This window comes from Paenibacillus ginsengarvi, assembly GCF_003626695.1.
GTDB lineage: Bacteria > Bacillota > Bacilli > Paenibacillales > NBRC-103111 > Paenibacillus_AB > Paenibacillus_AB ginsengarvi.
This window is the reverse complement of the sequence record NZ_RBAH01000032.1, coordinates 1-92,310: the sequence shown is the minus strand read 5'-3', so window position 1 is coordinate 92,310 and position 92,310 is coordinate 1. Positions and strand designations below refer to the sequence as shown.

The 92,310-nt window shown below is 56.1% G+C and carries 67 protein-coding genes and 1 riboswitch; of the genes, 11 read left to right on the top strand and 56 right to left on the bottom strand.

Going from position 1 to position 92,310, the window contains the following annotated elements:
• Positions 1-361: 361 nt before the first annotated feature.
• The 34 genes from D7M11_RS30900 to D7M11_RS30735 all read right to left on the bottom strand — a co-directional run bounded on the left by D7M11_RS30900 (position 362) and on the right by D7M11_RS30735 (position 46,464).
• Entirely contained in the window at positions 362-6,463 is a 6,102-nt protein-coding gene (locus D7M11_RS30900; protein WP_158606933.1) for a vWA domain-containing protein, read from the bottom strand.
• A gap of 176 nt (positions 6,464-6,639) precedes the next feature.
• A complete protein-coding gene (locus tag D7M11_RS30895) occupies positions 6,640-7,815 on the bottom strand; it encodes a copper amine oxidase N-terminal domain-containing protein (RefSeq protein ID WP_158606932.1) in 1,176 nt (391 codons plus the stop codon).
• A 219-nt stretch (positions 7,816-8,034) separates the two neighbouring features.
• Positions 8,035-8,238: a hypothetical protein gene (locus D7M11_RS30890; protein ID WP_120751137.1), complete on the bottom strand. Its 204-nt coding sequence runs from the start codon at positions 8,236-8,238 to the stop codon at positions 8,035-8,037.
• 162 nt (positions 8,239-8,400) lie between these two features.
• Entirely contained in the window at positions 8,401-8,664 is a 264-nt protein-coding gene (locus D7M11_RS30885) for a CD3324 family protein (RefSeq protein WP_120751136.1), read from the bottom strand.
• A gap of 397 nt (positions 8,665-9,061) precedes the next feature.
• Positions 9,062-9,688, bottom strand: a complete 627-nt coding sequence (locus D7M11_RS30880; RefSeq protein ID WP_158606931.1) for a histidine phosphatase family protein — start codon at positions 9,686-9,688, stop codon at positions 9,062-9,064.
• A 55-nt stretch (positions 9,689-9,743) separates the two neighbouring features.
• Positions 9,744-11,120: a polysaccharide deacetylase family protein gene (locus D7M11_RS30875; protein ID WP_147433525.1), complete on the bottom strand. Its 1,377-nt coding sequence runs from the start codon at positions 11,118-11,120 to the stop codon at positions 9,744-9,746.
• 42 nt (positions 11,121-11,162) lie between these two features.
• Positions 11,163-12,032, bottom strand: a complete 870-nt coding sequence (locus D7M11_RS30870; protein WP_120751133.1) for a sugar phosphate isomerase/epimerase family protein — start codon at positions 12,030-12,032, stop codon at positions 11,163-11,165.
• 44 nt (positions 12,033-12,076) lie between these two features.
• Positions 12,077-12,868 carry an endonuclease/exonuclease/phosphatase family protein gene (locus tag D7M11_RS30865; RefSeq protein WP_120751132.1) on the bottom strand — a complete coding sequence of 264 codons (792 nt, stop codon included), beginning with the start codon at positions 12,866-12,868 and terminating at the stop codon, positions 12,077-12,079.
• A gap of 10 nt (positions 12,869-12,878) precedes the next feature.
• Entirely contained in the window at positions 12,879-13,925 is a 1,047-nt protein-coding gene (locus D7M11_RS30860; protein WP_120751131.1) for a metallophosphoesterase family protein, read from the bottom strand.
• Between the two features lie 101 nt (positions 13,926-14,026).
• A complete protein-coding gene (locus D7M11_RS30855; RefSeq protein WP_240041384.1) occupies positions 14,027-15,004 on the bottom strand; it encodes a metallophosphoesterase family protein in 978 nt (325 codons plus the stop codon).
• A gap of 38 nt (positions 15,005-15,042) precedes the next feature.
• Positions 15,043-15,657 carry an SGNH/GDSL hydrolase family protein gene (locus D7M11_RS30850; protein WP_120751130.1) on the bottom strand — a complete coding sequence of 205 codons (615 nt, stop codon included), beginning with the start codon at positions 15,655-15,657 and terminating at the stop codon, positions 15,043-15,045.
• Positions 15,658-15,709: 52 nt separating this feature from the next.
• Complete coding sequence (locus D7M11_RS30845) at positions 15,710-16,573, bottom strand: phytanoyl-CoA dioxygenase family protein (protein ID WP_120751129.1); 864 nt, start codon at positions 16,571-16,573, stop codon at positions 15,710-15,712.
• A gap of 40 nt (positions 16,574-16,613) precedes the next feature.
• The gene (locus D7M11_RS30840) at positions 16,614-18,698 is read right to left on the bottom strand and encodes a methyl-accepting chemotaxis protein (RefSeq protein ID WP_120751128.1); all 2,085 of its coding nucleotides are present in this window, start codon (positions 18,696-18,698) and stop codon (positions 16,614-16,616) included.
• A gap of 67 nt (positions 18,699-18,765) precedes the next feature.
• Complete coding sequence (locus D7M11_RS30835) at positions 18,766-20,955, bottom strand: ligand-binding sensor domain-containing protein (protein WP_120751127.1); 2,190 nt, start codon at positions 20,953-20,955, stop codon at positions 18,766-18,768.
• Complete coding sequence (locus D7M11_RS30830; RefSeq protein ID WP_120751126.1) at positions 20,943-21,551, bottom strand: histidine phosphatase family protein; 609 nt, start codon at positions 21,549-21,551, stop codon at positions 20,943-20,945. Before D7M11_RS30830 ends, D7M11_RS30835 begins: the two co-directional genes overlap by 13 nt.
• 26 nt (positions 21,552-21,577) lie before the next feature.
• Entirely contained in the window at positions 21,578-22,183 is a 606-nt protein-coding gene (locus D7M11_RS30825; protein ID WP_120751125.1) for a histidine phosphatase family protein, read from the bottom strand.
• Complete coding sequence (locus D7M11_RS30820) at positions 22,183-23,220, bottom strand: Gfo/Idh/MocA family protein (RefSeq protein ID WP_120751124.1); 1,038 nt, start codon at positions 23,218-23,220, stop codon at positions 22,183-22,185. Before D7M11_RS30820 ends, D7M11_RS30825 begins: the two co-directional genes overlap by 1 nt.
• A 22-nt stretch (positions 23,221-23,242) precedes the next feature.
• The gene (locus tag D7M11_RS30815) at positions 23,243-24,580 is read right to left on the bottom strand and encodes an ABC transporter substrate-binding protein (protein WP_120751123.1); all 1,338 of its coding nucleotides are present in this window, start codon (positions 24,578-24,580) and stop codon (positions 23,243-23,245) included.
• Between the two features lie 83 nt (positions 24,581-24,663).
• A complete protein-coding gene (locus D7M11_RS30810) occupies positions 24,664-26,001 on the bottom strand; it encodes an ABC transporter substrate-binding protein (RefSeq protein WP_158606929.1) in 1,338 nt (445 codons plus the stop codon).
• Between the two features lie 148 nt (positions 26,002-26,149).
• Positions 26,150-27,136: a carbohydrate ABC transporter permease gene (locus tag D7M11_RS30805; protein WP_120751121.1), complete on the bottom strand. Its 987-nt coding sequence runs from the start codon at positions 27,134-27,136 to the stop codon at positions 26,150-26,152.
• A 6-nt stretch (positions 27,137-27,142) separates the two neighbouring features.
• Positions 27,143-28,021 (bottom strand): carbohydrate ABC transporter permease, encoded by an 879-nt coding sequence (locus D7M11_RS30800; protein WP_120751120.1) that lies wholly within the window; start codon positions 28,019-28,021, stop codon positions 27,143-27,145.
• Positions 28,018-30,303, bottom strand: coding sequence for a DUF5696 domain-containing protein (locus tag D7M11_RS30795; RefSeq protein ID WP_120751119.1), 2,286 nt, complete (start codon positions 30,301-30,303; stop codon positions 28,018-28,020). The genes D7M11_RS30800 and D7M11_RS30795 overlap by 4 nt, the downstream gene beginning before the upstream one ends.
• A gap of 13 nt (positions 30,304-30,316) precedes the next feature.
• Positions 30,317-30,931 carry a YIP1 family protein gene (locus tag D7M11_RS30790; protein ID WP_158606928.1) on the bottom strand — a complete coding sequence of 205 codons (615 nt, stop codon included), beginning with the start codon at positions 30,929-30,931 and terminating at the stop codon, positions 30,317-30,319.
• A complete protein-coding gene (locus D7M11_RS30785; protein ID WP_158606927.1) occupies positions 30,928-32,412 on the bottom strand; it encodes an NHL repeat-containing protein in 1,485 nt (494 codons plus the stop codon). Before D7M11_RS30785 ends, D7M11_RS30790 begins: the two co-directional genes overlap by 4 nt.
• Before the next feature lie 11 nt (positions 32,413-32,423).
• Positions 32,424-33,299 (bottom strand): carbohydrate ABC transporter permease, encoded by an 876-nt coding sequence (locus tag D7M11_RS30780; protein WP_147433524.1) that lies wholly within the window; start codon positions 33,297-33,299, stop codon positions 32,424-32,426.
• Positions 33,300-33,303: 4 nt separating this feature from the next.
• Entirely contained in the window at positions 33,304-34,254 is a 951-nt protein-coding gene (locus D7M11_RS30775) for a carbohydrate ABC transporter permease (protein WP_120751115.1), read from the bottom strand.
• Positions 34,251-37,229, bottom strand: coding sequence for an extracellular solute-binding protein (locus tag D7M11_RS30770; RefSeq protein ID WP_120751114.1), 2,979 nt, complete (start codon positions 37,227-37,229; stop codon positions 34,251-34,253). Before D7M11_RS30770 ends, D7M11_RS30775 begins: the two co-directional genes overlap by 4 nt.
• A gap of 151 nt (positions 37,230-37,380) precedes the next feature.
• Positions 37,381-38,280: a dihydrodipicolinate synthase family protein gene (locus D7M11_RS30765; RefSeq protein ID WP_120751113.1), complete on the bottom strand. Its 900-nt coding sequence runs from the start codon at positions 38,278-38,280 to the stop codon at positions 37,381-37,383.
• Positions 38,281-38,331: 51 nt separating this feature from the next.
• A complete protein-coding gene (locus tag D7M11_RS30760) occupies positions 38,332-39,411 on the bottom strand; it encodes a bifunctional heptose 7-phosphate kinase/heptose 1-phosphate adenyltransferase (protein ID WP_120751112.1) in 1,080 nt (359 codons plus the stop codon).
• 48 nt (positions 39,412-39,459) lie between these two features.
• The gene (locus D7M11_RS30755) at positions 39,460-42,675 is read right to left on the bottom strand and encodes an alpha-mannosidase (RefSeq protein ID WP_120751111.1); all 3,216 of its coding nucleotides are present in this window, start codon (positions 42,673-42,675) and stop codon (positions 39,460-39,462) included.
• Between the two features lie 246 nt (positions 42,676-42,921).
• A complete protein-coding gene (locus tag D7M11_RS30750) occupies positions 42,922-43,122 on the bottom strand; it encodes a twin-arginine translocase TatA/TatE family subunit (protein WP_120751110.1) in 201 nt (66 codons plus the stop codon).
• Positions 43,123-43,185: 63 nt separating this feature from the next.
• Positions 43,186-43,908: a twin-arginine translocase subunit TatC gene (tatC, locus tag D7M11_RS30745; protein ID WP_120751109.1), complete on the bottom strand. Its 723-nt coding sequence runs from the start codon at positions 43,906-43,908 to the stop codon at positions 43,186-43,188.
• A 34-nt stretch (positions 43,909-43,942) separates the two neighbouring features.
• Positions 43,943-45,667: a GMC family oxidoreductase gene (locus D7M11_RS30740; protein ID WP_120751108.1), complete on the bottom strand. Its 1,725-nt coding sequence runs from the start codon at positions 45,665-45,667 to the stop codon at positions 43,943-43,945.
• A gap of 44 nt (positions 45,668-45,711) precedes the next feature.
• Entirely contained in the window at positions 45,712-46,464 is a 753-nt protein-coding gene (locus D7M11_RS30735; protein WP_120751107.1) for a gluconate 2-dehydrogenase subunit 3 family protein, read from the bottom strand.
• A 184-nt stretch (positions 46,465-46,648) separates the two neighbouring features.
• On the opposite strand from D7M11_RS30735, the gene D7M11_RS30730 reads away from it, so the two are divergent.
• The gene (locus D7M11_RS30730) at positions 46,649-46,993 is read left to right on the top strand and encodes a c-type cytochrome (RefSeq protein ID WP_120751106.1); all 345 of its coding nucleotides are present in this window, start codon (positions 46,649-46,651) and stop codon (positions 46,991-46,993) included.
• Between the two features lie 132 nt (positions 46,994-47,125).
• Here D7M11_RS30730 and D7M11_RS30725 read toward each other — a convergent pair whose 3' ends face one another.
• From D7M11_RS30725 to D7M11_RS30715, 3 genes are all read right to left on the bottom strand, one after another.
• The gene (locus D7M11_RS30725) at positions 47,126-48,472 is read right to left on the bottom strand and encodes an ABC transporter substrate-binding protein (RefSeq protein ID WP_120751105.1); all 1,347 of its coding nucleotides are present in this window, start codon (positions 48,470-48,472) and stop codon (positions 47,126-47,128) included.
• Between the two features lie 266 nt (positions 48,473-48,738).
• Entirely contained in the window at positions 48,739-49,578 is an 840-nt protein-coding gene (locus tag D7M11_RS30720) for a 1,4-dihydroxy-6-naphtoate synthase (RefSeq protein WP_120751104.1), read from the bottom strand.
• On the bottom strand, positions 49,575-50,234 hold the full coding sequence (locus tag D7M11_RS30715) for a futalosine hydrolase (protein WP_120751103.1): 660 nt from the start codon (positions 50,232-50,234) through the stop codon (positions 49,575-49,577). The genes D7M11_RS30720 and D7M11_RS30715 overlap by 4 nt, the downstream gene beginning before the upstream one ends.
• A gap of 204 nt (positions 50,235-50,438) precedes the next feature.
• Between D7M11_RS30715 and D7M11_RS30710 the strand changes: the two genes are divergently transcribed.
• From D7M11_RS30710 to D7M11_RS30680, 7 genes are all read left to right on the top strand, one after another.
• Positions 50,439-51,002, top strand: a complete 564-nt coding sequence (locus D7M11_RS30710) for a glycerol-3-phosphate responsive antiterminator (RefSeq protein ID WP_240041383.1) — start codon at positions 50,439-50,441, stop codon at positions 51,000-51,002.
• A 241-nt stretch (positions 51,003-51,243) separates the two neighbouring features.
• Positions 51,244-55,446 carry a glycerophosphodiester phosphodiesterase family protein gene (locus D7M11_RS30705; protein WP_240041382.1) on the top strand — a complete coding sequence of 1,401 codons (4,203 nt, stop codon included), beginning with the start codon at positions 51,244-51,246 and terminating at the stop codon, positions 55,444-55,446.
• Positions 55,447-55,685: 239 nt separating this feature from the next.
• Positions 55,686-56,483 (top strand): HAD-IIA family hydrolase, encoded by a 798-nt coding sequence (locus tag D7M11_RS30700; protein ID WP_240041381.1) that lies wholly within the window; start codon positions 55,686-55,688, stop codon positions 56,481-56,483.
• A gap of 151 nt (positions 56,484-56,634) precedes the next feature.
• Positions 56,635-57,918: an ABC transporter substrate-binding protein gene (locus D7M11_RS30695; protein ID WP_240041380.1), complete on the top strand. Its 1,284-nt coding sequence runs from the start codon at positions 56,635-56,637 to the stop codon at positions 57,916-57,918.
• A gap of 115 nt (positions 57,919-58,033) precedes the next feature.
• On the top strand, positions 58,034-58,918 hold the full coding sequence (locus D7M11_RS30690) for a carbohydrate ABC transporter permease (protein ID WP_420818453.1): 885 nt from the start codon (positions 58,034-58,036) through the stop codon (positions 58,916-58,918).
• A gap of 36 nt (positions 58,919-58,954) precedes the next feature.
• Positions 58,955-59,767, top strand: coding sequence for a carbohydrate ABC transporter permease (locus D7M11_RS30685; RefSeq protein WP_120751099.1), 813 nt, complete (start codon positions 58,955-58,957; stop codon positions 59,765-59,767).
• A gap of 113 nt (positions 59,768-59,880) precedes the next feature.
• Positions 59,881-60,028, top strand: a riboswitch (cyclic di-AMP (ydaO/yuaA leader).
• A gap of 274 nt (positions 60,029-60,302) precedes the next feature.
• A complete protein-coding gene (locus D7M11_RS30680) occupies positions 60,303-61,481 on the top strand; it encodes a KamA family radical SAM protein (protein ID WP_120751098.1) in 1,179 nt (392 codons plus the stop codon).
• A gap of 31 nt (positions 61,482-61,512) precedes the next feature.
• Here D7M11_RS30680 and D7M11_RS30675 read toward each other — a convergent pair whose 3' ends face one another.
• The 4 genes from D7M11_RS30675 to D7M11_RS30660 all read right to left on the bottom strand — a co-directional run bounded on the left by D7M11_RS30675 (position 61,513) and on the right by D7M11_RS30660 (position 65,691).
• Positions 61,513-62,826, bottom strand: a complete 1,314-nt coding sequence (locus tag D7M11_RS30675) for a uracil/xanthine transporter (RefSeq protein ID WP_120751097.1) — start codon at positions 62,824-62,826, stop codon at positions 61,513-61,515.
• Between the two features lie 234 nt (positions 62,827-63,060).
• On the bottom strand, positions 63,061-63,876 hold the full coding sequence (locus D7M11_RS30670; RefSeq protein WP_120751096.1) for a PIG-L deacetylase family protein: 816 nt from the start codon (positions 63,874-63,876) through the stop codon (positions 63,061-63,063).
• Positions 63,877-63,906: 30 nt separating this feature from the next.
• Entirely contained in the window at positions 63,907-65,031 is a 1,125-nt protein-coding gene (locus D7M11_RS30665; protein WP_120751095.1) for an ROK family transcriptional regulator, read from the bottom strand.
• A gap of 225 nt (positions 65,032-65,256) precedes the next feature.
• Complete coding sequence (locus tag D7M11_RS30660; protein WP_120751094.1) at positions 65,257-65,691, bottom strand: DUF6526 family protein; 435 nt, start codon at positions 65,689-65,691, stop codon at positions 65,257-65,259.
• 406 nt (positions 65,692-66,097) lie between these two features.
• Between D7M11_RS30660 and D7M11_RS30655 the strand changes: the two genes are divergently transcribed.
• Positions 66,098-67,453 (top strand): ABC transporter substrate-binding protein, encoded by a 1,356-nt coding sequence (locus D7M11_RS30655; RefSeq protein ID WP_120751093.1) that lies wholly within the window; start codon positions 66,098-66,100, stop codon positions 67,451-67,453.
• A 106-nt stretch (positions 67,454-67,559) separates the two neighbouring features.
• On the opposite strand, the gene D7M11_RS30650 is transcribed toward D7M11_RS30655, so the two are convergent.
• From D7M11_RS30650 to D7M11_RS30595, 12 genes are all read right to left on the bottom strand, one after another.
• Positions 67,560-68,330, bottom strand: coding sequence for an anti-sigma factor (locus tag D7M11_RS30650; protein WP_120751140.1), 771 nt, complete (start codon positions 68,328-68,330; stop codon positions 67,560-67,562).
• Complete coding sequence (locus tag D7M11_RS30645; protein WP_120751092.1) at positions 68,327-68,902, bottom strand: sigma-70 family RNA polymerase sigma factor; 576 nt, start codon at positions 68,900-68,902, stop codon at positions 68,327-68,329. The genes D7M11_RS30650 and D7M11_RS30645 overlap by 4 nt, the downstream gene beginning before the upstream one ends.
• Positions 68,903-69,096: 194 nt before the next feature.
• On the bottom strand, positions 69,097-70,728 hold the full coding sequence (locus D7M11_RS30640) for a plastocyanin/azurin family copper-binding protein (RefSeq protein ID WP_158606926.1): 1,632 nt from the start codon (positions 70,726-70,728) through the stop codon (positions 69,097-69,099).
• A 196-nt stretch (positions 70,729-70,924) separates the two neighbouring features.
• Entirely contained in the window at positions 70,925-71,380 is a 456-nt protein-coding gene (locus D7M11_RS36995; protein WP_193556325.1) for a peptidase inhibitor family I36 protein, read from the bottom strand.
• A 214-nt stretch (positions 71,381-71,594) separates the two neighbouring features.
• Positions 71,595-72,806 (bottom strand): MDR family MFS transporter, encoded by a 1,212-nt coding sequence (locus D7M11_RS30630; protein WP_240041379.1) that lies wholly within the window; start codon positions 72,804-72,806, stop codon positions 71,595-71,597.
• A gap of 246 nt (positions 72,807-73,052) precedes the next feature.
• Positions 73,053-73,970 (bottom strand): SDR family oxidoreductase, encoded by a 918-nt coding sequence (locus tag D7M11_RS30625; RefSeq protein ID WP_205127136.1) that lies wholly within the window; start codon positions 73,968-73,970, stop codon positions 73,053-73,055.
• 144 nt (positions 73,971-74,114) lie between these two features.
• The gene (locus tag D7M11_RS30620; protein ID WP_120751088.1) at positions 74,115-75,239 is read right to left on the bottom strand and encodes a Gfo/Idh/MocA family protein; all 1,125 of its coding nucleotides are present in this window, start codon (positions 75,237-75,239) and stop codon (positions 74,115-74,117) included.
• A gap of 317 nt (positions 75,240-75,556) precedes the next feature.
• Positions 75,557-76,438, bottom strand: a complete 882-nt coding sequence (locus D7M11_RS30615) for a helix-turn-helix domain-containing protein (protein WP_120751087.1) — start codon at positions 76,436-76,438, stop codon at positions 75,557-75,559.
• Between the two features lie 132 nt (positions 76,439-76,570).
• Positions 76,571-78,499, bottom strand: coding sequence for a hypothetical protein (locus D7M11_RS30610; RefSeq protein WP_120751086.1), 1,929 nt, complete (start codon positions 78,497-78,499; stop codon positions 76,571-76,573).
• 69 nt (positions 78,500-78,568) lie between these two features.
• Positions 78,569-79,897 carry an ABC transporter substrate-binding protein gene (locus D7M11_RS30605; protein ID WP_120751085.1) on the bottom strand — a complete coding sequence of 443 codons (1,329 nt, stop codon included), beginning with the start codon at positions 79,895-79,897 and terminating at the stop codon, positions 78,569-78,571.
• 32 nt (positions 79,898-79,929) lie between these two features.
• The gene (locus D7M11_RS30600; protein WP_120751084.1) at positions 79,930-81,495 is read right to left on the bottom strand and encodes an FAD-dependent oxidoreductase; all 1,566 of its coding nucleotides are present in this window, start codon (positions 81,493-81,495) and stop codon (positions 79,930-79,932) included.
• A gap of 368 nt (positions 81,496-81,863) precedes the next feature.
• Positions 81,864-84,791, bottom strand: a complete 2,928-nt coding sequence (locus tag D7M11_RS30595; RefSeq protein WP_158606925.1) for a TIM-barrel domain-containing protein — start codon at positions 84,789-84,791, stop codon at positions 81,864-81,866.
• A 251-nt stretch (positions 84,792-85,042) separates the two neighbouring features.
• On the opposite strand from D7M11_RS30595, the gene D7M11_RS30590 reads away from it, so the two are divergent.
• The gene (locus D7M11_RS30590; protein ID WP_120751082.1) at positions 85,043-86,989 is read left to right on the top strand and encodes an alpha/beta hydrolase family protein; all 1,947 of its coding nucleotides are present in this window, start codon (positions 85,043-85,045) and stop codon (positions 86,987-86,989) included.
• A gap of 52 nt (positions 86,990-87,041) precedes the next feature.
• Positions 87,042-87,371: a hypothetical protein gene (locus tag D7M11_RS30585; protein ID WP_120751081.1), complete on the top strand. Its 330-nt coding sequence runs from the start codon at positions 87,042-87,044 to the stop codon at positions 87,369-87,371.
• A gap of 321 nt (positions 87,372-87,692) precedes the next feature.
• Here the strand turns inward: D7M11_RS30585 and D7M11_RS30580 are convergent, their stop codons facing one another.
• The 3 genes from D7M11_RS30580 to D7M11_RS37565 all read right to left on the bottom strand — a co-directional run bounded on the left by D7M11_RS30580 (position 87,693) and on the right by D7M11_RS37565 (position 91,955).
• Positions 87,693-90,263 carry a hypothetical protein gene (locus tag D7M11_RS30580; protein ID WP_120751080.1) on the bottom strand — a complete coding sequence of 857 codons (2,571 nt, stop codon included), beginning with the start codon at positions 90,261-90,263 and terminating at the stop codon, positions 87,693-87,695.
• Between the two features lie 461 nt (positions 90,264-90,724).
• On the bottom strand, positions 90,725-91,195 hold the full coding sequence (locus tag D7M11_RS37570) for a transposase (RefSeq protein ID WP_240041378.1): 471 nt from the start codon (positions 91,193-91,195) through the stop codon (positions 90,725-90,727).
• A 316-nt stretch (positions 91,196-91,511) separates the two neighbouring features.
• Positions 91,512-91,955: an IS110 family transposase gene (locus D7M11_RS37565; RefSeq protein ID WP_240041377.1), complete on the bottom strand. Its 444-nt coding sequence runs from the start codon at positions 91,953-91,955 to the stop codon at positions 91,512-91,514.
• Positions 91,956-92,310 lie beyond the last annotated feature (355 nt).

Genomic DNA, 92,310 nt, shown 5'->3' with positions numbered 1-92,310 from the left:
TATGTTGGAGTTGTCCTTTTTGGCGGATTCCCGGAAAAAGTTAATGTAAAATAAAGTAATGAAATGAATTTTTCCTCAATTCAGCACGACCTGACATAGTGTGATAGAGTCTTTGCAACGCTAGTGGTTCAAAAGCATTTTATTTTTCCAAAAATACTAGTTTCCGGGGAGATAGGAGGCTCAAAAGACTTCTATTTGTAAACCGCCTGCATGTAGCGGTAGGCGGGACATGCCATCACAGCAAAAAACAGGGTCAGTGAAGACGGAAGCAGGTACACAAAAAGGCTGGATAGAAAACGTTACGTTTTCACGCCCAGCCTTTTTATTTTGGGAACTTATTGGACAGCCTCGAACAGGTTATTCACTTTTTAACTTCCAATTGCTTGAAGTAATAGGCGGCGCCTGAATTAAAACCAAGCCCGAAGCCTACGAGGTCTCCGCCAAGCTTCACCTCTTTGCCTAATTGAACCTCTTCGAAATATTTGGCTAAATGATCGAAATTGGCATCGTTCAGCTTCACCTTGAGGGATGATATGCTGTATTCCAATTTAGCCAAATCCTTATTGCTCATCATATCGCTCAAGAAGGTGCCGATTGCAGCCGTATACGCTTTGGCCGCCTGCACAATCTGATTGTAATCATCCATGATGAGGGAAAAGGCGCTGACGCTCCAGACGGAGGAGTCTATGCCGATAAATGCGCCTGCGAGGAACCCTAGATAATCGTCTCCTGTCGGCGCTACAGGCTCCAAAGCCATCAAATATTCGGCCATACCGCCATGCTCGCCGGTATCCATCACCGCAATGGTCTCGAAGGTCACCGGATCGACTTCCAGCCAGATCCAGCGGTCTTCTCCATAGATTCTTGTCGGTTTATTGGGGATCAACATCGCCTTCTTGGAATCCGTAACCCTCCGAATCAGAAAATCCGGGTAGCCCTGCTGCTTCATATAGGCAAGATCGCCTTTGCGATTACCGGTAACGCTTAAAAATAACTTGGTGTCCTCCGGACTTCTCGACCAAACCTCCACGAAATCCGCCTTATCCCCGGGCAAGACGGCCCCTTCGAGCCGTGAGGCATACAGCCCGCTCGCAATGTTGAAGGCACGGACAGCCTCCGGCACGCCGCGATGCAACTGGTTGGCGGATTGCATCAGGTCGATGCTGGTGCGCAGTGGCGAGGCGGAATCTTTGCGCCGCACGGTGACAACCAGGACGCGACTTTGCTCGGTGCGCCCCGCCGTAACATCAAGCGTTTCCGCAAGCTGCTTCTCGTAAGTTGTTTGACCCACAACAAAACGGTAAAGGATGTTCCTGGTATACCAGGCAAGCGTCGATTGCACATCCGGTCTTACCGCTGATTGATAGACACGATCCGCTGCCTTCTGCAAGGAAGCCGTCGCTTCCGCCGACAGATCCGGAAGGTTCACGGCAAGCGTATGGAATACCCCGGTATTATCCTCCCCTTCCTGCAAAACGGTTTCGTGCGTCAACTTTTTGTCCGGCAATTGCACCTCTATGCGGATACTCGCGATGGTAACTTTGGAAAGGTTCACGCTGCCGTTGCCGACGATTTGGAGCGTCTGATTTTCCAGAACCGCCGTGTACAAACCGTTTTTCCCGCCAATGCGGATATCCAAGGCCTCATTGCCCAATTGATCCAGCGGGAGCTTGCTGTCGAGCATGAGGATTTCCTGGGTGTCGGGGCCGCTCGTGCCCGCATCGCCCGCCAAAGCGTCGGAAACCACTCCCGCGGCGGAACCAACATTCTTATTGCCTTTCGCTTTAACCTTGAAATAAACTTTGATCACGCCAGTTTCCGCGGTCAGGCTTCGGGCTTCCTGACCGCCGGGCAGGTAGACCAAACCGCTTAATTCCGAGAGATCCTTCATAAAAGGCACAACGAACAATTTGGATGCCCCCTGCTCGTCTGTGTACGCCCAGGCCGGCAGCGAAGCCGTTTTCGCTTCCGCTACATTCCCCAGCTTTTTCAAAGCTTCTCTGCCCTTGTTGGTCACCGTCACCATTCTTAGTGAGGGACTATAACCCAGATTCGCCAGCATCCCTCCGGTCAGATGAGCCAGATCCCCCTCCGTTCCCCAGCCCTGGGTCAGTACGGATTCCGGCGAATAGCGATAGGTGCTCCAATTATTTTTTGACGAAGGCAGCCATTGGAGTTTCTCGATCACCGTCTGAAAGTCCGCCCAGGCTTTGACGGTTTTCAGCTGCGCTAAACCGTATAAGGCCGGCAGCGGCGCGGGAATGTTATTTTTCGTCTGCTTGCCGGCATCGAGATCGTCTTTCGGCATGGCGTTCGGCGCCGTATTCATCGCGGATACGGCTTTGTATTGGTTGATAACGCGTATAAGCGCCTCCGCCAGTTGGTTATCGAACTTCTTGTCGACGTCGGGCGAGATCTGTTTGACTAGAAGCCCCTCTTCCGCATAGTTCCCTTGACCGACAGCCAGATGCAAGTCGCCAAACAGGGAAGACTGCAAAACCCAATTCGCTCCGGCTTGTTTGGACGGTATGTTGAAGACGAGAAGTCCACGCCGCGAAGTACCGTCAAACACAGGCCAGTCATTAGCAATGCCCAACAGCAAATCGTCGGTGATCGGGTCCGGCCGCAATTCGGAACGCTCCTGCCCTGAATCGGCATTGTCCGAGATCAGCGTGAAGGACTGGCGAAAACCCGAGACGCCTGACCCGTCCTTCGTATCCAAGAAAGTAACGTCTGCAATGACGTAATCGCCGCTTTTTTTCTCAATCGATTTCACTCTTGCAAGCGTATTAACCGTCATGGACACTCCATCCCCCTGGTACGAGGAGCCGCTTCCTGAACTATCCGCCACTTCGCCGCGAACGGGCAAAAGCATCGCCCCGCCTCTCAGATCGCCATACAGCTCCATCGGCGAGTCCTTCAACACATTCGGCGTTTGGAAAGCCAATCTTACTGTATTGGAAGTGCCGGGCCCAATGGCGACAGGCCTTAGAAAGCCATAAGGCAGCAGCGCCGTGGTGTTATTGACGGGAATCAGGAACGGACCGTTCGTTGTCCCGACTTTTAGGAAAAACCGTTCTTGCGGGTTCACATTCAGCAAAGCCTGAACGTTGGAATTCAACTGGGCTTCGATCACTTTAAACACGCTTTTTTCCGCAGAACTGACCCGATTGATGGTATTCGTATCACTGTTAGCCGTCAATGTCATGCTGAACGTATCGGAAAGCTTGCCCGTCACCGTCTTCGGCAAGGAAGCCAGCGGGAGGTCGCCCACCTTCCCGGCCTCTCCGATCAGCGATAACGCGATATGACCGTTCTCGGTATCATAAAAATGCAGCGTTGCTCTCTCCGTATCTTCGTCAGGCACGAGGAAAACCAGCACGCCTCGAACCGTTTCATCGCGCTTAATCGCCAGTTCGCTTTTCCCCGGCGGAACGAGCGGCGATTCCGCCAGCCATGTCGCCGTCGAAGCGGGATAAGCTCCCGATTGATTCATGTCGATGAAAAAGTGGGAGGCGAAATCCGGAATCAGATACGTCGCCCCTTCGGGATGAATGTTTTTCATCTCCATATCGACGGCCAAAAAGCTTTTTCTGTCCGGCGCTGCAACTCCTCCGAGGCTTTTCAGGAAAAATAGTTCTTGCGCCTTCCATTCCACGGCCTTGTTTTTCCCCTTGACGTTCAGCGGCAGCCGTTTATAGATTTTCACATCGGCGCCGGGCAGATCACGGCCGTACAGCAGCGAAGCCGTCGCCGCCTCATATTGGGCAATAGGCGTTCCCGTGCGGTAACTGATCGTATTCAGCGCTACCTTCTCGGTCGAGCTCCGCAAGGCATGAAAATTCGTCAACTGATTGACCGTATACTCGCGAGCCTTGCCTTCGACCTCATCGTTGTTGATGGAAAGGGTCACCGCCACCTTGTCGGGCTCTTTGGCCTGCACGCTGTCCAATGCCTCCTGGAGCGCTTTGGCCAGCACTCCTGGGTCTTCGGAGATGATATACTTGCCTCCCGATTTTTCCGCAGCCCATTTGAAAGCGGCTTCGGCCTTTTCCGTTCCCAGGCCGACCCAGAGGGAGATTATGCCTTCCTCTTTAATACCGGTCAGTATTTTCTCAAAATCCGCTTTGCGAGAAGCATCCACATCCAGAGCGGCGTCTGTTACATACACGATAACTCGCTTGCTGGAGGGGATCGCCCTAAGCGATCGCAAGGTTCTCTCGGCGGAATCGATAATATTGGTTCCCCCGTCCGCGGCAAGCTGGCCCAGCGCCTGAATAATCTCGGTCTTGCGTTTGGTGAACACCTGCTCGACGGTAACATTCGCCGAGAAGCTCATAAGCTGCATCAGACTATCGTCCGGAATTTTCTTTATAAACTCGTGGTACAGATTTTTCACCTTATCCAAACGATAGTCGCCGTTGCCGGAGGAAGGATTGATGTCCATCGATCCGCTAACGTCCATGGTCAGGGCAATAACCGGCACATCCGAAGGCGCCGCTTCCCGGGGCCGTTCGTAAACGACCTCATAGTGATTGCCGAGCCGCTCGTTAATCGAAGCGAATACGCGCTGTACAGCTTCCGCATCCATCGCCGAATAATAGGTTCCTTCCGACATGCCGGCCAGTTCAAGCATGGTTGCCGCATCATGACCCTCGCCGAAGCCGATCGTGAACACGGGGATGCCGGCATCCACGACAGCCTTCCCCACCTCTTGCTTCGTCGCCTTGCTTCCCGAGCCGTTGCCTTCTGTACTGCTGTCGACTCCGTCGGTAAAAACAAGCAGCGTCGGGCGTTCCAGCCCTTTCAGCAGATCAAGCCCCTGAACGATGGAATCGTATAAGGTGGTTGCCCCTTCCGCCTTGACCTGACTGAGACTTTGGAGAACTTCGTCTTTGCTGGTCCCCTCCAGCAGCCGGATTTTCGAGTCAAAGTCAATGACCTGAATATGCGTTCTGTCCGGAAGCCCTTGAATAAAGCCGCGTGCCGCCTCCAGCACCTGGTTCATCGAATCGGCCATAGAGCCGGAAGAATCGAGGGCAAGCACAATGCTCGGCGGTGTCTGAAGCCGATCGAGCTTGACGATTTTTCCTTCCTGCCCGCCTTCCCGTATTTGCGTATTGGCGAGGGTAGGCGTGAACCGGGGAGACTCGGAATCCAGCAGCATAAACGAAATCTTCACTTGATCCCCGTCATCGCTCAAGTCCGTAATCGATAGTTCGCTTTCCGAACCGTTCGTTTTCCCCATTTCCTTGTTCAAGTAGGAGCGATTGACAACAGGATCGATGTCCAGCGTCGTCATTTCCCCTGTACGGACGGGGATCAATCTCGCATTCAGATCGGATGTGTACGCCTTGTCGCTGCCGGGCTGAATGACGACATCCCAATACCCGGACGGAAGCCAGAACAAAATATCCCCTTCGGGAGTCAGATTGCCTTTCAAGCTCAGTTCAGGGTGCCGAACCGTAATCCCGGGTGGCGCCTTTACGGCGACATGTCCCACAGGAACCCCATGCACCTTCAAAGCTCCCAATCGTTCCCCGTCGGCAAGCGGGGTGATCTCTTCCAGCTCGTCAAGCGTTAAGGAAAATTCTTTCGGATCGGAGCCGCTTCTCCAATTCACTTCCCACAAAATGGGCGTCGAAGTATCCTGCGGTATGTCATCCAACGCGTAATGTTCCGTTTTATAGACGTACAAATGTTTCGCGTAACTAAGCTGTCTGGCATACTGGCCTTGCACATAAGTTCCTTTGCCGACAATCTGCGCTTCGCCTTTATTCATCGCAACCTGGATGCTCTGATAGCGATGTCCGTCATTTTCGGTCATAAAATAGACGACTTGATTTTTGTAATCTTTCGTATGGAATACGACGGTTTCTCCAGCGCGAAGGCGCAGTTCCCGGTAAACGGTCAGCAAGTAGCCGCCGCTTTTTTTGGCGGCAGTCCCCCACCAGTCGTTCCCGTCGCTGTCCGTCGCATGAAGGATCCAGCTATCTTCTCCGGGGCCGCGGAAATATTCGCCGCCAAGCTCGGAAACGTACTGCAACAGATCGGTGAAAGGATCAATCGCCGGATCTTTCCAGCTCACAGTCAGCTTCCATTCGTTCCCGGCCGTATCTCTGGAGGTTTCCCTGTTGTCCTTCGTAATGTAGGAAAGCTTCGCATACTTGTTGGCGGCAAACTCGACGGATTGATAGTTGCCCTGAGAACCGAAAGGGTTCAAGTAGGGAATGTCCGTACTCCATTTGCCCACGGGATACGTTTTTCGTTTGGGCGCCGCTTGAACCGTTTCGAGAACATCCAGCGACGATGGAGATTCAATTTGCGCGCCTGGAGCGGTCTCGACGGGAGAGTTCCGGTTATGCTGGCTAAAAGCCAGAACAACAGCGCCGCCTGCCACCACTATACCAAGCGTCACCATCAAGAGAATCTTGATACTGATTTTGGCTAACCAGCCTTTCATTCCATTCAACATCCTTTCGCCTTCAAAATACGAAATCGGGCCTATCAACCGCAAAGGGCCGCTCAAACAGCAAAACCCTTCCTAAGAAGAGTCCGCTTGAGGGTATACGGTTGAGACGGAAAAGCTTGCGCGGACGAAACCTGAGACTCCGTGCCGCACAGGCCCCAACGACTTGCTTACGGCAGCTTCAGCTCGATCTCGATACGGTAGAAGGCTCCAATAGTATTCTCAAAATCGGTTACAAGCGACTTTGCAAATTCGCCCTCGTCCAGGATTCGGACCAGCAAATTTTGCGCAGGTTTCCCTTTGGGCAACAGCCGGGCCGTGATCTTGTACCGGCCGATCGGCACATCTTTTATTCCGAACCCGTTGTTCGTTACCCCTCCGTGCCCGACGTACGTCTTGCCCGCGCCTCCGGCCGATTCGCCAACCGGCTCCAGCGTCAGTTCGACATCTTCCCGGTTTGGAGGCGGGAGCGTAATATCTGCAGGGTCCCATAGGTCGGCCATGTGGAATATGACCGAACCGGTGGCCGTCTGCATCACAAAGTTGCGGATGGCGCCTGTATTGCCCGCGAACGGATCATCGTTGTCCGGTGTCAGTTCGACCGTAGACGATACTCCGTTTAATTCGATCGCCGCTTCCCCGCTGGCGTTCCAGGTTGTCGCCATCCGGCTCAGCTCGATCCGATAGCGGCCATTCGCGTCGGTAACGGCAATCTCGTTGCTGTTGTAAAGCAGCTGATTGTCGGCATAAATCGTAGCTTTGCGGATTGGGCGGCCGGCTGAATCGACAGCGACTCCTTTCAGCACATAAGGCTCGACGATGTCGTTCCCGCGGTTAGCGGCTGTTCCGTCTTTTGTCACGGCATCCGCCTTGTCGGAAATGCGAATCACGATTTTATCGCCCGTATCGGCATAAGCTACCTCATATCCGCTCTCCTCCGATACGAAGCGCAGCGGAACCATTGTCCGTCCCTCCACAATCTGCGCAGGCACATCAAGCTCCACTTTGCGGCCGTTGACAAGCGCGGTTTTATTGTCGATCGTCAGTTCGATTACGAGTCCTTCCTTCGTGCCGGTCGCTTTCGATACCCCACCCACGCTCCTCCAATCTACTTCGAAGCCCAGCGTCTCCAGCAAGGAACGGAACGGCACGAGCGTCCTGCCGTCCATAAGGATCGGCGGAGCTTCCTGAAACGTCACCAATTGGTCCTTGTAATAGATGCTTATCTCCTTCGGGGCCGCCGCTGCGCCCGTTTGACACACCATTGCGATCACGAGCGATAGGACGGTCATCAGACTAGCCGCCTTTGCCGATAAACGATAGCCGACATTCCATGTTCTGAACAAAGTTGAACATTCCTCTCCATGTGGGATTTCCGGCCGCCAAGTCATGGCCGTTTCCTCTTAGCCAGTGTAGCATCGCGGATTTCGTTCCGATATTATACGATCGTATACAGTTGCATAACGATCAGTGCGCTATTGGCTCGGAGAACGCAAACAACCCTCCCGGCTTCCTGCTTGGGAAGCGAGAGGGTTGAATAGGCAATTGACAGCGCGAAGACTGGACTAACCGAACGACGGTTTCTTCATAGCGGCATCGATTCGCTCGCTGCTTGCTTTGGAGCAACGCTTACAAACTTTGATTTGGCTGCCGTCTGGTTGAGTCCGGGTATACAGCAGCTTGATCCTTGTAGCGGAGCAAACCGGGCATGTCCCTCTGCCTCTGGACGGCAGCTTCCAAAGGACGCTTCCTCTATGCGTTTTGGGCATCGACTTCACCTCCTGTTGCGGTTACTGGGCTTGTCCCCATCATAACCGCCCCAAGAGCTTGAAGATATATAAGAAACATTTACAAAGTGAATGTGGTATATCCCGGCCGGGCAAAAAAATAGCCACAAAGGAATCCGTTCCGTTGTGACGTCCAGTTGTATGCTATTTTTTGGAGTAAACAATTTTTTTAATGCTATCGCAAGAAAGACAAAATTGATCCGATAGTTGGTGAATGGATGCACCGGCCGAAAAGCAGGTGCGGATTTCGTCGTTTCTTTGCTTCAATAACGTTCTGCCCCCTGAAGTTTCGCCCCATTTCTTGCGCGATTGTTCAGGAATGGGGATGTAGACCATCCCGCCTTGGACATACTTCTGTACTTCCCTCAGTAAATCTTCCGGCAAAATATCGGCGTTTATATATTTCATGAGCTCTGCCCCTTAAATTTTTTTAAAAGTTTAAGGAAGCAAAGTCTACACTACAATTCAGTTGTCTCTAGGCAACGAGGTTAGGCGGTACGTGTTCCTTCTGCTCCATACAACAACCGCCGTTGTTTGTAGTGTAAACTTTGCATAGAGCAGATCTTCTTAAATCCGGACATCTTTTCCCCCTCCTCCCCAAAGGAAAATCCATTTCATAGCTGCCGTTTTCCAGCCTTTCACGTCAAAACAATCCATTTCATTGTAGCAGAGCCATGTGCTTCAAACCTATGTACAGAATGATTCAGAAACGTTTATTACACAAACATACTGGCCAAATCCAAAAACGCGCACCGAAAAGGGCACGCGTGCGGAAAAGCTGCATGACTAGTAGGTATCCCGATAACTAAGGCTTTATATAATCGAACAGTCCCGGAATCGCCGGCCCGACGTAACGGATCAAGACGCGGCTTCCGCCCAAACCGAGCCACCAGATGCTGCAGTTGTCCCCGTAAGGCCGGAGACTGCTCGAATAATCGAGACCGAGCGCGGCGAGCATGAACCGGCGGTTCAAGGCACCGTGCGCGACAAGCGCAACGCGCTCGCCTTGCGTAAACTGTTGGCGCAGCCGGTCCAGCAAACGCTCGGCACGACGGAACCCGGTCTCGGACGTTTCCCCGCCGGGGCAATGCCAGCCGAGCGGATCGCACTCCGTTCCTTCCGGATAAACGACCTCCGGGTACATCTCGGCCAGCTTCTCCGTCGTCGGCCCGCGGTAGCCTTCTCCCGTCCATACCTCGTGCGCGTCCAGCCATACTTCGATCGGCAATTGCGTTTGCCGCGCGAGCGGCTGGGCGGTTTCCACGGCGCGCATAAGCGGGCTGGAAAACAGGCGGGTAATGCCGGAGGCGGCCATACATGCCGCCATCGCATCCGCTTGTCCGCGTCCGCGCTCCGTCAGTCCGCCGTCGGCCAGCGGCGTTTTCGACGTGTTCGTGACCGATTCGCCGTGGCGTATCAGAAACAGTTCCAAACGAGTCATCTCCTGCTGCGCTCTTGCCGGGCAAGAGCGGTAATTGTGTGCTTTGTTACTTCTTGCCGAATAAAGCCGGCTTCAGCGTCCACGATTGGAGCTTCGACATGGCGATGACGTTCGGCACCCGCAGCTCCTCGGGGAAAATACGCCATCTCGGTCCCCAATGGTCGTTATCGCCCGCGTGTTTCTCCGTCGCAAGCGTTCCCCGGACAAGCTCCACACGGTCGTCGTCGGCAAGGCCGCCGCGAAGGATACGGGCCATCGTGCAGGTCATATCGAGCGGGCTTACCCGCCGTCCGCCGATATCGTAATAGTCCGGCAGCTGACGGAAGCCAAGCACCTCGGGCCTATCTGCCGCCGCAAACGCTTGCTTGATATCCGCCACGCGAAGCAGACCGCCACCGTCGCTGCGTTGCTCCCGCTCCGGTCCATAGGCGAAATCCGGCTTCAGCTCCCGCCCGAGCAGCAAGGCGCCGAACAGCGCATGCAGCTCAGCCGGCGAATAGCTTTTGCCGCCCAACACCCTGTAGCCGAGCTCCTCGTCCACCGTGGCAGCAAGCGCTCGCACGTCTTCCTCCGGCACGACCGCCTCCGGACGCGAGCTTTCCAGCGCCAGCGCCTCGGAGGCTGTTATATAGTCGATCTGTTTCGTTAGCGTATAATCGATAAATTCGCCGAACTTCTCCAGCCAGCGCTCCATCTCCCCCGGAGCCTTGAGCGGCGCTGGCTGCCACAGCTCGGGCGGCGTCATTTTCCCTCTGGCGAAATTAACCGCATCCCAGAAGCCTTCGCAGGAGAAATCGCATTCGTGGCAGTACATGCTGATGAAGGCGACCTCTTCGCCGGAAAACCGCTCGCACGCCCGGTCGAATTCACGCTTGGCCTGCTCCAGCCGGTCTTCTTTGAACGACAGCTTAATCGTGGCTTCCATGTTCGTCATGTTCAGCAGCCCCCCATACCAGAAAGGCAAACCGTCCATCGAGATTTGGTCGTGGTCGTCCAGGTAGACCGAAACGCCCCACTTGTTCAAGGCGGCGAACGTCTGAGGCGCCCAAGAATAACCGGCCTGCCCGTAGCAGACAACCGGCGAACCGGTCATATTCCGCACATCGTCCAGTCCGCTTCGCTCCTTCGCCTCGAAGACGGCGGCGCCCTCCCGGAAGCCGTAATGCTCCAAATACTCGGTGCTGACCGGATGCTGGCTGTGCAGATCGCTATGGTAGCCGATCTCGTGTCCGGACAGCCCCGCCCAGATGTCGGTCCGGTTTTGCCGGTACGTGAGGCGCGCCTTTTCCCCAACGATCTTGAAGATGCCTCTCACGACGTTCCTCCGGTTGAGCTGCTCCAGCAGGCCGGCCCACGCTTCCTGCGCCTCAGGGGTGATATAATCCTCCACATCGAACCACAGCAGCACTTTCACATTAGCCATCGGCTTCTCCTCCATCTATCGGCGCGGCTCCCCTCCGTCGGATCATACCTCGTCCCAGATGCGCCGCACGTTGTCGAAAGCGATCCTCGCGCCAAGCCGCGAAGGCTCCATCCCCTCGAACTCGATCGAGATGTAGCCCGCGTAGCCGGACGATTTGATCGTGGACAAGATGCGGTGCATGTCGAGCGAGCCGCAACCGGCGATCGCGCCGCGCAAGTAATTGCCTCCCAGCGTCTCGAACCACCCTTCTCCGGGATGGCGGCAGCGTGTGCGCAAATAAAAGTCTTTCACATGCACCATCGAAGCGTACGGTATTAATTTCGCCACCGCGATATGCGGGTCCTCGTCGGCCACCATGAAATTACCGACGTCGATCGTCGTTTTATAATTGGAACGGTTCACTTCCTGCATAACGCGCAAGACGCGATCGCTGGCCTGCACGAAGTAGCCGTGATTTTCCAAACTGGTCGTAATCCCGAAACCGGCGGCATAGTCAGCAATTTCCTGGCATGCCTGGACGATGGCGGGCAACTCCGCCTCGAACCGGCCGATCTGACATAACCCGGGCGGCCTTTTGGCCACATCGTGGCGCATCAGCTTCACCCCGAGCTCGCGGGCGATGTCGACCTGCTCCTTGATCCGGTCGATTTCTTTCTTCAGCGCGGCGTCGTCCTTGTCCGCGAAATTGCCGCCTACGGCGTAGTTGGACAGCTCGAGGCCGGCGTCCATCGCCGTTCGCCGAATATTTGCAACAAAGCGTTCATCCTTCATCCGCTCCCGTATGCCGGAAAGCGGAACGATCTCTACATGCTCGGCCCCTTGGCCGGCGATCCAGCGGATCGCTTCGAACAAATCCATCTCGCCCGACTCGATTGCCGCGTTCAGACTGTAGCTGCTGATTCCCAGCTTCATGAAGCCGTACCATCCTTTTCTCGTTCGGATTCAAATGCAAAGCTTTACAAAACCGCACGGGCCACAACCGGATAATGGTCGGACGGGTACAGCCCGTTCACCCGGTCGCGAATGATGCGCACATCCGTCACGCGAATGTCAGGACTTGCAAACACATAGTCGATCGGATCGCCTTCGTCGCCGCCCTGAAAGCTGTGAAACGAAAGTCCCGGCTCTCCGCCAACGGCCGTATACGCATCCGTCAGCGTGCTGCGCACTCCATCCACTTCGAGCCTGCCGCGCAAAAATTCGATCGCCGGATTGCCCGGCTCGGCATTCATATCGCCGGTCAGCAGCGCCGGCAGCTCCAGGCGGCGCCGATGCGCCTCCAGCCGCTCCAGCAGAAACCGGCTTCCCTTCACCCTCGCCTGCTGGCTGCTGTGGTCGAGGTGGGTGTTATAGTGAAGAAACTGCCGGTCCGATCCCCGCATTTGGAATAACGCCCAGGTGCAGATCCGGTAATGCGAGGCTCCCCAGCCTTTCTCGAGGGGGCCTGTCGGCTGCTCGGACAGCCAAAATTGTCCCCATTCGACAAGCTCGACCTCGTCCTTGCGGTAAAAGATCGCGTTATATTCGCTTTCCGCTCCACCTTTCCGCCCTTCGCCGATCCAGGCGTACTCCGGCAGCCTCATCTGAAGATCGTCCAGCATCCCGGCAAGCCCTTCCTGCGTTCCGGCAACCGTCGGCCGGTACCAGCTGATGATTGCCGCCGCGCCGTCCTTGCGAAACGGCCAGCTATTCCCCCCGTCTCCGGGGTTGTTGAAGCGAAGATTAAACGTCATGACCGTAATGTCCATCGTCCGCTTGTCAGCTCCTTTCCGAAGTTACCGCATCCGCCGGCCGCTCCGCCGCCTTGCGTCTAATATCGAACGGCGGCTCCGGCACGACGACTTTGGGCGGCGGCGGAACGCTGCCTACCGGTGCGTGCTCCGGCTGCTCGGTTACGAGCGAGCCGTCCTCCATCCGCAGCCACGTCTCAAAGCCCCGCTCCCCTTCGGTCAGCCGGATCACCCTCGCGCCGCGCTCGTACGGAACGTCGTTCACCGTATTCGGTCCCCCGGTCCGCCCGTAGCATAACCAGATGCCGTACAAGTCGCCGCAGTAGTCGTTCGTATGGTCGTGTCCGGCGAACGTGCCCATGACGTCTCCCATCATCTTCATCGCCGCAAACATGCCGGTATTGAGCCGGGCGCAGCCTACCGTTTCGTTTTTGACCCCGTAGCACGTGTGCCGATCCCATACCTCGTTATATTCCGGCAGCGGATAATGGAAAAACGTAAGCGCAGGCAGCGGCGTACCGCCGTTCGCTTCCCGGAACGACTCCGATTGAAACGTATACCAGTCGATCTGGCTGCGCTCCAGCCAGGCATAACTTTTGATGATCGACTTCGGGGCGCCGCAGCCGGTATCGAAAAAGTACAAAACCGCCTTCGGGTCGTCGCCCCCGTCCTTGCCCGCTATCGTCAGCGTATAATTGCCGACGCCCGCCACCTCGGCCGGCCCCGCTTCGGCGAGACAAAACGCGCGCCCCTCGATCGCTTCCATCATGTCCTCGCGGCTTACGCAGTCGTGCTCGGAATCGTGGTTGCCGAAGACGAACGCATACGGCAGGCCGAGCTTCTCCGGGACGCTGAGCACGTCGATAAGCTGCTCGAGCTGATTGGCGCAGCTGTTGCCCTTGACCGCATCTCCGGTAAAAACGACCAAGTCCGGCTTCTCCTCGGCAAGCACCGATTCCATGACGGCGAGCGTCACCTCGTCGTCCGGCGTTCCGCCCGCATAATGCAAATCGGCGATCTGCACGATCGTAAACGTGCCGTCGCTGCGGAATTTCAGTTTCGTTTGATGTGCCACCGGTAATGTACCCTCCTAATCTTGTTGCTGGCAAAAAGACGCGTGTGCCGCGGTCGTTTGCGCCGCCTCGCCTGAAACGGCAGCGGGACCGGCCCCCCGGCCTAGTGCTCCGGAGCATGCTCCGGCGGATTCGTTACGACAGACCCGTCCGCTTGACGCACCCACGTATCGAAGCCGCGCTTTCCTTCATGAAGCCGAATAAGGCGCGCCCCCCTCTGCATGTCGCCGGCCAAATCCCCATTAAACCCGGTGACGCGGCCGTAGCATAAACGAATGCCGCCCAGCTCACCCCAGTAATCGCTCGAATGGTCGTGTCCGGCGAATGTTCCCATCACATCGCCCATCTCCGTCATGGCGGCGAACAGGCCGACGTTCAGCTCGGGGCAGCGAGACTTCGCATGGCGGCTGCCGTAGCAGACTCCCGTTCTCCACACCTCTTCGTATTCCGGCAGCGGGATATGGATAAAGGCGAGCGCCGGAAGCGGCCCACCGTACGCCCCGGCATAGGCCGCCGACTCGCGGACGTACCACTCCACCTTGTCCCGGTCGATCCACTCGCCCTTGCCGCCGCTGCCTGACCGGGCCCACGGCGGGGCGTTGCACTCGCTGTCGAACAAGTACAGGACGGCCGCAGCCGTTTCTCCCCCGCGCGAGGCATATACCGGAAGCGAATAGTTGCCTACGCCGCTGATCCGCTCCGGCCCCGCCTGCGCCAGGCAATACGGCTTCGCTTCCTCGATTGCCATCAGTTCCTCGCGGGTAACGTCCCGGCGCGAATCGTGATTGCCGAAGATGAAGGCGTACGGGATGCCCGCCTCCGCCGCAAGCGAGGTGACCCGGGCGAACTGGGCCCGGGCGTCCGGGCCTTTGCGGATCAGATCGCCGGTAAAGACGGCGAGATCGGGCCGCTCCTCGCGCAGCACCGATTCGATCAGCGCGAGGGACAGCTCGTCTTCGGGACGGCTGTCGGCATAATGGACGTCGGTCAATTGCGCGATCGTAAAGGTACCTTCTTCGCGGAACTTCAGCCGTTTTACGGCTTTCGCCGTTTCCGCCTCCGCCAGCTTGCCATATGACACCGGCGATTTCCCCTTTCACGTTTACCGTTAAAAGCTCCTCACTGCCAAACAAACCCGATCGCGTTCAGAAACGCCCGGGCGATCGCCATATGCCCCGCCTTCTTCGGATGAATCCGGTCCGAGGCGATCGCGCCGGGATAATAGTAGCGCAGCAGCTCGTCGATCGCGGCTTGCGTGTCGACGAAGACGGCGCCGCTTTCCGCCGCGATCCGCTTGACGACGGCGGAGTAACGGTCCATCATGGCCCGCATCGGGTCCTGCCGATTCGCCTCGATAAAGTAAGGCGTCATCAGGACAAGACCCTTTACCCGTCCCTGCGTGCTGCCTGCAAGCTCGCGCAGCGTGCTCTCGTATTCGTCGATGTATACCGGATCGGTATCCTTGCCAGGCATATCGAACTGCCGCCATACGTCGTTAATGCCGATCATAACCGACAGCCAATCCGGCTGCAGATCGAGCGTATCCTGCTGCCAGCGCCGTTTCAAATCCCGCACCGTGTTGCCGCCGATGCCCTTGTTCACAACCCCGATGCCAAGCTGCGGGTAAACGACCTGCAGCAGAGCGGCTGCGCGTTCCACATAACCTCCGCCTTTCGGCGCTTCCGTAATCGAGTCGCCGATCATAACCAGTTTATCGCCTTGCTCCAGCCGCATATCGGACTTCAAGCTCCTTCCTCTCTCGCCTATCGCGAACGCCGCTCGCCGGTTACGCCCACGGATCCAGGCCGAGCAGCTTGCGGCCAAGCTCGGTAAGCTGCGCCGGCCCCGTTCCCGGTCGGCGCTCCCAGCCGCGCTCGTCTGCCGGGAACGAGGCCGGCCCCGTCCGGTTGCGCCAGCTTTCCACCGCATCGTCCCGGCGAACGCCCGGAGCGGCGGGAAACATCGTTATATATTGGGCGAAGCGCGGCTTAGCCGTGTAATTTTGACCGTTGCCGTGCGCGAGCAGAACGTCCCAGATGAGCAGATCGCCGGCCTCGCCCGCAATCGGCACAATCTCGTGTCCGGTAATGTCGGGTTTCGTCGGATTTCGGTCCGCCGGCTGCGTCTTGATCCAGTTCTCGAAATCGCGGTACAGACTCGGCACGCACTGAAACCCTCCCTGATTGTCCGCCGTATCGGCCAAGTACAGCACTCCCTGCACGCGGGGCGGACGGGGAAGCGGGAAGGTCAGCTTGGAAGTGTCCGTATCCCAGTGAATGAAGCCCGTGTTGAAGCTGGAAATATCGTCACGGCGGGGCGGCTTCATGTTAACCCGGTCGATGCTGACCCACAGCTTCTCTTCCTCCAGCAGCTCGGCAAACGCCCGGTACACGTCCGGATGCTGCCGATTGTCCCACATCGTCTGGTGATGGAACAGCGGAAGCATCCCTTCCTTCTGACTCTTCCAGAGGGCGTCCGTCCCCGCAGCCGGACGGTACCACGTTTCCGGGTCTTCCGGCGAGTAGCCCGTAAATTCCCATATCGTGTCGATCAGTTTGTCGCAATCAGACTTGGGCACGACGCCCTTAACAAGCACATAACCGTTCGTATGGAAAAATTCGCGTTTGTCCGGGGAAATAATCGCTTCCATTGACACACCGTCCTTTACCGGATTCGGAAGTAACAACCGTTTACCTGGTCTTCATCCCGGTGGGATTCCCCGCCCTTAGGCCGAGAACCGGGATAACGAACGCTTCAGCGCGTTCGACATGTTCTCCAGATCGCCCGCCAGCCTGACCAGCTCTTCGCTGATGCCAAGCTGCTCGCTCCCGAGAGACGCCACTTCCTCCGCCGCGGCCGACGATTGGTCCGCGGGCGGCGCTCACACTGTTCATCGCCTCCGAGAGCGACCGCTGCGACTGCTCCAGCGTGTGCGTGGAGCGCAGCACTTCATCCAGACGAACGTCCAGTCCGTCCATTTCTTCCTTCACTCCGCGGAAAATCTGGTCCGCCTCGTTAACCGCCGCGATCTGCTCGCGATAAATCGGATACGCCTCGTTCAGCGCTTTGACGGTTTCCTCCACCTCGGCTTCTATGCTCTCCGTCATCGCGCCGACCGTTTGCAGCGATTGCCTCGACTGGTCGGCAAGCTTGCAGATTTCCTCCGCAACTACCGCAAAGCTGCGGCCGGCCGCTCCGGCCCGCGCCGCCTCGATCGCGGCGTTAAGCGAGAGAATGTTCGTCCGGCTCGTGATTTGGTGCAGCACGTCCACAATGCCGCGGATCGAGCCGGCGCTTTCCTTGAGCCGGTCGACACGACCCAGCATCGAACGGCTTTGCGCTTCCGCCGTTTGCGTCTTCTCGATGAGCGACGTCATATAAGTCGCCCCCCGCCCGCTGACAAGCCGCACCTCCTTGGCCGAAAGCCCCATTTCTTCGCCCGCCTTGCCGACGAGCCGCATCTGGGCCTCGATCTCGCCGGTTACGTCGCTGCCGCGCTCCGCTTCTTGGGCGAGGCTCGCGGCTCCGCCGGCAATCTGCTCGGTGGCCGAGGCGATTTCCAACGCCGATGCCGCCGTTTTGCGCGAAGCGGACGACAGCTCGAGCGACGTGTCCAGCACTTGCTTCGCCGAGTCGGCGGTTGCCCGCACCAGCTGCTGAAGCTGCTCCATCATCCGATTGAAGCTCGCTCCGACTTCGCCGATTTCGTCCTTTCTCCCGCTCTCCCGGACGCGCACCGTCAAGTCGCCCGACTCGCCCTGCCGCATCGTATCGCGCAGCGCCGCAAGCGGCCGCCCGATCTTCCGGATGACCCAGAGGCCGATCAGCAGCGCTACCACAATCGATAACGCAGCGGCCAGAGCGGTGTAAGCGAAAATACGGTCCGTCTCCTTCAGCAGCTCGGAGCGCGGCACGGCTCCGACGAGCGTCCAGCCGGTAACGGGCGAGCGGTAATAAACCACGAGCTGCTCCGCCCCGCTATCATCCTTCATGCGGAGATGCCCTCCGGCCGCGGAAGACTCCGACTGCGGCGGAATCGCGACTGCGAACGTGCCGCCGATCGCATCCTCGTCGGCTGAGGCGTTGACAGTATTGGCCGGGTCAAGCAGCACGATCTTGCCCGTATCTCCCATCGACAGGCCGGCCAAGGCATCTCTCAGCACCTTGCCGTTGATCTCCGCCAGCAGCACGGCCAGCTTCGCTCCGGTCATGCTGTCCTTGAGCACTTGAGCGAAGCCGAATACGGCATCGCTCTTCTTCTCGATGTAACCCGCCTTCGTCGTATTCAGCCAGACGATGCTGCCCGAGGCGTCGAGCGTTTGCCGAAACCAAGGCTCATCGGTGTATACCCGCACCGAGCTGAGCTTGCCGTCGAGCGGAAAAGTCGTCAACCCGACCATGCCGTCGGCCGAACGCATAATGCCTGCGAACGATTCGGCCACCTTCGTCTTCGCCTGCTGCTTTTCGGCCGCGTCCGCGCTCTCGTCGTGCAACTTCACAATCTGATTCACCAATTCCTTGTCGCCGAATACTTGCACCGAGGCGCCGCGAAACTGCTTCAGCAGCACGTCGATTTTTTCGCCCGCCTGCACGATCGTCTGCTCCGCGTTGTCCGCGACCTTCGTTTCAATGGCGTCCTTCGCTATATCGTACGAAACGATTCCGACTCCCAGTACAATAACGGCAATGCTGACGACGAGTACCAAAAACAATTTCACGCCGACCGAACGGGCCGCCCCCCGAAGCTTGGACAAAACCACGTATTTGTTGTTCATAGCGCCCCCCGATATGCTCCCCCGTTGCCTCGCCTCCCGGCTCCCGCCGTCAGTGCGGGCGAACGGTCTAAGCCTTGCCGCCGCGTTCGTCGATCAGCCGCCAATACCGGGCCAGCCAATACGGATGCAAATAAACGGTCCCGTCCTCCAGCAGATGACCGTCTCCGCTGTCGCAGATGTAAGGCGTTTTGTCCCAGCGGTGCATCGGCCTCTCCTCATAGGGGAGCGGCTCGGCTAACAGCCGGTACCCGTGCTTCTCCAGTTCGGGATGAAACCGAATATCGGCGCGATGGCTGTTCTCGACCTTCCAGTGGATGAAGTCGAGCGGCATTTCGGCCAAAGTCTGAACGGCGGCCTCCACATCGCAAGTCCTTCCCGTCAGCGCCCCGTACACGGCGTTCCACAGCGGCGAACGTTCTCTTCGTTCGAACTGCCAGTGATGCTCCAGACTCATCATGTACAGCGCCCGCAAATCCGGGTCCGTTTCATACAGCAGCAGCGGGACGTAGACATGGAAGCCGAGATTGTCGTCGATGCTGCTCGCTTCTCCGAGGTACGTCCGTTTTTGCTCGAGCGTATTCATCCCGTAATGGTAGCCGGTCACGACATGACGGTACTCCTGCTCGTACTTCTCGTCTCCGGTTATATGGAACGCCGTCTTCAAAAACGAAAGCAGCTGGAGCGAATTGATGCCCCGCTGATCGAGCCATTTTGCTTCCCCGTTCAGCTTCGCGGGCGTCCATACCGCCCAGGTGGTCGGTAAGCCGTCTATGTCCGTCAGGCAGTAATCGTGCTGCAGGATATGGTCCATAATCACGCGGACGCATTCCCGCATGAGCGGCTTGTCGTCTTCGTCGGCTGCAAGATCGTAATAGATCGAATACGCGTAAAAATGACCGGTCAGCTCGTCGCTCGACGTATCGCCCTTCCATTCCCACTCGCCGTCCGGGGACAGCCGCCACTCGGGATTCGTTTCGTGCTTGCCGAACCCCGGCTCGCTCCGGTGACGAATCGAACGCGCGAAAAATCCGGGCCGTCCGGTTACGTCCAACAGTCTCATGACGGCATGCATCGAACGTTTCGCCTTCGTCCTCGCCCGCTCGTCGCCGGTCACGGCGTAACGGTAGCTCTGCGCGGCGACGTAGTCGGACGTCCATAGTCCGTCATTATCGGAAATGCGCACGCTGCCGCTCTCGATATTGCCTTCCTCCGTCAGCCCGCGCCGGGTTACATAATCGAACCGGGTTTCGTAGTTCTCCACCATCCGGTCGATCCGGTCGGCTTTGTCCTCCAGCGTCATTGGAATCGTCCGGATACCGCTGATTCCGCCGTCCGTGCCGATCCAGACCGTGCCGTCGTCCGCTGCCGCGATCGCCCGGACGCTGTCGTGCGGAAGCCAACGCTTCGAGGCGAAATAGCGCATCTGGCCGTCCTTCAGGCGGCTCACTCCGCGCGCAGTGCCGAACCAGCGGGTGCCGTCCGCGCCGAACGCGATCGTCCGCACATCCTCGCAAGCCATCCCCCTCGTACCGTTCAGCAAAAACGAGCTGTTCGTGTCGTCATGGAGCAGCGCTCCCCGGTCCGAGGCGATCCATAGATGCCCCCACCGGTCGGCCGTGATGCCGCGCAAATCTTCGCTCGGAAGCCCGTGACCGTTCGCGCGAATCACAAACCAGTGCGGCCGTTTGCCCGACAAGGCGAACAGGCCGCGATCGGTAGTTGCATATACCCGACCGGCGCCGAACGCCGCGAGGCCGCGCACCTCGGCGCGACCGAACACCGCCACCGGCATCCACTCCCGGCCGCTGCGGTGGTACAACGCTTCGGCTGTAGCCGCCCAAATGGTGCCGTCGCCATCCTCGGCCAGCGCGACCGCCGGCAGCTCCAGCGAATTCCGGCTCCACCCGCCTTCGCTGCATACATACAATCCGTCGCCTGCCGACGCCCACAGCCGGCCGCCCCGGTCCGCATATAGCATGGTCACGGGAGCGCCGGGCATATCTTCGGACTCCCCGGCGCCAACCGGTTCCCAGCGTTCTCCGTCCCACACGGCGAGTCCGGCCGCCGTCCCCGCCCAGACCGAGCCGCCGGCCACCGCCAGAGCGGTTACCTCATCCGATGGCAAGCCTTGCGATTTCGTATAAAAGGTTCTTTCCAATTGCGGAAAAGTCCCGAGCTGCAGGGTCGATCCTGCCGCTTTCATTTGCATCGTCCAATACGCCCCTTCTCTTGCAGTCCGTTCCTTTACTCCCCCCATATTGGGCGGAAATCGCCGATATACCGGACATCGACTCCTTCGCCCTCGAAACGGAGCCAGAACATCGTGCCGTTGCTTTGCAAAAAACGGACGCCGCTGCGATGATCCAGCCCGAGCGCCGCCAGCAGCAAGCGGCGGTTAAAGCCGCTGTGGGAAAACAGCGCCACCCGCTCGTCGCCCGGAAACTCCCGGCGCAGCCGTTCGATAATACGCAGCGCCCGGCCATGCGCCTTCTCCTCGTCCTCGTCCCCCGAGCAGTACCAGCCGTCCGCTTCCACTTCGTCCTCGAAGCGGATTTCCGGATACATCTTCGCCATCTCCGCTACGGATGGACCGCGATAGGCGCCTTTATTCCGCACCTCAAACGTCTCTACCCACACGCGGATCGGCAATATCGTTTCGCGGGCGAGCGGCTGCGCCGTTTCGATCGCCCGCATGAGCGGGCTGGAGACGATATGCGTCACCCCCGCTCCTTTCATTCCGGCAAGCACATGCGCCGCCTGGCTGCGGCCGAGCTCGGTCAGTTCCCCGTCGGCCATATCGTAGGTCACCGTGTTGCCGATCGATTGCCCGTGGCGAATGAGGAATAAATCCATAAAAACCTCCTAGATGGATGTGTCGCTTATGAGAATAGCGGACGCGGTGCGCCGGCGTATTCCACCACCGTCCGCTGCTCCCCGAATTTGATCCAATAGATGCTGCCGTTCACGCCCGAAAAATGGACGTCGCTGTTAAAATCGAGGCCGATGATGGCGCGCAGCAGGCACGTATTAAAGCCGCCGTGCGCGAACAGCGCCACCCGCTCGTCGCCCGGAAACTCGCGGCGCAGCCGCCCCAGCACGCGAAGCGCGCGGATATGCCCCATCTCGGGCGTCTCGTCGCCGGCATAAAACCAGCCGTCCTCTTCCACTTCGTCCTCGAGCAATACGGAGTCGTGTAAGCTCTCGAGCGCGTTCCGTGTCTGGCCCCGGCAAGGCCCTTTACTGCGCACCTCGTAGGCGTCGATCCAGACGCGGATCGGCAGTCCCGTCTGCCTGGCCAGCGGCCGTGCCGTTTCGATCGCCCGGATGAGCGGGCTGGAGACGATATGCGTCAGACCGGCCCCCTCCATGCACTTCGCTACAGTTTCCGCTTGGCTGTGCCCGAGCTCGGTCAGCACACAGTCCGGCATATCTTCCTTAACCGTGTTGCCGACGGACTGCCCGTGACGAATAATGAACAATTCCATTACAGATTCACCGCTTCCCCGGTCTCCGCCGAACGGTAGAGAGCCTCGATAATTTGCTGGACGACGACGCCTTCGCGCGGTGTCGACAGCATCGTTCCGTTGCCTTCCGCGGCGGCTATAAACGCCTCCAGCTGAACCTGATGCATATCGGGATCGGGTATTTTCGGCGCGACGATATCGACCGGTATGCCCTGGCTGAGCTTGTGGATGCCCGCCGACTTGTAGTCGAGCCCGCCCTTCGTGCCGTGCAGCCTGACGGTGCTGTTGCTTCCTTCCGGCATATGCACGATAAAGCTCGTTTCCAGCAGCAGCGTCGCGCCGTTATCGAAACGGATCATCCCCATCGCCAAATCTTCCACGGTGTAGTTGACGTAGTCCCACGGAGTCGGCACCGTGTCGTAAGGCTTCGTCCCAAGCTCCCGGTAAGCGGAACCCATCACCTGGACCGGCTTCGGAAAATCCATGAACCACAGCGCGAGGTCGAGCATATGTACCCCGATATCGATCAGCGGCCCGCCGCCCTGCAGCTCTTTGTTCACGAATACGCCTCCGGGAATGCCGTTGCGGCGCATCGCCGCCACCCGCCCCGCATAAATATGCCCGAGTTCGCCCGCCTCGATCGCCCGTTTCAAATACAACGCGCGGCCCCGGTAGCGGTTGCAGAACCCGTACGTTAAGATTTTGCCGGATTCGGTCGCCGCCGCTTCCATCTGTATCGCTTCGGCGGCCGTCATCGCGGGCGGCTTCTCGCACAAGACGTGGCAGCCCGCCCGCAGGGCGGCAATCGTCGCCGGAGCGTGAAACTTGTTCGGTGTGCATATGCTTACGGCGTCCAGCTCCACCTTCTCGAACATCTCCCGATAGTCGGAGAAGCTGTGCGCGAAGCCGTGCGCCTCGACGTTCCGGCGAAGCGTCGTTTCGTTCACGTCGGCTATCGCGACGAGCTCCACGCGATCCACATGTTTCTTGTAGTTGTTAATATGGGCGGCCTGCGCGATCCCTCCGCCGCCGACAATTCCGATTCTCAGTTTGGTCAAGCTGGTCTGCCCCTCTCCGGCGTTATTTGCCGATCGCCCGTTTCAGCTTCTCTTTGTCCGGCGCTACAGCCTTCTCCGTCTCGTCCATAATGTCCTTCAGCACCGCGCGGGAGTCCTGGTTTTTCGTGAGCGCTTCGGCGAGCTTCTTGCTCCATATTTCCTTCGCCTTCGCGTCGAGCGGAATGTTCGACTGGTACGGAATCCGGTCCTGGATCTGGAAGGCGAGCTGCAGCAGCTTTTGCCCGCCGATGGCCGGTTCCCCGTAGTCTTTCACCGCCGGCAAGTTCCGGTTCGGGAGATACGGCGATATTTCGGCATAGTTCATATATACTTGTTGCGCTTCCGGCGACATCGCCGCGAATTTGATATATTCCCAGGCGATTTCCTTGTTTTTACTCTGCGAAGGGATAATAAACGTGCCGTACACGAGGCCCGGAACTTGCCCGAACGGCAGTGTCGTGACGCGCCATTTGCCCTGGTTTTGCGACAATGTGCCTCCTGGCAGGAAGCTGCTGATTCGGGATGTGCCGCCGAAATAAGTGACGAGACCGCCGTTGTTGACAGCCCGGTCCGTTTCCTCCTTCGGCTTCTCGTAGATCAGATCGAGCTGGGCCGCCCGCTTCGCGTAATCGATCGCCTTGGCGAAAGCTTCCGTATTGCGCGAGAAGTTCATCTCCTTGTCGAAGTACCCGAGATTCGGCGAGGAGATGTCCGTAACCTCCGTCGTTTTGCGGAAAAAGTAATGGCCGCGGCTGCGCAGCTTCTGGGCCATATCGAAAAATTTATCCGGATCGGCGACAAGCTTGCCGACCTCGGCGGGATCGGACGGAAACCCGTTCTCCTCGAAAATGTCCGCCCGGTAAAACATGACGTACGGCGTCAACTGGAACGGCAGTCCATACAGCCGTTTGCCGTCGAGCGATAGCGACATATCCCAAGCCGCCTTCAAAAAATCCTTTTGCAGCAGTCCGGCGTTATACGGAGCGTCGAGCAGGTTTTCCAGCCCGTCCGTCGCCTTCACCTTCCAGTAATGCGCCTCGTGCAGATGAACGACGTCGGGGGCTCCGGTACCGGCCGCGAGCGCGGTGACGAATTTGTCCTCGGCATCGGGCGGGGTCGTATTGTTGATTTTGACGTTCGGATATTTCTTCATGAACAGCTCGTCGACTTCCTTGTACCCTCGCCAAACCGTAATCTCACCCTTAAAATCCTCCGGTTTTTTGGCCGCGGCTGTCGCCGCCCCGGTCTTTGCCGAATCGCTGTTTCCGGCATTGGGCGCATTATTCGCCGAACATCCGCTTATGGCGGAGGCGAGCAACCCCGCAGCAGTCATCAAGATGAGCGAATGTCTCTTGGGCATGGGCTCATTCTCCTAACCTGATTTGGTAGTACACGGCCCGGCTTCCGCCTTCGCAAAAGCCGGGCCGCATCGGCCTCTTCGCGCTACTTGCCCAGCGTTTTCTTCAACGCTTCTTTTTCAATCGAAACCGCCTTCTCCGTCTCGTCCAGGATCGTTTTGAGCACGGCTCGGGAGTCCTGATTTTTCGTAAGGCCTTCCGTCAGCTTGGTCCCCCAGATGGTCGAAGCTTTCTCGTCAAGCGGGTTCCCGCGTTGGTACACCATTTTCTCCATCAGCGAGAAGCCGAATTGCAGCACCTTTTGTCCGCCCATCGCCGGCTCCGCCTTTTGGGTTACGGCCGGCAGCTTCCAGTTCGGTTTGTACGGGCTCAAATCGGCCGTTTTCAGGAAAATGTCCTGAGCTTCCGGACTCGTGACCGCGAACTTGATATATTCCCACGCCAGCTCTTTGTTTTTGCTTTGCGACGGAATGACATACATGCCGAACCCGAGACCCGGCGTCTGACCGAACGGCAGCGTCGTGACGCGCCATTTGCCCTGATTCTCCGAAAGCGAGCCCTTGTTGCCCTTCTCGTCGATCTGGAATGTGCTCAGACGGTAAATGCCGCCGAAATAGGTGACCAGCTTGCCGCTGTTCAGCGCGCGGTCCTGTTCTTCCTTCGAGCCCGCGAAGACGAGATCGAGCTGGGTGGCGCGCTTTGCATAATCGATCGCATTCGCGAAGGCGTCCGTATTGCGCAAATAGTTCAAGTTGCTGTCATAGTAGCCGACGCCCGGCGAAGCGACGTCGGTGACCTCTTCGGTTTTGCGGAAGAAATAATGGCCTTTGGCGCGCATTTTTTGCGCCATCTCAAAAAACTTGTTCGGGTCGGCCACAAGCTTGCCTACGGAATCCGGATCGGACGGGTAGCCGTTTTCCTCAAAGATGTCCGCACGGTAAAACATAACCATCGGCGTAATGCGCCAAGGAAGACCGAACAACCGCTTGCCGTCCAGCGTAGTCGCCATGTCCCAGCTCAGCTCGGTAAAATCCCGCTTCAGATCCATCGCGTTGTAAGGCGCGCCGAGCAAGTTCTCCAGACCGTCCATCGCTTTATATTTATAGAAATGCGCCTGCGACAAATCGATAACGTCCGGCGCGCCGGTGCCGGTTGCGAGGGCGGTCGTGAATTTGTCCTCCGCCTTCTCCGGCGTATCCATCTTCACCTTCACGTTCGGATATTTTTTCATGAACAGCTCGCTTACATCGTTGTAGCCTTTCCAAACCGTAATTTCGCCTTTGAAGTCTTCCGGTTTTTTCGCCGCTCCGGCATTCGGCGCCGTCGAAGCTTCCTTGCCTTTGTCTCCGTCGCTGCCGCATGCGCTAAGCACAAATCCGAGCATCATGATGATAGCCAAACTCACGAGTGGAACTTTTTTCATTGTTCTTGTCTCCCCGTTGTAAAGTGTCGATTCCCCTTGCCGTTTCGTTCCATTTGCCTGCATCTCGCTGATCACGCCGCGCCATTCGCTCCCTCGTCCCCGATCGCTTGCCCGGCGGACGACGGCATCCCCCCCTTCGTTAATCCGCTTACTCTCCGGCGATCCCCGTTCGTTCGACGCTTTCTACGAAATACCGCTGGGTGAACAAATACAGCAGCAGGATCGGCAGAATGGCGAGGAACGATCCGGCCATCAGCTTTTCGTAGTTAGTCGGGAGCTGCCCGATCGCGTCGCCCGGCGAAGTGATGCCGGTATTGTCGTTTTCCTTCGTGACAACCATCGTCCCGAGCTTCTGGTTGAGCGTGTAGCTGTCACTTTTGTTCAAATACAGATTGGGGAAAAACGAATCGTTCCAGTTCCAAACGATCGAGAACAAAAACACGACGAGGATGGCCGGCTTCGCCATCGGCAGCATGATCGAGACAAATGTGCGCAGCGGCCCTGCGCCGTCAATCTTCGCCGCCTCCTCCATCTGATGCGGCAGCCCGCGGAAAAACTGCATGTACACGAGCACGAACAGCGCCCCCCGCAGCCCGTGGCCGAACAAGTTCGGCACGAGCAGCGGCAAATACGTATTCGTCATCTTCAAGTCGCTGAACAGCAGAAACAGCGGGACGACGATCGACTGCGGCGGAACGAGGAACGTGAACAGCAGCAGGACGAGCAGCAGCGTGTAACCCGGAAAGCGGTAACGGGCGAAGCCGTAACCGGCGATGGCGCAGCCGACAAGCTGGAGCAGCGCGCCGCCGAGCGAAATGATGACGCTGTTCGTAAAATGCCTCATGTAGTTCAAGCTTTTGAACGCATACACGAAGTTCTCGAAGCTGAGCGACTTCGGAATCCATTGCACGAGCGCATCCGCCACATCCTTCCCGGTCATGAAAGACTGGCTGATCATGTACAGCATCGGGTACAGGAATACGAACGAAAGGCTGAGAATCGTGACGTAATGGATCAGCTCTCCGGCTACCAGCTTCAGCTTCCGCGCTATCGGCGATCTCATGAAATCGGCGGAGGACTGCGACGTGCGGGACGGGTTCCGTTTGTATTGCAGGGTAAGCCTGCTCTCCTTCATGGCGCGTTACCTCCTGTCCCGGGCCACGGCGGTCGTATTGCGGAACAAGAAGAAAACGACGCCGATGACGAGAAATATGAAGATGAAATAAATCCAGCCGACTGCCGAGGCATAGCCGTAGTTGAATTTATTAAACACGAGCGTGTAAATGTACTTCATCATTTTGTTCATGACGGAAGTGAACGAGTCGACGATGCAGAACAGCGTGCTGACGAGCAGCATCGGCATAATCATCGGAAACGTAATTTTCCAAAAGTTTTCCCACGGCGTCGCCCCGTCGCACTTCGCCGCTTCGTACAGCGACGGAGATATCGTCTGGAGGCCGGCAAGCAGGATGAGGATCGGCACGCCGGCTCCCCACATGACAAGCGTGAGCGAGTCCATCATGGTCAGCAGCGGCGTGAGCAGCTCCAGCGGAATGTAGTCCTGGAGCACGCTCTTCAGATCGTACTGCTGGAAGATCGGCAGCGTCGCCGCTCCTTGCGCCGTCAGCTTTTGCAGCGTTTCGCCGGCGGCGATGATGACCGGCAGGAAGAAGACGCCGCGGAAGAAGATGCGCCCCTTCATCGGCCGGTTCAGCAGAATGGCGCTGAACATCGAGAAGATGAGGATGAGCGGCACGTTAAATATCGTTTGCAGCATCGTGCTGGTCAAGATCGGCGTAAACTCCACGTCGACCGTGAACGCTTGACGATAGTTTTGCAGACCGACCCAGGTCGCTTGCAGCCGGCCGGAATTTACTTTCAGATCCTGAAACGAGTACAGGAGCGAACGGACGAGCGGAATCGCCATAAAGACGAGGAAGCCTATCGTCCAGAGCGCGACGAACGAGTAGCCTTCGGCGAAATGTCTGCCTTTAAGCGTCAGGCGCAGCTTGCCTTTCATTTGGCGGTCCCTCCCTTCCTTACGGCAAAGCTGCCTGCGTTTACGACGATATTGTCCGCCCGCTTCGCGCTATTGCCGTAATTGACGTAAATGTCTACGCCGCCTGCGTAGCTCGTTCGGTACAGCTCTCGGTCCAGCCGCTCGTGCGCCACGATCGGCTGCCCCGCCACCAGCTTCATCGCTTCGAGCGCCCGGCGATATTCGTCCGCCGCCGGCTCCAGCCAGTCGCGGTAATCGGAGCTGACCAGATCGTCCAGCGGCGTCCGCTGCAGCTCGGAGGAATTCGCGTACGACAGCCGGTATTTCGGCATCGCCCCGTATTCGATCATGCGCAGAAACTCGCTGCGGCCGTCGTCGCGAACATTGCTCGCGTCTCCGGAATACGGGATCAGACCGCGGACGACCGCCTGGTAAAACGGAACCGTTTCGTCCTCGAATATATAGTGGCTGGAATCGAGCGGAGCGTCGTCGATCCGGTCGATATGCCCCATCGTATAGGCGAAGCCGTAATGGACGGCTGCGGCGCCGACCTGGCTGCGAACCGCATCGAGCGCCTGCGTCCAGCTCTCGATCGTTTGACGGCGGCTGAACGGCGCGTTCACGTTCTGATCCGAGTACAGCATGTCGCCGATATGGTCCATCCGCAATCCGCTAATGCCGAGCCCCGCATAACGGTTAAGCTCGCTATTCAGCTTCGCCAGTGCGGTAAGCGGCTTCAGCAGGAAATGTCTCATCCCTTTTTGCTGCTGGAGCGTGGCCAGATTCGGTTCCCGGACGAGCATCGGCTCGCGGTTCAGGTTGCGGATGACGTCCTTCGATTCCTTGAACGCGCCGCTCTGCGCATAAGGCATCACGTAGTTGGCGTCCAGATACAGCTTGATTCCTTTGCTTGCGGCATATTTCGCCAATTGCTCAAGACCGGCTGCTCCGCCTAGCTTTGACGCCACCGGGAAATGCTGCGGCTGCTTGCCGAATACGCCGCCGTCGGACCAGCCTTCGAGCGTCAGCTCGAGCGAATCGACGCCTTTGGCCGACAAGCTGTCCACCATGATCTTCGCCTGCTCGAACGTGGTCATCGCCATGTACGTGCTGCCGATGATCTCATCCCGGACGACGCCGCCTACGAGTTGAAGCTGAAGCGCTGGGTTTTTCTCCGTTATCGGCTTCACGCCGCGCTCCACCGTCAAGTAGGTCCGGTACGCCTTCGCCATGCCGACGTAGCTGCTGTTCCCGCCTTGCAGCGGCACGTAGCGGACCGCCCGGTCTCCCTCGATCATTTTGCCTTGGTACATCGGAATTTCGCCCGAATCGCCAATGAAAATGATATCGTCGCTGCGGTACGTAAACTCGACCGAGGAGCGGTACAAATTGATGTTTTGATAGCCCGAAGGCGCCGCGACGATTTTCGCGTCATGATCGCCTTGCGTGACGAAGGCTGCGAAGCCCTGGGTCCCGCGGCTGATGCCGAATACCGGCATGGCGATCTTTTCACGCGGCGAAGGGAACACGTCCTCCTTCGGGTTTTTCAGCACGGTCTCTTTCGTCTTCGTGTTGAAGGCGTAATCGCCGCCGTAGATCGTTTGGTAGTACCGGTCGAAATATTCCAGGTGCTTCTCCTTGAACCGGATGATCGATCCGGAACCGTCCGGCACGAACATATACCCGGTCTCGACTGCATTACCGGCGTCGAAATACGGCATCGGTTCCAGGCTGACGAGACGGCAGCCGGACGCTTCGCGAACCGAATCGTACGGAATTTTCACTTCCAGCCCGTCGCCTGCAAGCCGGTATTCCATCGTGAAGTGCAGGCCGATCGACGTCAGCGCGTAATCGATCTTGAGCCCGCCGTCGATAAGCGACGGGACCGCGCTGCCCGTTTCCTTGGCGGGATACGTCTGCGCCGGCTTGGCGCCCTGGGTGTAGCGGATGACGACCGGATTTTGCACCGTCGCCAGTTGAGTGTCCGAGATGCCCGTTCGGTTTTGCGGATAGCTGCTCCAGACGGCTCCTGTTCCTTTGTCCTCGAGCGATACGAGCCCCTTCGCGCCGTCATACAGGAGGCGGAATTTGCCATTCTCCGCCACTTGCCGTGGCGCCCCCGCCGCGGAGCCGGACAGCGCCGCAATCTGGAAAGGCGTCTTGCTGTCGTTCTCGGCGCAGCTGGCGTTCGCCGCGGCGGTCGTATTGGTCCCGCCTCCCGTACCGTTCAGAAGGAGAGCTGCCGCGACGGCCGCAACCAGTAAAACCGCAATCGATAGTTTGATAATGCTGCGTCTGCTCATGCGTTCCCTCCTTCTACAAGCGGAAGCGGATTTCCGTAATCAGACCGACGACGAAATTGATCGCCTGATTGACGAGTCCGTAAAACAAAATGATAACGAACCATATAATGAGCATGCCGATAATCGTCAGAGCCAAGATGAACAGCAATTTGTATAAATTGAAGTCGTGCAAAATTTTCACTTTCATAATAAGCAGATACGCCACCCATAGGAAAACGAACGACGTCATAAACAAGTACACGGCCCATTCCTTCATCGACATCGCGTTCGACAGCAGCGAGATCGGGAGCGTGAGCAGGATGTACGGGGTAAGCGCAAAAGCGCTGCCGACCAAAATTTCCTTGAACTTGCCCTCGCCCTCCTGGATCGTGCTGATTCCCCAGTTGGCGATCGACCAGGTCAGCCACAAGATGAGGATCGACACGGCTTCGGTGACGAACGAAATCTCGAACGCCTCCCGGCGCTGGAACAGGAAACCGGAGAGCGAGAGCGACAGGATGCGCACCGCCATCGCCAGCGCGATCAGTACCGCCGCATCGCGGTACCGGGCTTTGCCCGGCTCTTGCAGGTCGTAAAAAAAATCGATCGGATGCGCCAGCACCTGGCCCGCCATTTTCCACGTGCTCATGAGGCACCTCCTCTTCCCGTTGCCGCAGCCGAAACCAAGGTCGCCCGCTTGCGCCTTCTGCGCCTCCATCCGAGCAGCAATCTAAGCAGCACCGCCGCCGCGATAATAATCGCGACCGCCTCGGCGAAATGCTCCCGCAGAAACAGCTTGCGCTGCTCCAAAAAAGCGTTCGAATATTCGTTGTACGCTCTTGCCTGTTTGAAGTAGACGAGCGCTTCCTTGTATTTCTCCTGCTTGTAGAGCGACTTGCCGATGGCGACGTAGGCCAGATTGTAATTGCTGTTCAGCTTCGCCACTTCCGCCCACGGCTGCTGCGCCTCCTCGTACCGGCCGTCGGAGTACAGGACGGATGCCTTGTGCACCAGTTCCCCGAAGGCGGTAATCCGGAACCGGTCGATCCGGTTTCGCGATTCGTCGGCGACGTAGATCGTGCCGTCCGACGTTTGGGCGATGCTCGAAGGGGTGATGAACAGGCCGTTCTGCACGCCGATTCCGCCGAACTGGAACAGCAGATTGCCCAGGCTGTCGTATTGAAACGCCCGGCCCGTAATGAGATCAAGCGCCGTAATGAACCCTTGGGCGCTTACCGTCACATCGACGAACGAATTGACTTTGCGCTTCTCGCCCATCACTCTCATCCGATAGTCGCCGTAGCGGCCGAGCGCGGATTCCTGCTCGTTCAGCGTATCGACGCCAACGGCGCTGAGCCGTTTGATCTGCAGCGTTTCGATACCAAGCGTGGTAGTGTAAATAAATCCTTCCTGATCTTGATAGAGATTAGAAAACTCCGGCGGTTTCTCGCCCGCGATCTGTGCCTTCTGCTCCTTCGTTGCGATCAGGTTGGTTAAAACGCGGGTCATGCTGAACGGCACGTGATTGGCTCCGAAAAAGCCGGCGAACAAACCGTCCGGATCGAGCTGGAGCAGCCCCTGGTACAAACCGTCGCAGACGATGAACAAGTAGCCGCGTTTGTCGACGATCAGCTTGCTCGGCAAATACAGAAAGTCTTTGCCGAGCAGCGGGCTTTCCGGAGCGCGAAATTCCTTCGTAAACTTCCCGCTTTTGTCGAATACGGCGATCCGGCTGTTTTTCGTATCGGCTACGTATACATCGCCGTCCGGCGTGGCGAAGACCCCTTTCGGCCCGTTCAGCTTCCCGCTGCCTTCGGCGGCGCCGTACGTGCCAAGCAGCCGTTTGTTCGCGTCCAGATGCACGATCCGGTTGTTGCCCGTATCGGCGATATACAGCGTATCGTCGCCCGCAATATACAAGTCCTGCGGCTTGTTCAAAGGGCCGCCCTCGTTGTCGAAGCCGTCGATCGAATCCGTATACACATAACCGTTCAGCGAGGAGACCGGTTCGAATTTGTGATTGTACGTATACCCCTGGTAAGGCGTAGCCGCCAGCGCGGCCGGCGATCCGATGCCAAGTGTCGCCAGCACGGCGGCGAGCGCCAGCGCGAGGCGTTTGTAAACTCTCAAGTGGACTCCCCCTAAGCCTTGATTCCCGAATGGGCCATCGTCTCGAGCACCCGGCGCTGCGTGATGATGAACATGACGAGTGTCGGCACGATCATCAGGAAGCTGGCCGCAGCCAGAGCGCCCGTACGGGCGACGACGCCGTAACCGCCGCTGATCGTGCTGATCGCGAACGGCAATGTTTTCATCTGGTCGGTCGTCGTATACACGGTCGAAGCCCAAGGATCGTTCCACGCGGCGATAAAATTAAGCAGCATCAGCGTGGCGATCGCCGGCTGCAGCAGCGGAACGACGATAGACACATACGTGCGCCATTCGCTCGCACCGTCCATCCGCGCCGCCTCCAGCAGCGCGTCCGGGATCTGGTCGAGAAACTGCTTCATCAGGAACAGGCCCATCGGCGAAGCGAGCATCGGCAGCACGAGAGCGAAATACGTGTCCATGAGCCCCAGCTTCGACATGACGATATATTGCGGAATTTGCGTCACTTGCGGCGCAAACATAAGCGCGAGCACGATCAGGCTGAACAGCCCTCTACGGAACGGCAGCTCCTTATGTTTGCTGAGCGGGTAAGCCGCCATCGTGCTGATGACGATCCCGATAGTGACGACGAGAAACGAAACGACGATACTGTTGAAAATATAACGGGAGAACGGAACGACCGAGCTCGTCGCCGCGAACAGCAGCTCCTTGAAATTTTGCAGCGTCGGGTTGATAACGAAAAATCTCGGCGGGAACAGAAACAACTCCGAAACCGGCTTAAATGCCGTCACCGCCAAATAGACGAGCGGAGCGAGCATGAGCAGACCGAAGAAGGTCAGCAACGTGTACAGGACCATCCCGCTCCAATCGAACCGGCCCCCATTTATGAGCGAAGATCGACTAACCACTGCCTCAATCCCTTTCTCCGAGTATGTTGAAGATCAGCCGGTTCAGCCCGACCATAAGCAGGAACAGCACGACGGCGATCGCCGCGGCGTATCCCATCTCGAAACGGACGAAGGCGTAGTCGTATAGATGAGTCATAATCGTGTGACCGGCGTACAGCGTGCTCGGAAACCCGGCCAGCGTCATGCTGATGTCGTACACCTGCAGCGACGACACGATCGTAAGCACTGCGCCGAACAGCAGCTGCGGCTTGACCGAGGGCAGCGTAATGTACCACAGCTCCTGCCAGCGGTACCGGACGCCGTCGATGACGCCCGCTTCGTACAGCTCCGGCGACACGTTGGTCAGCCCCGCCAGGAAGGCGAGAAAGCCGGTCCCCATGCTGGTCCACAGGGCGACGATAATAATGACCGGCATAATCGTGCTGACGTCCTGCAGCCACAGCCACGGCTCGTCGAACACGCCGATCTTCATCAGCCAGTGGTTGATGAGACCATAGCGGTCGCCGGAGAACAAATACAGCCAGACGACCGACATCGCAACTGAGCTCGTAATGGCCGGCGTGTAAAAGCAAAGCGTAAAGAAAAAGCGGTACTTTTGCGGAATGTTGCTGATCAGCCACGCCAGTATGAACGACATACAGTAACCGAGCGGGCCGGTGAAGACGGCGAACGTCAGCGTATTGCCGATCGCTTTCAGGAAAATGTCGTCGTCCAGAAACAGCTGCTTGAAATTTTCCAATCCGACCCAGCGGGCCGGCTCGAGTATGTTGTAGTACGTGAGGCTCATCCCGGCTGCGGTAAACACCGGGATGACCGTAAAGATCAGGAACAGCAGGAAGAACGGCGCGAGAAACAGGATCGAGGTGCGGTGCCGCAGCAGACGGGCCCACAAACCGGGCTGCTTATCCGCCTTTGTTTTTTGCTTCGTTTTCGCGCTTACGGCCGTTTCGCTCATCGGCTGCCACCTCCCCCGTCCGCCGCTGCCGAAGTCTGCTCTTCGTCCAGCCGGAACTCCTTCCGTTTTTTGCGAATTTCCTTGTTGATTTCTTTCACGCCGTCCTCCAGCGCCTCGCGGGTGTTTTTCCCGTTCAGCACGATTTCGTTCCAGATGTTGTTAATATAACGGGTCGTGTAATAGTCGCCGGGAACGATTTCCCGTTCCTTGAACCAATCCCACTGCTGCAGGATCGCGTTAATGTCGGCCTGCGGCCACGGCAAGTTTTGCAGCGCCTCCACGTTCGCCGTATTCCAGCGCGCCTCGGTGCCCATAATCGCCTCCAGCTCGCTGCCGAACCGCTCCTGCACCGGCGCACTCGTCCACCACTTCAGAAACTCCCACGAGTCCTGTTCCTTCTTCGTCGTGCTGAAGATGACGCCGGTTTGCGAAGCGCCGCCCATCGAGCGGTCGATCACGCCGTCCGCCCGGCGAATGCCCGGAATCGGCCGCATTTCCCACCAGCCGGTCAGCTCGGGAGCCGCTGTCGAAAGCTGCATGTACGTCTGGTAATCGGCGACGCCGATCGGCATTTCGCCCGTACGGAAGCGATTGTAGAAGCTCGCTTCCTTGCTGATTTTGTAATTCGTGTAAAACCCGCTCCACATCTTCATCGCCGACAGCGCTTGCGGCGTATCGAGCGCCGAATTTTTGCCGCCTCCGCTGTAGAAGTCCCCGCCGAGCTGGAACAGGAACGGCGCAAATTGGGCTGCCGCGCCCGCGGTGTCGTGCGGATAGTAGAAGTCCATGCCGTTCTGCTGAAGCTTTGGAATGATGTCCATCACTTCCTGCCACGTTTCCGGAATCTTCTTGATGCCGAGCTCTTCCATAATATCCTTGCGGTAAAACATCATGTAAAAGTTCTGGTTTTCCGGCAGCGCATAGTTGCCGCTCTGGAACCGGTAAGGAGTAAGAGCGCCGGGCCGGTATCTCGAAGCGATGCTGTTATAGTCCGAGAATTGGCCAAGGTCGACGAGTCCGCCGCGCAGCGCGAAATCGATCGGAATGCTCGCATCGACACCCAGCGCCACGTCGGGCGCCTTGCCCGAAGTCATCGCCAGCATGAACAGATTCATCGAGCCGGTCGGAATGATGTTCACTTCGACGTTGATGCCCGTTTTCGCCGTAAAATCGTCGTCGGCCATTTGCTTGATCAACTGGACCCAGTCCCGTCCGCGGGCGACCCATACTTTGAGCGTATTGCCGTCGTCCTCGCGCGTCGAACCGATACTGCGGTAATCTTTCGTAAATGAAGTGAAGAAGTCGTATACGCCGAGCCCAAACGTCGTCAGCGGCCCTGCGTTTGCAGCCGGCCACTTGCGGTCCGGCGATTTGACGATCAGATAGTCGAGCTGCAGCTTCTGCTTGTTCATCGACGTAATCCAGGAGCTGAGTGACGTCTGCGTCGTGGAGAAGCTGTCGATCCGCTTCGGAATCGTATCCGTCTTCGCCGCCAGATCAATCATCAGATCGCGCGCCATCAGGATGGAAGCCAGCTCCGTGCTGCCCTTCTTGACGCCGAGTTCATACATCGTTTGGACTGCACGGTCCAGATCCCGCGCCATCAGATGCAGTCTGGGCACCAGGTTCGGAATGCTTTTCTCCAGCTCCCACTCGCGGTTCGGGTCGGGGTTCGTCCCCGTAATCATAATGACTTCCCGGTTCAAGTAGGACATCTTGGTCGATACGTCCTGCATGATCTCGAACACCGGTCCGAGCTGGCCGACCTGCACTTCCAGCCGAATGCGGTGCTTGCCTTTCTCGAGGTAAAACAAGTAAGGGGTGTCCGTATTGCCGAAGCCGCCCACCTGCCACGAGCTCGCATACGGAAAATTGACACTGTTCATCTCGCGGAACGGGATGGCCCCATCGACATATAACGTCCGCTGCACCGGCACCTGGTTCAGCCATTTGGCGGCAAAACGGGAGCCGAGGTTATACAGCGCCGATTCTGGCGCTTCCACTTCCCACTCCAGCCACTGGCTGCCGTCGCGCCACGAGCCGCCTCCGATCGTATTGAGCCGGATGACGCTTTTGTCGAACGGCTCGCTGGCCGGCTCGCGGTCGTCCGTCCGCCGCAGCGTCGGGTCGGATTTCAAGGCCGCGGACTCCGCCTGTACCTTGATCAGCGTATCGGACGCCTCTTTGTACCCTTTCTGCTTATACATCGCAGAAACGTCCGCATAGGTCGGCAGCACGGCAGGCGAGAACACCCGCAATTCGCCGATCGCGGCCGGCTCGCGAATGTAGCCGATGCGCACCGTATGGACGCCCTTCGTCAAATAATACCGGAACGGCTCCGCAATACGCGCCTCCGGGTCCCGGAAATCGCGGTATTGCCAACCGAATACTTCCGCCTGCTTCGGATTGAACTCGTTGCCCATCCGGTCAAACCAGGGCTCCCCCGCTTCCTTCCACATTCTCGGGAACACGAGCCGCTTCGTTTGGGAGAACGGAAAACTCCCGTCGATCAACACGCTTCTCTGGATCGAGGACCCTTTGCCCTCGAGCGCGTAATAGGTCGTCCCCAGCTGATAATAGCCGGCTGCGGCGATCTGCACCTCGTACTCGACCCAGCCGCCTTCGTCCGTCAGTGCTACTACATCGCCCATGCGTCCTTCGGGATCGCTCCTTTTGGCCGCGCCGGTCGGGCTGATTGCCTTGTAATCCGCACCGCGGATGACAAAACGCGCGCCCGACGCATCCGCCGCACCGCTTTTTCCCGTTTGCCCCATATAAGCCGTATAGGAGGGCTCCAGCTTCGAGCCCGCCCCGCTGCCGGCCAGTATGGAGCTTTCGTCTACATCGCCGTACTCGGGAACCTCGGCCATCGCCGTGTCGCTGAACCCCCGAGACTGATACCACCACAGGAACCCCGCCAGCAAAAGGACGGTGACTATGATGGAAACCGTATATTTGCGCAATACGTTAAGCAAAAAACATTCCCCCTAGGCAGACCGGTAAAAGTCTTCGGCCACCGCCGAAAACCCGAACTTCAGAAGCGGTGTAAAACCAATTTTCTTAATGATTAAAATTATAGATCAACAAGAACAAAGTTGCATGTTAAACGATTGTAAATTTTTCGCCTCAGCCGCGGCTCAGCATCCGCTCGGCCGCCCGAAGCCAGACGGCTACGCCTTTTGCCGCCGATTCGTTCATGCCCTTGCTTTTGCGCGTGACGGTTTCCATCGCGGCTCCGCGAAGCGAGGCCAAATGTTTGGCGGTTGCCGGATAGCCTTTGCCGAGCACGCCATCCAAAAAGACGAGCATCTCGTGCCACGCCTCCGCGGCCGCCTCATCGCCATCCTGCTCCGAGCGCCAATACGCCGCCAGCACATCAACCGCCGCCGAACCGGTAGTCGCCATAATCCCCTGCGCCCCCGCACGAACCGACTCCCGCAAAAACGACATATTCGCCTGGAATACAAGACTTTCGGGAGCGCTTACAATTTTCGCCTGTATCCCTTCCGGCGTGCAGGTCGTATCTTTGATGCCGGCTATCCCGTTTTTCGCCGCCAGCGTCCCATACACGTCGGGATCGATATGGCGCGGCGAGGCGAGCGGGCATTCGTAGAGGAATACGGGCAGCGGCGACAGCTCCGCAAGCCCTGCGATATATTCCGCCAGCTTGTTCTGATCTTGGCCCATGGCGCCCGGCGGAATAAGCACGAGACCGGATACGCCCGTCTCGGCCATCCGCTGCAATTCTTCCTTGTGCTTCGACGGATCGCTATCTACGTTCGCCGTCGCCAGCACCGGGGTGCCGCCCGCTCTTGCGGCGGCACGCCCGGCGAGCGCCAGCCGCTCCTCCAGCGTAAGCAGCTCCATTTCGCTGCTGCCGCATACGGCGAACAAGCCGTTCGGGCTTTTCGACAGCTGCCAGTCGACGTACCGGTCGTAGCTATCCCAATCGATCTCTTTACTCATTTTGAACGGGGTCATCAGCAGCGCGTAAACGCCGCGAAATTTCGAAAATGCGATTGACATGCTATCCACTCCCGTTTCTGGTTGGACTCCTCCGGGCTGAACCGGCTTGGCTCAGTGCGTTTTTTGCAGCTTGACCGTTTCGTCGAAGCGCTGCAAAATTTCTTGCGGCGTTGCCGCGCCGACGCCGCCCAGCTTGCGGACGGACACCGCGGCGGCGAGGTGCGCGAAGGCGGCGGCCTCCGGACCGCTGCAGCCGGTGGCAAGCGCGGACAACAGCGCTGCGGAGAACGTATCGCCCGCACCCACGATATCGATCGGCGGCTTGACGGGAGCCGTCGGCACGTACGTCACTTCATCCTGCTCCAGCCAGAGCGCCCCTTTGTCGCCAAGCGTGACGCAGCAAGGCGACTCGACGACCCTCGCAAGCTGCTTGCCGGCCTTCATAATTTCGCTCTCCGAAGACGGATGGTACTTCAGGCTGCCGTAGCACCAGCGAAGCACCTCGATTTCGTTCGGCTTCACGATGACGTTTTTGTACTTGCCTATATTTTCCCGGCTATCGACGACGATCCGCTTGCCCCGGGACGCCCAGTATTTCAGGCGTTCCCGCAGCAGATCGCCGACCACGCCCGATTTGAGCTGATCCGTCACGCTGATAATATCGACGTTCTCGGCCATTTTGTCCAGCTCGCCAATGAGTTTGCGCTGCATCGCGTCAAACGGGGCGTCGAGATTGATGAAATCGATACGCGGCGCCTCCTGCTCCGCATCCTGTAAGCCGCGCAGTATCGTTTTGCAGTAGGCCGGAGTGACCCGGCCTTTTTCGGACAACGTATACGAATCGTTAATGCCGCGCTGCTTCAGCGAATCTTTCAGCAGCGTCCATCTCCAGTCGTCCCCGACGATCGAGCAGATGCTTACTTCCTGGCAGCCGATAGAGCGAAAATTGCTCGCTACGTTGCCCGCCGCACCCGGGCCGAACGTTTCGCGGATGACCGGCAAGTTGTAATGGGGCGTCTCGCGGGACAGCTCGCTGATCGTCATATCGACATGCCAGTACACGTCAAGGCAAGCGTCCCCGATTACCCCGGCTTTTACCTTGGATATCCCTTTCAAAATGCCGGCTACTCTTTCCCGTGTCAATCCGGTATATTGTGGAACGGAAGATAAACCGAAAATTTCCTCTTCCATACAACTGTCTCCCTTCCCACCCTTATGGCGCGAATCTGTTCATGAGCTTTATGTGCCGGCTAAGGCAATGCGGAACGTCTTCAGTTCGAACGGTTTGAAATAAGCCCGGAAGCCGTGCTCTTCGAAAGCCATCGCTGCCGCTTCACGTTCGGCCAGATTGACCTCTTCCACCTTGCCGAGGCGATAGTGGAAGCGGAAGCCGGCCTCGTCCCGCTTGCCCGCATATTCGTAGCAGCGTACGATCCATTCGTCCGAATCCTCTGCCTTCTTGACCGTATCGATCATTATGTGATCGCTCTCTACACCGATCAGGCTGAGCAGCGCGGGAAGCGTTCCTGCGGATGCGGACGAATCCGCTGCGCCGCCCTCAGGCAGTGCGCCGATAACGACCGGCACGTTCAGACGGTACGCCTGCTGCACGGTGCCTGCGGCGAACCAGTCGCCGTCATGCGGCAGCAAAGCGTATGTAAAGACATGCTCGCCCTTGTCGCATTCCGGGTCCGGCTTGTTCGACGACTTCAGCAGCGTGATGCGCATGACGTTGTCGCGGATGTCGTGGCCGTACTTGCAGTCGTTCATAAGGCTGACGCCGAAGCCTCGTTCGGACAGATCGACCCATTTGTGCGCGCAGGTTTCGAAGCGGGCGAAGTCCCAGCTCGTATTCCAGTGCGTCGGCCGCTGCACATGCCCGAACTGGATTTCGTACGTCGCCGCCGTCGCCCGCACTTGCACCGGGAAGGCGACCTTAAGCAGCGTCTCCCGCTCCTGCCAATCGACCCAGGTGGAGAAATCGATGCGCGGATTGTGCACGTAAAGGATCATATCCTGGCGGATCGACGTGCTGCCGTACTTCCAGGCAAACTGGATCACGGCGCGCTGCGGTCCGTTCTCGATCACCTCGATGGAACGGATGTCGGTAACCTGCCGCACTTTGTCGTAATAGAAAATATCGATCTCCCAGTTGTCGTGATTGACCGGTTTGTCTTCGTGAACGTCGAAACGGTTCGCCGTCTCGCCTTCGGCGATAACTTCGCGGCCGGACCGCTTGTCGAACAGTCGCGTCAGCTGCCCGGCTTCGTTCCACTCGATCTCGTAAAACGGAGTGGAAGCCGAACGCTCTCCGCATACGATAACCGCACCGGCAGGCGAAGCCGGCTCGCTCTCCTGCTCCATATACACAGTCGTGTAGCCCATCGGCGGAATATCCGTCACATACAGCTGGAGGTAATCTCCGTCCGCCGATCCGCTAATGCGCTCGGCCGAAACCGGTCTGCCGGCCCCGTCCACCCAGCGTTTGCCCGCAAAGCGGTCTTCCCACGGCAGATGAACCAGCTCGCTCCGCGCCCACGTCAGCGTGTTGTACAGCATCCAGCCCGGACGTCCGTCCGCAGCCGCAAACGAGGCGAGCTTTCCGAGTCCGCCCGCGAGCGCTTCGTCCGCAAGCTGCTTCGCTTCCGCGTATTCGATGCGGCAATCGTCGTAAACGGCCGTAATCGAAGAGCCCGGCAAAATATCGTGGAACTGGTTGCGCAGCACAATTTTCCAGCTCTCGTACAGCGCAAACGCCGGATAGGAGGCGAAGCCCGCCAGCGGAGCGGCGAAGCTGGAGACGATCTCCGCATCGCGCAGCAGAAACTCCATCCGCCGGTTCATCAGCTTCACATAACCCTGCGACGTGTAGGTGCCCCGATGAAGCTCCAAATAAAGCTCGCCGTCCCAGCGGTGCACGTAACGGTCGGTGCTCGACACCGTCTGCTCCAGACTGCGGAAAAACTCGTCGGCACGGCCGGTCGTCGCCTTCGGCAGCCCCGGCATATCCTCCAGCCGTCTGCGCAGCTCCAGCATCGTCCGGGTCGGGCCGCCGCCGCCGTCTCCCCAGCCGTACGAGAGCAGCAGCTCGGAGTCGTTGATTTCCTTGTCGCGGTAGTTGTTCCAGATCCCCGCCAGCGTCGCCGGAACGACTTGGCCGTTGTACGTGTAGAACCGGGTGAACGGGCTGTCCGCGAGATCCGGATCGGGCGTCGTAATATAATGGGTGAGCACTTCCGTCCCGTCGATTCCCCGCCATACAAAGGTGTCGTGCGGGAACCGGTTGTAAACGTTCCAACTGATCTTCGTCGTCATGAAGTAGCGCAGGCCGCTCTTTTGCAAAATTTGCGGAAGCGCCCAGCTGTAGCCGAACACGTCGGGCAGCCATAAATAGTCGCACGAGACGCCGAATTTGTTCTCGAAATAGCGCATGCCGTACAACAGCTGGCGGACGAGCGATTCGCCAGACGGAATGTTGCAGTCCGATTCCAGCCACATCGCGCCGCCGGCTTCCCAGCGTCCTTCCTTGACGCGCTCCTGAATGCCGGCAAAAATGTCCGGATAGTCGCGCTCGATATATTCGTACAATTGCGGCATCGTTTGCAGAAACACATAATCCGGGAACTGCTCCATCAGGCGCAGGACGGTGGAAAACGAGCGGGCCGCCTTCTCCCGCGTATGTCTCAGCCGCCACAGCCAGGCCACATCGATATGCGTGTGCCCGATGCAGCGCACCGTGAGCGGCTGGAATTTCGGAATCGCTTCCAGCTCCTCCTTCAGCTTTGCGTTCGCCTCGCGCACGCTGGCATAAAACGCCTCGTCCCCCGGAACCCGCCAGTTGATCAGCATGATCGACCGGTCAAGCGCTTTCAGAAGCGCCTGTTTCTCCCAGCTGTTGTCGCCAAGCACCTTGATCGTATGCCAGACCGCGAACGCCGTGTAATACAAATCGTCCGCCTCGGTTTCCAGCACGGCAAGCCCGGACATCGAGAGCTGATGCTCCAGCTCCGTTTTCGTGCCTTCCTCCCCGTTCAGCCCGGTCCATATTTTGAACAGCAGCTCCACCTGCTCACCAACAAGCGTTTCCGGGAAAAACACTTCCTTATGATTGCTGCCTACGCCCTGATACGGCGCGCCGTTTACGTACAGCAGCGATTCGAAGCCGGAATTGTGGCCCGCTCCGGTTTTCCCGAAGTCGAACAAGCCGACGACTTTCCGTCCCGACCATTCCGCCGGAATGACTGCGCTTGCGCTGAGCCAGGCCGTCAAGTCATAGCCGCGCCAGCGGTCGCCTACGCTAATCGTCCCCCACTCGGCCTCGGCGGGAGGCATTGCCCCAATCTCGGCTTCCTTGTCGACCCAGAATCGGTAGGAAGGCAGCTCACGGTAATCGATATAGCGATATTTCTCCAATTGTACGATGCGTTTCCATAGCTTTTCGAAAGTTAAGAGCATGAGGCCCCTCCTGCGTGTACGGGTTTGGCAGCGCGGCGCGAATGACCTTGAAATGACCTTCGGCGAGAAGCGAATGCGACTGCGACTGCTGCTGCGAACTTTTTATTAATTAATTTAATCATAAAGATAATTAACGATTTTGTAAAGAGTTTTTCTATGCAAGGATTGATTCAGAAAAAAAGGATCTCATCCTCCACCGGTGGTGGAAGCGAGATCCTTTCTCGTTCCTGACAATCTGCGAGCGCCTTACGACAAACGCTTTACTTCCTGCGCGTTATTCGTATCCGCCGGATCGGCGTCGTCCGCGATGCCGCGGGTTGAATTGCGGAACTCGCGAAGCGTGTCTCCGAATGCCCGGCCGAGCTGGGGCAGCTTGGCCGGCCCGAAGATGACGAGCGCGATTGCCAGAATGATAATCAGCCCGGAAATCCCGATATTATTGAACATGTGTGCCACTTCCTTTCTGATCTTGTATGAGTATGGGAGCTAGAGCGCGTTTGTAAACACGCCCTAAGAGACGCGCTGCTCCATCCGGCTCCACTGGCGCGACGAGACGATGACGCTGATCTCGAACAGCACGATAAGCGGAATCGTGACCGATAGATGCGAAACGAAATCGGGCGGCGAGATGCACGAGCCGACAATCGCGAGGCCGAGGTAAGCGAATTTGCGCGCCGCCTTGAGCCTCCCCGGCGTGAGCAGACCGATCTTCGTCAGAAACAGCAGCACGACGGGAAGCTCGAAGGCGATCGCCATCGGGAACACGACGCTGAACAGAAACGAGAAATATTTATCGATCCCGTACGTTTCGACGGCCCCGATCGTGCGGTTCATTTTCTCCATGAACCCGAGCATCATCGGGAACACGACGAAGTAGCTGAATGACGCCCCTGCAAGAAACAGCGCGAACGACACCGGCACGTACGCCAGCGTTCCCTTCGCCTCCTCCTCCGTAAGTCCAGGCCGGACGAACGCCCATATCTGGTACAGCAGAACGGGAAGCGTAAACAGGACGGCTACCAGCAGGGCGCACTTCATATAAATGAACAGCCCGTCGGTAAACGCGAACACATTCCATTCGATGCTTGCCGCCGCCGGCTGGTTTTTGAGCAGCAGCAGCAGCTTCGGCGATACGTACAGCCCGAGGCATAACGTCGCGAAAAACGCCGCGAACACGACCAGAAGCCGTTTGCGCACCTCGGTCAAATGAAAAACCAACTCTTCCTGATCCATCCTCATTCCGCCTTAGCTGCAAAGCCGGGGCCGATCAGACGACCAGCCCGCTGCCCTGCTTCAAATATTTGGCTACGCCTTCCGCTGTCCGGTAGGAGAGAGCGCCTACCACGCCCGTCGGATTGTAGCCGCTATTGTGGTTAAATGCCGAAGCTCCGACGACAAAAACATTTTCCGCATCCCACATTTGCAGGTACGAATTGACCGCTGACGTAGAAGGATCGGCTCCCATGCAAGCCCCGCCCGTGTTGTGGGTCGATTGGTAGGGCACGATATTGTACGGATTGAGCTGATCGCTCGACCCTATGGAGGACGCGCCCATTGCTTTGGCGATTTCTTGTGTTTTTCCGGCGATAAATTTCACCATCTGCCGATCCTGCTCCTCGAAATCAAACGTAATACGCATGAGCGGCATCCCGTTAGCATCCTTGTACGTCGGGTCGAGATCCAAGTAGTGATGCTTGTACGGCATGTTGGAGCCTTGGGACGCGACGGTCAGCGTCCTGTAAGCATATTTGATGGAGGCTTGCTTGAACTCTTTGCCCCATGCCGGCGTGCCGGCTGGAACCGTATTGTTGCCGATCGGGCGCTGCCCTGTCTGGAACAGGCGAACGCCCGCGCCATGAATAAACTGCAAATTCGCGTGGTCGAAGTTGTCTCCGTTGAAATCCGGAATTTCCATACCGAGTGCGCCGGCGCCCGCATACGTATTGAATTGCTTCTCTTCGAAAAATGCGGTCGTGGACCCGCCTTGAACCTGATAAGCATAGTTACGTCCGATCACTCCTTTGCCGGTGGCCGGATCATAAGGAGTTCCGAGCTTTGAAGTAAGCAGCAGCCTGACGTTATTGAACAAATAGCTGGCCAGTATGACCACATCGGCAGGCTGTTCAAACTCGTCACCCGTCAGCGTATTGACGTAAACGACACCGCTTGCTTTTTTGCCGTCGTTCAGCACCTTCACCACATTGGAATAGCTTCTAAGCTCGAAGTTTCCGGTCTTTTCGGCAACCGGCAGCACCGTTACGACCGCATCGGCCTTCGCGCCGTATTCGCAGCCGAACCGTTCGCAATAGCCGCAATATTGACAGGCGGCCCTCGTGATGCCGTCCGGATTCGTATACTGCTCCGATAAGTTTGCGGAAGGAGCCACATAAGGATGGTAGCCCAGCTTTTTCGTCGCATCTTCGAACAATTTCATCGCCGGCGTCTTGAGCATGGGCTTGGTCGGGTACGGGCTGGAGCGTTTGCCCATCAGCTCGAGCGGCTGATCGCCTCCGGATATGCCGGCCATCTTTTCAAACTTGTCGTAGTACGGCTCGATCTCGTCGTAGGTGATGCCCCAGTCTTGGATCGTCATCCCTTCGGGTATTTTACTTTTGCCGTACCGTTCGACGGTTTTGCTGTAAATCTGAAAATCGTACGGAAGGAAACGGGGCAGCTGTCCGTTCCAGTGTACGCTGGCGCCGCCGAGTCCTTCTCCGAGCAAGAACGAGCCGTGCTGGCGCATCGGACGCGCCGTCATTTTTTCCGTATTGCGGAACGTCACCGTTTCTCTCGACAAATCCTGCATAAGCTCCAGACGCTGGGCATACCGAAGCTCATCGTGCACCATATAGTAATCTTTCATGCTGCGCGGCTTACCGCGCTCCAGGCCGACCACCTTGATACCCTGCTTCGCCAGCTCTGCGGCAATAATACCACCGGACCATCCCACTCCGACGATGACGACCGGTACCTTCGGCAATTTCGTTGCCATTCCAATCCCCGCTTCCTATGTAAATAATATGTGTAACGCTGCTTTCAGTGGGCGAAATGATCGTGCAGGCTGCGCGGCTCCATCACGATAAATTCGTCTTTCTCCATAATGTCCGTGTAGCTCATTTGATTGCCCGGATATTGGCGCATTTTCCAGCCCATCATATTTTTATTGCCCCCGTATACGGGATCGCAATAAGCGCCTTCAATCGTCATGCTGCGCAAAAGGTTGAAGAACGATTGGCCGGTAACTCCGGTTACAACTTGAATTTCGCCCTTCTGGAGAGAGGTGAGGATGGTGTCCTTCTCCTCGTCGGTCAGTTCCGCGAACCCTTTCTGATGCTTCTTCTGGCTCTCGTCCTGAATCGCCTGCAAGCCCATCGTGAACACGGCGTGACGCGGAATGCTCTGGTAATCCCCTTGCGTCGCTTCGCTGGGACCAAACGGCCCCATCCGGTATTCCCGGACGTTATTGCCGAACTGTCCGGCGAGCTGGTGGTCGATATAAAAGGCGACTCCAAGCTCTGCCGCTCCCGGGCCGAGGTCATCTTTCGGAAAAATGCGTTCGGCTGCCGCTTCCGTAATTTGCAGCTGCTCCTGATTGAAAAACATGGTCGCTTCGTTGAAGTTTTGGACGGGCTTCGTCTCCGCCGGAGGCGGCGTAGCCGTATTGTTGCCTTTGGTCGTACAACCCGCGATGACGCCCGTTATAACCGCTCCGCCGATGGCCGCTCCGGAATATTTCAGAAACTTGCGCCGGGAGTTGGTTTGCCGCTGCTCTGAGTGCTGATCTGTCATAAGTCGCTGCTCCTCGGTTGTAGTTTATACAGCTAAAACTTGGTCTGGCTTCCATTAGGCTTGGCAACCGATTAACAAATTATGCAAACCGGCTTCATCTGCAAAAAAAGCGAATGAAAATGGAGGCTGCGGGCATGCTAGGGGCATTCCATCTAAACAACCGTCTTCTTGGAGGGAAACTCACATGCGAAAAACTGCGATTATCGGGTCGGCCGTTCTGCTCGCGCTCGCCCTTTCCGCCTGCGGAAAAAGCAAAACCCCGGAAACGAACCAGGGAGGCACAGCCGGCGGCGGTACGGCAACGACCGCGGACGCGCAAGCAATCGTCAAGCAAAACTGCACAAGCTGTCACGGCGTCAACCTGGAGGGCGGCGGCGGGCCGAAGCTGTCGGCGATCGGCTCCAAATATTCCAAAGATCAGATCGCCGGCATTATTACGAACGGCAAAGGCGCAATGCCGAACTTCAAAAGCAAGCTGTCGGAAAGCGACATCAGCGCCGTCTCCGACTGGCTCGCCGCCAAAAAGTAAGAGCTTTGCTCAAAAAACAAGCAGCCTGCTCTGGCTGCTTGTTTTGTTTGAGCGCGGCAACGGCAAAAAGGACCGCCCCGGGCCTAATAGCCTCGTCCGGGACAGTCCTTGCAGCTGTTCGCTATGCGGCGCTTACTTTTTCGTCGCCTTTTGCTCCGCTATGCCTTTATTGATCAATTCCTCGGCGTTTCGCAGCGCCGTATTGACGTCTACCTCTATGCCGTCGGTAAACATTTTTTGTACCTCGGCAATCATGATCGCCTGCGCCTTCGTGAAATTGACGAGTCCCGGCGCTCTTGCCGGCGGCTCGGAGGCAGGCTTGTTGTAGAAAAACGAGGTGACGTGTTTGCCTTTGTAGTTGAGGCCGTCTTGTTGAAACACCGTCTTCATTTCGTCGGAAATTTTCGCAAGCGATGGCGCGTAACCTTTGCGCGACAGCTTGAGTTGCGCCTCGTCCGACGTAATAAATGCGCTGACGTTCATCGCCGCTTCTTTGTTTTTGCTCGTATTCGTTATAAAGAAGAACCGCGCGCTTCCCCACAGATTGCCGTTCGGCTTTTCCTTAAAGGTAGGAACGGAGACGATATCCCAGTCGAACGTCTTGAACTGATCCGGCTGGCCGAATATTTGCATGCCCGACGTCCCCGTCGCGAACACCTTGAGATCCTCTTCCGTATAGCCGGTCTTGCTGTCGAACTTGAGCCCCGGAAGCTTGTAGAAGCGGACAAAGCCGTTAATAAGCGTTTTCCACTGATCGGTGTTGACCGCCGCCTTGTCTTCCTTCGCATCGAGATACGGGAGCGAAAACTGGTTGAACTCCATAAACATCTGATGCCAGCGCTCGCTGTAGCCGCGGTATTGAATGCCGCCTTCGTTTCTGGTCAGCTTCTTAGCGATTTCATACGTATCGTCCCACGTCATGCCATCTTTCGGATACGCGACGCCGAACTTGTCGAACAGCGTTTTATTGTAATGGAGCGCGAACGCCGGACCGTTAATCGGAATGCCGATGATTTTCCCGTTCGTGTAATATTTCATCTGGTCCAAATAGGCCGGCTCGATACGGGAGAGATCGAATTTGCTCGTTTTGACCAGGTCGCTAATGTCCTGATCGATTCCGAATTCCTGAAGCGATAACGGGATGGTCCCTTTCGTGCCGACGATAATGTCCGGCACATTGCCCGCAGCCAGCAAATCCCCTATTTTATTGGACGACTCCACGCCGATCAAGGTATAATTCGGGAACTTTTCCTTGATGAGCGGAGCGTACACCTCATCCAGCTCTTTTTTGGTCATCGAGCCTAAATAAATGGAAAGCTCAGCCGGTTTTTGCGTGTCCGGCGTTTGCTGAACCGCTTTCCCGTCCGTTTTGTTGTCCGTACCGGGGCTGGCCGTACTGCCTCCGCCCCCGCCGCACGCGGTCAAAGCAACTGTTATCGCGGATAAAAGCGCTAGCGTATACGTCGTTTTTTTCTTCATCGCAATGATTCCCCCATGACTTTAATATTTGCTAACATTGCAAGTATAAGTTGTATTCGCTTTCAGGGTATAGGGAGTTTGATTGCAAAACTTAGTAATTTCATGCTGAAAGTTGTCCGGCGTAAAAAGATCACCTTCGCCTGATCCGCACGGATGGACGCCGGGTGTGTGTTCAACTTCTGAACCGTTTAAAGGCTCCCCAGGCTGCGTTTGGCAGCTCCAAGGAGCCTTCCTTACAAGTTTTCAAGTTTTCGTGCCAGCCTTGATTATCTCAGCCTTGCCGGATCTAACGCAGGAACGAGACCTTCCTCCGCTGCCCTGACAAGCAGCGCCTCCACCGCAGCGTACCCGCTCTCGCCCAGATCCGCCGTAAATTCGTTCACGTACAGGTCAATATGGGCTTGCGCCACGCTCGCATCCATCTCCTGGGCGTAGCGCAGCACATAGTCCCGCGACGCCTCCGGGTTCGCCCAGGCGTACTCGACCGAGCGGCGAATCCATCCCGCAATCGAGTCCGTATCGAGCGTCCGGCGGGCGATGATCGCGCCAAGAGGAATCGGCAGTCCCGTATCTTCCTCCCACCAGCTTCCCATATCCGCCAGCATCGTCAGCCCGTAGTTCGGGTACGTGAACCGGGCTTCGTGGATCACAAGCCCGGCATCGATCCGTCCGTCGCGAACGGCCGGCATAATTTCGTGGAACGGCATCACGACGATCTCGCCCACGCCTCCCGGAACGTTCCGGGCCGCCCACAGCCGGAACAGCAGGTATGCGGTGGAACGTTCACTCGGAACGGCTACACGACGGCCGGACAGAACAGCCGGACCGGCAGCGGCAGCATCTGCGCTTGCCGTCAGCACGAGCGGGCCGCAGCCTCGTCCGAGCGCGCCGCCGCAAGGCAGCAGCCTGTAATCGGACAGCACCCACGGGAGCGCCGCGTACGAGATTTTCAGCACGTCCGGGCCGGAGCCGCTCGCCGCCAGGCCGTTCGTAATATCGATATCGGCATAAGTCACTTCCAGCTCCGGCGCGCCTGCGACAAGCCCGTGCGCCCAGGCGTGGAAGACAAACGTATCGTTCGGACAAGGGGAATAAGCGATCTTCATGAAAGCACCTCCGTTAATACGCTAAAAGCCTTTTCCAGCGATTGCAAAGCTTCCGGAATGCGCCAGGCGGCACGGTCGCGAGGACCTACCGCATTCGATATGGCGCGAATTTCAAGCGCGGGAACATTGCGCAGCTTGGCCGCCGTCGCTACGCCAAACCCTTCCATCCCTTCGGCCGCCGCTCCCTTCACTCGTGCCGCCAGTGCGGATGCGGAAGCTGCGCTCCCCGTCGCGGTGCAGACGGTCAACACAGGACCGACGCATGCCCGCTGCCCGGCGGCAAGCAGCGCCTCGCACCAGCTTGCAGCTATTGCATGGTCGGCCGGTATCCTCGCAGAACCGAAGCCTAGCTCGTCTACGCTTATAAAACCTTCCGCCGATTCGGCGCCCAAATCGGCCGCAATCATTTCGCTGGCAAGCACCAGCGAGCCGATACCCGCTACTTCGGCAAAGCCGCCGCCGATACCGGCGCTTATGACAAGGTCGTAATCGCCGACCGCAAGCGCCAACGCCGTATTCGCTGCCGCGGACGCCGGTCCGACGTCCGCAAGCCGGACCTCAAATCGGCCGTCGCCTCCCAGCCCGCGGAGTACCGCAGCGCGCTCGACTTCAACGGCCGTCATGACGAGCACTTTTTTTACTTGTATGTTTCCCATAACTAATTTCCCTTCTGGAAGAAAAACGATTCTATCTACCATATTAAATGATTATGCCGCCAAGAGAAAGCTTTGCTCCCGCAAGTAACCGTACCGGCTTTGTATGCCCATGCCGCTTTGTTAATACTCCGCTAACAATCGTCCAGTATGCTGGATAACGGGACACCGACCCAAGTACGTCCTTAATGAAGGAGGAATCGGCTTTTGACGCAGGATCTGCAGCACTACTGGGGACCAAACAAAAGAATTGCCGCCGTACGCAAGCCGGAAGATCTGCGAGCGGCTTTAAGCATCGAATGGCCGGTCGTGTTTTTGCTGATCGGCGATCTGTTTACTGCCGACCAATACGTATCGGAAGCGAAACGGGCAGGCAAAAAAGTATTTCTGCATGTCGATTTCATCGCAGGACTGGGCGGCGATCCGATCGTGATCAAATATATCGCGGAACGGGTAAAACCGACGGGTATCATTTCCACGAAAAGCCATTTTGTAAAACATGCGAAAAAAAACGGATTGCTCGCCATCCAAAGACTATTTATCATTGACACCTCGGCACTCGATCAAGGCATCCACAATATAAGGCAAAGCGAACCCGATGCCATCGAGATTATGCCCGGTCTGCTTTCGCGGGTCATTACCGAGCTGCGCGACAGCATCCCGACGCCCGTCATCGCGGGAGGGCTGATCAAGACGCAGGCCGAGATCGAAACGGCGCTGCAGGCGGGAGCGGCAGCCGTATCGATGGGCGACCGGCGGTTATGGAGTTAAAGCCGACCCCTTGTTTACAATTCCTTTATCCCCCGTTGATGCGGGCATAACAAATGATCGTTAAAGTGTACCTTGAGATGGGCAACCGAATAGCCGAGGGTACGAGACGAGGAGAATACCCTTTTATGCATTGAGTGACGGAAGGGCCATGATAGCGGCGCGCCGCTTCCTTTGTCGATGCGTAAAAGGGTTTTTTGTCGTTTTTTTGCCGCTTGGCCGGTCCATCAACGGAAGGATGGGTATGATGAAAAAAACTGCGAAGCTGCTGTCCCTGATTGTGACCGCCTCCATCTTCGGCGGTCTGCTGCCTGCACATCCGTTTTCCCCGCAGGCAACCGCTGCGGAAGCCGGCCGGAAATCGCTTGAGGTAAGGAAAACGCTGAATGCGCCGGTTATCGACGGCATGCTGGACGACTCCGTCTGGACTATCGACCAGCCGCTCAACGCCGAAATCGGAACGGGTCCCTTCCAGCCGTCCAAGTTCGGACTGCTTTGGGATAACCAGTATTTGTACGTCGGCGTGAAGGTGGAAGACAATACGCCGATCCATGACGGTTCGGGGTATTGGTTTGACCAGGACAATATCAATCTGTTTTTCGATCCTGCGCAGCATCAATCTGCTCCATTTGCGATTAACGACATGCAAGCCGGTTTCGTATACAAGCCGGATACGGCAACTCCCGAATTTCATTTCGGAGCGGCGCTGAACAATCATAGCGGCAAGGACGAGAAAAATATATTAAGATCGATCCGGAAGACGGACACCGGATGGTCGCTCGAGGCTGCCATTCCATGGGACATGCTGGGCTTCGACCCGAACCTCAAAAAACAGTTCGGCTTCGAAATCGGGGTTACGGACCGGTACGGTGCCGATCCCGCCAAGCAGCGGTCCAGCTTCTGGAGCGCTTATAATGAAACGTCGTTTTGGAACAATACGGCCGGATACGGAACGCTCGTTCTAAACGAGGGTAACCCGGCTCCGGGTCCGACGAATCCGGTGCTTCTGGAACAAAACTTCGACGGTATTCCGAGCGGGACGCTGCCGTTCGGCTGGATATCCGACGTTAATGCCGGCAGCAATCCGTTCACCGTCGTCAAAGACACGTACGGCAACGGCAGATTGGCGTTCGACGGCAAAGCGGCGGGCAAGCAAGCCCGCGCCACCGCACCGGTCCAATGGGACAATTACACGATCGAAGCGGATGTGCGCTTCGATGATGTGCTCGATTCCGGCAGATGGGCGTCCCTCCTATTCCGCGGGGCGGCTGACGGAAAAAATCCGTACAATCAGATGGCCATTCGGCAAAGAGGCACTTATGAAGTCGCGTACCGGAAGCCGGACAACAACTGGTCCGTCATGACGAGCGGCGAATGGCGCCCGCTCGCCTTAAACGCCGATTATACGATGAAAGTACGCGTGTTCGACAATAACGTGAAAGAATACATCAAGGCGAAAAACGACCCGGCTTATACGCTTCTGACGGACAAAAGCTTCCCCAAAGATTTGCTGGAGCGCGGCAAAATCGGATTCCAGGGCGATCAAAGCAAGCTGTCGTTCGACAACTTGAAAGTGACCCGGATTACAGCCGACCGGCTCGACTTGAATGTCCCTTTTTCACTCGAGGCGTTGACCGGACCGATCGGCGTGACGGCCAGCGTCTACTATTCCGACGGAATCACGGAGCCTGCCGCGGCGGACCGGATCAAGCTGTACTCGTCGGACGAGAGCGTCTTGAAAGTGATCGGCAACCAGCTTTATCCGATCAAGCCGGGCAGTGCGTCAATCAAGGCTGTATTTGCCAATGCGGAATCTTCACGCACCGTCGCTGTTACACCTTCGTCAACGGGAGCCAAAGTGCTTAAGCTTGAACATGAGAAAGGATATGCGCTGGCTGAGGCAGGGACTCCGGTCGATTTGAGCTCCATCACATTCCGGACGGAACGGAGCGATTTCACAACGGGTACGATCGCAGGCGACAAGTTGACGTGGAGCGCGGACAGCGGAGCCGTCACAATCGCAAACGGCAAAATGAACGTTATGCAAAAAGGCGTCCATACCGTAACCGCCAAGGTCGATAATGCGTCTGCGACACTGCTTGTCGTTGCGAAAAACCCGGGAGACGCCGAATATGTGCTGTATGAGGAGAACTTCGACTCTGTTGCCGAAGGCTCGCTGCCGAAAGGATGGACTCGAAAGGAAGGAACTTCGCCGGGTGCCGCCGCAGTTCGATCCGGCGCTTTTGAAATAGCGGCGACCGCTTCTCCGGATAACCCATCACGCGTGCTCTTGCCCGATTATTTGGGACTATTCGGCGATTATAAAATCGAAGCCGACGTGACTCATCTGGCCGCAAACGACAATGCAAGATGGCACTCGATCATGTACCGGATCCAAAATAACGACTACCCTTACTACCAGATGGCTGTCCGCAAAGACGCTACCGTAGCGAACGGCGTCGAATTCGCGGAAAGAACGCCGGCGAACGGCTGGAACGTTATCGATAAAGGGCCTTATAGCGAACCGATCGATGCTTCGAAAATGTACCACTACACGGTAGTAGCACACGGCAATCGCGTACAAGAATGGATCGGAGACAAACTCGTCATCGATACCGACGCGGCTGGGGCATACGTCAAGGGCCCTATCGGCTTGCAGTCAAACGGCAGCAAAATGAGGGCGGACAATATCCGCGTCACCTTGCAGCAAACTCCGCTGCCGCCGATGCCGGCCGACAGGTTCGTGAACGTTTACGAGCCGGAGACGAAAATCTCGATGGCGCCGTCCGTCGTAACCGAGCTCCGCAGCGCAAGCCAGCTTGCCGGCTTGACCGGGCAGCAGCTTCCCGCAACCGTCATATTGCACGTGAACGACGATCTGAACATTACCGAGCCGGCCGGCAAAAAAACGATCGGAACGGTGCAATCGGCATTCGATTCGATCGGAACGAGTACCATCCCCGCCTTCTACGTAAAAAGCGAACTGGCGGCCGATAAGCTGGCTCAGTATTTGCTGGCGAAAGGCATCGAAGACGCCTTCGTCGTCGCCGACAAAGGGGAATTGATCAAGCGGGCACGCGCTATTCATCCGATGCTTCGAGGCATACTTGATTACAGCAACAAGCCCGTAACGAAGGCGAACCTGCTCGATATTCGCCGGGAGACGACGACCGGCGCGGCCAAAATCGCCATATTGCCCGAATCGGCGGCTACGCCCGAAAACGTCTCTTACCTGCAGCAGCGCGCAATCGTCGTTTGGACGAAGGAAACGGCCAAGGCAAAAGACAAAAACGTCGCCATCCATAAGCTGATTACGGCGGGAACGAACGGGATCGTAACGGATTCGCCGGCGGTCGCGCTGGATGCCCTGAAGCTGTATTCCAATACGACGACGCTCGTCCGCAAGCCTTTCGTGATCGGTCACCGGGGCATGCCTTCCAAATCGCCCGAGAACACGATCGAGAGCAACCTGATGGCTTACGAGAACGGCGCGGATTTCATCGAGAACGATATGTACGTGACGAAGGACGACCGCATCGTCATCATCCATGACTCGGTGCTGCAAAATACGACGAACGGCTCCGGCCCGGTCGAAAGCTTCACGCTCGACGAGATCAAAAAACTCAACGCGAACAAACCGTATCCCAACGGCTTCCCCGACGTCAAAGTACCGACTTTCGACGAGCAGCTTGATCTGGCGCGGGAAAAAGGCATTATGGTATATGCGGAAATCAAAACGAGCACGCCGAGAGCCGTCGACGTTATCGTGGACTTAATTAAAGAGAAAAAAGCCGAAGACCTGGTCAACATCATGTCGTTCGATGCGGCGCAATTGAAGCGGTTCGCCGAGAAAATGCCGGAAGTTCCGCTCGGCCTGCTGGTCGGCAGCCCCGGCTCCGATACGGACAAAAACGTTAACAAATCGCTGCGAGATACGCTCCGGACGATTCAAAGCCAAAACGTCACCTATAACGCCGGCTACTACAACATGGGACAAAACTATATGGAGGCGGCGAAGCATCGCGGCATCGTCATTTCGCCTTGGACGATCAACAACAAAGCCGATTTCACGTCCTTCTTCCTCCGCGGCGCGTTCGGCATCACGACCGACTACGCCTACTATGCAGCCGATTGGAACGCTTCGCTCAAGGCGGAAAAAGACGAATACGTCTTGCCCAAAAACAAAAGCGTGACGCTAACGGCAACCGCGGAAACGTTCAAACGAACGAAATTGACGGTTACGCCGGACATCGTCTGGCTGGACGGCGAAGAGCTGTTCGAAACCGAAGGCAACAAAATTACGCCGAAAAATCCGGGGACGGCGCATATCATGCTCCGGTATACGACTGTAATCGACGACGCCAACCGGTACGATCTGTACACGCAGCCGATTTCGATCAAGGTAGTCGGCAACGGCTATGGCAATGGCAACGGCAACGATAACTAAAACGACTGAGAGACGTTTCGTTCTCGTTTACATTTTCTTCATTCCGGTTTAATCCTATCGTAACAATCGGCCGGTATAGTAAATCTCGTAACAATACAATTGCATATGTCAGGGTACGAGACGAGGAGAATACCCTTTATTCATCGGAAGGCAGCGGCTTCATGCTTATTTGGGGCACGCGCCTACTCCGGTGGATAAAGGGTTATTTACGTTTTCGGAAGAAAGGAGCTGCACGCGACTTGCCGGATGTAGTCAGCTATGACGGTTATTTTTTTGATTTGGACGGAACAGTGTTCCTGGGGGACCGACTGCTTCCCGGCGTCAAAGAGACGATTGACCTATTGCGGACGAAAGGAAAAAAAATTCTTTTCTTAAGCAACACGACTATACGAACTCGCCGGGAATGCCAAATCCGCCTGCAAAAGCTCGGTTTGCAAGCCCGGCTGGATGAAATCGTAACGGCCGCCTTCGCCGCAGCTGTTTATATGCGCGAACAACAGCCTGATCCGACGGTACTTGTCGTCGGGGAACCGGCTTTAGCCAGCGAGCTGGACGAGCAGGGGGTCCGCATGACTACCCGTCCGGAGCAAACGACGCACGTGCTCGTAGGCATGGATATGAAATTCGACTACGCCAAGCTGCATCGGGCGATGAAAGCCGTCCGCGGAGGGGCGGAACTGATCGCGGCCAACCCGGACCCGAATTGCCCGGTCGCCGGCGACATCATACCCGATACTTGGGCGATGGTGAAAGCGATCGAAGCGGCCAGCGGCGTAGCCCCGTCCGCTATCGTCGGCAAGCCTTCGCAGTTTTACGCCTCGAAAGTTCTGGAGTGGTGCGGGCTTCGCGGCGAGCATTGCCTCATGATCGGCGACAGGCTGGAAACCGATATTTTATTCGGGCATACCGGCGGCATGCGCACCGCCCTTGTAATGACGGGCGTCACCACGAAGCGCGAAGCCGAGCTGTCCCCCATCCGACCGGACTACGTTTGGCATTCCATGGAGCGCTTCGTCGAACTTGCCCGGGCTTTATGAGAAAGGCTATCGAATTAACCGCCGCTTCACATTGCCGTTATCGCCGCTTTACACGAGTCAGGTACAGTAAACAAATAAACGGTTAAAAGGAGACTTTCACATGCGTTCCTTCTCGGCAAAACTGATATGCACCGCTTTATGCTTAACTACGATGGCGGCTTGCGCCAAACCGGCCGCGAACGGCTCGACCGCTCCGCAAACGGGAGCCGCTGCGGAATCGTCCGCCAAAGGCGGAGACAAAGTCGAACTGACTTTTTATTACCCGATCGCCGTCGGCGGACCTTTGACCGAGACAATTGAAGGCATGGCCAAGGAATTTACGAAGCTTCATCCCAATATTACCGTCAAGCCCGTTTACACGGGCAGCTATGCGGATACGACCGTCAAGACGCAGGCGGGCGTACAGAGCAAAACTCCTCCCGATGTAGCGGTTCTGCTCTCGACCGAGTTGTTCAGCCTGATGGATATGAACGCGATTATTCCGCTTGACGAGTTCATCGCCAAAGAAGGCGGCGACAGCTATTTGTCCGACTTCTATCCGGCATTCATGGCCAACTCGCAAACCGGCGGCAAAACATACAGCATTCCGTTCCAGCGCAGCACGATTGTTTTGTATTACAACAAGCAAATGTTTAAAGCCGCCGGACTCGATCCGGAGAAAGCGCCGCAAACGTGGGCGGAGCTGCGCGATCATGCGAAAAAGCTGACCAAAGACGGCACTTGGGGACTGGAAATACCCGTCTCCGGCTTCGCCTACTGGATGCTGCAAACGTTCGCCCTGCAAAACGGCAAAAACTTGATGACTCAGGACGGCAAAAAAGTAATGTTCGATACGCCGGAAAATGTCGAAGGGCTGCAATATTGGTCCGATCTGGCGATGAAGGACAAAGTGATGCCGCAAGGCGTAACCGAATGGGGAACCGTTCCTTCCGACTTCCTTGAAGGGAAGACGGCGATGATGTACCATACGACCGGCAACTTGTCCAACGTGAAGAAAAACGCCAAATTCGATTTCGGCGTCGGTTTTCTGCCCAAAAACAAAAGCTTCGGCAGCCCGACCGGCGGCGGCAACTTTTATATTTTCAAAGACATCGAAAAGAAAAAGCAGGAAGCGGCTTGGCAATTTGTCAAATTCATGACGGAAGCCGAGCGTGCCGCGCAGTGGAGCATCGATACCGGCTATGTGGCGGTCAAAAAATCGGCTTATGAAACCGAGCGGATGAAAAAGTACGCCGCCGACTTCCCGCAGGCGCTCGTCGCCCGCGATCAGCTTCAATATGCCGCGGCCGAGCTGTCCACCCATAACAACGGAAAAGTGACGAAAGCGATCAGCGATCAAGTTCAGGCGGTGCTAACAGGCGGCGCATCCCCGGCCGAAGCTCTTAAAAAAGCGCAGGAAGAAGCCGACAAGGCGCTCGCGGCTTTTAATAAGTAACGAAGGCTTGCCGGTTTCCGGGGAGACCGCTGCGGTGAAAGTAAACCGGACGCGCTGCAGCGGGACTCCCCTTTATTCTCTAGTTCAAGACGATTTAGGAGGTTCCCTTTTGGGCATCAAATCGATTTCACGCTGGAAAACGGACGCTTTTGCCTGGCTGCTGCTTCTGCCCTCCCTGCTTTTCCTGCTCCTGTTTACGTTTTATCCGATTGCGAAGACGATCCGGCTCAGCTTTTACCAGGCCGATTTGGCCTCGCCCGAGCCGATCTTCGTCGGACTTGGCAATTACTCCGCCCTGTTCGCTGACGAAGTGTTTGCCAAGGTCATGACCAACAACTTGTTTTTTGCGCTCGGCACCGTACCGACATCGATGGCGCTTGCCATGCTGATGGCCATTTTCGCCAATAAAGCGATGCGCGGGACGAGTTTGATGCGGACGGCGTTTTTTTACCCGACGATGATTCCGATGATTGCGGTAGCCAACATCTGGCTATTCATTTATACGCCCAAGTACGGCTTGCTGAGTAGAGCGATGACGAGTCTCGGCATGGGCGAGATCCATTGGCTGGGCTCTCCGGACTACGTCATGTGGGCGATGATCGCGATGATGATCTGGAAGGAAGCCGGCTATTTCATGATCTTTTATTTGGCCGGTCTGCAGAACATATCTCCCGATCTGTACGAATCGGCGCAAGTGGACGGCGTCGGCCGATGGACGGTGTTTCGCAAGATTACGTTTCCCCTGCTTATGCCGACTACGCTGTTCGTATCGATCGTCGCGCTGACGAATTCATTCAAGCTGGTCGACCACCTGCTCGTCATGACGAAAGGCGGACCGAACAACTCGAGCAATCTACTCCTGTATTACATTTACGAAACGGCTTTCGGCTTTTGGGATCAAGGGATGGCCTCCACGCTGACCGTGGTGATGATCGCGGTTTTGCTGCTGTTCGCGGCGCTCAATTTCTTCGGACTCGATAAAAAAATCCATTACAATTGACCGTTAGCCCGTGAGACGGAAAGGAAAGGACATCATATGCGGTTTAAAAAGTTGAAGCTGGGCCGGTTGCTGCTTCTGGCGCTCGCCGCGCTATGGCTTATCCCGCTGCTTTGGGTGGCGGTTACGGCCTTCCGGCCTAAGCAGGTCGCGCTGTCGTCATCGTTCTCGCTCGATTTTACGCTCGACAATTTCGCTGCCGTATGGGCGGCTGCGCCGTTCGCGCAATATTACGTCAATACGATTTTGATCGTCGTCGGCGTGCTCGCCGCCCAGATCCTCACCGCAACGATGGCTGCGTTCGCGTTCGCCCGCGTGGAGTTTCGCGCCAAAAACGTCCTGTTTCTGCTGTTTCTCGTCCAAATCATGATACCGCCGGACGTACTCATCTTCCCCAATTACAGCATCCTCAAGGAGCTATCTCTGCTAGACACGAAGCTTGGCATCATGATGCCTTATTTCGCGTCGGCGTTCGGCATATTCCTGCTGCGGCAAATGTTTAAGACCATCCCGAGGGAACTCGACGAAGCCGCTTGCGTCGAAGGGTATTCCAAGTGGCAAATATTATGGAACATCTACTTTCCGCTTGCCCGTCCGTCCTACATCGCTTTCGGTCTCGTATCCGTCTGCTACCAATGGAATAATTTCCTATGGCCACTTATCGTTACCAATTCTGTAGAAAACCGTCCGCTGACAGTAGGTCTGGCTATCTTCGCCCAGTCGTTCGAAATCGGCGCGCAATGGACGGAAGTGAGCGCAGCTACGCTGCTCGTTATCGTGCCGCTGACGGTCGCGTTCATCCTATTTCAGCGGCAGTTCATGAACAGCTTTATCCATTCCGGAATCAAATGACTTCATTTTCTCAAAGCGGCCGGAACTGTCCGCCGCTTTTCTTCGCCCATATTCGGTTTCCGATAGCGGAAACAGGAAATAATTACTTGACTAAGCAAACGACGTTCATTTATACTGGCAATACGCTTAATTTCCGATTGTATGGATCGGAAAGCGGGGGAACCAAGTTTTTGGGGCGAGTCGCGCGATCTACGGATCGCCGTAGGGAACCATCTTTCCCGAGTCCGTCAGCTAACCTCGTCAGCAGCAGATGGGTCAATTCGTCATTTTTTCGTCGTTATGACCCGTGACAGGGTCTTTTTGCGTTCTTATGCGATATCCACAGACCCTGTTTTCAGAGGATTTTTTCCTTTGATCCGGGTCTTTTCGTTTTGTCTCGATATCCTTTAAATGGATATTTTGTAAATGGATATAAATCATTCTGGCTTGCGGGAGGAATAACGCTTTACCCCCTGACTCGGCCGTAACCGCTTAGATCGGTTCGGCTGGTCCGGGGATCACATAGATCCAATAACACGATACGGGAGGAATGCGCATGCCTCAGCCAAAGTACATTACGGATATTGGAAAGATCAGCCGTATACCGGAGAAGGAAAGGGAGAAGCTCAAGGCGATAACGGAGAAATTCGTCTTTCGGGTCAACGATTATTACTTAAACCTGATCGATTGGGACGATCCTCATGATCCGATCCGCAAGCTGGTCATTCCGAACGAAGGCGAGCTGATGGAATACGGGCGCTGGGATGCGTCGGACGAGGACACGAATTATGTCGTTCCCGGCTGTCAGCACAAGTACAAGACGACCGCTCTCTTGATCGTCTCGGAAGTATGCGGCGCTTACTGCCGCTACTGCTTCCGCAAGCGCCTGTTCCGCAACGACGTGAAGGAAGCGATGTCCGACGTGGAACCGGGACTCACCTATATCGCGAAACATCCGGAAATTAACAATGTGCTGCTGACCGGCGGCGACAGCCTTATTCTGGCAACTCCCAAGCTGCGATCGATATTCGAGCGGCTGCGTGCTATGGATCATGTGAAAATAATACGGCTCGGCTCGAAGCTCCCTGTGTTTAACCCGATGCGCATCTACGAGGACAAGGAGCTCCTTGCCGCCATCCGCGAATTTTCCGACGCCGAGCGGCGCATTTACGTAATGGCGCATATTAACCACCCGCGCGAAATCACCCCGGAAGCGAAGCGCGGCTTCGAAGCGCTGCATGACGCCGGCGCCATCGTCGTTAACCAGACGCCCGTCCTGAAGGGCATCAACGACGATCCGGCCGTGCTCGGCGAGCTGCTCGACCGGCTGTCGTGGGCGGGCGTTACGCCCTATTACTTCTTCATCAACCGCCCCGTCGCCGGCAACCGCGATTTCGTATTATCGCTGGAGGAGGCGTACCGGGTCGTCGAGATGGCGAAATCGCGCACATCCGGGCTCGGCAAGCGGATTCGGCTGTCGATGAGCCATACGTCGGGCAAAATCGAAATACTGGCGATCGAAGACGGCAAAGCCTACTTGAAATACCATCAATCGCGCGACGGGGAATACGGCAAGTTTATGGTGCTGGACTGCCCGGAGGATGCCGCCTGGTTCGACGATTTGCCTGGCAGCGAGAAGCTGTGGGTAAAGCCGAACAAAAAAACGGCCGAAGTCGTGTCCGTCAACGAGATGCCGGATATGCCCCGGCAGCGCAAACGGTCGATCGGCGGATAATTCCCCTGAAGTTAAGCGCCCGGCGGGGCGATTAACGGACGCCGCTCTCCGGAGCGGGCCCGCTGCCGCGCACGAATACATTTTCCGAAATGACCGCGACCAGCACCCCCATCAGCAGACCGTTGCTCAGCATCGGCCGAATCAGCGCCGGCAAGCTCAAAAATGCCTCGGCCGGCACGTTCATCAGGGAAACGCCTACGATGACGGGGCCCGCCAGACGCAGCACGGCTCCGTTCGTAAGTGTTATGCCCTGAGCCGCCCGCAGCGCCGAACCGAACAACGGCCAGTAGGCGACGAACAGCACGGCTTGGGCGACTGTCATCGGCATCGCCGACAGGTGAGCGCCAAGCGGAGGCACCAGCCCGACGACGATAAATAGCGCCGAGCCGAGGATAAACGGCGCCCGCTTCAGCAGTCCCGTCGTCTGCAAAAAGCCCAGCGTCGAGGTAAACGGAGCGTACGGCACGAGGCCGAATGCTCCGGCAATCGACGTGAAGCCGCCCGTCAGCATGAACGAACGCCGGTAGCTGCCCGGTTCGGGACGCCGGCCGTACAGCTCGTCGGCTCCGCGAATAGCGGCCAAGTTGTTGGAGGCATTAAGCAGTCCGGTGACCATCGCCGTCAAGAAGACGCCCCATTCCAGATGCGGCGTTCCCCACGGGAACAAGCCCAGCAGCGACGCTCCTCCCTCACCTGTGCCTGTATCGGTGGCTGCCGGTTCTGCAATCCAGAGCGAGTATACGATCCATCCGGCGGCAATCCCGATAAGCACGGCGTAATTGCGAACCGCCCCTTTGCCCGACTGCACGATAATCACAAGGATGGCAACGCACACGGACAAGACAAGCACGTCCGCACGTACCGGATGGCCGGGCACGTATCCGATCATACCTTTGAAGAAAATAAGCGTTAATTGCAGCGCCAGCAAAAACAAGTAAACGCACGTGACGACAGGACCGAACAGCCGTGCCAGCACGCCGCTGAAACCCGTCGCCCCGATTAAGAACGTAAGCAGGCCGGAGGCGATAATGCCTAGCGCGACGGCGCCGCCCATTCCGGTCAACGATAAGCCGAGCGAAGGCGCCGAGCCGGCAAGGCCCAGCAGCATTCCCCACCACATGCCGGAATGCCCTTCGAGCAGCGGATAGCGGTGACCAATAAGCGCTTGGAGCGAACAGGCCGCCCCGGTCAGCAGAAACGACCGTTGCATGGCGGCGGCGATCTCCTCCCCAGATAATCCGAAAGCGGCGCCGACCGATAAAGGCACGACCACGGTGTTGGCAAAAATGAAAAACAGCCATTGCAGGCTGCCAAGAAAGGTTTCAAGCTGCGAAGAACGTTTCATGGCAAAAAATTCCCTATCCTTTCCAGCGCAATCGGTCCGGGACCCTTTCGGCGCATGCCGAAACGTCCGGAAGTGGCTTCCGCAAGTCTACGACATTATGCAGCGATCATGCAAATTTGTCAAAGGCTTCGGGACTAATCCTGCCATTTGAAGCATGGCGATACATCCTGCCTCACGAACAAAAGACTGCCGCAAATCGGCAGTCCGGTGTTGCAGGGCAAGCTTCAACCGCTGTTACCGCTTCAGCATCGGGAACAGCTCCAGCCACTCTTCGTCGGTCGGCGTCGCCATGTTGTAAGGGGCAAGCTCGAACGCTTCCGCGTATTCGATAAGCCCCGAGCGTTCGCTTCCATACCATTTCTCCAAACAGTCGTTCATGATGTCCTTCTTGTAGAACGAGCGGGACCAATCGCGGAGAATGTAAGCGCGGCGCCCTTCCCACGTTTCGGGAACCTCGTGCTGCTTGCCCTTTTTTTCGTAAAATTGCGAAGCATGCGCATCGCAGCCGAGCAGCTTTTTCTCGAGCACCGGTCCGATATCGATCGCGATATCCGCTCTGTACCGATGCAGCATCGAGTAGTCTGGCATCAGCATATATACCGGGCTTTTGCCCGAAACCGGTACTTCCGGCGCAAACAATGGCACGTTCACAAAAGGAGCGGCATCGCGTACAACGTCTCCGGTATAGCGGTTGTCGGAATGGTGTCCTTTCTCGGGATGAAACGTAATCACGATATCGGCCTTCCAGCGGCGGATTTGGCGGACGACCTCCTTGCGCGTAGCGATATCGGGCAGCAGTTCGCCGTCCGGCGTGTCCAATACCTCGTATTCGGCTATCCCGAGACGTTTCGCCGCCTCCAGCCCTTCCCGCTTTCTCCGCTCCACCAGCTCTTGGCCGGACATTTCGTGATGGCCGCAGCAGCCGTTTGTCAAAGACAAAAATTTCACCTGATGACCGAGCTCGGCGAACAACGCCGTCGTGCCGCCCGCATAAATTTCCCCTTCGTCCGGATGTGCCTTAATGATGATAATTCGCAGCTGTTCCGTCAACCTAGACCTCTCCCCTCTTAAGCTAAACGTTTACGTGATTTGGTGGTAGCCGAAAAAAGAATCGAGCCCGATCGAAGCCGCGCCGACTGCGCCGCCGAACTCGTTCCAGTAGGAGGCTCGAACCGGCGTCGGCCCGCTGGGCGAAGCTTCGTAGTGATGGATTCGCTGTGTCAGCCGCTCCAAGTAGGGCTCGCAACGCGTCAGCCATCCGTTCAGGATAAGCTGCTCCGGGTTGATGAGCTGCAGCGCGGTGGCGCAATACTTGGCGATGTCCTCGGTCAAACGCTCGAGCATCGGACCGAATGGAGCTTCGCCCTTCAAGCCGAGCTCGACGAGTTTGCGGACCGCATCCTCGTCGGAGCAGCCGCCGAACAGGTCCGGATGTTTGCCTTTCAGCTCTTCGGCTAATCTACCGGTCGAATACGAGGCATAAGGACCCATACTGCCGGCTTGGCCGTTTGCCCCGCGATAGATCTGGTTATTGATTAGAAGTCCGGCGCCCACTCCGAAGTCGAACAACATATACACGATCGTCCTCATCCCCTTCGCCGAGCCGCTAAACCGTTCGGCAAAACCTTGCGCGTCCAGATCGTTGATCAGCCTGACCGGAAAACCGGCGGATTGCGAAGCAAGCTCGGCGAGGGGGAACTGTTTCAGTCCCAAATAGTTCGACTGCCGGACGATGCCGTTCTCCTCGTCAATAATGCCCGGCAAGCTGATGCCCATCCAACGGATGGAATCGCGTTCCACGCGCTGACGCGATACAAATTGTTCGATCAGCTGCGGCAAATGCGCCTTTAGCTCCTCTTCCCCAGCCAGGCGCTCCAGCCTGTCGCTGGCTACGATATGGCCGCGAACGTCCAACAAAACGCAGCGGGTCGCCATATTCGACAGATCAAAGCCGATGGAATAAGCGCAGTCCGGCCTGATGTCCAGCATCTTCATTTTCCGCCCCACTTTGCCGCCGACCGTTCCGATTTCATGCACGAAGCCGTCGCCGATCGATTCCTCGATCAGCATCGACACCGTCGATGGGCTTAGCCCGGTCAAACGAGCAAGCTCGACACGCGAAATCGGTCCTTGATCGTATAGCAAATGCAGCAGCAGCGCCTTGTTCCGTTCCTTCATCGCTTGCTGGGTTGCGTTTTTCCTCATCGGTTCTCCTGAAACTCTCGTTCGCGGCAAATTAATTGTTTCGACGAACGAATTAATAGAATCAAGCAGATCCTAACATAGTTAACACGCACCGGTCAATACTTCATCCCCAAACTCATCCCCAAAAAAGAAAACAACCGGAACCGCGCGGTTCCGGCGTTACACTCAAAAATCAAGCAACTCCTCGGTATTCCTGTACCTATGTAGTCCTAAAGAGCGTCACCGTCAGATGCGGTACTGATCGGGCCGCCAAGTCTTGATCGACCGCTTGATCGCATCCGGGCTAAGCTGCTCCTCCGCCGCCCGTCTGCAAAGCTCCGCGAGCTCTTCATCGGATGCAAACCGGAGGGCGACAAGCTGAAGCACGCCGAGACGCGAGTCGATCGGCTTGCCGGTTAGCATATAATGACGTAATTGCACTTCCGTCTGCAGCGCGCGATCCTGCGCCTTCAATGCATAGGTGCGGACGAATACAAGCAAGAAAACGAGCGCAACTCCTACCCCTACCAGCAAACAGGCCGCCAGCCGGCCTTCGCCGCTGCGAAAGGCAATAACCGCATTGACGATCGAGCCGATTAATACCGCCAGCGTGAGTATGGACAAACCGAAATGGTATGGCGGGTGAAGCCGCTTGTGGTTCCCGTAGTTTTGGACGTCCACCTTGTTCCCCTCCCCTTCTATCGCATGTGCCCAGTATAGCACACAATCCGCACAATGCCCGAAGCCGAACAAGAAAAAATGGCATGCCGATTCAACCTGTCGAATCCAGTACGACTGGTTGTATATTTTCATGTAAAGCTATGTATTGACAGCTAAAAACGATTGTAATATTCTTGAATTACTTAATATATTAAAAAAAGTTCAGCATACTGAACTATATGAAAGGGGGAAGCCGATACAACTCTGCTGCCTCATCCTGCTTCAAGCAAATGAAACAATCGGGGTCATGGTCTAACATCATTCTGCCGCATCAGAAACAAATCCATCATCACCCTCACCTGCATAGGTAGCTGCTCGTTTTTTGGAAGCGTTGTCAATTCATCAAGTTCAGAGAGGGGAAATTCGCATGTTCAAAAAATGGGTAAGCGTCACAGCCAGCGTTATGCTTGTATTCGTTACGGCCGCCTGCAGCGGCGGCAATTCGGAACCGAAAACGGCGGATAAGCCGGGAGATGCTTCCGCGCCCAAGAAAGACGATATCGCCGCCAAAATCGCGGAGGCGACCTCGAAGCCGGTTACGATCAACGTATTCGAAAACTCCAATGCCTACTCGCAAGAGCAATTTATGGATCTGTACGGCAGCAAAATCCAGAAAAAATATCCGAACATGTCGTTTAAGTTATATAACAACAACAAGGACAAAGGCGGCGGATCGATTCCCGAGCTGCTCGCGGCCGGTGTTTCGCTCGACCTGGTCAAAGTGAGCGGCGCCTCGTTTTATTCGCTTATGGCCGACAACAAGCTGGAGAGCAACGTCGCCGATCTGGTCAAATTGTACGGCTACGATATGAACAAACTGTACCCAGCCATCCGGGAGCAGATGGAAGGCTTCGGTAAAAACAAAGAAATATACGGCATTCCGAACGCTACCGTCTCGGTCGCCCTGTTCTATAACAAAGACTTGTTCGATAAGTTCGGCGTCGCCTATCCGAAGGACGGCATGACCTGGGACGACATTTACGACATCGCCAAAAAAATGACGAGACAGGACGGCGGGGTCCAGTATATGGGCTTCCAGGAAGGCTACGGCCACCTGTTCCCGGTCAACCAGCTGTCCCAGGGCTTTATCGATACGAAGACGAACAAGGCGACGCTGAACAACGACAACTGGAAAAAGATGATCGACAACCTGGCGCGCTTCCATACGATTCCGGGCAACGCCTTCGTCGACTACAACGATCCGTTCTGGAAGGAAGGCAAGGTCGCGATGGTCGCCGCACAAAGCGCAGGCTCTTGGGCTTTCGCGGATACGACGCCGATCAACTGGGACCTCGTCGAGCTTCCCCGCTTCAAGGATGCTCCCAAGGCAGGTGCGGGACTCCAATTGCCGTTTTATGCAATCGCCAGCACGAGCAAAAATCGCGATCAGGCGTTTTTGGCGGCGGCGTATATCGGCTCCGAGGAGTTCCAGAAAGAGTTCGCGAAGCAGGGTTATGTGCCGCCGATCAAAATCGACGGCTTGATGGATGTATTCGGCAAGGGCATTCCGAAACTCGCGGGCAAAAACCTGAAAGCCGCGGTGCCGCTTGAATCGGCTGCCTCGCCGTATCCGTTCAACTCTTACATGAGCCTTGTTCCAAGCTTCCTGTATACGGCCTACACGGATGTCGTAACCGGCAAAAAAGATACGAACACCGCTCTCCGCGATGCGGAAGAAGCGGCGAACAAAAAAGTCGAGGAAGCGTTAGCCGCCAAAAAATAAGCAAACCTAAAAGCTCCCGCCCGGACCGGATTCGGTGTCCAAGGCGGGAGCTTTGTCTAGGAGCGGCAAAAATGTCCCTTCGCGATTGTTTCGGCTTTTGCAGCATTTAGGTACCAAGTATTTTTTTCCCGCGCGGCTGCATTCCTCCGGAATCCGGCTCCAGCGTAATGCCGATCGTATCGAACTCCCGGTCGTCCTCGTCGATGACATACGTCAAAACGCCGTTTCCTTCCGAATCGACGCGAAACGTCCCGCAGTTGTGGCGGTCTCCGCTTTTCACGAGCCACACCTGGTACACCTGATTGCCTTGCAGCTTCGGCAGACCGCTCGTTTGCAGCACAAGCTCCATGCTCTCCCCTTTCTTCATGATCCAGGCACTGCCCGCTGCGGCCGGCACCCCCGGGTCGAACGACTTCAGGCTGTACTGCCCGACGAGCTGGGTAGGGGTATGCAGCTGTGTATGGCCGGTCGCCTTATCCAGCCGCCGCGAAACTTCGGTCCAGCCCGCAAAGCCGATCAGCACCACGATAACGGCGGCCGCCGCATAACGCCACACTGCGCTTTTTTTACGTTTTGCTTCCGTTTTTACAAGAACAGGCCTTGGTTCCATATCGCGCTCGGCAGGCTTCGAAACGGCATCGGCAGCCGGATATTTCTGCAAAATCGCTCCCAGCACCTCGGACTTCAACTGCTCCGGCGGCTCCAGCTCCTCCATCTTGTACGGTAGCGTCTCCCAAGCCATCTTCAGCTGCTTCAGCTCCTCTTGACAGGCCGCGCAGCCGGCAAGGTGGGTCTCGAAAGCCCGCTCCTCCGCCTCCGGCAGCTCGCGCAGAAAATACGAAAACAACGCTGCGCAATGTTCGCTAAACCGATTCATTCGATCCCCTCCCCTCCGGCCGGCGCCAAATGCTTCCGCAATATTTTCAAAGTCTGGTGCAGCCTGCTTTTGACAGTGCCCAGCGGCTCGCGGTAACGTTCCGCTATTTCGCTGAGCGTATAGCCTTCCCAATAAAAGTCCTGGATTAACCGGACCTGGCTTTCCGACAAATGCCGATAAGCCTCCTCGATATGCCGCTTCATCCAGTTGCGCGTCGCAATTTCCTCGGGATGGCGCTTCGGATCGTCCGGTACGAGCTCCCAGACGTGCGGCTCCAGCGGCATGACCGCCTCATGCTTTTTTAGCTTGCGCAGCTGATCGATCGCTATGTTTCTAGTTATCGTAAGCAGCCAATTGACGAACAAGCCTCTTCGGGAGTCATATCCGACCTCGGTCGTCCATAGCCGCGTAAAGACAAGCTGAACGATTTCATTCGCAAACTGGCCGTCGCTGTTCGTTTTCATCGCGAACGAATATACAAGCTTCGCATAGCGATCGTACATTTCCTCGAGCGCTTCGCTTTGTTTCGCCATAACCATATGCATCAATTGTTCATCGGTATACTGCCGCACTATAGAGACACTCCCCGCGTCGATCGACTCAAAGCGCTAGTCCGGTACATATTGTGATCTTCTTACAATCCGACCGGATTTGCAAGATGCGATATACGCAAATCGCTCCATAGAGCGGATATTCATCAAACGAAACATCCGGCTTTCCCGGAAAGCTTCTCCAGAAAAACCGGATATCGGATCGGATAACGCTACTACTTGACGATGATTTTGCCTTTCATAAAGGCTTTATGCGGCGCGCAATAGTACGTATATTCTCCCGGCTTGTCGAACGTCAGCGTATAGGACTCGCCCTGGCCGAACAACGGCGTTTGGAACAGCGGCTTACCGTCTACCAGACTATCGGATACCACGTTATGCTGCATATTGTCCTTATTCGTAAACGTGATGCTCGATCCCGCCTCGATCGTAATTTCCGGCTGGGTAAACTCGAAGTTGAAAATATCCATCGCATAAGCTTTGCCTGCCGGCGCCTGCGCACTGGGCTGTTCGGCTTCGGCTTGCTTATCGGACGCCGAAGGAGGGATAACGTACCAAACGTTGTTGACGCCTTGACCGAGCACGTCGCCCGCCTTCGCGTCTTTGACGAAATAGTAAAGCGGCATTCCTTTGTACGTCGTTTGCTTCGTGCCGTCGTCGCGCACGATCGTGCCGAAGTCTTGGACCTTCAGTTCGCCGCTCGCCGCCATATGATCGGAATAAAAGATGGGCCAGTTCGTTTCGCATGTTCCGTAGCAGGCGCTTTTGCCATCCGTATCCTTCGTAAATAAATAAAGCGTGTTTCCGGCCGCATCGGCCAAGTAGCTCCCGATACCGTCCTGGGAAGCGACCTTGACGGACGGGAAACTCACGACAAACCACGCGTCGTTGACACCTTGGCCCTTCACATCGCCCGCTTTCTCGTCCTTGATGAACGTGTAAAGCGGCATCCCTTTGTATGTTGTTTGCTTCTTGCCATCCTCACGCACGATCGTACCGAAGTCGGCCGCATTCATAAGGGACGATACCTGGATTTGATCCGCATAATAAACCGGCCAATTCACGGCGCATTGATCTTTGCAGGCGCTCGCGTCTTTCGGATCCTTTGTAAAATAATAAAGCGTTTTGCCGTTCTCGTCGGCGAGATAGGAGCCCAGCGCGGCGTCGTTAACCACTCCGATTCGGGCGTATTTGACAAGCGCGGCTTTGTCCGCCTGGATCACCTTCGCTTCCACGAGCGATTCCGCAAGTGTCTTGCTGCCGCTCTTCAGCTTCGCCTTCAGCGCTTCTACGGTCGCCGTCGCGATATGACCGTTACGCAGGGCGCCCGCCTCTGCGATTCCGCTCAAGCCTTTGCTCTTCGCGAAAGCAATTGCGCCCTCATATGTAAAGTCGGCATCTTGTTTATAGCCTAACGCTTCCAGCAGCACTTTGTAATACTGCTGATCGGTGACGCCCGACAAAGGATCGAATCTGCCTTCTCCCGTGCCCGTCCAGCCCAGAGCCGGGTTCGCCTTCAAATACGACATAATCGTCTTATTGCTATCCCCGACGCTGCCGGCGTCGGCAAAGTTGTCCGAGCCTTTGTAAGCAAGAGCCGTCTGCTCAAGCCCCTTCAAACGCAAAAACAAGGTCGCCGCCTGAATGCGGGTCGTCGCTTTCGCCAAATATCCCGCCGTCACGCCGCCGCCATCCCCTTGCAGCACGCCCAGCTCGGCCGCCACCTGGGCATCGGTTTTTACACTGGGAGCAGCGGACGTCTCCGCGGCGGCGGTCACGGGCATGGCTGCAGCGAGCAGCAGCCATCCGGTAAGCAGCGAAGCGGTCAGCTTGTTTCGTTTGTTCATCTTCATGATTCCTCCTCTTATTATCGTTTCACACTGTTTACGTCAAATCGTTTCTCGCGGTTTGATCGATTCCCCCAAAAAGCGAAAGATTCGCTCCCTATTTCGCAAACGGCTATTAGGCGAAAAGGGCGCCCGAAGGCGCCCTTTCGCAAACAGTATGATCATTGCTTTTTTTGCATCATTATTTTCACGCTTGTTATTTCCGGGCTACCGTCCCGTTCGCAAGCACCTCGGCGAAATTATCAGGCGCCGATTGGCGGTTTTGGATCCGGTCGATTTGCGCATTCGTCAAGCGCCCCCGCGAAATAATGAAGGAAGAAGCGCGGTCATTGAAGTTATTCAGAAACGCCACCTCGGTCGATCCCCGGAATACCCGGCGTTCCCCCTGATAGTTAACATTTTCGAACAAAACGAGTGTACTAGTCGACCGACCGGTGAAATCGAAGCTGGACAACACATCGTTGAAATTGAACACAACCAGGCTCCGAACTCCCAGGTTGCCGCGGAATCGAAGACGTCTGCCTTGGAAATTGGCGTCGCTCCACAAGGATAACCGGGGAAGAACTTGGGCGACCTTTACTTTCCGGGTAGCAGGTTTGCGAACTGCGGCTTTCCGAACATATGCTTTTCTCGCCTTTATAGTTTTGTTCATGTCATCACCTCCTCGCGGATAGTATACGCTGCGAGTTCGGCGAGGCTTGTGCAATTGCTAGGGAAAAAGAGTGGAATCTTCGAAGATAGCAAACTAACTTAATACGAAAAAAAGAAGCGCGCAAAAAAAACCGCGCTTCCTTAAGATAAACGGCTGCGGAACAAGCCGCAGCCGTTTCCGTTTGCCGTCCCAAAGGACAAGCCGAGCTTACCGATTAAACCCCCAAGCCAGATGTGTGCCGGGTCCGGTTCAAGTTATCCTTCAACATATAAAGGCACAGCGCCGCCGACACCGCAACGACTAAGCATACCGTCCACGGCAAGCCCGGCATGTCCCATGCGCCGCCAAGATCGTACAGCCAGCCGCCCGCGCTTGTGCTAAGCGCCCCGCCGACGGCCAGCGAGTAACCGTTAAACCCGTAGTAGGAAGCAATCTGCCTCGGAGGCGCGAACATCGGCACCACGTCCATCAGCAGCGGGCCGGCGATCATCGTGCCGAACGCGAACACGATCGAGCCCGCGAGCAGCAGCGCGAGATTGTAGGCGAAGGCGAGTTCGAACAGGCCGACTCCCATGACGAGCGTGCCGAGGCCGATCAGCATGAAGCGGTTTTCATACTTTTGCAGCTTCGCGGTAATCGGCAGCTGAAACAAAATAACCGAAACCGAAATGGCGCCGTACACGTAAGCGACCCCGATCCGGCTTCCGGTCACTGCTTCCGCAAGCTGCGGCAGCGTCAGGAACAGCTGCATGAACAAATAATAGTAACCGATGAGAATACACGTGTAAATGACGAAAGGCTTGTCCTTAAAAATCGCCAGCATATCTCCCAGCACGCTGTTCGAGGAAAGCTCCACTTCGAGCCGCGGCAGCTTCCAGGCGATCATGGCCGCGATGACGAAATAAATGCCGCCCGAAAGCAGCGACAAATAAAAAAAGTCGACCGAGCTGAGGATGCTGCCGACAATCGTAGAGGACACCATGCCCAGATTGGAGACGATATTTTTAAACGAAAACAGAATCTTTCGGTGCTCCTCCGGCGTCATTCTGGCGAAGGCCGCCTGGTACGACGGTTCGAACAGCGCCCCACCCACCCCGGATACGACTGCCGCGGCGAAAAACTGCCAGATGCTGCCGCAAAAAGCAAACGACGAAAAGCCGATCGCCCGCACCATAACGCCGAAAACGAGCGTCTGCTTGCAGCCGAGCCGGTCCGCGACAATGCCGCCGATAAAGGTGAAGCCTTGCTGCGAAAACTGGCGTACGCCGAGCAAAATGCCGGTTAGCGCCATCGACCACAAAAACTGACCGGTCAGATGTAAGGTCAAGTACGGAATCAGCGCGTAAAAGCCCAGATTCATCAAAAACGAGCAAACATACATTACTTTAATGCCGCTTGGGGCCACCTGCCACGCCCTTAATGCCACCGTCCGTCACCTTCCTCGTTGTCCAGCCCCTGCCCGCCCGGATAAAAGCTTGAAAACGGCAATACCGGAACGTGATTACCGTTCCGTACTGCCGCTTCCGCAAATGTACCGGCGAAGCTTGGTCGCCTCTATATGCACGTTCCCTCTTTACTATCATTCATTTTACCAAAAAAACGGGGAACGGAACATCCATAGTTTTGACCGGAGGGCTGCAAGACGCTTTCCGACTCGCGGGTTGTTCCCAAATCACCGATATCCGGTCGCATCAGCCGGCTTGCCCGCTTCCTGAACCTCGGTAATGTAACGCCAAGAGTCCGGCTGCGAGCCGTCCAGGTCGCGGAACCCGTAAACCCGGGCGAGCTGCCCGCTCGATAACGATAAACCGTTCCACCGCTCAGCTTCGGGATCGGAGGCAAGTGCGGCAACAGCGCGGCCGACAAAACGCGGCGTCTCCGAGATGACGAAATGCGGCTCCTTCGTTGTAGCATCGCGCCAATTGTCCTCCTTGACGCCGAAATGGTCCAGCATAATTTCCGAACGCATCCAGCCGGGCGTCAAGGCGACCGCAGTACACGAATAAGGCTTCAACTCGTGAGCGAGCGACCGGGCCATTTGAATGGCCGACATTTTCGCCAAATCGTAAAACAGCGACATCCGGTAACGCTCGGTGTTGTATTCGGCCGTGCCGTCCGTCATCTCGACGACGAGTCCGTGCGGACTGCGGATTAATAGCGGGAGCGCATAATGGCTCGTCATAATATGCGTATCCACGGCCAGCCGGAGCATGCGGAACCCTTTGTCCAGGGAATGCTCCCATACGGGCACGTTCCATTCGGTTAAATATTCGGAGCCCCATATATCGTTGACGAGGATGTCCAGCCGCCCCTGCTCGCTTGTTATTCGCTCCACCAGCGCTTGAACCTGGCTGCGTTCCAGATGATCCGTTTGCACGGCAATTCCGTTGCCTCCCGCTTCGGTTACGAGCTCGGCCGTCTCCTCGATCGTTTCGGGACGTCCGTATTCGGATCTCTGCGCCCGCGTCGTTCGTCCGGTCACATAAACCGTCGCTCCCGCCGCTCCCAGCTCGACCGCGATGCCTCTTCCCGCCCCGCGGGTCGCTCCGGCCACCAAGGCTACTTTACCGCTCAAAGGTTTCTTCATCATCTATTCCTCCTGTTCTAATCACCACCCAGTTTACCCGATTAACATGTCAACTAATGTCATATTGATGGCGTGCAACAAAAAAAACGGCAGCCCGGAACCCAAGTCCCAGACTGCCGCGCCTTATTTACTTATAAGTGCAACAACTTACGAATACGGCACCCACTTAACGCCGCCCTGCGAGCTTTCCAAACATTTGTCGATGAACCGGACGCCGTCGATCCCGTCGTCGATACGAGGGTAATCGGCCGCCGCTCCGCTGCCGCTGCCGTCCAGTATTCCGCTTAGTTCAGCGCCGAACGCAGCATAAATGTTGGCAAACGCCTCATACAGCCCTTCCGGGTGTCCGCCCGGCAGCCGATTGAAAGCCGCCGCCGCCGGAAACATCGGATCTCTCCCCCGGGCGAGCAGCTGCAGCGGCTTGCCGGATAGCGCCAGCTGAAGCTCCTCATAGCGATCGTGCTGCCATTCGAGCGAGCCCTTCGTGCCGAACAATCGTATTTTCAAGCCGTTTCGGCTCCCGGCTGCCACCTGCGAGCACCAGTACATGCCGGTCGCGCCGCTCGTATACTTCACCATCATGTTGGCGTTGTTGTCCAGCTCCATCAGCGGCCCGTGCGACAGCATATCGGCGCAAAGCGAATCGATCCGGAGTCCGGTTATGTACGAAACGGTATGCGCGATATGAACCCCGATATCGGCGACGCAGCACGATTTGCCCTGGCTCGGGTCCATCCGCCACGACAGCTTGCTCGCGTGCAGCACCCACTCCTGCGGATACTCGGCCATCACCGTAATGATGTCGCCGATTTCCCCGCGCTGAACCATCTCCCTCGCCTGCTTCACCATCGGATAACCGGAATACGTATAGGTTACGCAGAACAGCAGCCCGTTTTGCTCCGCGATCCGCTTCAGCTCCTCCGCTTCCGCAAGCTCAACCGTCAAAGGCTTGTCGCAAACTACGTGAAAGCCGTGTTCCAGAAACGTCTTCGCGATGTCGTAATGCGAGTTGTTCGGCGTCACGATCGAGACGTAATCGATACGATCTTCCCGGGCCGCTTCCTTCTCCGCCATTTCCCGGTATGTCGCATATACCCGATCCGAATCGATGCCCCACTTCCTGGCGGTTATTTCCGATTTGGCCGCATCCCGCGAGAAGCAGCCCGCCACCAGCGCGCTTTTGCGGTCAAACGTCGCTCCTCTGGCGTGAATGTCTCCGATGAGAGCGCCTTCTCCTCCGCCTACCATGCCGAACCTTAGAACACGATTCATATCCGTTCCCCTCTCGATTATGGTTGCACGAGACGCGCAAGATTGTCTTTCGATCAGTTCCGTGGAGATGAGCAATTGTCTAGGGTGTATTGTCGATTTCTCCCCTGTTGCCAAGAAGCTGCTAATCTAAGAACGCAATAGGATAGCGCATACTTGTAGCATACAAAAAAAGAGGAACCGCGGACAAGTAAAAGATGAGAAAAGACAGGACAATAGCTGACTAAAGTGCAGACGGCGGAAAAGACATTCCGACGAAAAAAGAAAAAACACTGGCAGCGCGCAGTGCTTGAGTTTCTGCAAAGACTATATCGGCGGCGTTACGGCTGATGGCGAAATTCGCTCGGCGTTAGACCGTTCATGCTTTTGAACGTTTTGCTGAATTGGGAAGAGGAGGCGAAGCCGACCTGATACGCGATATCCGTCAGCGTCATATCGGGATGCTGGAACAGCAGGCGCTTGCTCTCGTAGATACGCTGCTGGAGCACGTATTTGTGGTAGGTCATTCCTTTTTCCCGTTTGAAGGTGCGGATGAGATGATCGGGGCTGAGCTGGAATAGGCCCGCCATCTGCTTCAGCGACAAATCCTCGCTCAAATGCATGGCGATGTATTCGCACAGCCTGCCGATCGGGTCTTCCCCATGCATCCGTCTCGCCGGGCTGGAGCCGGATTCGGAGTCCGGCGACAGGTCCATGCTCCTGCGAATCGTAACGGCCAGCGTCATCAGACCGGCCACGATCATCTGCTGCCAGCCGACCTTCCTCTCCTGCATTTCCTTGTGCATGACGAAAAGCAGCTGCTTGATCGACAAATACGTATCGGGCTGGAGCTTCACCTGACAGCATGGAATATCCGACAGCCAAAAATCCGCATCCGGCAGCAGCGACGATAACCGGCTGGCGTCGATCAGGACGACCATTCTCGTGTACATACGAGAAGGATCGATATAAACTTGGTGGGGCAGCTTCCCGGGGAAAATGAGCAATTGCCCGGGCGACTGCCTCCATATATGCTTGTCGACTACATAGGTACCTTGACCTTCGAGCGTCAAATTCAGTTCGATGCCGGTTTGGACATGCAGCTTATGGTTGTGGGTGCTTAAATAATCGTGACGCAAATAAACAGGGAATTCTTTGAGCCATCGGGTAACAGCATCGTTCCAGTCCGGCGGTTCGTTGATGAGAGAACGGTTCAGCTCCATGATAGTTCCCCTTTCCCGAATGCTGAGGGAAAGCGCACGGCTCTCCCTCCATTCATCATAAAGAACGGGTCGGGAATTTGCAATATGACGGGAAATGCCCAGCTCGCCAATCGCAGCAGGGCTGTTCAGCCATCAGCCGGCCGCCGCATCCGCATAAAACGGGAGCAGCCGTTCCTCCAGCAGCCCCATCATCAGCCCGGACGTTATTTCCGCCATCGTCCAGCCGGACTCGATCGACCAAGGGCCCCAGCCGACGTCGGCGGGAGAGCCGAACACCTCCGCCTTCTCCGCGTCGAACGCGCGCGCCCAAGCGCCGTCGATCATCGGGTCGCCGCTGTGAATTTGCGCGGAGACGAGGAAGCCCGCCAATTGTTCCCACAACCATTTGAAATGCGCATCCTTCGTTACGAAGTACGCCTGAATGAAGCCGAGCGGCAGCCAGTTGTTCGAATACAGCAGGTCGATGACCGGATCGCCGTTTTTGGCAATGAGCGAGCTTTCCCCTTTGCCGATCTCGTGCCGCATCGACGCCCGGTACCCGTCGTCCCACTCGAGGTACGCTCCGCAGTCATGCTTGAATTTTTGCAAATCGCCGGAAACCCGGTACAGCCACTCCCGGTGAGTCGCTTCTCCCGTCACCCATACGAGCCAGGCCAGTGGCATAATCAGGCGGCAATATTCCTGCGTCTCGCTCTGCTCCCGCTTCGTTTCGGGGTATACCGACATGATCGCCTCCAGCCCTTTCACCGCCGCGCCGCGAAACCGTTTGTTGCCGGTCAGTTTGTATGCCAGCAGCAGCGCGCCATAGTAAAAGGCGTTGTAGTGGGCGCTCATCAGATTGCCCGGCGTTGTCCGCAGCTGCTCCAGCTTCTCGGGCGTCAGCTTTACGTTGTCGGTACGGTATACGCGCGTCCCGTCAGTGCCTGTCGTCCGGATCAGAAAGTCCAGCGCCTCCACGATATCGTCCAGATGCTCGCGAGATCCCGTATACAGGCAGCGGAGCAGCTGCGGGATGATCGCCCGGGCTACGTCATCCTGATAGCACACGCCCCACGCTTCCTCCGTCCAGCGGATCATCCCGCGCAGCGGCCCTTCCTCCTTGCATTGGAACTGTTCGTACACCAGATTCTGCAAATTGCTTGCGACTGCAAGGCTCCGCTCATCCGAAGCAAGCATAGAGTGCAAAAAGTATGGCAGCGCAATTTCTCCGATGCAGTCGACCCGGTGAATACGCCCCATCCGCTGCGTCCCGTCCGGATAAATTTCTGTCCCCGGCCCTTCCAGAGCGCCGCTTCTCCCTTCATCGTACACAACCCCGGACCGCTCGAACCAGCCGAGCGCCTTGCCCGCAGCCGCCTTCACCTGCTCCGTCAGCGGAGCATCGGGGTTTCTTGACCCGACCGTGTAAGGAAATTCAAGTCCGCTCATATCGGCCTCGGCGTCTATCAGCCAGCCTACGATGTAAGCGAGCAGCTTAACGGCCGAGTCGCGAGGCGCAAAACGGGCCCGGACAGCACTCGCGAGACGAAACGAGCAAATCATCAGATGCTCGGGATTGTCGAACCATAACCCCCGGTCGCAAATCGCCGCAGTCACGCCTTCATCCATCTCTACCCGGTCATGCGCATGTTTTTTGACATATTGCAAAATCGGCAGCGAATGCGAGCAAAAGCTGCTGTACGGCTTCAGCCTTACATTGCACTGGTCTTCGATCAGATCGCCTTTATGCAAACCCTCGATTTGTCCGTCCGCGCATACCGCGAGCCGCTCGAATCGTGTGCTGACCGGCGACTCGCAGTATACGTGGCCGATACTTCCGACATATTCGGCAAATACTTTTTTGCCTTTTTGCAGCTGTGCCTCCACGGCGACCCGCATCCGCGCCGGCAATAGCAGCGGCAGCTTGGACACGCCGCCCAGTATCGCGATCGCGTCGTACTGTTCCAGGGAAGGCGACTCCTCCGGGCGGATCATAACCGCCTCTACGCCCTTTTGCCGGGCGAGCAGCTCGGAGAAGTCGCTCGGCTCCGTCGTGATGACGGCGATTTTTTGGTTATTCATGCTGGATCATCCGTTCGTTCTATTGTCCAGGGCGTGTTTACAAGCACGCCCTGGCTTGGGAATCGTCTGCTACTTTTTCTGTGCCGCCTCAATCGCCTTATTCGAATTTTCTTCGACGTCGCGAAGCGCGGTGTTGACATCCTTCTTGCCCGTACCCACATCAACGATGGCGACGGAAAGCTGCGAGCGGACCGTGCCGTCATACTTCGTCACCCGGATCGGCTTGCCGATCGTATCGGCGAACACGGCTTTGGCGTAATTCGTTCCTTTCAGGAACGGCAGCTTCGCACCGAATTCCTTCACGACGCTGTCCGCCTTCAGCACCGGCACGCGGCCGGCACGGGCGTTTTCCGTCTGCATCTCATCCGACAGGAAGTACGAAATCACCTTAAACGCGGCATCCCGCTGCTGGCTGCTCGGAGGAATGGCGAGGAACGGCGCATTCATCTGGGTGCCGGCCGATTCCAATCCCGTAAAGCGCGGATTGGCCACGGCGTCCCAGTCCAAACCTTTCTCGATCGCCGGCGGAAGCAGCTCGAGCGGGCTTGGGCCGCCTCGCATCGCAAGCGTTTGCTCCTTGAAGAACAGGTCGTCCTCTTTGGCGTTTACGAGGTCGTTATTGTCGATTTTGTAGAAGCCGGCCATCGTTTCTAGCCATTTCTTCCATTGATCGTTATTAACCGTCGCCTTGTTCGTTGACGGATCGACAAACGGCAGGTTCATCTGGTTTTTGTAGATCAGGTTCAGCCCCGAGTAGGCGTAGCCCCGATACTTGATACCGCTGTCCGTACGGGACACCTTCTTGACGAGATCGCCGATCTGATCCCAGGTCATGCCGTCCTTCGGATAAGCAACGCCGAATTTATTGAAAATGTTTTTGTTGTAGATGAGCACGTTGTTGTTCAGCTCATACGGCATAACCGGCACTTCGCCTTTGTCGGAATACATCCGCGCGGATTCGAGCACGCCCGGAGCGAGCCGGTTCAGGTCGAACTTGTACTTGCTGATCAGATCGGACATGTCGGAGGTGAGCTGCAGGTCGAGCGCCTTGAACAGCCCGCCGGCCGAATAAGCGATCAGGTCGAGCTTGACCCCTGAGGAGATCAAGTTTTCGATCGTTTCGTTCATGTACGGATTCAGGACGATGTTGTACTTTTCTTTTAATTTCGCTTTCCAGTCATCCATCAGCGATCCGGAGTATCCGTTGTAGAAAAAGTTGACCGTCACGGGATCTTTGAATTTTTCATTGATATCGGCGGCAGCGGCCGGTTTCCCTTTATCGCTTTCCGACCCGCCGGATGCTTTGCCCGGGTCCGCCGTATTGCCCTGGGAGCCGCAAGCGGCAAGCAGCGCTAACAGCGGCAGCGTAACCAAGCCTTGCTTCAATAGCTTTTTCATCGATGAAATCCCCCTCTATGTTTGCGATTTCACTAACGAGCTTCCCAGGCCAGCTCGATGCCTTGACGGACGAGGAATTGCTGGAATTCCGCGAGTAACTCTGGATTCGCCCGGACGTCGCGCGGCCGCACCTGCTTGTCGAGACAATAAACCGCGAGCAGGCCCGCCGATTCGCCGATGTTCCATTCCACCGGATGGAGACGGTAGCAGCCGTTCGTAATATGGGTCGTGCCGATATTTTTGTTCGCGGGCAGCAGGTTGTTCACCCGGACCGGGATGAGACTGCCGAGCGGAATCTGGAACGGCAGCGGCGAAAAGTGAATGTAGTTGCGGTTGCCTGTGCTCGGATGCAGATCGATCGCGTAATAGCCGACGCCGACGGAATCGGGGAACTGCTCCGCGCGGCCTTCCGGATGGAACGGGGCCGTAATATGCTGCTCCAGAACGGTAAATTCGGCGCGAATCCGTCTCGACTCGCGAATGTACGGATATTTGGCCAGCCCGTCGGCCGTGCCGAACACGTCTTTGCGCAGCCGGAGCCCGGGGTAGCCGATTCCGCCGTCCGGACGGGGAGCTTCGGTCTGCATCCAGTACAGCAGCGACAGGCTGAGCTGCTTCGCCGCCTCCAGATGGCGCTCCTTCTCCTCTTCGCTCACATCGATGACCGGCCCGATGAAGTAATCGTTCTGCGGCCAGTTGACGATGGTGATATCGCTTTCATACGTACCGGGAACAAAATTCGTTTTGTCCGCGATGCGGCGGTAGTTATACAGCGGGAACAGATCCTTCTCCGGGAACAAAACATACTGCCTCGCCTCATGCGTTACCGGGTGCGGTCCGATCCAGTCCAGCATCCGGGACGGCCAAAAATCCGGCCTGTAGTTTCTCCAGAAGTCGTAGTCTTTCGGCTTCTCGATCGTATGATCTTCGCCCTCCATATAATCCATGGCGAAGCAATACGTGATCGCCTGCATTTCCTGCGGATTGGGGGCACCTTCCAAAGCCCGCGGCTCGCCCGTTTGCTCCCGCGATTCCGCTCCGGTTACGTACTCCACTCCGGCCAGCGGCAAGACGTCCCCGCACTCCGTCGCATCCAGTACATAAGGCGCGACAAGTTCGGTACGCTCTCCCGTTTCCAGACAACGGACGGTGACGGAGCGGACGAGATCGCCTTCCGTATCGGCCGACTCCGCGATATGCCGCAGCAGGATGACGAGCCTGCCGCTGTTTACATACGGTGCGGCCATCTCTGTCATTACGGCCAGCGCCGTCCGCGGCTCATGGCTGATTTTGCTCACAAGCGCGTTGCCCGGATTTAAGTTTTCCGCCGCCTTCGCCTGCTCGGTTAGCGGAAAATGCGTGCGATAATAATTTCTTACCCCGTTCCGAAACTGCCGGTATGTTCTCGTGCAGCCGGCCGTCTCGATCCAGCGATGCTCGTCGGGCGGCACGCCTTGGCTCGTGATTTGGCCGCCGATCCAATCCGTTTCCTCCGTCAAAATTACTTTTTTACCGGTTGAAGCCGCTGCCAGCGCTGCGGCAAACCCGCCGAGGCCGCCTCCGATGACGGCTATGTCTGCGTGCAATTGCTGTTTCATAGGTCCCCCCTGTTTTGTTTGCGACATGTATGTTTTGGAGTCAAACCTACTATACATGGCGGCCGGGGAGAGGGTCTATTCAATAATAGACCGGATTTTTGTGCTTTTTCGACTTTACTTCAAATAGGGACGACAAGGGAAATGGCGAGTGAAAGATATGGAGCCGGAAAGGAGTGGTACCGGAGACGGGAGAAGGGGAAGGAGCGTATCGTTCGGATTTGATGCTCGTTTCGGTACAGCCGTGGTTCAGCCCCATGGTCAGGTCGGATTGATCGGTTATATATTCGGATGGAGCGGGGCGGGAGCTACCAGCGGCCGTATCCGAACCGGCTGGATGCTTGCCCGCCACGAACAACATCCGTCCCTCATCATTCGCGCTTCGGCTTGAAGCTCGCCGGAGGGGCGCCCCAATATTTGCTGAACGCCTTGGAGAAATTGCCGGCATCCTTGAAGCCGCAGCAGGAAGCGGTCTCGTATACTTTGACACCGGCTTCCAAAAGCTTCCTGGCCTTCGTCATCCGGGCCGTCATGACGTAATCGGAGTAGGCGCCTCCGGTCTCTTTTTTGAACAGGCGGCTCAAGTGAAACGGGTGCAGAGCGAATCGCTCGGCCATCGTATTCAGCGACAAGTCCTTGTCCGGCTCGCGCTCGATAAGGACGATCAGCTCGCGGATGACCGGATGCTTCGCCGCAGGGCGCCGCTCCGCGGTATGCCGCGTAAACCGCCTTACAAGTCCTTGCAGCAGCTCGTAGCCTTGCTCGGGCGATTGAAGCAACGCCAGCGCAGCCGTTAGATCCGCCGATCCGCCGAATACGTCCGCGGCGGTCCATCCTCTCCCCTCCGCATGCCGGACGATCAGATGGCAGGCCTGCATCACGTGCAGCGGCCATACCGCACCCGATGACCCGGCCTTCATCTTCGCCTTCCACCACGCTTCGAGAGCAGGCTCCGCCCTCTGCGTCTCGCCCGTATCGAGGGCGGCGACGAACGCTTCATCGGTACCGCCTTCTTCCCCGCCGGTGCCGCTGCTTACGCCGGCCGTCACCGCGCCGGGGCTCCTTGCGCCCGTGTTTTTTCGCTTCGGCGGATGCACGATTTCAACCAGCACTTCCGCTTCTCCGGAAGCGTCTTCTTCCACATGCAGAGTCACCGTATCCGCCAGCCGGTCGTATCGCCAGCTGCGAAACGGGTCGGCCTTGATTCTCCTTGACTGGTCAAGGCGGCGCTGCCCGTCCACCCGTACAGCCGCAGGCTTTCCCTGCATATGGACGATCAGCTCGTAGCAACGTTTGCGGACCATGCCGGCATACTCCCCCTCGCGCCGCGAAATACGCACGGTCGTCGTCTCGAGGCTCGCTTCGCAGGTCAGTGTCGTACGGGTGAAACGGCCGTCCAAATAGTCGAAAGTGGCTCCGTCGTCCTCGTATAATACAAACTCGCCATTCGGTCCGGGGTAAATGTCCAGCGTCAGCGTCTCTACCCGCAGTTGGCCGACATGGTCCATCTGCGGCCACATCGGAACGATCGCCCCCGCTCGCACGAACAGAGGACCGCCCGCTCCCGGAGGTACAGTATAGGCAATCCGCTGCGGACCGCTGTAACGCTCTCCTGTCCAATAATCGAACCAGCCTCCTTCCGGCAAATAAACCTGATCGGTATAAACGGCAACGAGCAGGGAATCCCCCAGCATATATTGCTCGCTTAATTCCCGGCAATTCCGGTCGTCGGGATACATCAGAGGCATGGCGCGGGTAATCGGCATACCGGTCCGGGCGGCGACAAACGCCGCTGCGTACAAGTAGGGCAGAAGACGATAGCGCAGCCGGGCATATCGCCGGAATAGCTCCTGCAGCGGCAGCTCCAGAAAATCCGGATGATGGAAATGATCCTGGCTGTGGATTCGCGACCAGGCGAGCAAAAAGTCGGCATGAATGCCTTCGCGCGTAATCAGATGCATGTTCGTCGACGTGTTGACATGACCGGACAGCCCGTAATTCAAAATGGCCGCAATCGCATGTTTGGCGTTATAAAACGTGCCCGCCGTACTGGCGACAAACTGCTGCATGCCCAAATAGCCTTTTTCTATATGAATGACCGGCCTCTTACCCGTCTGATCGCGGTAACCGGCAAACATCTGCTTGCCGAGCAAAACCGGATACAGATTGTGCAGCTCCGGACTCGTCATGCCGTTGCCCCAGATCCGGTCGGGATAATTAAACATTGGGCTTCTCAAGCTCAGCACAAATGCGGCTATGCCATCATCGACAAACTTGCGCAAATGATCGTACCAAGCCTCCTCCGGATCGTCCGGCTCCCCGTCCGTTATTCCTGCGGCCTGCCTTTCCTCGTGCAAGGTCAGATCGTGATCGCAGCCCAGCGTCAGGCTCAACTTGAAGCCCTGCTTGTGCAAAATGCCGATAAACGACACTTGGCGTAGCAGATCGTTCGTGCTCGTCGGAAACCGTTCCGGATGCCAGCGCTTGGCGGTCGAAAAATCGTTCACCGTCTCCATCCAATCCGCGCTCAGGCCGATCAGGTCGCAGGGCGTACCGGACCGGCGAAATTTGATGGCATCTTCGAGTACATCCCGGGCGGTAGACTTGACCCGCGGGCAGAAGTTCAGTCCATACATCCAGATCGGCAGCAGCTGCGGTTTGCCTGCAACATCCGTATACGCGTCCAGCAGCTCGGCATAGCCCTCTCCGGCGAACAGAAACAGATCCAGCTCGCCCGCCGGCCCCTCTATACTCAAAATGTCATCGGCCGCGGCGCCGATATCAAACGTATGCTGCCACGTCGTATTCACCATAACGGCCCATCCCTCGGAGCTCATTAGAAAAGGGATCGGGGCGCTCGCCCACAAATTTTGCTCCGCTCGCATCGATACGCGCAGGCCGCGCCGGTTCAGCCGCTCGGGAACGACGTTGCCCAGCCCGTACAACGCCTCGTCCGCTCGCAGCGAGAAGCGCGCTCCGAAACCCGACGCCGAGCCGGACCAGGGTGAGCAGCAGGTGCGCAGCCGCTCCCTTCCGTCCGGACCGCTCAGGCTCAACTGCCCGTCAATGCGGTCGATTTGCAGCGTTGCCCGTCCGGCCCGTATAACCGTGGCGTCGCCGTATTCAACACAAAAGCTCTCGTCTCCGGGCCGTTTGTCGGCGTTTACAAGTTGATAACGGACTAGCGGCGATTCCGGGAACCCCCCCGTATCGCTCATCCGGATCCGGAACGTGGAGGAAGCGATCGCCTCCGCCGCGAGCCATCCCCCGTTTTTCAGCCAAATCCGGGCATCCGCCACCGCATCCATCTCCTCGTCGTTCTCGTTGTCCCCATCATAACATGCCGGCAGGAAAAAATGTTATCGAATCACATGAAAAATCCGCATCGAAACAGTTATCGATGTACATGCAATCGTTATGAAATACCATATACGAACTATTCCCGTATCTTCTATACTTGGTTTACCGCGGCGGAAAAGAGATCGATTACTTACCGAGGGGGAGTCTCACCTACCATGTATACAGAGAACAAGCGAAGGAGTCGAACGCAATGCTGCAAAACTGGGAGCAGTTTCGAATCAGTGTTCATGATGTAAAAGATCAGCTTAGGGACTATGTGTACGGGCAATCTTTGAAAGCGTTTGCAGTTGGGGATGCTGCGCGGGATGCGGTAACAAGCACGGAGCAGCTCGAGGCGCGCCGCCAAACGATGCGCGAGCGGCTGCTGGCCGAAATCGGCGGCCTTCCTTCCCGGGATACGCCGCTTCATCCGGTCACGACCGGAATCGTGAAGCGGGACGGGTACCGCATCGAGAAAATCATTTTTCAATCGATGCCAAGCGTATACGTAACGGCGCATCTGTATATTCCGGACGGCCGCAGCTCGCCGGGCGGAGCGGTGCTGTTCGTTTGCGGCCACGGTCCGGAAGGCAAGCTGTACCCGAGCTACCAGCACGTATGCCAATGCCTCGTACGCGCCGGGCTCGTTGTGCTGGCCATCGATCCGATGGGACAGGGCGAGCGGCTCGGCTATCGCGATCACGAGTCCGACAAGCCGTTTGCGCGTCGGGTCGCGGAGCACGAACATGGTGGCGTGCAGTGCTGGCCGCTCGGAGACGGGCTGGCGCGTTATTTCATCCACGATATCGTGCGGGCCGTCGATTATTTGAGCTCCCGCCCCGAGGTCGACCCGGGCAAAATCGGCATGACCGGCAGCTCCGGCGGAGGCACGCAAACGGCGCTTGCGATGATCTGCGAGCCGCGAATCGTCGCCGCCGCTCCCGGCACGTTCATCATGAACCGGGAATCGTATTTGTTCGCCGGCCAGGCGCAGGACGCGGAGCAAATATGGCCGAACATGTCGGCCCTCGGCTTCGACCATGAGGATATCCTGCTGGCCATGGTCCCGCGCCCGGTGCTGGTGCTTGCCGTCACCGGCGACATCTTCCCGATTGAAGGCACGCGCAGGACGGTACAGCGGTGCAGACGGTTCTGGGACATGTACGGCTGCGGCGGCGGGCTGCAGCTCGCCGAGGACGAATCGCATCATATGTACACGCTTCCGCTCGCGCGGGCAGCCGCCTCGTTTTTTGCCCTCCATCTGCTCGGCGAAACGGTCCAGGTGAGTACAGACGGACTCGTGACGGAAGCCGGAACCGAGATTTGGTGCACGGCGAGCGGGCAGGTGTTTGACGACTATCCGGACGCCAGGAAAGTGTTCGACGCGAACGGCCAGCGGCTGGCCCTGCTGGAAGCGGCCCGCGAAGCTTTGCCCGAAGCGGTGCGGCGGTCGCAGGCGGTCGCCTGGCTGAGCAGCCGCGTGCGCGAGGGACGGCCCGGCTGCGACCTGAACCCGCGTCACCAGAAAATCGGCACGTGGCAAGGGTTAACCGTGCGGAGCAGCATATGGTGGTCGCAGCCAGGCTTGTTCGGCCACGGGTTTCTGTTCGCGGCGGCGAACCCGGAGACCGCGCAAAGCCGGCTGACGATCGCTCTGTGGGAGGACGGCACGACCCGGCTGCAGGCACACGAAGACTGGATACGCAGCCGGACCGCAGCCGGGGAAGCCGTGCTCGTGCTCGACACTGCCGGCAGCGGAGCGCTCGAGCCGAATGCGATCAGCGGCAAGCCGCTTCGCGGCGTATTCGGCACTTTGCACAAGCTGAATATGGATTTGCTGTGGCTCGGCGACAGTCTGGCCGCCCTGCGCGTCTACGACGTGCTGCGCGCCGTCGAGTTCGCCCGTAGTCCGCAAGGCGCGGGAGCGGCGGAAGTTCGTTTGTATGCCGAGGGGCGTTTCGGCGTTTACGCGGAATGGGCCCATGCGCTGCTCGAAGAGGACGTACCTTTGGAGATCTCGGGCGAATGGGAATCCGTCGCCTCCTGGGTGCGCTCGGAGTATTACGATAACACCGGCATCAGCGAATATGTGCTGCCCGGCCTGCTGCGGCATTGCGATTTGCCGGATTTGCGAGAATGGCGTAGGTTAGGGGTCTAATCCAACAAGGGGGAATTCGAATGGTTGCCAAAAAGTGGTCCGGAGTCGCTATATGTCTCGCGTTCGCGGCGCTCACTGCCGCCTGCGGCCGGGGAGACGCGTCCCCGCAGCCGAATGCGGGAGCGGAAGACGCAGCGCGGGAAGCGGCGGAATCACCTGCGGAGATCGTCTTTTACAGATCAAGGGTTTCCCTACGCTCGATATGTTCGTCAAAGACCAGTCGGTTGCGATGTTCGCCTACCAGTCCGGGCTGATCAACGTCTGGGAGGAGCAGCACAAGGCGGTCAATTGGGATATCGTGGCGCTGCCTCCGCTGCCCGGACAGCCGGGAATCGGCAGTATGGCGACGTCGAAGCTGTTCGGTATAACGTCCATGGCCTAGGTGCGATATTCCAGAATTAATTAGAAAACGGAGCCCGCAAACCCGCGTGACTCCGTTATTGTTGTTCCAGAATCGATTAGAATTTGATGCGTTCCGCGGCAAAATTAGCGGTTTGTTGCAGAAATCAATAGAAAAATATTTTCAACATTCACACGGTTATGCATAAATATATGAAGCAATTTTACCCCTGTATAACTCATTTATAAATACATCTTGATGTCCCACCATACTTCCAGACAATTTCGGTGTGAAGACAAATTACCATTGAAATACTTGAACTGCATAGATTCCTGTGTTGTTCATTGCTTTAGTTTTTTGTATTTAGGGAATATCATGGAAATTAACTGCTCTTATTTTTTGATCATATATTATAATCTCATGATTTAAATAGGAGTGGAACCCATTACTATAACTTGGAATAATAACATTTCTCGTAAAAAAGTTTTTTTCAAACAATGCGGTATTGTTTGTGTAAATAAATAACGCCTTCTTATTCTTAAACCAAGGGCTATGTTGAATAAAGAGAAGACAATATTCACCTTCAACATAATTGTTGTTGATTTTGTAACCTCTTCCCTTTAGTTCTATACGTAAGTCTTTCTCTACTTGAATCAGAAAGCTATCGTCGCAATTTGTGGAACTGATATAAATAATATTGCTTGGGTTCGATTCTTTGTTAATTTGATCAGAAGTAACGACAGGATAATCGACATAAATATTCGGATCCCAACCTGCAGTTTTCGGATGAGCAAAGTTCTGAGCAACCTTATAGATTATTGATTTTTCTTCATCTGAAAAATAATTTATTGGAACAACAATTTTCACACTATCCATATAGATATCTAACAACCCCAATCCCCAGGTGCTTGGGGTTATATCGTTAGAACTTTGATATTGTAATTCAAATATTGATCCTTTCTTTATAAAATGAAGTTCATCTACATCAACCTGTTTCAGAAAGTATACTTCATTATTGATTATGATTTTCAAATCGAATCGACGCACATAATCAGGAAGTAATATTATACAATGCTTGATATTGGTCGTATTAATAATAATCGTTGAATAATCTAAAACTTCACCGATTATCTCCGCATAAGTTTGTCGTTCTTCAATTTCGATAATCTCAACCCAATAAGCCTTACTATGTCTGTTTCTCTCTGTCCTATAATATATCTTTCTCGGATACCTTTCTTTCCTATGCCGTAATAACCACTTAATCAGTTTTGTATTATTAAGAAATTGAGAAACATCCCAGTGATTTGATATTCTTTCCATTACCCCAGTATAGGTTTGCGTTGATAATGTCGATGAGGGTATATGGTAGGCAGAATTAATTAGATAATCTTGATCACCACAGATGTTTAATATAAAGAGATTTGACAAATTCCCTAAATTGTGTTGATAAGGGGATCCCGATAAAGTTACAATCCCCGCAAATAAATAAGGATGTGCTTGTGCTAACGCCCATGCTGCATATGCGCCGTTAGAATAGCCATAAAGATACACTCTTTCTTCATCAATGTTGAAGTTTTTTTTAATAGTATGTAATCCTTCTAATAATGAAACTTCGCCGATATAGCTTCCGGTTGTAACACCTCTACCGGAAAAAGTTGTAATAATAACATCTTCAGCTATTTCTCCCTCAAAATAAGTTGCAAGATTATCGTATCTACCTGGTGGAATTAAAATGACTAAAGGATAGCTTTTGTTGGTAGAATAATCTTCTGGAAGAAATACAGAATATTTTTCTAAAGTATTATCAATTTTTGAATAGAAGAATCCATCTGAGAATCTTTTTCTAGAGACGAGATCGGAATACTTTAGCCCTTGTTCTACGTAATCGAATGTATTGTATAACATAGATATGCTTTCAAAAACAATTTTTAGTCGAGTACTTAATATAACTCCAGTTTCAGAGTCTTTTACTTTTTTTATTTCTGCAAGCAGACCGTCAATATTTGCTTGATTCTCATGATTCATTGTATAAGTGGTTTTCAAGTGTAAATACTGCTGCTCTAACTTTTTAATTAGATTGGAAAGGGAATTTATAAGGATATAATTCACTATTCTTTGACAAATCTTATGTATATCGGTATAGCAAATTTCAAACTTCAACATATTTGACGTTCTATGTTTTATTTTACTAAAATCATATTCGATCTTATGATTTATTATCGATTCAAATTCATCAAGAATACTACCATCATCATTTCTTACTATGATTTTAAGTGGAGTACTATTTTGAATACCAAGAAAATCTTTAGGCAAGATCATAAACTGATGACTAGTCGATGTAATTTTATTGCAGTTATCTTGTATAACATGAACTTTACTAGAAATAGTATTGTTTATAAAATCATTAACGTATTCCTCTAATGGATCTTTTATAGATTTTAAGTCACAAATTCTAATCGATCTGGATTCAATAACCTTTGTTAACTCAACAATAATAGTGTTATTCCCTTTCTCTAGCATCATTTGAAATGAGCCAGAATTGTTATATACAAGAGAGTTATTTACCCATATTTTTCCTATAATTCCATATACCCTGAATAACACCTCCCTTTTGTTCTTACTTTTCAAGTTAGCAATTAGAAATAATCGCTCATCTTCTTTTAAGTTGTAATACTTTGACAAATCTAATTCAGAATTCTTGGGATCAATACTCTCAAGTAAACAACATTCATAGTTGTTCCCATGAAACTCTAAAGGTTTTTTTTCACTTAAACATAATGTTGCTTTTTTAAAAATATTTTCTAGATCTTTATTAAGCAAATCATTTTCAGAAGAATTTGTAAGCGGCCCTAAACATAGTGCCCTGGTGATTCTTACAGGAGCATCAACGAGTTCCGTTGTGACCTTGTCTACTTCTTCCAATACAATATTCATTAGTATCACTCCCACTATAAAGTAATGTTTTCTCCTGTTTTCTCACTGAATCTCAGAATTTCAACAATAACATCTTGAGCGGTGGTAGTCGAGAATGTAGTCTATACTACCGATTTTCATCAGAGCGTAGGCGAGAACAAAGCTTCGATGTCAAATTCTGAAACTGTGGATATTAAGTATGTTCGCACAGTTGGATATCCACATTCACCCTTGGGGTTTCCCCTTCCATGTCCGCTGGGTCGATGCCCTCACTTTCCTTCGTTCTACCTCTCAAGGGGTGGATGCCGATTCTTGCCCCTTTACGGGGTCGTTGCCCTTATGGAATGTAGTCCCTCGGCTGCTTCAGTGCTTCCGTTGTCTTAGCTGATGATCGAGGAATGAGTCTACAGTTCTTGCTTTGTTTGTTAAGCTGCCTCTTGTACCTGAACCTGACGAACCGGCCCCATTACATCATTTGCATCTTATTCCTTCTGCTTTGTTCCTAACGTGAAGAGAATTCGGACTAGTTTTCCACATAACGCAATGATGGACTGCTTCTTCTTTAGCAGGTTCTGACTTCTTGTCGTATAGTCATGATGCAGTGCCTTGAACGCATGGTTCTTGGCCACCATCGACATCACGGCTCGAAACAACAGAGTTCGAATAAGCGAGCGCCCACGCTCGCTTATTCCCGTCTTGCCCTTGTGCTTGCCGGAGCTGTTCTCCTTCAAGTTGAGATCGGCCAAACGAATGATCTGCTGTCCATGGTCGTAGTTGTGGATATCTCCCGCTTGAGCCAGAAACCCTGCAACCGTTACGACTCCGACGCCCGGTACCGACAACATCTGCGCAGCTCCGGGAATGCACTCCAGAATCTCAAGCACCTTTGCCATGATCGTTTCGAGCTGCTCACTAAACAGATCGTATTGCTGCAACAAGGCGGTCAATTCCACTCGAGCTGCTACTACACCCTCTGTAAGACCGATCTAGTAGCAGCTTGGCAACGAGCATCTCCGGTCGCCGTATACCTACTCCGCGTTTCACCTCTGTCTTCCAACGCTCCAGGACGCCTTTGGTGCTCTTCGCCACAATCTCGGCGGGCAGTGGAAACTCCCTAAGCGTCAGCAGTGAAGCTTTACCTTCCCATAGCTTTAAAACGCTGATGTATTCCGGGAAGAACCGGTCAAACCAATTGATGATGCGGCCTTTCACTTGTGTTAAGCTTGCCGACATCTTCTCACGGAGATTCATCAGGATCCGAAGATCCGCTTACTCTTTTGTCGGTAGATTGGGTTCGGAGTACTTTCCGTTGCGAATGAGATCGGCGATGACTTTCGCGTCTTTGTAGTCGCTCTTCGTCTGCGAGTTGTCTTCCAGTTCTTTGCTTTTGTTGACGTGGTGCGGGTTAACAATGACAGTCTTGATGCCCTGCTCCTTCAGGTACACGGCTAAACCAGTAGTGTCCGGTAGGTTCGATGCCAAAACGACTTCCGTCTTGGCGTGAACTTGTTGAAGCTCCTTCATCCAAGCTGTGAGCTTCGTCAGTCCGTTCGAGTCATTGTGGAAGGTGCAGTCTTTTCCAAGTTCAATCCCGCCAAAATCGACACCCCGAGCCACATGAATCTTCTTCGCAATGTCTGCGACTACAACCAACGTTGTATCGGAAATTCGTGTAATTCGTTGATTCTGTTTCTGCTTAAGTTTATACTTCATGTTGAGTGCCTCTTTCGTATGTGGGATTTGTTCTTTGGACGGAACGTTTCCCAGTATACAAGAGGTGCTTTTTTCGTTCAAAGCTCAAATTACTTCATTACAGGAATGGCTCCTTGTACGTTATTAACAGCTTCAGACTTAATGGTGCGAATTATTTCTACAGGATTTAATACTAGTGAAGGATGTTGCCTTTGGTCCTCTTCCACAATTTTCACTTTATAAAGTAACTCAACTTTCGCAGCAACAAAATAGGTCGAATCCCTTGTGGTTCTAAGAGCCAAAGCCTCTTTTTCTATTGATTGACAAAAAAACACCCTCTTTGTTTGATATCATGGAAGTGTCGAGCAACCATGCA

Excerpts from the sequence above, each read along its gene's own strand:
- D7M11_RS30760 (WP_120751112.1), bottom strand. The coding sequence starts at position 39,411 with ATGGAAGAGGAAATTTTCGGTTTATCTTCCGTTCCACAATATACCGGA.
- D7M11_RS30680 (WP_120751098.1), top strand. The coding sequence starts at position 60,303 with ATGCCTCAGCCAAAGTACATTACGGATATTGGAAAGATCAGCCGTATA.
- D7M11_RS30675 (WP_120751097.1), bottom strand. The coding sequence starts at position 62,826 with ATGAAACGTTCTTCGCAGCTTGAAACCTTTCTTGGCAGCCTGCAATGG.
- D7M11_RS30890 (WP_120751137.1), bottom strand. The coding sequence starts at position 8,238 with ATGCCCAAAACGCATAGAGGAAGCGTCCTTTGGAAGCTGCCGTCCAGA.
- D7M11_RS30740 (WP_120751108.1), bottom strand. The coding sequence starts at position 45,667 with ATGGCAACGAAATTGCCGAAGGTACCGGTCGTCATCGTCGGAGTGGGA.
- D7M11_RS30900 (WP_158606933.1), bottom strand. The coding sequence starts at position 6,463 with ATGAAAGGCTGGTTAGCCAAAATCAGTATCAAGATTCTCTTGATGGTG.
- D7M11_RS30830 (WP_120751126.1), bottom strand. The coding sequence starts at position 21,551 with ATGGATTTATTCCTCATTCGCCACGGGCAATCGATCGGCAACACGGTG.
- D7M11_RS30600 (WP_120751084.1), bottom strand. The coding sequence starts at position 81,495 with ATGAAACAGCAATTGCACGCAGACATAGCCGTCATCGGAGGCGGCCTC.
- D7M11_RS30885 (WP_120751136.1), bottom strand. The coding sequence starts at position 8,664 with ATGAAATATATAAACGCCGATATTTTGCCGGAAGATTTACTGAGGGAA.
- D7M11_RS30610 (WP_120751086.1), bottom strand. The coding sequence starts at position 78,499 with ATGAATAACCAAAAAATCGCCGTCATCACGACGGAGCCGAGCGACTTC.
- D7M11_RS30730 (WP_120751106.1), top strand. The coding sequence starts at position 46,649 with ATGCGAAAAACTGCGATTATCGGGTCGGCCGTTCTGCTCGCGCTCGCC.
- D7M11_RS30750 (WP_120751110.1), bottom strand. The coding sequence starts at position 43,122 with ATGTTCAATAATATCGGGATTTCCGGGCTGATTATCATTCTGGCAATC.
- D7M11_RS30665 (WP_120751095.1), bottom strand. The coding sequence starts at position 65,031 with ATGAGGAAAAACGCAACCCAGCAAGCGATGAAGGAACGGAACAAGGCG.
- D7M11_RS30765 (WP_120751113.1), bottom strand. The coding sequence starts at position 38,280 with ATGTCAATCGCATTTTCGAAATTTCGCGGCGTTTACGCGCTGCTGATG.
- D7M11_RS30835 (WP_120751127.1), bottom strand. The coding sequence starts at position 20,955 with ATGGGGGGAGTAAAGGAACGGACTGCAAGAGAAGGGGCGTATTGGACG.
- D7M11_RS30865 (WP_120751132.1), bottom strand. The coding sequence starts at position 12,868 with ATGGACATTACGGTCATGACGTTTAATCTTCGCTTCAACAACCCCGGA.
- D7M11_RS30870 (WP_120751133.1), bottom strand. The coding sequence starts at position 12,032 with ATGAAGCTGGGAATCAGCAGCTACAGTCTGAACGCGGCAATCGAGTCG.
- D7M11_RS30615 (WP_120751087.1), bottom strand. The coding sequence starts at position 76,438 with ATGGAGCTGAACCGTTCTCTCATCAACGAACCGCCGGACTGGAACGAT.
- D7M11_RS30640 (WP_158606926.1), bottom strand. The coding sequence starts at position 70,728 with ATGAACAAACGAAACAAGCTGACCGCTTCGCTGCTTACCGGATGGCTG.
- D7M11_RS30605 (WP_120751085.1), bottom strand. The coding sequence starts at position 79,897 with ATGAAAAAGCTATTGAAGCAAGGCTTGGTTACGCTGCCGCTGTTAGCG.
- D7M11_RS30755 (WP_120751111.1), bottom strand. The coding sequence starts at position 42,675 with ATGCTCTTAACTTTCGAAAAGCTATGGAAACGCATCGTACAATTGGAG.
- D7M11_RS30850 (WP_120751130.1), bottom strand. The coding sequence starts at position 15,657 with ATGCGGCTGGAGCAAGGCGATAAACTGGTTATGATCGGCGACTCGATT.
- D7M11_RS36995 (WP_193556325.1), bottom strand. The coding sequence starts at position 71,380 with ATGAACAAAACTATAAAGGCGAGAAAAGCATATGTTCGGAAAGCCGCA.
- D7M11_RS30720 (WP_120751104.1), bottom strand. The coding sequence starts at position 49,578 with ATGAAGATCGCTTATTCCCCTTGTCCGAACGATACGTTTGTCTTCCAC.
- D7M11_RS30695 (WP_240041380.1), top strand. The coding sequence starts at position 56,635 with ATGGCGGCTTGCGCCAAACCGGCCGCGAACGGCTCGACCGCTCCGCAA.
- D7M11_RS30805 (WP_120751121.1), bottom strand. The coding sequence starts at position 27,136 with ATGAAGGAGAGCAGGCTTACCCTGCAATACAAACGGAACCCGTCCCGC.
- D7M11_RS37565 (WP_240041377.1), bottom strand. The coding sequence starts at position 91,955 with ATGAAGTATAAACTTAAGCAGAAACAGAATCAACGAATTACACGAATT.
- D7M11_RS30775 (WP_120751115.1), bottom strand. The coding sequence starts at position 34,254 with ATGAGCGAAACGGCCGTAAGCGCGAAAACGAAGCAAAAAACAAAGGCG.
- D7M11_RS30735 (WP_120751107.1), bottom strand. The coding sequence starts at position 46,464 with ATGACAGATCAGCACTCAGAGCAGCGGCAAACCAACTCCCGGCGCAAG.
- D7M11_RS30840 (WP_120751128.1), bottom strand. The coding sequence starts at position 18,698 with ATGAACAACAAATACGTGGTTTTGTCCAAGCTTCGGGGGGCGGCCCGT.
- D7M11_RS30705 (WP_240041382.1), top strand. The coding sequence starts at position 51,244 with ATGATGAAAAAAACTGCGAAGCTGCTGTCCCTGATTGTGACCGCCTCC.
- D7M11_RS30650 (WP_120751140.1), bottom strand. The coding sequence starts at position 68,330 with ATGAATCGGTTTAGCGAACATTGCGCAGCGTTGTTTTCGTATTTTCTG.
- D7M11_RS30845 (WP_120751129.1), bottom strand. The coding sequence starts at position 16,573 with ATGGAAGCGATTATTTCCCCGGACAAACGCGAATTTTTCCATACGAAC.
- D7M11_RS30725 (WP_120751105.1), bottom strand. The coding sequence starts at position 48,472 with ATGAAGAAAAAAACGACGTATACGCTAGCGCTTTTATCCGCGATAACA.
- D7M11_RS30815 (WP_120751123.1), bottom strand. The coding sequence starts at position 24,580 with ATGCCCAAGAGACATTCGCTCATCTTGATGACTGCTGCGGGGTTGCTC.
- D7M11_RS30590 (WP_120751082.1), top strand. The coding sequence starts at position 85,043 with ATGCTGCAAAACTGGGAGCAGTTTCGAATCAGTGTTCATGATGTAAAA.
- D7M11_RS30715 (WP_120751103.1), bottom strand. The coding sequence starts at position 50,234 with ATGGGAAACATACAAGTAAAAAAAGTGCTCGTCATGACGGCCGTTGAA.
- D7M11_RS30585 (WP_120751081.1), top strand. The coding sequence starts at position 87,042 with ATGTCTCGCGTTCGCGGCGCTCACTGCCGCCTGCGGCCGGGGAGACGC.
- D7M11_RS30625 (WP_205127136.1), bottom strand. The coding sequence starts at position 73,970 with ATGATGAAGAAACCTTTGAGCGGTAAAGTAGCCTTGGTGGCCGGAGCG.
- D7M11_RS30655 (WP_120751093.1), top strand. The coding sequence starts at position 66,098 with ATGTTCAAAAAATGGGTAAGCGTCACAGCCAGCGTTATGCTTGTATTC.
- D7M11_RS30810 (WP_158606929.1), bottom strand. The coding sequence starts at position 26,001 with ATGAAAAAAGTTCCACTCGTGAGTTTGGCTATCATCATGATGCTCGGA.
- D7M11_RS30580 (WP_120751080.1), bottom strand. The coding sequence starts at position 90,263 with ATGAATATTGTATTGGAAGAAGTAGACAAGGTCACAACGGAACTCGTT.
- D7M11_RS30825 (WP_120751125.1), bottom strand. The coding sequence starts at position 22,183 with ATGGAATTGTTCATTATTCGTCACGGGCAGTCCGTCGGCAACACGGTT.
- tatC (WP_120751109.1), bottom strand. The coding sequence starts at position 43,908 with ATGGATCAGGAAGAGTTGGTTTTTCATTTGACCGAGGTGCGCAAACGG.
- D7M11_RS30800 (WP_120751120.1), bottom strand. The coding sequence starts at position 28,021 with ATGAAAGGCAAGCTGCGCCTGACGCTTAAAGGCAGACATTTCGCCGAA.
- D7M11_RS30685 (WP_120751099.1), top strand. The coding sequence starts at position 58,955 with ATGCGGTTTAAAAAGTTGAAGCTGGGCCGGTTGCTGCTTCTGGCGCTC.
- D7M11_RS30790 (WP_158606928.1), bottom strand. The coding sequence starts at position 30,931 with ATGAGCACGTGGAAAATGGCGGGCCAGGTGCTGGCGCATCCGATCGAT.
- D7M11_RS30875 (WP_147433525.1), bottom strand. The coding sequence starts at position 11,120 with ATGGCTAATGTGAAAGTGCTGCTGTGGTTCGATGTGGAGGATTATATC.
- D7M11_RS30795 (WP_120751119.1), bottom strand. The coding sequence starts at position 30,303 with ATGAGCAGACGCAGCATTATCAAACTATCGATTGCGGTTTTACTGGTT.
- D7M11_RS30620 (WP_120751088.1), bottom strand. The coding sequence starts at position 75,239 with ATGAATCGTGTTCTAAGGTTCGGCATGGTAGGCGGAGGAGAAGGCGCT.